This is a genomic window from Nocardia abscessus NBRC 100374, from assembly GCF_000308455.1.
Classification (GTDB): domain Bacteria; phylum Actinomycetota; class Actinomycetes; order Mycobacteriales; family Mycobacteriaceae; genus Nocardia; species Nocardia abscessus.
Window position 1 is genome coordinate 1 of record NZ_BAFP01000089.1, and the last position, 96,304, is coordinate 96,304.

94 protein-coding genes and 1 pseudogene are annotated in these 96,304 nt (G+C 69.0%); 55 read left to right on the top strand and 40 right to left on the bottom strand.

Annotated features, from left to right (window positions below; all coding sequences use genetic code 11):
• The 3 genes from ON19_RS44980 to ON19_RS17200 all read left to right on the top strand — a co-directional run.
• Positions 1–121: hypothetical protein (locus tag ON19_RS44980; RefSeq protein ID WP_438803644.1), on the top strand; the 121-nt coding region annotated here is incomplete at its 5' end.
• 404 nt (positions 122–525) lie between these two features.
• Complete coding sequence (locus ON19_RS17195; RefSeq protein WP_043693265.1) at positions 526–1,047, top strand: SRPBCC family protein; 522 nt, start codon at positions 526–528, stop codon at positions 1,045–1,047.
• Positions 1,048–1,059: 12 nt separating this feature from the next.
• Positions 1,060–2,229: a zinc-dependent alcohol dehydrogenase gene (locus ON19_RS17200; RefSeq protein WP_043693267.1), complete on the top strand. Its 1,170-nt coding sequence runs from the start codon at positions 1,060–1,062 to the stop codon at positions 2,227–2,229.
• 45 nt (positions 2,230–2,274) lie between these two features.
• Here ON19_RS17200 and ON19_RS17205 read toward each other — a convergent pair whose 3' ends face one another.
• Positions 2,275–3,231, bottom strand: coding sequence for a class I adenylate-forming enzyme family protein (locus tag ON19_RS17205; protein WP_051168995.1), 957 nt, complete (start codon positions 3,229–3,231; stop codon positions 2,275–2,277).
• 170 nt (positions 3,232–3,401) lie between these two features.
• Between ON19_RS17205 and ON19_RS17210 the strand changes: the two genes are divergently transcribed.
• Both ON19_RS17210 and phoU read left to right on the top strand, forming a co-directional pair.
• The gene (locus ON19_RS17210) at positions 3,402–4,685 is read left to right on the top strand and encodes a PucR family transcriptional regulator (RefSeq protein WP_043693451.1); all 1,284 of its coding nucleotides are present in this window, start codon (positions 3,402–3,404) and stop codon (positions 4,683–4,685) included.
• Positions 4,686–4,760: 75 nt separating this feature from the next.
• A complete protein-coding gene (phoU, locus tag ON19_RS17215; protein ID WP_043693455.1) occupies positions 4,761–5,408 on the top strand; it encodes a phosphate signaling complex protein PhoU in 648 nt (215 codons plus the stop codon).
• A 92-nt stretch (positions 5,409–5,500) separates the two neighbouring features.
• Here the strand turns inward: phoU and ON19_RS17220 are convergent, their stop codons facing one another.
• Positions 5,501–6,256 carry a dienelactone hydrolase family protein gene (locus ON19_RS17220; RefSeq protein WP_043693270.1) on the bottom strand — a complete coding sequence of 252 codons (756 nt, stop codon included), beginning with the start codon at positions 6,254–6,256 and terminating at the stop codon, positions 5,501–5,503.
• Between the two features lie 297 nt (positions 6,257–6,553).
• Here ON19_RS17220 and ON19_RS17225 point away from each other — a divergent pair, with 297 nt between their 5' ends.
• Both ON19_RS17225 and ON19_RS17230 read left to right on the top strand, forming a co-directional pair.
• Complete coding sequence (locus ON19_RS17225) at positions 6,554–7,492, top strand: daunorubicin resistance protein DrrA family ABC transporter ATP-binding protein (RefSeq protein ID WP_043693272.1); 939 nt, start codon at positions 6,554–6,556, stop codon at positions 7,490–7,492.
• Positions 7,489–8,238, top strand: coding sequence for an ABC transporter permease (locus ON19_RS17230; RefSeq protein WP_043693275.1), 750 nt, complete (start codon positions 7,489–7,491; stop codon positions 8,236–8,238). Before ON19_RS17225 ends, ON19_RS17230 begins: the two co-directional genes overlap by 4 nt.
• Here ON19_RS17230 and ON19_RS17235 read toward each other — a convergent pair.
• Positions 8,222–11,386: an ATP-binding protein gene (locus ON19_RS17235; RefSeq protein WP_218006444.1), complete on the bottom strand. Its 3,165-nt coding sequence runs from the start codon at positions 11,384–11,386 to the stop codon at positions 8,222–8,224. The genes ON19_RS17230 and ON19_RS17235 overlap by 17 nt on opposite strands.
• A 188-nt stretch (positions 11,387–11,574) precedes the next feature.
• On the opposite strand from ON19_RS17235, the gene ON19_RS17240 reads away from it, so the two are divergent.
• The 3 genes from ON19_RS17240 to ON19_RS17250 all read left to right on the top strand — a co-directional run bounded on the left by ON19_RS17240 (position 11,575) and on the right by ON19_RS17250 (position 14,551).
• Complete coding sequence (locus ON19_RS17240) at positions 11,575–12,801, top strand: cytochrome P450 (protein WP_043693277.1); 1,227 nt, start codon at positions 11,575–11,577, stop codon at positions 12,799–12,801.
• 60 nt (positions 12,802–12,861) lie between these two features.
• Positions 12,862–13,062 carry a ferredoxin gene (locus ON19_RS17245; RefSeq protein ID WP_043693280.1) on the top strand — a complete coding sequence of 67 codons (201 nt, stop codon included), beginning with the start codon at positions 12,862–12,864 and terminating at the stop codon, positions 13,060–13,062.
• A 289-nt stretch (positions 13,063–13,351) separates the two neighbouring features.
• Positions 13,352–14,551 carry a Cmx/CmrA family chloramphenicol efflux MFS transporter gene (locus ON19_RS17250; protein WP_043693283.1) on the top strand — a complete coding sequence of 400 codons (1,200 nt, stop codon included), beginning with the start codon at positions 13,352–13,354 and terminating at the stop codon, positions 14,549–14,551.
• A 24-nt stretch (positions 14,552–14,575) separates the two neighbouring features.
• Here the strand turns inward: ON19_RS17250 and ON19_RS17255 are convergent, their stop codons facing one another.
• Positions 14,576–15,382, bottom strand: coding sequence for a DUF1206 domain-containing protein (locus ON19_RS17255; RefSeq protein ID WP_063709453.1), 807 nt, complete (start codon positions 15,380–15,382; stop codon positions 14,576–14,578).
• A 376-nt stretch (positions 15,383–15,758) separates the two neighbouring features.
• Here ON19_RS17255 and ON19_RS17260 point away from each other — a divergent pair, with 376 nt between their 5' ends.
• The 4 genes and pseudogenes from ON19_RS17260 (at position 15,759) to ON19_RS17270 (ending at position 19,264) form a co-directional block, all read left to right on the top strand.
• On the top strand, positions 15,759–16,388 hold the full coding sequence (locus ON19_RS17260) for a TetR family transcriptional regulator (RefSeq protein ID WP_043693286.1): 630 nt from the start codon (positions 15,759–15,761) through the stop codon (positions 16,386–16,388).
• Positions 16,389–16,663: 275 nt separating this feature from the next.
• On the top strand, positions 16,664–17,917 hold the full coding sequence (locus ON19_RS17265) for a PucR family transcriptional regulator (protein WP_043693290.1): 1,254 nt from the start codon (positions 16,664–16,666) through the stop codon (positions 17,915–17,917).
• A gap of 12 nt (positions 17,918–17,929) precedes the next feature.
• Positions 17,930–18,112: pseudogene (locus ON19_RS43830) on the top strand (AarF/ABC1/UbiB kinase family protein); the annotation flags it as partial.
• A 306-nt stretch (positions 18,113–18,418) separates the two neighbouring features.
• Positions 18,419–19,264, top strand: a complete 846-nt coding sequence (locus tag ON19_RS17270; RefSeq protein WP_227954998.1) for an AfsR/SARP family transcriptional regulator — start codon at positions 18,419–18,421, stop codon at positions 19,262–19,264.
• Between the two features lie 60 nt (positions 19,265–19,324).
• Here the strand turns inward: ON19_RS17270 and ON19_RS17275 are convergent, their stop codons facing one another.
• Entirely contained in the window at positions 19,325–20,674 is a 1,350-nt protein-coding gene (locus ON19_RS17275; RefSeq protein WP_043693294.1) for an acetyl-CoA carboxylase biotin carboxylase subunit, read from the bottom strand.
• A 10-nt stretch (positions 20,675–20,684) separates the two neighbouring features.
• Positions 20,685–22,376, bottom strand: coding sequence for an acetyl-CoA carboxylase carboxyl transferase subunit (locus ON19_RS17280; RefSeq protein WP_043693465.1), 1,692 nt, complete (start codon positions 22,374–22,376; stop codon positions 20,685–20,687).
• Positions 22,377–22,575: 199 nt separating this feature from the next.
• Here ON19_RS17280 and ON19_RS17285 point away from each other — a divergent pair, with 199 nt between their 5' ends.
• The 7 genes from ON19_RS17285 (at position 22,576) to ON19_RS17315 (ending at position 29,273) form a co-directional block, all read left to right on the top strand.
• Positions 22,576–23,844 (top strand): beta-ketoacyl-[acyl-carrier-protein] synthase family protein, encoded by a 1,269-nt coding sequence (locus ON19_RS17285; protein WP_043693297.1) that lies wholly within the window; start codon positions 22,576–22,578, stop codon positions 23,842–23,844.
• The gene (locus ON19_RS17290; protein ID WP_043693299.1) at positions 23,841–25,079 is read left to right on the top strand and encodes a ketosynthase chain-length factor; all 1,239 of its coding nucleotides are present in this window, start codon (positions 23,841–23,843) and stop codon (positions 25,077–25,079) included. Before ON19_RS17285 ends, ON19_RS17290 begins: the two co-directional genes overlap by 4 nt.
• Entirely contained in the window at positions 25,076–25,330 is a 255-nt protein-coding gene (locus ON19_RS17295) for an acyl carrier protein (RefSeq protein WP_218006445.1), read from the top strand. The genes ON19_RS17290 and ON19_RS17295 overlap by 4 nt, the downstream gene beginning before the upstream one ends.
• A gap of 67 nt (positions 25,331–25,397) precedes the next feature.
• Positions 25,398–26,336 (top strand): aromatase/cyclase, encoded by a 939-nt coding sequence (locus tag ON19_RS17300; RefSeq protein WP_043693305.1) that lies wholly within the window; start codon positions 25,398–25,400, stop codon positions 26,334–26,336.
• Positions 26,333–27,259, top strand: a complete 927-nt coding sequence (locus ON19_RS17305; protein ID WP_043693467.1) for an MBL fold metallo-hydrolase — start codon at positions 26,333–26,335, stop codon at positions 27,257–27,259. The genes ON19_RS17300 and ON19_RS17305 overlap by 4 nt, the downstream gene beginning before the upstream one ends.
• Positions 27,247–28,509 (top strand): FAD-dependent oxidoreductase, encoded by a 1,263-nt coding sequence (locus ON19_RS17310; RefSeq protein ID WP_051168998.1) that lies wholly within the window; start codon positions 27,247–27,249, stop codon positions 28,507–28,509. The genes ON19_RS17305 and ON19_RS17310 overlap by 13 nt, the downstream gene beginning before the upstream one ends.
• A 2-nt stretch (positions 28,510–28,511) precedes the next feature.
• Positions 28,512–29,273, top strand: coding sequence for an alpha/beta fold hydrolase (locus ON19_RS17315; protein WP_043693308.1), 762 nt, complete (start codon positions 28,512–28,514; stop codon positions 29,271–29,273).
• A gap of 105 nt (positions 29,274–29,378) precedes the next feature.
• On the opposite strand, the gene ON19_RS17320 is transcribed toward ON19_RS17315, so the two are convergent.
• Positions 29,379–29,753, bottom strand: coding sequence for a winged helix-turn-helix transcriptional regulator (locus tag ON19_RS17320; RefSeq protein WP_043693310.1), 375 nt, complete (start codon positions 29,751–29,753; stop codon positions 29,379–29,381).
• 101 nt (positions 29,754–29,854) lie between these two features.
• On the opposite strand from ON19_RS17320, the gene ON19_RS17325 reads away from it, so the two are divergent.
• Positions 29,855–30,349 carry a luciferase domain-containing protein gene (locus ON19_RS17325; protein WP_051168999.1) on the top strand — a complete coding sequence of 165 codons (495 nt, stop codon included), beginning with the start codon at positions 29,855–29,857 and terminating at the stop codon, positions 30,347–30,349.
• Between the two features lie 29 nt (positions 30,350–30,378).
• Positions 30,379–30,768, top strand: a complete 390-nt coding sequence (locus tag ON19_RS17330; RefSeq protein WP_043693313.1) for a lipocalin-like domain-containing protein — start codon at positions 30,379–30,381, stop codon at positions 30,766–30,768.
• Between the two features lie 9 nt (positions 30,769–30,777).
• On the opposite strand, the gene ON19_RS17335 is transcribed toward ON19_RS17330, so the two are convergent.
• On the bottom strand, positions 30,778–31,269 hold the full coding sequence (locus ON19_RS17335; protein ID WP_043693316.1) for an acetyl-CoA carboxylase biotin carboxyl carrier protein: 492 nt from the start codon (positions 31,267–31,269) through the stop codon (positions 30,778–30,780).
• 15 nt (positions 31,270–31,284) lie between these two features.
• Complete coding sequence (locus ON19_RS17340) at positions 31,285–32,067, bottom strand: SDR family NAD(P)-dependent oxidoreductase (RefSeq protein WP_043693319.1); 783 nt, start codon at positions 32,065–32,067, stop codon at positions 31,285–31,287.
• Between the two features lie 173 nt (positions 32,068–32,240).
• Here ON19_RS17340 and ON19_RS17345 point away from each other — a divergent pair, with 173 nt between their 5' ends.
• Positions 32,241–32,660 (top strand): nuclear transport factor 2 family protein, encoded by a 420-nt coding sequence (locus tag ON19_RS17345; protein WP_043693322.1) that lies wholly within the window; start codon positions 32,241–32,243, stop codon positions 32,658–32,660.
• Between the two features lie 39 nt (positions 32,661–32,699).
• A complete protein-coding gene (locus ON19_RS17350) occupies positions 32,700–33,308 on the top strand; it encodes a malonic semialdehyde reductase (RefSeq protein ID WP_043693324.1) in 609 nt (202 codons plus the stop codon).
• 165 nt (positions 33,309–33,473) lie between these two features.
• On the opposite strand, the gene ON19_RS17355 is transcribed toward ON19_RS17350, so the two are convergent.
• Entirely contained in the window at positions 33,474–33,797 is a 324-nt protein-coding gene (locus ON19_RS17355) for a hypothetical protein (protein ID WP_043693327.1), read from the bottom strand.
• Positions 33,798–34,284: 487 nt separating this feature from the next.
• Here ON19_RS17355 and ON19_RS17360 point away from each other — a divergent pair, with 487 nt between their 5' ends.
• Positions 34,285–34,500, top strand: coding sequence for a hypothetical protein (locus ON19_RS17360; RefSeq protein ID WP_227954706.1), 216 nt, complete (start codon positions 34,285–34,287; stop codon positions 34,498–34,500).
• A gap of 75 nt (positions 34,501–34,575) precedes the next feature.
• Here ON19_RS17360 and ON19_RS17365 read toward each other — a convergent pair whose 3' ends face one another.
• Positions 34,576–35,511, bottom strand: coding sequence for an AraC family transcriptional regulator (locus ON19_RS17365; RefSeq protein WP_043693330.1), 936 nt, complete (start codon positions 35,509–35,511; stop codon positions 34,576–34,578).
• Between the two features lie 129 nt (positions 35,512–35,640).
• On the opposite strand from ON19_RS17365, the gene ON19_RS17370 reads away from it, so the two are divergent.
• On the top strand, positions 35,641–36,333 hold the full coding sequence (locus ON19_RS17370; RefSeq protein WP_227954705.1) for an NAD(P)H oxidoreductase: 693 nt from the start codon (positions 35,641–35,643) through the stop codon (positions 36,331–36,333).
• A 161-nt stretch (positions 36,334–36,494) separates the two neighbouring features.
• Positions 36,495–36,959, top strand: a complete 465-nt coding sequence (locus ON19_RS17375) for a hypothetical protein (protein ID WP_157229745.1) — start codon at positions 36,495–36,497, stop codon at positions 36,957–36,959.
• A 94-nt stretch (positions 36,960–37,053) separates the two neighbouring features.
• Here the strand turns inward: ON19_RS17375 and ON19_RS17380 are convergent, their stop codons facing one another.
• The 3 genes from ON19_RS17380 to ON19_RS17385 form a co-directional block, all read right to left on the bottom strand.
• The gene (locus ON19_RS17380) at positions 37,054–37,740 is read right to left on the bottom strand and encodes an SDR family NAD(P)-dependent oxidoreductase (RefSeq protein WP_043693338.1); all 687 of its coding nucleotides are present in this window, start codon (positions 37,738–37,740) and stop codon (positions 37,054–37,056) included.
• Positions 37,741–37,799: 59 nt separating this feature from the next.
• A complete protein-coding gene (locus ON19_RS41975; RefSeq protein ID WP_157229746.1) occupies positions 37,800–37,940 on the bottom strand; it encodes a hypothetical protein in 141 nt (46 codons plus the stop codon).
• An 82-nt stretch (positions 37,941–38,022) separates the two neighbouring features.
• A complete protein-coding gene (locus ON19_RS17385; protein ID WP_043693341.1) occupies positions 38,023–38,631 on the bottom strand; it encodes a TetR/AcrR family transcriptional regulator in 609 nt (202 codons plus the stop codon).
• A gap of 204 nt (positions 38,632–38,835) precedes the next feature.
• Here ON19_RS17385 and ON19_RS17390 point away from each other — a divergent pair, with 204 nt between their 5' ends.
• The gene (locus ON19_RS17390; RefSeq protein WP_051169007.1) at positions 38,836–39,174 is read left to right on the top strand and encodes an STAS domain-containing protein; all 339 of its coding nucleotides are present in this window, start codon (positions 38,836–38,838) and stop codon (positions 39,172–39,174) included.
• Between the two features lie 49 nt (positions 39,175–39,223).
• Here ON19_RS17390 and ON19_RS17395 read toward each other — a convergent pair whose 3' ends face one another.
• Positions 39,224–40,261: an LLM class F420-dependent oxidoreductase gene (locus ON19_RS17395; RefSeq protein ID WP_043693348.1), complete on the bottom strand. Its 1,038-nt coding sequence runs from the start codon at positions 40,259–40,261 to the stop codon at positions 39,224–39,226.
• 151 nt (positions 40,262–40,412) lie between these two features.
• Between ON19_RS17395 and ON19_RS17400 the strand changes: the two genes are divergently transcribed.
• Entirely contained in the window at positions 40,413–41,072 is a 660-nt protein-coding gene (locus ON19_RS17400) for a cyclodeaminase/cyclohydrolase family protein (protein WP_043693351.1), read from the top strand.
• 36 nt (positions 41,073–41,108) lie between these two features.
• Here ON19_RS17400 and ON19_RS17405 read toward each other — a convergent pair whose 3' ends face one another.
• Entirely contained in the window at positions 41,109–42,011 is a 903-nt protein-coding gene (locus ON19_RS17405) for an NADP-dependent oxidoreductase (protein WP_043693354.1), read from the bottom strand.
• Positions 42,012–42,077: 66 nt separating this feature from the next.
• Here ON19_RS17405 and ON19_RS17410 point away from each other — a divergent pair, with 66 nt between their 5' ends.
• From ON19_RS17410 to ON19_RS39015, 4 genes are all read left to right on the top strand, one after another.
• On the top strand, positions 42,078–42,509 hold the full coding sequence (locus tag ON19_RS17410) for a winged helix-turn-helix transcriptional regulator (protein WP_051169000.1): 432 nt from the start codon (positions 42,078–42,080) through the stop codon (positions 42,507–42,509).
• Between the two features lie 177 nt (positions 42,510–42,686).
• Entirely contained in the window at positions 42,687–43,439 is a 753-nt protein-coding gene (locus ON19_RS17415) for a L,D-transpeptidase (protein WP_043693357.1), read from the top strand.
• 133 nt (positions 43,440–43,572) lie between these two features.
• Entirely contained in the window at positions 43,573–44,142 is a 570-nt protein-coding gene (locus ON19_RS17420) for a nucleotidyltransferase domain-containing protein (RefSeq protein ID WP_157229747.1), read from the top strand.
• 231 nt (positions 44,143–44,373) lie between these two features.
• Positions 44,374–45,120 (top strand): DUF8176 domain-containing protein, encoded by a 747-nt coding sequence (locus ON19_RS39015; RefSeq protein WP_051169002.1) that lies wholly within the window; start codon positions 44,374–44,376, stop codon positions 45,118–45,120.
• A 30-nt stretch (positions 45,121–45,150) separates the two neighbouring features.
• Here ON19_RS39015 and ON19_RS17430 read toward each other — a convergent pair whose 3' ends face one another.
• The gene (locus ON19_RS17430; RefSeq protein ID WP_043693489.1) at positions 45,151–45,996 is read right to left on the bottom strand and encodes a bifunctional 5,10-methylenetetrahydrofolate dehydrogenase/5,10-methenyltetrahydrofolate cyclohydrolase; all 846 of its coding nucleotides are present in this window, start codon (positions 45,994–45,996) and stop codon (positions 45,151–45,153) included.
• Positions 45,997–46,270: 274 nt separating this feature from the next.
• Between ON19_RS17430 and ON19_RS17435 the strand changes: the two genes are divergently transcribed.
• Complete coding sequence (locus ON19_RS17435; RefSeq protein ID WP_043693360.1) at positions 46,271–47,140, top strand: YdcF family protein; 870 nt, start codon at positions 46,271–46,273, stop codon at positions 47,138–47,140.
• A gap of 98 nt (positions 47,141–47,238) precedes the next feature.
• Positions 47,239–48,042: a putative protein N(5)-glutamine methyltransferase gene (locus ON19_RS17440; RefSeq protein WP_043693363.1), complete on the top strand. Its 804-nt coding sequence runs from the start codon at positions 47,239–47,241 to the stop codon at positions 48,040–48,042.
• 60 nt (positions 48,043–48,102) lie between these two features.
• On the opposite strand, the gene ON19_RS17445 is transcribed toward ON19_RS17440, so the two are convergent.
• Both ON19_RS17445 and ON19_RS17450 read right to left on the bottom strand, forming a co-directional pair.
• Positions 48,103–48,933, bottom strand: a complete 831-nt coding sequence (locus tag ON19_RS17445; protein ID WP_043693365.1) for an SDR family NAD(P)-dependent oxidoreductase — start codon at positions 48,931–48,933, stop codon at positions 48,103–48,105.
• 33 nt (positions 48,934–48,966) lie between these two features.
• Positions 48,967–50,538 (bottom strand): succinic semialdehyde dehydrogenase, encoded by a 1,572-nt coding sequence (locus tag ON19_RS17450; protein WP_043693368.1) that lies wholly within the window; start codon positions 50,536–50,538, stop codon positions 48,967–48,969.
• 148 nt (positions 50,539–50,686) lie between these two features.
• On the opposite strand from ON19_RS17450, the gene ON19_RS17455 reads away from it, so the two are divergent.
• Entirely contained in the window at positions 50,687–51,370 is a 684-nt protein-coding gene (locus tag ON19_RS17455) for a TetR/AcrR family transcriptional regulator (RefSeq protein ID WP_043693371.1), read from the top strand.
• A 15-nt stretch (positions 51,371–51,385) separates the two neighbouring features.
• Here the strand turns inward: ON19_RS17455 and ON19_RS17460 are convergent, their stop codons facing one another.
• Genes ON19_RS17460 through ON19_RS17475 form a run of 4 tightly spaced genes read right to left on the bottom strand, consistent with a single transcriptional unit; the run spans position 51,386 to position 55,759 of the window.
• On the bottom strand, positions 51,386–52,297 hold the full coding sequence (locus ON19_RS17460) for an SDR family oxidoreductase (protein ID WP_227954704.1): 912 nt from the start codon (positions 52,295–52,297) through the stop codon (positions 51,386–51,388).
• Positions 52,298–52,302: 5 nt separating this feature from the next.
• On the bottom strand, positions 52,303–53,775 hold the full coding sequence (locus tag ON19_RS17465; protein ID WP_043693495.1) for a flavin-containing monooxygenase: 1,473 nt from the start codon (positions 53,773–53,775) through the stop codon (positions 52,303–52,305).
• 38 nt (positions 53,776–53,813) lie between these two features.
• A complete protein-coding gene (locus ON19_RS17470) occupies positions 53,814–54,884 on the bottom strand; it encodes a PDR/VanB family oxidoreductase (RefSeq protein WP_043693374.1) in 1,071 nt (356 codons plus the stop codon).
• A complete protein-coding gene (locus tag ON19_RS17475) occupies positions 54,881–55,759 on the bottom strand; it encodes a metal-dependent hydrolase (RefSeq protein WP_043693377.1) in 879 nt (292 codons plus the stop codon). Before ON19_RS17475 ends, ON19_RS17470 begins: the two co-directional genes overlap by 4 nt.
• Before the next feature lie 104 nt (positions 55,760–55,863).
• Here ON19_RS17475 and ON19_RS17480 point away from each other — a divergent pair, with 104 nt between their 5' ends.
• The gene (locus tag ON19_RS17480; protein WP_043693379.1) at positions 55,864–56,526 is read left to right on the top strand and encodes a TetR/AcrR family transcriptional regulator; all 663 of its coding nucleotides are present in this window, start codon (positions 55,864–55,866) and stop codon (positions 56,524–56,526) included.
• Here ON19_RS17480 and ON19_RS17485 read toward each other — a convergent pair.
• Positions 56,523–58,001 (bottom strand): flavin-containing monooxygenase, encoded by a 1,479-nt coding sequence (locus ON19_RS17485; RefSeq protein WP_043693381.1) that lies wholly within the window; start codon positions 57,999–58,001, stop codon positions 56,523–56,525. The genes ON19_RS17480 and ON19_RS17485 overlap by 4 nt on opposite strands.
• 560 nt (positions 58,002–58,561) lie before the next feature.
• Here ON19_RS17485 and ON19_RS17490 point away from each other — a divergent pair.
• The 8 genes from ON19_RS17490 to ON19_RS17525 all read left to right on the top strand — a co-directional run bounded on the left by ON19_RS17490 (position 58,562) and on the right by ON19_RS17525 (position 67,586).
• A complete protein-coding gene (locus tag ON19_RS17490) occupies positions 58,562–59,638 on the top strand; it encodes a 3-oxoacyl-ACP synthase III family protein (protein WP_043693497.1) in 1,077 nt (358 codons plus the stop codon).
• 8 nt (positions 59,639–59,646) lie between these two features.
• Positions 59,647–60,561 carry a beta-ketoacyl-[acyl-carrier-protein] synthase family protein gene (locus tag ON19_RS17495; RefSeq protein ID WP_043693384.1) on the top strand — a complete coding sequence of 305 codons (915 nt, stop codon included), beginning with the start codon at positions 59,647–59,649 and terminating at the stop codon, positions 60,559–60,561.
• Positions 60,558–62,231 carry a fatty acid CoA ligase family protein gene (locus ON19_RS17500; RefSeq protein WP_043693387.1) on the top strand — a complete coding sequence of 558 codons (1,674 nt, stop codon included), beginning with the start codon at positions 60,558–60,560 and terminating at the stop codon, positions 62,229–62,231. Before ON19_RS17495 ends, ON19_RS17500 begins: the two co-directional genes overlap by 4 nt.
• A gap of 3 nt (positions 62,232–62,234) precedes the next feature.
• Positions 62,235–62,516 (top strand): hypothetical protein, encoded by a 282-nt coding sequence (locus tag ON19_RS17505; RefSeq protein WP_043693390.1) that lies wholly within the window; start codon positions 62,235–62,237, stop codon positions 62,514–62,516.
• Positions 62,513–63,559, top strand: a complete 1,047-nt coding sequence (locus ON19_RS17510; protein ID WP_043693392.1) for an NAD-dependent epimerase/dehydratase family protein — start codon at positions 62,513–62,515, stop codon at positions 63,557–63,559. The genes ON19_RS17505 and ON19_RS17510 overlap by 4 nt, the downstream gene beginning before the upstream one ends.
• Before the next feature lie 26 nt (positions 63,560–63,585).
• On the top strand, positions 63,586–64,785 hold the full coding sequence (locus ON19_RS17515) for a hypothetical protein (RefSeq protein ID WP_043693395.1): 1,200 nt from the start codon (positions 63,586–63,588) through the stop codon (positions 64,783–64,785).
• A complete protein-coding gene (locus tag ON19_RS17520) occupies positions 64,782–66,887 on the top strand; it encodes an MMPL family transporter (protein WP_043693398.1) in 2,106 nt (701 codons plus the stop codon). Before ON19_RS17515 ends, ON19_RS17520 begins: the two co-directional genes overlap by 4 nt.
• 285 nt (positions 66,888–67,172) lie before the next feature.
• Complete coding sequence (locus tag ON19_RS17525; protein ID WP_043693401.1) at positions 67,173–67,586, top strand: hypothetical protein; 414 nt, start codon at positions 67,173–67,175, stop codon at positions 67,584–67,586.
• Between the two features lie 53 nt (positions 67,587–67,639).
• Here the strand turns inward: ON19_RS17525 and ON19_RS17530 are convergent, their stop codons facing one another.
• The 7 genes from ON19_RS17530 to recC all read right to left on the bottom strand — a co-directional run bounded on the left by ON19_RS17530 (position 67,640) and on the right by recC (position 78,693).
• Positions 67,640–67,888 carry an Ada metal-binding domain-containing protein gene (locus ON19_RS17530; protein ID WP_043693403.1) on the bottom strand — a complete coding sequence of 83 codons (249 nt, stop codon included), beginning with the start codon at positions 67,886–67,888 and terminating at the stop codon, positions 67,640–67,642.
• Positions 67,889–67,894: 6 nt separating this feature from the next.
• Positions 67,895–68,596 carry a 2OG-Fe(II) oxygenase gene (locus ON19_RS17535; RefSeq protein ID WP_043693500.1) on the bottom strand — a complete coding sequence of 234 codons (702 nt, stop codon included), beginning with the start codon at positions 68,594–68,596 and terminating at the stop codon, positions 67,895–67,897.
• 65 nt (positions 68,597–68,661) lie between these two features.
• On the bottom strand, positions 68,662–69,279 hold the full coding sequence (locus tag ON19_RS17540; RefSeq protein WP_083899448.1) for a methylated-DNA--[protein]-cysteine S-methyltransferase: 618 nt from the start codon (positions 69,277–69,279) through the stop codon (positions 68,662–68,664).
• The gene (locus tag ON19_RS17545; RefSeq protein ID WP_043693506.1) at positions 69,279–69,752 is read right to left on the bottom strand and encodes an RNA polymerase sigma factor; all 474 of its coding nucleotides are present in this window, start codon (positions 69,750–69,752) and stop codon (positions 69,279–69,281) included. The genes ON19_RS17540 and ON19_RS17545 overlap by 1 nt, the downstream gene beginning before the upstream one ends.
• 46 nt (positions 69,753–69,798) lie before the next feature.
• Positions 69,799–71,697, bottom strand: a complete 1,899-nt coding sequence (recD, locus tag ON19_RS17550) for an exodeoxyribonuclease V subunit alpha (RefSeq protein ID WP_043693406.1) — start codon at positions 71,695–71,697, stop codon at positions 69,799–69,801.
• Positions 71,694–75,095 (bottom strand): UvrD-helicase domain-containing protein, encoded by a 3,402-nt coding sequence (locus ON19_RS17555; RefSeq protein ID WP_043693509.1) that lies wholly within the window; start codon positions 75,093–75,095, stop codon positions 71,694–71,696. Before ON19_RS17555 ends, recD begins: the two co-directional genes overlap by 4 nt.
• A gap of 223 nt (positions 75,096–75,318) precedes the next feature.
• Positions 75,319–78,693 (bottom strand): exodeoxyribonuclease V subunit gamma, encoded by a 3,375-nt coding sequence (gene recC / locus ON19_RS17560; protein ID WP_043693409.1) that lies wholly within the window; start codon positions 78,691–78,693, stop codon positions 75,319–75,321.
• A gap of 259 nt (positions 78,694–78,952) precedes the next feature.
• Here recC and ON19_RS17565 point away from each other — a divergent pair, with 259 nt between their 5' ends.
• Positions 78,953–79,150, top strand: coding sequence for a hypothetical protein (locus ON19_RS17565; protein WP_227954703.1), 198 nt, complete (start codon positions 78,953–78,955; stop codon positions 79,148–79,150).
• A gap of 165 nt (positions 79,151–79,315) precedes the next feature.
• A complete protein-coding gene (locus ON19_RS17570; protein WP_051169010.1) occupies positions 79,316–80,161 on the top strand; it encodes a serine hydrolase in 846 nt (281 codons plus the stop codon).
• A 9-nt stretch (positions 80,162–80,170) separates the two neighbouring features.
• On the opposite strand, the gene ON19_RS17575 is transcribed toward ON19_RS17570, so the two are convergent.
• Positions 80,171–81,667, bottom strand: coding sequence for a cytochrome P450 (locus ON19_RS17575; RefSeq protein ID WP_051169004.1), 1,497 nt, complete (start codon positions 81,665–81,667; stop codon positions 80,171–80,173).
• A 230-nt stretch (positions 81,668–81,897) separates the two neighbouring features.
• On the opposite strand from ON19_RS17575, the gene ON19_RS17580 reads away from it, so the two are divergent.
• Together ON19_RS17580 and ON19_RS17585 are read left to right on the top strand one after the other, a co-directional pair.
• Positions 81,898–83,331, top strand: coding sequence for an NAD(P)/FAD-dependent oxidoreductase (locus ON19_RS17580; protein ID WP_051169005.1), 1,434 nt, complete (start codon positions 81,898–81,900; stop codon positions 83,329–83,331).
• A 133-nt stretch (positions 83,332–83,464) separates the two neighbouring features.
• Positions 83,465–84,298: a hypothetical protein gene (locus ON19_RS17585; protein ID WP_063709455.1), complete on the top strand. Its 834-nt coding sequence runs from the start codon at positions 83,465–83,467 to the stop codon at positions 84,296–84,298.
• A gap of 185 nt (positions 84,299–84,483) precedes the next feature.
• Here the strand turns inward: ON19_RS17585 and ON19_RS17590 are convergent, their stop codons facing one another.
• The 4 genes from ON19_RS17590 to ON19_RS17605 all read right to left on the bottom strand — a co-directional run bounded on the left by ON19_RS17590 (position 84,484) and on the right by ON19_RS17605 (position 87,480).
• Positions 84,484–85,140 (bottom strand): urease accessory protein UreD, encoded by a 657-nt coding sequence (locus ON19_RS17590; protein ID WP_043693417.1) that lies wholly within the window; start codon positions 85,138–85,140, stop codon positions 84,484–84,486.
• A 9-nt stretch (positions 85,141–85,149) separates the two neighbouring features.
• Positions 85,150–85,869, bottom strand: coding sequence for an urease accessory protein UreG (gene ureG / locus ON19_RS17595; RefSeq protein WP_043693420.1), 720 nt, complete (start codon positions 85,867–85,869; stop codon positions 85,150–85,152).
• Positions 85,870–85,894: 25 nt separating this feature from the next.
• Positions 85,895–86,530: an urease accessory protein UreF gene (locus ON19_RS17600; RefSeq protein WP_043693521.1), complete on the bottom strand. Its 636-nt coding sequence runs from the start codon at positions 86,528–86,530 to the stop codon at positions 85,895–85,897.
• A gap of 80 nt (positions 86,531–86,610) precedes the next feature.
• A complete protein-coding gene (locus ON19_RS17605) occupies positions 86,611–87,480 on the bottom strand; it encodes an SDR family NAD(P)-dependent oxidoreductase (RefSeq protein WP_372478684.1) in 870 nt (289 codons plus the stop codon).
• A gap of 371 nt (positions 87,481–87,851) precedes the next feature.
• On the opposite strand from ON19_RS17605, the gene ON19_RS17610 reads away from it, so the two are divergent.
• Positions 87,852–88,580, top strand: coding sequence for a hypothetical protein (locus ON19_RS17610; protein ID WP_043693422.1), 729 nt, complete (start codon positions 87,852–87,854; stop codon positions 88,578–88,580).
• 15 nt (positions 88,581–88,595) lie between these two features.
• On the opposite strand, the gene ON19_RS17615 is transcribed toward ON19_RS17610, so the two are convergent.
• The gene (locus tag ON19_RS17615; protein ID WP_043693425.1) at positions 88,596–90,068 is read right to left on the bottom strand and encodes an MFS transporter; all 1,473 of its coding nucleotides are present in this window, start codon (positions 90,066–90,068) and stop codon (positions 88,596–88,598) included.
• A gap of 93 nt (positions 90,069–90,161) precedes the next feature.
• Here ON19_RS17615 and ON19_RS17620 point away from each other — a divergent pair, with 93 nt between their 5' ends.
• Together ON19_RS17620 and ON19_RS17625 are read left to right on the top strand one after the other, a co-directional pair.
• Positions 90,162–90,848, top strand: coding sequence for a TetR/AcrR family transcriptional regulator (locus ON19_RS17620; RefSeq protein WP_043693428.1), 687 nt, complete (start codon positions 90,162–90,164; stop codon positions 90,846–90,848).
• 46 nt (positions 90,849–90,894) lie between these two features.
• On the top strand, positions 90,895–91,887 hold the full coding sequence (locus ON19_RS17625) for a zinc-binding dehydrogenase (protein ID WP_043693431.1): 993 nt from the start codon (positions 90,895–90,897) through the stop codon (positions 91,885–91,887).
• Positions 91,888–91,897: 10 nt separating this feature from the next.
• On the opposite strand, the gene ON19_RS17630 is transcribed toward ON19_RS17625, so the two are convergent.
• Positions 91,898–92,575 (bottom strand): O-methyltransferase, encoded by a 678-nt coding sequence (locus tag ON19_RS17630; RefSeq protein ID WP_043693434.1) that lies wholly within the window; start codon positions 92,573–92,575, stop codon positions 91,898–91,900.
• Between the two features lie 117 nt (positions 92,576–92,692).
• On the opposite strand from ON19_RS17630, the gene ON19_RS17635 reads away from it, so the two are divergent.
• Positions 92,693–93,538, top strand: a complete 846-nt coding sequence (locus ON19_RS17635) for an SGNH/GDSL hydrolase family protein (RefSeq protein ID WP_043693437.1) — start codon at positions 92,693–92,695, stop codon at positions 93,536–93,538.
• Positions 93,539–93,604: 66 nt separating this feature from the next.
• Here the strand turns inward: ON19_RS17635 and ON19_RS17640 are convergent, their stop codons facing one another.
• Both ON19_RS17640 and ON19_RS17645 read right to left on the bottom strand, forming a co-directional pair.
• Positions 93,605–94,885, bottom strand: coding sequence for an SPFH domain-containing protein (locus tag ON19_RS17640; protein ID WP_043693440.1), 1,281 nt, complete (start codon positions 94,883–94,885; stop codon positions 93,605–93,607).
• Positions 94,885–95,316, bottom strand: coding sequence for an NfeD family protein (locus ON19_RS17645; RefSeq protein WP_043693442.1), 432 nt, complete (start codon positions 95,314–95,316; stop codon positions 94,885–94,887). The genes ON19_RS17640 and ON19_RS17645 overlap by 1 nt, the downstream gene beginning before the upstream one ends.
• Before the next feature lie 130 nt (positions 95,317–95,446).
• Here ON19_RS17645 and ON19_RS17650 point away from each other — a divergent pair, with 130 nt between their 5' ends.
• Positions 95,447–96,271 (top strand): DUF3097 domain-containing protein, encoded by an 825-nt coding sequence (locus ON19_RS17650; RefSeq protein WP_043693445.1) that lies wholly within the window; start codon positions 95,447–95,449, stop codon positions 96,269–96,271.
• Positions 96,272–96,304: the final 33 nt, after the last annotated feature.

Here is a 96,304-nt window from a genome sequence, read left to right on the forward strand (position 1 = left end):
CTCCGCCGGCTCCGCCATCGAATTGCACCAGAGCGATGACGATCTCGATCGCACCGCGGCCAATCTGGGCATCACGTTGTCCCGCAACGAATCCGCGGTGGTGGACGACCTGCCGGGCTGATCGGACTGCCGCGCAGTGATCAGCGCGCCGCGCACGCAAATGTCGCGATAATCCGTGCGCGGCGCGCTCTGCCGGTTCCACAGACCGGACACCGCCGACCCGTTTCCGCCACGGCAGAACTCACTGGTAGAGGTTTGCGGCGCGGTTTCCTATCCGGCGGTCTCGATCAGCGAGCCATCCGCGTTTACACCGGCCGACCTGGTGTTCGACTCGGGTCGCTCGCGGGAGCATCGACGTTTGGCGGGCTCGCCCGCGGGTAGCCGCTCCGAGACCGCAGAGGAATGCGCGGCGGAAATGGCTCCGCTTCCCCTGCGTCGTACGGCTCGTGCCCTCGGACGGCAGGGAACGGCACTTCTCATGCGCGTCAGGGTGCGATGCGGACCAGGAGAGCGAGAGGAGGCCACGTGCACTACATCGATGACACCAAACACCTACTGAGCGATCTCGTAGGGCGCGTACTCGAGTCGGCGAGCAGCTACTCGAGCAGTCAAACCTTGACCATCGCACGCCCACGCGCCGAGGTCGAGCGATTCTGGCGCGATCCGGAGAACCTGTCCGAGGTCCTGGGCGATGTCGCCGAGGTCCGTTCGAGCGGGCCGTCGAGCTACGAGTGGACGTTCCCCTCGGGCGCCGACGGACGCACGACCTGGACGACCACGCTGCGTGAGGAGGACGGGCATTTCCGGTTCGTCGGCTCGACGGACGACGACACCTCTTCCGCGCCGGGCCTGGAACTCGAACTCGGCTTCGCGGACGCGCCGCGCGACCTCGGTACCGAAGTGACGATGCGGGCGCGGACTCCGCTACCGGACCTGCTGACCGGCGCGGCGACCTTCACCGCCCTCTACCGGGCCCGAGCCCGGCTGCAGACCGGCGAGATACCCACCCTGGCCAACAACCCGAGCGCTCGCTCTTCCGCTCGGTGAACAGGAGGAGACATGCACGCGCTCTGCTGGAACGGCGTCGACGACCTCGCCGTGGAGACCGTCCCCGACCCGATCCTGGTCAATCCGCACGATGTCATCGTGCAGGTCCGCCTGACCACGACCTGCGGGTCCGACCTGCATTTCATCGACGGTTATCTGCCGGGAATGCGGGAAGGCGACGTCTTCGGACACGAGTTCATGGGTGAGGTGGTCGAAATCGGAGCCGAGGTCACCTCGACCAAGGTGGGCGACCGCGTCGTCGTCCCGTCTTTCATCGGGTGCGCATCGTGTTGGTACTGCGACCGCGAACTGTATTCCCTCTGCGACACCACCAATCCGAACAGCGCGCTGCAACAACCTCTTTTCGGCTACCCGACCGGTGGCATCTACGGCTACACCCACCCATTCGGCGGCTATCAGGGCTCGCACGCGCAATATATTCGCGTCCCCTTCGGCGACGTCAACTGCTTTCGGATACCGGAAGGCATCACCGACGAACAGGCCCTGTTCGTCTCCGATGCCGTCCCGACCGGGCTGATGGGCGCCGAATTCTGCGACATCCACCCCGGTGACACCGTCGCGGTGTGGGGCAGCGGCGGCGTCGGATTGATGGCGGGGCATTCCGCCCGGCTTCTCGGCGCCGACCGTGTCATCGTCATCGACCGTTATCCCGAGCGATTGGCCATGGCAAACGAGCGGTTCGGCGCCGAGACGATCGACTACACCGCCGTCGACAGCGTCCAGGAGGCCCTGCGTGAGAGCACCGGCGGCCGCGGCCCGGATGCCTGCATCGACGCTGTCGGAATGGAAGGGCATGGCACCGGACTGCAGCAGCTCTACGATCGCGCCAAACAGCTGCTCCGGCTCGAATCCGACCGAGCGACACCGCTGCGGGAAGCAATCCTCGCGTGCCGGAAAGGCGGCGTCGTCGCAGTGCTCGGCATCTACGGGTTGACCGACAAGTTCCCCATGGGCGTCGTGACCAACAAAGGACTCACTATTCGCACCGCCCAGCAATATGGCCAGCGGTACGTGCCCCGGATGTTCGATTACATCCAGCAAGGCGACCTCGACCCCTCGTACCTGATCACCCACGACATGCCGCTCGAGGACGCGGTGTACGGCTACGACATCTTCAAGAACAAAGAAGAAGGCTGCATCCGCTCGGTCTTCCGGCCCTGATGCCGGATTCCGCCGAGATGGCCCGCAATCGGTGGACGGGCCGCTTCACCCGGTCGTCGACCGGTAGGGTGGCGCGACGGATGCGCTGCTCGGCCCGGGTCCGGTAGACGATGGTGAACGGATTGAATGCGCTCTCGCGATCACCTTGCGCAACCCGTAGCCGTTGATGATGGGTATCCCGTAGCGGTGTTCGAACTCGGTTCGCAGTTCGGTCCCGGCCGGCGCCGCGCAGCATATGGCGAAGCGCACCGACGAAGTATCCGCCCGTATCCGGCGGGGCAGCTCGGACAGCGCCGCGTACAGGCTCGGGACCGCCGAATAGTAGGTGGGCCGGATTCGCTCGATCCGGTCCAAGAACGACTGCGCGCTGACGGGGCCTGCCACGGTGGCGCAACCCCCGGCGGCCAACGGTGACAGGGCGCCCACCAAGATGCCGCACAATTGCCGCATCGGCAGGGTGGACAAGCTGTGATCGGCATCGGTGAGCGCGAATACTTTGATCGCCAGCCCGCACATGGCCTCGAGGTTCCGGTGGTCGAGCATCGCCGAATCGCCGCCGCCGTAGGTGATCAGCGCCGGCGCTTCCCCGCTGGGCCGCACCGCTTCGATGATGTCTTGTTCCGCCTCGCCGGTCGCCGCGGTGGGCATGAGCACCCGGACCGTCGCGGCGGTCGCCGCAGGGCCCGCGGCGGCGATGAGGACCTCGGCATCAGCGTCGGCTATCTGATGGCTCGCTTCCGTGGGGGGCGCCGTCGGGTCGATGAGTGCGGGTGTGGCGCCCAGACGCCAGGTCGCGAACAGCGATACCACCAGGTCGACGGAGCCGGGCAGCATGATCGCGACGACGTCGCCGGTCGCGACACCCGCGCCGTTCAAAGACGCCGCGACGCGTCGCACAGCGGCCAGAAACCCACTGTTGTCCAGTTCGGTGCTGTCGTCGGCGAGGGCGGGTGCATTCGGGGCCGCTGCGGCGCGACGGTCCGGGAGAATCGAAAGCGTCATGCGATGTCCTCAACGACAGCGTAGGGAGCAACGGCGTAGGGCTTCGACGACAACGTTAGGAATCGCGGCGCGCCTCGGCACCGTCGTGCCGCGCTCAAATTCGTCGCGTGCTTTGTCGCCGGAAGACAATATCGTCCTCGCGGTCACGGCGAAGTCACTACGATCAGGTGGTGACGAGTTCTCGTCGCAACGGTGATATCGAGGTCGACCGTTGTGTCGCGACGATCGCCGCCCGCATGAACGAGCGGGTGACGCAGATCAGCGCGACCGTCCGCCGCGCACTCGAGGACGAGGTACCGGAGCTGCCCGCGGATGTCCACACCGTCGAACTGCTCGGCGCCAGCGTGCAAGGCAATATCGACACCTTGCTGCACGCGCTGCGCCACGATTTCCCGGCGACGCGCCTTTACCTGCCTTCGGCGGCCACCGAGTACGCGAGACGCTTGGCACAGCGCGGCGTCCCGCTCAATGTCCTGGTTCGCGCATATCACCTCGGCCAGCGGCGAGTAACCGAACTGGCTTTCGCCGAACTGCAGGCGACAGAAGTCGTGCCGGTGGACCCCTTTCTCGTCGGTCAGGTGATAACCACCAGACTGTTCCATTATCTGGACCGAATCATCCAGCAGGTCGTCACCGTCTACGAAGGCGAACGCGAGCAATGGCTGGAAACCCGCAACAGTGTCCGCGCGCTCCGTGTGCGCGAATTACTGGCGGGCAGGACCGTCGATATCGATGGCACTACCGAGCTGATCCGCTATCCACTGCGTTGGCACCACCTGGCGCTCATCGTCTGGTACCCCGATACCGGTGCCGACGATGACGAACTGGCCCAGCTGCAACAGTTCGTCCGTGCGGCGGCCGAGACCGCGGGAGCCGGCGCGAGCCCGCTGTTCGTCGCCGACGATCAGCTGAGCGGCTGGGCTTGGCTGCCGTACCGATCGGCGCACCCCGACGCCGTCGCCGACGTCCGTGGTTTCGCTGCCGCGCAACGGAGCGCCCCGCGGGTCGCGATCGGCACGATGGCTCCCGGGGTGTCCGGGTTTCGCCGGTCGCACCGCTCGGCCCAAGACGCCCGCTCGGTCGCACTGGCGCTGGGAGACGCCGAACAGCGCGTCATCGCGGCCGAAGATTCCGGATTGGCGGTGGCGGCCCTGCTCGGCAGGAGCATGCCGGAAGTCCGGGAATGGGTTGGCGAGGTGCTCGGCGCCCTGGCCACCGACAACGACAACGACGCACGGCTTCGCGAGACGCTTCAGGTATTCCTGCGAACCGGATCGAGTTACAAAGCAGCCGCCGCGGAACTCGATCTCCACGCCAACTCCGTCAAGTACCGCGTCGGGCGAGCGGTCTCGCGACGCGGCAGGCTCATCGCCGAAGACCGACTCGACGTCGAACTGGCCCTGCTCATCTGTCATTGGTACGGAGCATCGGTCCTGCGCCCGGAAACGGCGTGATCAGCTCTTGCCGAAACGCGGCTCGGTGCCAGCATCGAGCGCCCGGGGCTTGACGCGCTGGTGGAGGATGGGAAGATGCGGACTCGCTTCCACGAGAACCTCGATCAACTCGCTGATCGGTTACAAGCGATGTGCCTGCGTAACCGCGACGCCATCGCCACCGCCACGAACGCTCTGCTAGGCGCCGATCTGGAGTTGTCCGAACGGGCGATCGATACCTGCCACGAGATCGACGCGATGCGCGAGGACTGTGAGCACACGGCGGTGAGCCTGCTGGCCTTGGAGGCGCCCGTCGCCGGAGAGCTGCGGCGGGTGGTCACCGCGATCCAGCTCGTGGGCGATCTGGTCCGCATGGCCGCGCTGGCAGAGCACATCGCCAACGTCGCGCGCCGCCGCCATCCGGAGCACGCGGTGCCGGAAACGGTGCGCCCGATCGTGGCCGGCATGGGTGCGTCCGCCACCGACATGGCCACCAGCGCCGCCGAGGTGCTGGTCTCGGGCGACCCCCACGATGCCGCCCAGCTCGACGGCCAGGACGACACCATGGACCACCTGCATCAACAACTCCTGGCGGCGATACTCGCCGACGACTGGACCGGCGGAACCGCCGCCGCGGTCGACCTCACCCTGCTCGGTCGCTACTACGAGCGATTCGCCGACCACGCCGTCGAAGTCGGCCGACGCACCGTCTTCATGGCAACCGGTCACTCTCCCGACCACTGAGCATCGGTCGGCCCGGCCGTGCATGCGGGTGGATCACGGAATACCACCGCGGTACCGACGACCGGGGTGGCCGATCGCCGGTACCTGTCGCGTCAGGCGGGTGACACGACGGCCCGGCCGAAATGCCTGGCGTAGAACCGGGCCGAGGCTTCGGTCTCGAACCAAGGCACCTCGTGATGCCCGCCCGGATTGGCGTGCAGCGTCTTCTCCTTCGAGGCGAAGGCGTCGAACAACGCCAGACCGGACCGGCGGTCGATTTCCCCGTCGTCCCACGGAAGCAGGAACGTGACCGGGATGGTGATCCGTCTCGCCGCCTCGGTCAGGGCCTCCGACACCGGGACTCCACCGAAGACCGCGGCGGTGATCCGGGAATCGATCGCCGCCAACGGCAGCCCGATCGCGCTGCCCAACGTCATGCCGCCATAGCCGATCGGCGCTTCGCCGATCTCGGGCAGTGCCTGCAGTGCGTCCAGGGTCGCCTGCCATTCCGGCACGGCACGCTCGGCCAGCGAGGCGTTGTAGTCGGCGACGATCGGGCCGATCGGCTCCCCCGCCGCTCGCGCCCGCAGGAGGGCGGCGACCCACTGTTGGTCTTTCTCATTTCGCGGCCGGTCGCCGTGCCCGGGCGCATCGATGGCGGCCACGGTGAAACCGCAGGTGTTCACGTAGTGCTGGGCACGGGCCACGAGCCCCGGCGCTTTCTTGTGCAAGCCGCCACCGTGACCCAGCAGGATCAGGGGCGCACCGTCGGAGCCGGATGCGGGTGACCACAGCACGCCGGTGATCGCATCCAGAGTGAAGTCGCGTTCGATGACATCGTCGAACGACGTCTCTGCGGTGAAGTGCATTGGTGTTGCCTTTCGGGAATGCCTCGTCCAGGCGCTCCCGGCGACACCTACGTCAATCGCCCGACCGTGAACACGAAGGGAGCACCCACATGGATACAGCGTTCATGGGTCTCACCTCCTCGCGTGATGTCACGGTTCCCCGCACGCTATCAGCCCGAACATCGTCCCGCCCACCCATTTCCCCGCCGCCGTCGATGTTCCCGGCTCCACGTCCGAGTGAGGAGGTAGAACACCGTGTCAGTGGTCGTGACAGGGGCGTGACAGGTGGATGTCAGGGCGGGTGCCGATGGTGGTCGCATGAGAAATTCAGCGATCGCGGTTTCCGGGCTGCGGAAGGCATACGGGGACAGGATCGTGCTCGACGGCATCGATCTGGAAGTTCGCGCGGGCACGGTCTTTTCCCTGCTCGGCCCGAATGGGGCGGGTAAGACGACGACGGTGAACGTGCTGACCACGTTGGCGAAGGCAGACGGCGGGTCGGTACACGTGGCCGGCCATGACGTCGAGACCGAGGCCAAGGCGGTGCGTGCGGCGATCGGGGTCACCGGTCAGTTCGCGGCGGTGGACGAACTGCTGACGGGGCAGGAGAACCTGCAGCTGATGGTGGATCTGAACGGGGTACCGTCCAGCGACGGCAAGCGGACCGTCGCAGAGCTGCTGGAACGCTTCGATCTGCTGGAGGCGGCGCAGAAGCCCGCGTCGACCTACTCCGGCGGTATGCGCCGGAAGCTCGACCTGGCGATGACGCTCGTCGGCAACCCGCGGATCATCTTCCTGGATGAGCCGACGACGGGACTGGACCCGCGCAGCCGGCGCACGATGTGGACGATCATCCGCGATCTGGTGGCCGACGGGGTGACCATCTTCCTCACCACCCAGTACCTCGAGGAAGCCGATCAGCTCGCCGATCGGATCGCGGTACTCCACCAGGGCCGCCTGGTCGCTCAGGGCACCCCCGACGACCTCAAACGCCAGGTCCCCGGGACGCACGTCCGGCTCCGCTTCACCACCGTCTCCCAGCTCGGCGCGGCTGCGCGTCTGTTCACCGATGCCACCCAGGACGACGAAGCACTGACCCTGAAGGTGCCCAGCGATGGCGGGACGAAATCGCTTCGCGCGCTACTGGACAGGCTCGACGAGTACTCACTCGGCGCCGAAGAGTTCTCCGTGCACACACCCGACCTCGATGACGTTTTCCTCGCCCTGACGGGCCACACCACGGAGGCTGCGAAATGAGCACCGAATCCCATTCGATGGTGATGTTGCGCCGCAACTTCAAGCACATCGCCCGGAACCCGACCTCGGTGTTCAACGCGGTCCTCATGCCGATCATCGTCATGCTGATGTTCGTGTACATGTTCGGCGACGCTTTCGACGTCGGGGGCGACTACATCGACTACGCGACACCGGGACTGATCCTGCTGGCCGTCTGTTACGGGCTGGGGGCCACAGCGACATCGGTGAACTCCGACATGACGACGGGCATCATCAACCGGTTCAAGGTCATGGACGTCTCCCGTGGTGCGGTGTTGACCGGTCATGTCATCGCCACCGTACTGACCAATCTGGTCGCCATCGCGGCCCTCATCGGGGTGGCCTTCCTGCTGGGATTCAGCCCGGCGGCGAGCTTGCTCGATTGGCTCGGCGTGGCAGGCATCGTCGTGCTGCTCGGTTTCGCGACCGCCTGGCTCACGGTCGCCTTGGGATTGGCGGCGAAGTCTCCGGAAACGGCGGGTCTGGCGTCGGTGCCGCTGGTCATGCTGCCGTTCTTCAGCAGCGCGATCGTACCGGCGGAGAAGATGGGGCCGGGCCTGCGGCAGTTCGCGCAGTACCAGCCCTTCACGCCGATCATCGAAACCATACGCGGATTGCTCAACGGCGCACCGTCCTCCGGCGACGCGATCGCCGCCGTCGCCTGGTGCGCCGGGATCGCTCTCGTCGGGTACCTGTGGGCGGGTGCCACCTTCAAGAAGCGAGCGTGACCGCGACCAGCTGACTCCAGCTCGTCCGCGTCCCTTCCCGAGCCGCCTCGGCGAACCCCGCGTCGCCGAGGCGCTCGCGCGTGGCCTGCTCGATCCGCCCCGCATCCGGTTGGGAACGATCCGGCAGACCGCGCAGGCCGGCGCTCGCCGCGAGCAGCCGCGCGGCTTGCTCGTACTGTCGGTGACGCAGCGCCAGGTCCGCGATCCCGACGAGCACCTGGGCGATCAGGGGCGCATGCCCCGCCTCGGAGGCCGCCTCGAAGGCCGCGATGCGGTGTTCGCGGGCCTCGTCGAGATCCTCGGCGAGGTATCCGAGTTGGTCTCGTATCGCCGCGCGGACGTTCGCCCGCTCGGCGTCCTCGCCCAGGATGGTCTTCGCGACGTCGAGTTGCCGGTGCGCCTGCTCGGCATCGCCGCGCCAGCGCGCGAGTTCCGCCTTCGTCAGTTCCAGCTCGGCCAGTGCGTTCGGCCAGGCGACTCGCCGCGCGCACCGTTGCGCCTCGGCCATGGCGGCCACGCTCGACTCCGCATCGCCCGCCAGCCAGTACAACTGGGCCTGCCGCGACCGCATCGGCACGACGTCCTCGATGGCACCGACCTCGGTGACGACCGCGATCGCCTGTTCGTAGTGCTCGCAGGCACCGGCGAACTCGCCGCGCATGGCGATTCGGTTCGCCAGCTCGATCTGGGCGAACGAAATTCCCCACCGTTCGCCGAGCGCGCGAAACTCCGTCAGCGCCGTCTCGAGGCATGTGTCCGCATCCCGGCCGTCGTGACCGAGCTGAATCCGCGTCTTGCCGAGGTGCAGCCGGGCCAGCGCGCGTACCCAAGGGTCGTCGTCGTCCAGCAGTGATTCCCACGCGGGCAACAACGCGTCCGGGCCGTGCAGCAGGCGTTCCAGTGGGGCGATGAACCTCAGCACCGGGTGACGCTTCTGAACATGCCGGCTGATGTCGTAAGCCTTCTGGATCCACTCCTGCGCGTGGTACTCGTCACCCTGCCGTCCGGAGGCCACGAACTGTACGACGAACGCGTACACCATGGCCCGGATCTCGTCGGCTACCTCGCCCGGCAGGGCGGCGGCCGCCATGATCAGCTCGTTGCCCTCGGCCTTGTGACCGCCGAGCCACCAGTACCAGCCCGCGGCCGCGGCCAGGCGCATCGCCGCGTCTGCCTCGCGGGCCGCGAGCGCACCGCGCATCGCGGCAGCGATGTTGTCGTGCTCGGCCTCGAGCGTGGCGAGCCATTCCAGTTGCTCGGCGCGGCGAAGATGCGGGTCCGCGGTTTCGGCGAGTTCGGTGAAATGCGCGAGATGCGCACGGCGCGCCGGATCCGATTCACCCGCCTCCGCGAGACGCTGCTCGGCGTACTCCTTGATCGTGCCGAGCATCCGGTAGCGCGGCGCCCGCTCGCCCTCGGTGACCACCAGCGATTTCTCACTGAGCGCGGTCAGCAACTCGAGCACCTGATCCGTTTCGACCGCATCGCCCGCGCAGACCCGCTCGGCTGCTTCCAGGCTCGCCCCGCCCGAGAACACCGAGAGCCTGCGCAGGACCGTCCGTTCGGCGTCGGTCAGCAACTCCCAGCTCCAGTCGACCACCGCGCGCAGGGTCCGGTGCCGCGGCAGCGCGGTACGGCTGCCGCCGGTCAGGAGGCGGAACCGGTCGTCGAGACGGTGGGCGAGCTGATCGAGGGACATGGTGCGCAACCTGGCCGCGGCCAGTTCGATCGCCAGTGGCATCCCGTCCAGCGCCCGGCAGACGCGCGCCATCGTCGCCAACGCGGGGGTGTCGACCACGAGATCCTTGCGCACCGCGCCGGCCCGGTCCCGCAGCAGCTGGACAGCCGGTGAGGACTCGATCTCGCCGGGGACGGCGTCCCCCTTCGGCAAGGCCAGCGGCACAACCGGCCACAGTGCCTCGCCGGTGATGCCGAGGGGTTCCCGGCTCGTCGCGAGGATCCGCAGCCGTCGGCATTCTCCGAGCACTCGATGGGCGAAGGTCGCCGCGGACTCGATCACGTGCTCGCAGTTGTCCAGAATCAGCAGCATGGCGCGCTCGCGGATCGCGGCCACGACCCGATCCGTCGGCTCCGCGTCCGGCGCCTCGCCGAGCAGCGCATCGCGCAGTTTGAGCGCGGCGAGCGTCGCTTGCGCGACGTCACCGTCGGCGCCGATAGCCGCGAGTTCCACCATCCAGACTCCGTCCGGCAGGTCGCCGAGCAACGTGCGCCCGGTTTCCGTGGCCAGTCTGGTCTTTCCCGAGCCGCCCGGACCGATCAGGGTGGTGAGCCGATGTTCGGCGTTCAGTTCGCCGACCGCGGCGATATCGGCGTCCTTGCCGACGAAGCTGGTCAGCTCCGCACGCAAGTTGGTCTTCCGGTTCTCCTCCCGCCGTCCCAGCTCGCCGCGCAGCAGCGCGACGTGCAATGCGGACAGCTCTGGTGACGGGTCGACGCCCAGTTCGTCGGCCAGGGTCTCTCTCGTGCGCTCGTACACGAGCATCGCCTCGGTGTCGCGACCGGTCGCGACGAGGGCTCGCATCAGCGCGGCGACCAGCCGTTCCCGCACCGGATGCGCGGCCACCAGGTCGGTCAGTTCCGTCACCAGCTCCGCGCCGTGGCCGAGGCTGATCTCGGCATCGAACCGGTCCTCCATGGCGGTCAGGCGTAGCCCCTCGAGCCGGGTGACCGCCGCGTCGAACGCCGCACTGTCCTGCAGACCGATGTCCTGCATGGCCGCGCCACGCCACAGTGCGAGGGCCTCGCGCAGCAGCCGTACCCCCCGTGGATCCTCGTCATTGCGAGCCCGGGCGACGAGGCGTTCGAACCGAACGGCGTCGACAGCGTCGGGTTCCACCTTCAACCGGTAGCCGTCCGCCTGCCCCTCGACCACCCCTTCCGGCAGGGCCTTCCGCAGCCGCGAAACCAAGCGTTGCAAGGCATTCGCCGCATCGGAGGGAGGTTGTTCACCCCAGATCCAGTCGATGAGAGTCGCCTTCGGGACCGCGTGACCCGGTTCGAGCGCGAGGGCGGCCAACAGCCCGCGCAGCCGCGCGCCCGGCACGTCGGTGAAAACCCCGTCGTCCGCGCGAAGCTCGAATGGTCCAAGAATCCCGATCTGCACCCGGCTGATCTTGCCATGGGCCATGAGCAGGCTTTCGGCTGCTGACCGGGCGCAGAAGGTCGCCGAGGCGCCGGCCTGTGGGCTGGTACGAGCAGATCGTCGTGACGCGGGGCCGGCCATGGCCGCGCCGGGGTCGGTGTCAGAGCCGTGTCAGTCGTGTGTCAGGCCTGTCGGCGACTGTGGTCGAAACAACCGCCACGAAAGGCAATCCGATGACTCGAACGGTTCCCATTCCGCACGGCCTCCCCATGGAGCGCGATGCGGGCCCCTTCGACCCGCCCCGCGAAATCACCCGGCTGCGCGAGGCTCATCCGGTCAGTCCGATGGCCTTCCCCGATGGTCACGAGGGCTGGCTGGTCACCGGTTACGACGCGGTCCGTCGGCTCATGGCCGACACCCGGTTCAGCTCCCGCCAGGACATCGGCATTCTTCACGTGCCCTACGAGACCCCTGGCATGCCCGCCGCCACCGAACCGTCACCGCAGATCCCCGGCCTGTTCATCGCCATGGACCCGCCGGACCACACCCGGCTGCGGCGCAAGCTCACCGGCGCCTTCACCGTCCGACGCATGAAAATGCTCGAAGAGCACATCATCGAGATCACCGAGCGGCAACTGGACGAGATGGCGCGCCTGGCCCCGCCGGTCGACCTGGTCAAGGAGTTCGCGCTGCCGGTGCCGTCGCTGGTGATCTGCGAACTGCTCGGTGTCCCCTACGCGGACCGGGAGACCTTCCAGATCAACTCCGCCAAGTTCTTGGTCAAGGACCAGCCGCTCGATGAGAAGATGGCCGCGTACGGCGCGATGACCACGTACCTGGCCGGACTGGTCACGCGCAAGCGCGCAGAACCGGGCGACGACATACTGTCCGACCTGGCCCGCCATGACGACCTCACCATCGAGGAGCTGACCGGCGTGGCCTTCCTGCTGCTGCTCGCGGGCCACGAGACCACCGCGAACATGCTGGCGCTGGGCACCTTCGCGCTCCTGGAGCACCCCGAGCAGCTGGCCGAACTGCGCGCCGACCCGGATCTGCTGCCGGATGCCGTCGAGGAACTCATGCGCTACCTGTCGGTTGCCGACATCTTCTATCGCTACGCCACGGAGGACATCGAACTCGGCGGCGAAACAATCGGCAAGGGATCGACCGTCGTGGTCTCACTGCTGGCCGCCAACCACGACCCCCGGCGCTTCGACAACCCCGACACCCTGGACATCCACCGCAAGGCCCGCGGCCACCTGTCCTTCGGCCACGGCATCCACCAATGCCTCGGCCAGCAACTGGCCCGCATCGAAATGCGCGCAGGTTTCGCCGGACTGCTGCGTCGCTTCCCGACCCTCGAACTCGCCGTCCCCGCCGGTGAGGTGAAGCTCAGGACCGACATGAACATCTACGGCGTCCACGAACTGCCGGTCACCTGGACGGAAACGTCCCGGTGAAACCGTCGGCCGAGCGCGTCACCCATTCCCTATCCGTCGCTCATGAAAGGTGATAACGAAGTGCGAATCTCTGCGGATCGGGAGCGCTGTATCGGCGCGGGCATGTGCGCCCTTCTCGCGCCGGAGATCTTCGATCAGGACGAGGACGACGGCAGGGTGCGGTTGCTCGACCCACGACCGCAGCGCGGTCACTCGGCAGTGCGGGAGGCCTTGGATGCGTGCCCGTCCGGGGCACTCGAAATCGTTGAGTCCCAGGGGTAGGTCGCGGGGCATGACGTCGTCGTAATTGTGTTGGCTCGGTGTGCGTGGGTTGTTACGGTGTCGGCGTGAGTTCTCCGGAGGCGTCCAGACGGTAGCCGCCCGGCCTGTGCGCCGGGCGGCGTTGTGAGCGTGGTTCCCGCTGCTCGCCGAGCGGCTGGTGATGCTCGATATCTCGCAACGCCGGACGATGTCGATTTCTTGCTGTCGGGTGATGGATCGCCCGATTCCGCAACCAACTCGGGCGCCGTGCCGTGACCGTGGCGCCCTGTCTCCGGGAAGTTGTCTTCTTATGCCCGTTGTGGTGTTCGTGCTGGCTGTCGCTGTCTTCGCGCAGGGCACGTCCGAATTCATGGTGTCGGGATTGCTGGAGCAGATCGCGGCCGATTTCGGACTCTCGCTCGGTACTGCTGGTTTGCTGACCTCGTTGTTCGCGGTCGGCATGGTGTTCGGTGCGCCAGTGCTGGCGGTGGCGGCGGGCCGGCTGCCGGTCAGGTATTCGGTCGCGGCGTTCTTGGCGTTGTTCTGTGCCGCTCATGTCATCGGTGCTGTCGCCACCGGATTCGCGCTCTTGCTGGTGACTCGGGTCGTCGCGGCGGTCGCCAACGCCGGGTTCTTGGCGATCGCGCTGGCCGCGCTGCCGCGATTGGTCAGCTCGGCCGCGATCGGACGCGCGACCTCCGTGGTGGTGTCCGGGGTTACGGTGGCCTGCATTGCCGGTGTTCCCGCAGGCACACTGCTGGGGCAGCTCTGGGGATGGCGTTCCGCGTTCTGGGCGGTGGCCGTCGTCAGCATCGCAGCGCTCATACCGGTGTGGGTGATGGTCGGCCGCGACGTGAGCGAGGGTGATCGGCCCGGCGAGCGGCAACTGTCGATGCGAAGCGAATGGGCAGTAGTGGGCCAGCGGCCGGTCCTGGTCGCCGTTGTGGCCGGGATCCTCGTCAATGCCGCGACATTCGCCGGGTTCACCTACCTCGGCACGATCACTGCCGGCGTCCCGGGGGCGGGCACGCGGTGGGTTCCGCTGGCGCTGGCCCTGTTCGGTGTCGGCTCATTCGCCGGGTCGACGCTCACCGGCCGCTACAGCGACCGTCACCGCCGACGGATCATCACCGCCGGAACGGCGGTACTCGTCGGAGTGTGGTTGCTGGCAGCTGTGACCACGCACACGCTGATCGGGGTGCTGATCATGGCGGCGGTGACGGGTGCGGTCGCGTTCGGCGTCGGGTCGACCCTGATCGCGACGGTCGTGCAGACCGCCGCACCAACGGCACCACGTATCGCCGGCGCTGTGGCGACTACCGCCTTCAATATCGGTGCCGTGCTCGGTCCCGCCGTCGCCGGTCTCGTCGTGGACCGCACCGGTCATCCCGCCACGGCGCTGTGGTGCGGCACCGCCTTCACGACCGCTGCGGTGGGTGTCGTTCTGGTGGGGCACCGTCAGCGCACCACGAGCCCGGTCGAGCAGGTGCGCGCGTCCGACCTGGGATAGCGGAGCCGATCGGCGCCATCCGAATCACACCGGGACACCGCCGTAGGTCCGCCGGTATCTCGCTTGGAGGAACGACAGGACGCCGAAGGCCATCAGGCCGAGAGATACCACGATGAGCAGCCAAGGCCCCAAGGCGCTGTCGGCGAAGTCGTGCAGTACGGCGTCGACCCCCTTGGCATTCGCCGGCTCGTAGTCAGCGGCCGCCACCACTGTGGCGAGTCCGATGCCCACGACGATCACGCCCCGTGCCAGATAACCGAACCGGCCCAACCAGATCACGCTGTCGCGCGACGCCTGGGTCATCCAGCCCATCCGCAGGTCATCGACGAAGGCGAGACGAAGCCCGCGCAGGGTTATCAGCACGCCCAGGGCAAGAACGGCCAGGCCGATCAGGAGAACCACCACCTGTCCCCCGTCCCAGCCGAGTATGCGGGCCGTCACGTCGCGTGCGACGGCGTCGCTGGGCTGCGGCGACCGGCCGTCGACGACGAACCGAAGGACCACGAAGAACGCTACGGCGTAGAAGAGCCCGAGAGCTGAGGCGCGCAGCCGAAGTCCGTTCGGACTTCCCGCGGGCACGGTAGCGGCCTGCGCCAGCCGCCAAGCCGCCAAGGCGGCGAATCCGAGGGCCAGGATCCACAGCAGTAGATAACCCAGCGGCTCACCGGCGAGCGCGGCGAGCGCCCCGCCCGCGTTCGGCTCGTGCTGCGCGGTGCCGACAGCCAGCATGAACGCGAGAATGCCGATCACGATGTAGGCGATACCGCGTGCGATGAAGCCGAATCGCGCTGCCCCGGCGAGCCCCCCGGACCCCGCAGACCTGCGCGACACCCGACTGTCACGCCGACGCCACCGGCCGCCGTACCGGCTCCGCCACCGACTGCCGTAGCCCCCGCGCCACCGGCGGCGTCCTACTCCGCCGGTACGGCGCCATCGATACCTAGGAGCACTTCGAAACAAGCTCATGATTCTCACCTCTCATGAACCCGTATTGCCCACTTCGGGTGGAATAACCGCGACGAGGTCGTCAATGGGCCTGCGCCGACTTCACCGGACCGGCACCGCGACCGTGCGAATCCGGCTGCCGCGCCTACGAATCCGCGCCGCCGCAGTGATCGTGGCCCCACCTCGATGTTTGCGTCGGCGGCGCGACTTGCGGTCGGTAAGATGAGCGTCGCTCACTTTGAATGATCAGCGGGAGGGCGCGATGCCGCCGAAGGTTGTCGGTCAGCGCCGTCGTCCTACGCAGGAGCGTGCCAAGGCGACCAGGGAGCACATTCTGGATACGGCGGCGCGGTTGTTCGGGGAGCGCGGTATCGCCGATACCTCGACCAACCGGATCGCGGTGGAGGCCGGGGTCAGCATCGGCACGGTCTACCGGTACTTCGCTGATCGCGCTGTCCTGGTCGAGGAGTTGCTCGAGCGGTTGCTCGAGAACATCGAGCGGCGCTTCACGCAGCAGGTTTTCCATTTGTCGGAGAAATCCGTCCAGCAGATCGTCATCGACATCCTGCAGGTGATCACCGCGGAACTGGTCGCGAACGCGCAATTGGTCCGTGCGCTGGTCGGCGGAGTGCAGTTCTACAGCAGTGGCATCCCCGAGTTCGAGCCGCGGCTGCGCCTGCTGGTCAAGGTGATGTTGATCCAGATCCTCGGCCCGGGCGACGATCACGAGTACGACGTGATGACGTTCGTCATGATCAATACCGGCTTCGCGGCGGTCCTGCGCGCGTCGGCTCTGGATGTGGACAGCCGTGCCCGCGCGGAGGCGATCGATATGACCGGACGGATGATCGGCGCCTGGATCGAGGCCGAAGCCAAGGCCACCGCCGTCTGAGAGATGCGTGCTCAAAAGTGAGCACCTCCCCAGGTTTCGGTGCCGAATCACTCCTCGGGCCCGACTGTGCGTGCCCTATTCCTCCTGTTCGGCAGCTTATTTCGAGGGCATCCGCCACCTGCCGAAAGCGGAGTAGTAGTTGATCGTGAGCTCGGATTACCGTTGATGACGGAGTGAACAACCGGTAACGCCGAGGCGCCGCGTAGTTGCTCCACCCCGGAAGGGTTGAGCTTGGACGTGGCCGCGGCTGCGCGGTGACGAGGAGGTCACAGGTGATGATCGAAGGCATCGTTCGTCCTGCTGTCGATCCGAAGGGGCAGCCGATCATCCGGCCTCTGCCCGAGGTGCGCCGGCTGGCGCGCGAGGTGGTCGCGCACATCGTCGATTCGGCGGCGCCCTGCCGGACACTGCCGCGTGGTGCGGTCGGCACCGACGTCGCCGAGGTGGTCCGAGCGTGCCTGCAGTGGGCGATCCAGCGATTGGACGGGCAGGCCGTGCCGGACCGCATCGACTGTTTGCAGGCCGCGGCAGCGGGGTGGGCCCGCGAGGGGATCCCGATCGACACCGTCCTGCACGCCGTTCACGCCGGGTTCAAATTCGGGCTGGACCTGCTGTGCGGTGACCGAGGATCCCGGCATCGCGTCGACATAGCAACCGGCGCCGCCACGGTAGTGGAGCTGTCGAATCTGCTGACAGCGACCGTCGGCAAAGCCTACGTCCGCGAATACAAGGCCATCGCTGCCGAACACCACACCGCGGTGCACACCCTGACCTCGGCACTGCTGGGCGGGCACGCGACATCCGCGATGGCCCGCGAATGCGGAATACCCCTCGCCGAGGAATATTTCGTGCTCGCTCTCGCCGTGCCCGCACATCCCGACGAAAGCCGACCCGGGCTCGACAGCCAGGTCGTCGCGCGGCGCAAGCTCCGCCGCCTCCAGGCCGCCCTCGCGGTCCTGTTCGATGACCGAGCGCTGTCACTGCTGTCGGTCGACGGGGGAACCATCCTCATTCCCCGCACGCGTCCCGCTGCCCCCGGCCTCGATGAGGTCGTTGAAACACTGTGCGCCGCAGCGCAAGTGCCGGTGACCGCCACCGTCGTGTCGGCAGCTCCCGACGAAGTCTCCACCGCGGCGGTTCAAGCCCACGAACTGCTGGACACCGTGCAACAGCTGGGGCGCGGACCGGGGCTGTACCGATTCACCGAGCTGGCGCTGCACTATCAACTGACCCGCCCAGGAGCCGGGCGAGACCGGCTCCGCACCCACCTGGCCCCGCTGATGGACCATCCGGACCTGTTGGAAACACTGCGAACTCATCTCGACACGGGCATGCACCGCCTGCGCACAGCCCGGCGACTGCAGGTCCATCCGAACACCGTCGATTACCGATTGCGGCGAATCGCGCAGCTCACCAGCCTCGACCCCGCCGACGGTAGAGGAGTCTGGTACCTGCGCTCCGCGCTCATCGCCTCATCCGCTCACGGCGACCCGAGCGAGATACCGGCCGGCACCCGCCGCCCGGCCTGACCTGTAGGCCGTCTGGCTAGAAGTGGCCGCCTCGGCGGCTCGGCCGCGGGACAGGCCGTCCGCGGTGTCGGGACCCGGTTGTCGATGTTCGGCAGAACCGAAGAAGCCCGGCGGATTCTCGCCGAGCGCTCCACGCTGCAGACGGCACAGCAGCTGGTCACGGTACTCGGCGGTATGAAGGGCGCGTCGATGCGGCGGCAAGATTCAGCGCGGCCACCTCGCCGAGTCCACCCTGCCCGATGAACCGGGCGCGCACGCGCGAACTCGCCGCTACCGAGCCGGGCGCAAATAACGAGCGAATCTCCTTGCGGCAAAGGAGAATTCGTCGTCGCAGCGCCGCGTGTTTACTCCGATATTACTCAGGATTCATGGTGTCGATACGGATTTCTCGCTACTGTTGACGGAGCCTACAAAGCGGTGGGAATCGAGAATCTCACATCGGCCGGGGGAAAACAGTCGCCCGTAGGGGAGTTCCCAGTGAAGTATCCAGTTTGCGCTCGCGTGCTCGGTCCATTGACGCTTGCTATCAATAATTACAACGCGACACCGACTGCCCAGAAGCAGCGGCAGTTGCTGGCATTACTCTTGGTCCGGCACGACACCGTTGTACCGGTGACGACCTTGATCGAAGAATTGTGGAACGACGATCCGCCGCGCAGCGCGGTGACAGTCGTGCAGACCTATGTCCTCGGAATCCGTAAGAAGATGGCTGCGCAGCTCGGGGTGGGGCAGGCAGAGGTGGCCGAACGTTTTCTCCGCACGCGCAGTAAGGGCTATTCCTTCGACGTCAAGGACTGCGTGTTCGATCTGCGCGACTATCAATCCATGTCCGAAGCCGCCCGATGCGCCGCCAAGACCGGCGACGACCAGCGGGCGGTGGATCTGTTCAGCGCGGCGGAGGCGCTGTGGAGCGGTCCGGCGCTGGTGGATGTGGAGGGCGGTATCCCGCTCGCCGCCGAGATATCGCATCTGGACCATCTGCGGCTGACCAACATCGAGCTGCGCGTCGAGGCGGAGTTGCGGCTGGGCAGGTATCGCGAGGTGTGTCCGGATCTGGCGCGGCTGGCCATGCAGCACCCGCTACACGAGCGGCTCCAGGCGTACTACATGTTCGCCCTGTGCCGCTCGGGGCAGCGTGCCCGCGCCTTGGCCGCCTATCAGCAGTTCAGCAGGTTCATGCAGGGTGAGCTGGGGCTGGATCCGTGCCAGAAGCTGCAGAAACTGCACCGGGACATCCTGGCTGCCTCCGACGTCTCGGTGAGCGCGATGCTCAACAGCCGTCACGCCGGTTATCTGATCGGGTGGCACTCCCCCGAGTTCCGCACCGCCGCCGCCGAGCCCGCCTGACGCCGTCGCCGGGCGCGGAAGTCGGCCGCGGGCCGAGCCCCGGGCGGAGGTCCGGCGCGCTCATCCCCGCCCGAGGAGCTCGTCCACCAACCCGGTGGTATGTGTCGCGGCACGCATCGCCGGGTGGTCGAGCACCTCGCGCAGGAAATCCCGGGTGGTCGCGACGCGGGTGCCGGAGATCCGGAATTCCTCCAGCGCCCGCCGCATCCGGGCGAGCGCCCGGTCGCGGTCCGGCGCCCACACCACCAGCTTGGCCAGCAGCGAATCGTAGTGCGGGGGTATCGAATAACCGGCGTGCGCATGGGTGTCCACACGGACGAAAGGACCTCCGGGCGGCGTGAATTCCGCCAGGACTCCCGGGGCGGGCGCGAATTCGGCGGCAGGGTCTTCTGCGTTGATCCGGCATTCGATCGCCGCGCCGCGCAGGACAATATCTTCCTGCGCGATGCCGAGAGGTTGCCCTGCCGCGACACGAATCTGCTCGGCGATCAAATCGATGCCGGTCACCATTTCGGTGACCGGATGTTCTACCTGAATTCGGCAGTTCACCTCCATAAAATAGTGATTACCCTCCCGGTCGACCAGGAATTCCACTGTTCCGGCGCCGGTATAGCCCGCCTCCAACACACCGTTCACAGCGGATCTGCCCATTCGATCGGCAAGACCTTCGGGCAGCAGCGGAGCCGGCGATTCCTCGATCAATTTTTGATGCCTGCGCTGCACCGAGCAGTCACGTTCACCCAGGTGCACGCCGTTGCCGTGGCCGTCACACAGCACCTGGATCTCGACGTGCCTCGCCGCGGCGAGATACTTCTCCAGATAGACCCGGCTGTCGCCGAACAACATCCGCGCCGTCGCCCTGGTCTGCTGATAGGCGCGCGGGAACGCCGCACTCTCGTGCACCACCTGCATGCCGCGCCCACCCCCGCCCGCTGCTGCCTTGATGATCACCGGGTAGCCGATCGAATCCGCGAGTGCGTGCGCCTCGTCGAGTTCGAGTGGATCGAGGCTGCCCGGCAGTAGCGGCAGTCCCGCCTTCGCCATCAGCGTGCGCGCCGACTGCTTGTCGCCGAGCCGGGCCATCACGTCGGCGGGCGGCCCGATCAGCGTGACGCCCGCCGCGCGGCAGGCGTCGGCGAAATCCGGTGACTCCGAGAGGAATCCGTATCCCGGATGGATCGCGTCGGCGCCGGTGAGCTCGGCGGCGGCGAGGATCGCCGCGGCGTTCAGATAACTGCGCTTGGCCGCGGACGGGCCGATCTGCACCGCCTCGTCGGCGAAACGCACCACCGCCGAGTCGGCATCGGCGACCGAGTGCACCGCCACCGTGCGCACGCCGAGCTCACGGCAGGTGCGCGCGACACGCAGCGCGATCTCACCGCGGTTGGCGATCAGGATCTTCTCGAACATGGCGCCACTCCTACGCGACCGACCGGACCAAGACTTGCTGCCGCGCACCGAACCGCCGGAAGCGGGCGCGCCGCTCGTCGGCCAGCTCCGCACCGCTGCGCCCGACCAGCTCGCCGAGGGTCGCGGCCAGAGCGCGGTGCAACTGCTCGGCCGCGGCCACGGGTGCCGAGCCCACGTCGTCGCCCGGCTCGGGCAGTACCGCGTCGACCACCCCGAGACGCAGGAGGTCACGCGCGGTGAGCGCCAGCGCGGCCGCGGCCCGGGGTGCGGCGGCGGGGTCGTTCCATACGATCGCCGCGCAACCCTCCGGGCTGATCACCGAGTACGTCCCGTTCGCGAACATCAGCACCCGGTTGGCCACACCGAGCGCCAGAGCCCCGCCGCTGCCGCCCTCGCCGATCACCACACTGATCACCGGCACCCGTAGTGCGGACATCAAACGGATGTTCTCCGCGATGACGATCGCCTGCCCCTGTTCCTCGGCGGTCGCCCCCGGATACGCGCCGGGCGTGTCGATCAAGGTGATGACGGGCAGTCCGAGCTTCTCGGCCAGCCGCATGAGCCGCGCCGCCTTGCGATAGCCGGCCGGGGTCGGCATGCCGAAGTTGCGTTCCATCAGCTCCTTCGGATCGTGTCCCTTCTGGTGGCCGATCACCACTACCGGTTGCCCGCCCAGCCACGCCGTTCCGCCCACCACCGCGGCGCAGTCGCCCGAGATCCGGTCGCCGCGCAACTCGCGGAACTCGTCGAAAGCGAGCGCGAAGTAGTCGAGCGCGGTCGGTCGTTGCGGGGCCCGCGCGCGGCGTACCTGCGTCCAGGGATCGGTCGCGGGAACGCGGGCCGGATCGGTGATCGCTCCCGCGTCCGCGGGGACGAGGGGCTCGGCCGGATCGATCGGGCCCGCGGCCCGCAGCAGCGCGCCGAGCGCCTGCCGCAGGCCGGCGCGCGGCACGATCATGTCGATCAACCCACGTTCCAGCAGGAATTCGGCGGTCTGGAACTTCGGCGGCAATTCCTGCCGGATGGTCTGCTCGATCACCCGGCGCCCGGCGAACCCGAGACGCGCACCCGGCTCGGCGATCAGCACGTCGGAGAGGGTGGCAAAGGAGGCCGCGACGCCGCCGTAGGTGGGGTCGGTGATCACACTGACGGTGAGGATGCCCGCCCGGTCCAGCTGCTCCAGCGCCGCGCTGGTCTTGGCCATCTGCATCAGCGACAGCGGCCCCTCCTGCATCCGGGCGCCGCCCGACGCGGTGACGATGATCAGCGGGATACGCCGGGCCAAGGCGGTTTCGGCGGCGGCGGTGATCATCTCGCCCACCGCGATGCCGAGACTGCCGCCCAGGAAGCGGAAGTCCATGGCGGCGAGCACCACCGGCCTGCCCTCGATCGCGGCCAGCGCGCACAGCACCGCGTCGGGCATGCCGGTGCGGGCGCGCGCGGCGGCCAGCCGATCCGGATAGGACTTGGTGTCGGTGAAGGTCAGCGGGTCGTCGTCGGTGGCGGCGACCGGCAGCGGCTCGAAGCGTCCGTCGTCGGCGAGCTGCACGACGCGCTGTTCGGCGGTGATCGGAGTGTGCCTGCCGCATTCGCCGCAGACGCCGAGGTCGCGGGCGAACCGTTTGCCGTACAGCGGGATCAGGCATGCCGGGCAGAGCACCCAGTCCGCGGCGGCGCCATCTCGGCCGTGTGCTGACTTCATCACGCGTGTCTCCTTGCTCGGGGAACGGGTGATCGATCCGGGCAGCGCCGGCCGGGCGATCACAACGACAGCGTGCACCCCGCCGCTCGAGAACAACTCGATTCGTTCGCTCGAGCGATGTTCGAGGGCCGTCCTCGATGCTCGATCACACCATCGAAGGGAGAATCGCCATGAGTACCAAAGCATCCGGTGGTGCGCGATGAGCCGCCGCGTTGTCGTCACCGGGCTCGGGGTCCGCGCGCCCGGCGGGTCGGGCAAGGACGAGTTCTGGAAGCTTTTGTCGGAAGGCCGTACCGCGACGCGCCGAATCTCGTTCTTCGACGCCTCGCCGTACCGGTCCCAGGTAGCCGGCGAAGCGGACTTCGACCCGGTGCGGGAGGGCCTGTCGCCCAGGGAGATTCGGCGCATGGACCGTGCGGTGCAGTTCGCCGTGGTCTGCGCGCGGGAGGCGGTGGCCGACAGCGGGCTCGACTTCGCGGCGGTCGATCCGCACCGGCTCGGCGTGAGCCTCGGCAGTGCGGTCGCTGCGGCCACCAGCCTGGAGCGTGAATACCTGGTGCTGTCGGACTCCGGCAAGAACTGGCTGGTCGATGAAACGTATCTCTCCCCGCACATGTTCGACTACATGATCCCCAGCGTGATGCCCGCGGAGGTGGCCTGGAGCGTGGGGGCGGAGGGACCCGTGGCGATGGTCTCCAACGGGTGCACGTCGGGACTGGACTCGGTCGGGCACGCGGTGCAACTGATCCGTGAGGGCTCGGCCGACGTCATGGTGGCGGGCGCGTCGGACACCCCCATCACACCGATCGTGGTGGCCTGCTTCGACGCGATCAAGGCGACCACACCGCGCAACGACGAAGCGGAAGTAGCCTCGCGGCCGTTCGACAACTCGCGTAACGGGTTCGTCCTCGCCGAAGGCGCCGCGATGTTCGTGCTGGAGGAATACGAGAGCGCCCGCAAGCGCGGCGCACGCATCTACGCCGAGATCTCCGGCTACGCGACTCGCTGCAACGCATATCACATGACGGGTCTCAAGGCGGACGGTCGCGAGATGGCCGAGGCGATCCGGGTCGCGCTCGACGAATCCAGGATCGACCCCACCGGCGTGGACTACATCAACGCGCACGGTTCGGGCACCAGGCAGAACGACCGGCACGAGACCGCCGCGGTGAAGCGCAGTCTCGGCGCGCACGCCTACGCCACGCCGATGAGCTCGATCAAGTCCATGGTCGGGCACTCGCTCGGCGCGATCGGATCGGTCGAGATCGCCGCCTCGCTGCTGGCGCTGGAATACCAGGTGGTGCCGCCGACGGCGAACCTGCACGAGCCCGACCCGGAGTGCGATCTGGACTACGTTCCGCTGGTCGCCCGGGACCACCGGATGAACACGGTGCTCAGCGTGGGCAGCGGGTTCGGCGGATTCCAGAGCGCGATGGTGCTGCGCAAGCCCGAGGCGGTGGCGGCATGATGCTGGTGACCGGAATGGGTGTGCTCGCGCCGAACGGAGTCGGCGTGGAGCGTTTCTGGGATGCCGTGCTGGCCGGACGCGGCGGCATCGCGCCGCTCACCCGGTTCGACGCCGGCCGCTCGGCGGCGCGCCTCGCCGGCCAGGTGACCGATTTCGACGCCGGCGAGCACCTGCCGAGCCGGCTGCTGCCGCAGACCGACATCTCGACCAGGATGGCGCTGGTCGCCGCGCAGTGGGCGCTGGACGACGCGAAGGTCGACACCGCGGTGATGACCGACTACGACATGGGCGTGGTGACCGGAAATGCCTCCGGCGGCTTCGAATTCACGCACCGGGAGTTCAACAAGCTGTGGTCGCTCGGCTCCGGGCACGTCAGCGTGTACGAGTCCTTCGCGTGGTTCTACGCGGTGAACACCGGCCAGATCTCCATCCGGCACGGCATGCGCGGGCCGAGCAGCGCCTTGGTCGCCGAGCAGGCCGGCGGGCTGGATGCGATCGGCCACGCGCGCCGCACCGTGCGACGCGGGACGCCGCTGGTGGTCACCGGTGGCGTCGATTCGGCGCTGGATCCGTGGGGCTGGGCCTCGCACGTGTCCAGCGGCGCGGTGAGCACCGCGACCGACCCCGAACGCGCCTATCTGCCGTTCGACGCCGCCGCCGCCGGATACGTGCCCGGTGAGGGCGGCGCGATGCTGGTCGTCGAGGACGCCGCCGCGGCGCGGGCCCGTGGTGTACCGAAGGTACACGGCGAAATCGCCGGCTACGCTTCGACTTTCGACCCGCCGCCCGGTTCGGGGCGCCCGTCGAGTCTGCGCCGCGCCGCCGAGCTCGCGCTGGCCGATGCCGGGATGACGCCCGGTGACATCGATGTGGTGTTCGCCGACGCCTCCGGCATACCCGACCGCGACCGCGACGAGGCCGCCGCCATCGAGGCGATGTTCGGGCCCTGCGGCGTTCCGGTCACCGCGTCGAAACCGCTGACCGGACGCCTGTTCTCCGGTGCTGGCCCGCTCGACATCGTGACCGCACTGCTGGCGATGCGCGACTCGGTCATCCCGCCGACCGCTCACACCACCACGCTCGCCGAGAACTACCGGATCGATCTGGTCCTCGGCGCACCGCGCACCGCCACCGTCGGCGGTGCGCTCGTCCTGGCCCGCGGGCGCTGGGGTTTCAACTCCGCGGTCGTCGTGCGCGCCGTATCCGACCGAGTACTCCCAGGGAGCGAATCATGACCATGACCATCACCGAACTACGCCGGATTCTCGTGGACTGCGCGGGCGGCGAGGACCTCGCCGAACTCGACGGCGACATCGCCGCAGCGGAGTTCGAGGAGCTGGGCTACGACTCGCTCGCGCTCATCGAGACCGCGGCGCGGATTCAGCGCGACTTCGGCGTCATGATCCCGGAGGAGCAGCTCATCGAGGTCAAGACGCCACAGGAGCTGGTCGACATCGTGAACGCCCAACTGCGGGGCGCGGCATGAGGGTCAGGCCCGACGGCGGCAGCGCGTGTGACCACGCGATGCCCGCACCCGCCGAGGAGGATAGAGCATGAACCCCAGCGTGATGAGCCACACCAAGGTGGTGCACGCCGCGCCCCAGGTCGTCTACGACCTGGTCGCCGACGTGACCAGGTGGCCGGTGATCTTCGAGCCGAGCGTGCTGGTGCGCCACCTGCACCGCGGTCCGGACGAGGAGCGTTTCCGGCTGTGGGCGACCGTCGGTGGCGCGGTGAAGAACTGGACGTCGCGGCGGGTGCTGGACGCCGGGCAGCGCCGCATCGCCTTCGAGCAGGAACGCAGCCAGGCGCCGATCGCCTCGATGGGCGGCGGCTGGTCGTTCCGCGAGGTCGGTCCTGGCACGACGAAAGTCACGCTGGATCACCACTTCACGGTGGTGGACGGGGTGGAACCCGAGCAGGTCGCCGCATCGGTGGACCGCAACAGCGAGACCGAGCTCGCGGCGCTAGCCCGCATCGCCGAACTCGGCCACCCGGTGCAAGAGGTGATTCACACCTTCGAGGACACGGTGCCGCTGGAGTGCTCGGCCGCCGAGGCGTACGACTTCGTCTACCACAGCGAACGCTGGCCCGAGCAGGTGCCGCACGTCGGCCGTATCGAGCTCACCGAGGACGCCGAGGGCGTGCAGCTGATGGAGATGGATACGGTGACCGCGGGCGGGATTCCGCACACCACCAAGTCGATCCGAGTGTGCTTCCCCGGCGATCGGATCGATTACAAGCAGCTGGTTCCGCCCGCGATACTGTTCGGCCACAGCGGCGCTTGGGAATTCGCCGAAGGTCCGGACGGCGCCATGGTGACCGCACGGCACACGGTGGCGATCAATCCGGCGGCCGCGCGCGAGATACTCGGTGCGAACACCGATCTCGCCGACGGCCGCGCATATCTCACCGAGGCGCTATCGAGCAACAGCCGCAATACGCTGCGGTGCGCGGAGCGCTACGCCGCGACGACGAAGTCGCCGACATGACAGCCACCGAGACGGCGGCCACACCGCGCGTGCACGAAGTCGCCGACGGCGTCTACGCCTACACACACAGCCGTGGCGGCTGGTGTGTCAGCAACGCCGGGGTGCTGACCGGGCCGGACGGCGCGGTGGTGATCGACACGCTGGCGACGGAGGCACGCACCCGGGCCCTCGTCGAGTTCGTCGACGGGCTGGGTACCGGCCCGGCGCGCACCGTCGTGAACACCCACCATCACGGCGACCACAACTTCGGCAACCACCTGTTCGGGCCGACCGCCGTCGTCATCGGCCACGACCGGATCCGGCCCGAGATGATCGAGACGGGGCTGGCGCTGACGAAGCTGTGGCCGGACGTCGAATGGGGCGATGTGCGGGTCACGTTGCCGAGCATCACGTTCAGCTATCACCTGACCTTGCACCAGGGCGAGCGCCGGGTGGAGCTCATCCACTTCGGGGCCGCCGCGCACACCACCAATGACGTGGTGGCGTGGCTGCCCGAGGAACGCGTGCTGTTCGCCGGGGACCTGGTGATGGCGGGCGCGGCGCCGTTCTGCCTGATGGGGTCGATCAGCGGTTCGATCACGGCGGTCCGGCGGCTGGCCGCGCTGGGCGCGGAGACGGTCGTCGCCGGGCACGGCCCGGTCACCGGGCCGGAGATCTTCGACCAGACGCTGCGGTATCTGAGCTGGGTACAGAACTTGGCGGCGGAGGGACGCGCACTGGGTCTGACGCCGCTGGCGACCGCGCTGGAGGCCGACCACGGCGAGTTCGCCGAACTGGTCGATCAGGAGCGGTTGGTCGGCAACCTGTATCGCGCGGACGCGGAACTGACCGGCGGCCGGCTCGGCGAGCCGCTGGACGTGTTGGCGATCTTCGACGAAATGGTGCTCTACAACGGTGGGCAGGTGCCGGCATGCCTGGCCTGAGCACCGAGTCGGTGCGGGTCTGCGTGATCGGCGGCGGCCCCGCGGGACTGATGACCGGACTGCTGCTGGCGCGCTCCGGCGTGGACGTGCTCGTGCTGGAGAAGCATCCGGATTTCCTGCGGGATTTCCGCGGCGACACGGTGCACACCTCGACGCTGCTGGCGATGAACGAACTCGGCTTGGCCGAGGAGTTCCTCGCGCTGCCGCACGTCGAGCTGCCCCAGTTGCCGATGGCGACCGCCACCGGTCCGGTGGTGTTCGCGGACTTCAGCGCTCTGCCCGGGCCTTTTCCGTTCGTGGCGTTCATGCCGCAGTGGGACGTGCTGAATTTCCTCGCCGAGGCCGCCCGCCGCTATCCCGGCTTCCGCCTCGTCCAGGAGGCGGAGGTCACCGAGCTGGTGCAGCGCGACGGCACGGTAGTCGGCGCACGCGCCGAGACGCCCGATGGACCCGTGGAGATCACCGCCGACCTGGTGATCGCCGCTGACGGACGGCACTCGATCGTGCGCAGGTCGGGCCTGCTCGAGGTCGCCGCCAGCGCGGCGCCGATGGACGTGCTGTGGTTCCGGGTGAGCAAACCCGAGGGCGAACGCCTGCCCACCGTGCGCAGCGGCAAAGGGTTCTTCATCGTCTGTATCGACCGCGGAGATTATCTTCAGGTCGCGTACATGATCCCGAAGGGCGGCTTCGCGACGATCCGGACCGCGGGGTTGGCGCGGTTCCGCGCGGATCTGGCCGCCATCTATCCTGCGCTCGCGCCACATCTGGACGCGGAGATCTCGGATTGGGGCGACGTGAAGCCGCTCGACGTCCGGGTGGACCGGCTGCGCCGCTGGTACCGGCCGGGGCTGGTGGCGATCGGGGACGCGGCGCACGCGATGTCCCCGGCCGGTGGAGTCGGGATCAATCTGGCCGTGCAGGACGCCATCGCGGCCGCCCGGCTGCTGGCGCCGATCCTCACTACGGGCGCGACCGCCACCACGGCACAGCTGCGCGCCATCCAGCGCCGCCGCGAATTCCCCATGCGCGTCGTGCAATTCGCGCAATTACACCTACTGGCCGACCTCTACCCCAGCGCGGGACGGGCGGCAACCGACAAACCGCTGCTGGTCCGGCTGCTCCGCCGTTTCCCGCGCCTGCCCCGGCTGGTGGCCCGGGTGATCGGCCTCGGTGTCCGCCCCGAGCCGGTGCCGCCCGCCATGACTTCGACCGGAACCACCTCGGCCCTCACGAAACTCAGGGAGAACTGATCGTGTCGACCTACTTGCTCATCCACGGCGCCTTCCATGGCGGATGGGTCTGGCAGCGGGTGACCCCCCTGCTCGAAGACGCGGGCCACCGCGTCGTGGCCCCTTCGCTGGTCGGTCTCGGCGACCGCGCGGACCTGCTCACCGCGGACGTCGGCCTCGACACCCACGTCCAGGACCTGATCGATCTGATCACCTCCGAGGACCTGACCGGTGTCGTCCTCGTCGGGCACAGCTACGGCGGCATCGTGGTCACCGCCCTGGCCGACGCCGTGCCGGACCGCATCGCCGAACTCGTCTACATCGATACCTTCGTGCCCCGCGACGGCGAAGCGGTGGCCGACATCATGCCCGGCATGGTCGAGGCCTTCGCCGCCGCGGCGGCCGCCACCGGCGACGGCTGGCGGGTGCCGCCGCAAACCGAACCGGCCGGCGACGGCGGGCTGTACGGGGTCACGGAGGAACCCGACCTCGGCTGGGTGGCGTCCATGCAGACACCGCAATCGCTGAAGACCTTCCAGCAGCCGATGACCTTGACCGATCCCGAGGCGCTGGCCGCGATTCCGGTGACGCACGTCCACTGCAGCGAAGGCGGCGAGGACTTCAAAGCTATGCGCGCGGCCATGCCCCGCACCTTGCCGCCCGCCGACCTGCCCGCCGAACGGCTCCACGTGCTGCCCACCGGGCACGACTGCATGATCACGATGCCGCGCGAATTGGCCGGATACCTGCTCGAGCTCTCCCCTCGACCAGCACCGGCGCCGTGAATGTCCGGCTGGTGAGCGGAACGGCGCGGTTTCGATCCCGATCGGACGGTGACGCCGAGCGCAGCTGTGCTCGGCGTCCCTCCGTGACGGCCGGAAGCTGAGGGATCAGCCCGGCGTCCCGGCGGCGTCATAGGCGGCGCGCGCCGCGAGGACCTCGCCGAGGTGTTCGCCGGACCACGCCACGATGCTGCTGAACACCGGAGTCAGCGTCGCGGCAAGCGGGGTCGCCTCGTACTCGACGCGCGGCGGGACCTCCGGGTGATAGGTGCGCGCGACCAGGCCGTCGCGTTCGAGCTGACGGAGGCGCTGGGTGAGGACTTTGGGGGTCAGGCCCGGAATTCGCTGTTGCAGTTCGGTGAAGCGCAGCCTGCCGTCGTGGATGAGGACCCAGAGGACCTGGGTGGACCAGCGGCCGAACACCAGGTCGATGACCGGCGTGATCGGACAGGGGTCGATGGGCGTTTCAGGCGCGGCGGTCATACGTCCTCCCGGTAAGTCACTTTCCCCTTGGTTACTACTATACTTCGGAAAGTAACCTGTTCCCAGGTTCGCGCATACGCGAAATCCGAAGGAGCACAGTCATGACGACGACAACGGTGGCCGGACGCCTGGACCTGCCGCGCCGCCCCGGCGATCGGCCCAGCACCCGCGAGCACAATCCGCACCAGCAGCTCAGCCAGATCGCGCCTGCCGTGCTGCAAGAGGAACTGTGGTCACGGATGAGCACGCTCGACGGCGTTCTGCTCGGCCACAGCGGAGTATCCCTGCCCGACACCCGCGCGCTGCACCTGCGGCCCACCATGGCCCAGGGGCCCGCCGAGGCATACCTCGCGGGCACCGAATTCGCCCACCTGCACGGGCACGGCGACGGCAGTCTGCACATGTGCCTGCCGGAGGACGTCGTGGCACAGGCGATCCGGCTTTGCTGGGCCGAACCCCATCCGATGGCCCGCCAGGGCTACCTGCCCGGGACGGTAGTGATGGTCTACGGGCCGCGCGACCGTACGGAGCTGGACGTCGCCTGGCAGCTGGTGCGGATCAGTCACGGCTTCGCCCGCCACGCGGCTACAGCGTGATTAGAGCGGCTGCCGCCATCGTCGGTGCCATGAACGCAACCGATCTTGTGGGTACCTGGGAACTGTTGTCCTACTACGACATCGACGAGCAGGACACGACCAGCCGAGGGCCACTCGGCGACTCGCCGCGCGGACTGTTGATCTACAGCGCGCACGGCTACATGTCGGTGAGCATGATGCGCACGGACGGAGCCCCGGGCGCGAACCCGTTCATGGGCTACGCCGGCACGTGGCGGCGGTCCGGCACCGAGATGGTGCACGCGATCAGCGTCTGCTCCAACCCCGCGTGGGCGCAGACCGAGCAGGTGCGGCAGATGTCACTGAACGGCGACGTGCTCACGCTGATCGGCTCCGCCCAGGTCGGCGGGCGGACACAGCGGCGGGTACTCACCTGGCGCCGCAGCGGACCGCCCGCCTGAACCACGTTGTCATTCCGGAGAAAACGAGAACAAAGGCTCGTCGAATTGAACCGGTTCGTTGTCTTGCTTGAGTATCCCGCTGATCACCCCGCCCGCTTGGGCGGTCACCGGGATCATCAACTTCATCGCCTCGACGATGGCGATCTGCTGCCCGGCGCTCACCCGCTCGCCGACCTCGACGAACGGATCCGCCCCCGGCTCGGGGCACCGATAGAACACACCGACACTGGGTGCGCGCACTACCGCACCCAGTGCTGGAACATCCTGGGCGGCAACAGTTTCCACCGTAGTCGCCGCGATCGCGGCGGGCGCAGCCTGCACCGCGGCCTGCCATTCGGCCTCGACGGTCACCTCCCCCACCTGGAATCGCAGCGCGCTCGGCTGCTGCGGGAAACCCGCGAGCAATTGCAACGCGCCGGTCTGGATCGCCTCCAGCACCCGGAGGTAGTCCTCGTGCCCCGTGGCCGGGGCGTCGGCGGTGTTTTCGTCCACTGCGGTCATTGCCGTCGCTCCTTGTCAGTAATTACCGAGACCGCCACAGACGTTCAGCGCCTGTGCGGTGACCGCGCCCGCGCCCGGACCGATCAGGTAGTCGACCATCGCCGCCACCTCGAACGGTTGCACGTATCGACCGATCGGTACCCGCGCGCTGACCCGGGCGTGCACCTCGTCGGTGTCGACACCCCACAGCCCGGAGTAGACCTCGCGCACTCGCTCGGCCATCGGCGTCTCCACGAAACCGGGGCAGACGGCGTTGACCGTGATGCCGGTCTTGGCCAGTTCGAGCCCGAGCGCCTTGGTGAAACCGACCACCCCATGCTTGGACGCGGAGTACGGGGCGCCGTGCACGACGCCCTGTTTGCCGCCCGTGGAAGCGATGTTGACGATCCGTCCGCTGCCGCGTTCGAGCATGCCGCCCGCGTTCAGCACCGCCTTGGTCATCAGGAACACGCTGTTGAGATTGGTGTTGATCACGTCGAACCACAGTTCGTCGCTCACTCGAGCGGTGACGCCGCCGCCGCTGCGGCCCGCGTTGTTGATCAGGATGTCGATCGGGCCGTAGCGCCGCACACCCGCGTCGACGTACTCGCGAACCTGCGCGGCGTCGGCGACATCGCAGATGGTGCCGTCCACCTCGTGCCCCTCGTCCTGCAGGCTTTTCACCGTGTCGGTCACCCGCTGCTGATCGCGGGCGCAGAGGAACACCGCGATGCCCTGGGCCGCCAGGCTTTTGGTGATCTCCAGGCCCATTCCGCTGGTCGCTCCGGTGACCAGCGCGACGCGCCGATTTTCCGCCATGACTCCTCCATCGGTAGATCTTCCGAACTCGCCGGGCTTTTCGATCACCAGGGTCGACCGGCGTCCTATAGATCCGGTCAACCACCGGTGGCGAGTCGCGGCTCAACCGAGGCTCTAGCGGCGTCGGCCACTGTGGCGTGCAGCCGAGCGCCGCCGCACCCACAGGAGCAACCATGGCCACCGTCGCAAGCCGCACCGAGTTGTACGCCGAGGTCCAGCAGTTCTACGCCGAGCAGATGCAGCGGCTGGACAGCCGCGATATCCCCGGCTACGCCGCGACCTTCACCGAGGACGCGGAGTTCGAGCACACGCCGGGCATCCCGCCCGCCCGCACCAGAGCGGGCATCATCGCGGACCTGGTCGAGTTCCACAAGCGCTTCGAGACCGACCCGATGCAGCGCAGGCATTGGTTCAACATGATCAACCTACAGCCGCAGGACGACGGCACCATCGTGTCCACCGCCTACTGCCTGGTGGTCAAGATCCGCCCGAGCAGCAAGCCGGAGATCGCGCCGAGCTGCGTCGTGCACGACGTGCTGGTCTACGTCGACGGAGCGTTGCTGACCCGGTCGCGGCGCGTCGCCCACGACTGATTTCGACTGTTTCCCGACCACTATTCGAGGAGAACCCACGTGAACTCCGTTCAGCCAGCCCTGCTCACGCTCGCCACCGACGCCCAGGACCTGCTGTTCCGGGATGCTCGCACGGCGAACACCTTCACCGATGAGCCGGTCACCGACGAACAGATCCGCGCGATCTACGAACTGGTCAAATACGGCCCCACATCGATGAATCAGCAACCACTGCGGATCGTTCTGGTGCGCAGCGCCGAAGCTCGCGCCAGGCTGGTCACCCACATGATCGACAACAACAAGACGAAGACCGCTGCCGCGCCGCTGTCGGCGATCCTGGCGGCCGACCTGAACTTCCACGAGAACCTGCCCAAGGTGTTCCCGCACGCCCCCGAGGCCAAGGACTACTTCGCCGATCCGGATCAACGCGCCGAGTCCGCGCGCGCCAACACCTTGATCCAGGTCGGCTACTTCATCCTCGGCGTCCGAGCAGCCGGCTTGGCGGCGGGTCCGATGAACGGTTTCGACGGACCCGGCCTGGACAAGGACTTCTTCCCGGACGGAAACCACACCGGCCTCGTCGTGGTCAATATCGGCAAGCCGGGACGGAGCGCGTGGTTCCCGCGTTCACCGCGACTGGACTACGACGAGGTGGTCAGTACGGTCTAGGGCATCGGTGCGGGTGACCGGAGCTGGGCACTTCGAGCCGAAGACGGTGCACGGGGCCCGCGAGGAGCGTCTCGCGGGCGTCTGTCGCGGCGGTCGGCCCCGCCTCGGTGACGGGGCCTTGCGCCAGCCGCGACCAGGAACTTCGATCTGTGTCGAACACGTGGGTCACTCGCGGCTGTGCACGCCGGTGCGCCGTTTGTAGATCATGTGCGTGCCCCAGCCGGTCAGTGCGGCGGCGAGCACCATGTACCCCGTGTAGACGGCGATCAGGAGCAGGCCGTACTCGTGAACCCAGCCGCTCAACAACCCCGCTGCGGTAAGCCCCACGAGGAGCAGCACGGCGCCCACCACGACAGCGGGCACACCCAGTGGCGCCAGGTCGTCATCGACACCGGCCTGCTGCAGCGTCGAGGGGCGGTGCGCGGGGCTCCAGCCGCCGCGCCCTGACCTGTCGTTATTCGATACATCGGCGGAAACTCTGGTGACCATGGTGTCCTCCAGGCGGCCGTTGGTGTCGACCGGGTTTGCGATCCCGCGGCGGGAGCCTCGGTCGACGATCGCCTACGTCGGGGTCTTCGGGCCGCCATGCCGCGGAAGGAATCCTCCGCCCGGCACCGCGATCGGTATCGAATCGGAGTCGGCTGGCGACCAACTGCGGATCAGTCTGCTTCGTACGCTACGGATGCAATACGTTGCCCGCATCACACTCGGATGCGGCCCGACTCCGATACCGGACCGTGACCTTTTTCGGCAATGCGGCCGCTGAGCGGGAGCGGTGGCGATCCTCGGGAGAGCAAATCCGCACCTACCACCCGGCAAATTCATAGCCATCGTTTATCGAATCGTTAGCAAGCGACGAGCCACGGAGGAACAATCGAACCGATCGCGTGTCCGGCACGCGATCGGTTTCGAAGTTGCGGGCGCGTCGCGCGCCGGGACGCATAATCGGCTCACCGACGCGAGAAGGACCGCAGCGATGCACGTGAAGAACATGAGCCTCGGGAGCCTGTTGATCTTGGCCTGGTTGATCATCGGCCTGATCGCGGCAGGTCAACGCGATTATTTCGACAGGGGACCGATCAACTGCGCCGGCTTCGGGTCGATTGCCCTGACGGTACTCGCCGGTCCACTGAATTACCTGGGCCTCAATCCCAAGGTCACGGATTGCAACGTGCCCCAGCCGAGTCCGTGACCGACGGGTTCGACCGGGGTCCACGAGACGCCGCGCCGGAGCCGCGGACCAACGGAGCCGGGCCGCCCTTGCGGCTTACGCTCCGACATCAGAAGTGGCGCGAAGGTCACTCGGGCGCATGCCCCGGTGCCGTTTGAATGCCGCGCTGAAACCGAAAGCATCCGCATAGCCGACGGCCTTCGCCACCTGCGCCACGGTGAGAGTGCGGTCGGCGAGCAGTTCCTCCGCGTCGTCCATCCGGCATTCGGTGAGGTACGCCAGTGGCGACTGCCCCATCACCTCGGTGAAACGCCTCGCGAACAGGGCCCGCGACACGCCCGCCTCGGACGCCAGGGACGCCACGGTCCAGCCGGCGGCGGGTTGCTCGTGCATCGCCTCCAGCGCCGGCCCGACCACCGGGTCGGCCGGTCCGCGATACCATCCCGGCGCCTCGGCGGCCTCCTTTTCGAACCAGTCACGCAGTGTGCACACCAGTGCCCAGTCGAGCAGCCGGTCCATCAGCGCCTGTGCTCCGGCCGGCCGCGCGGCCGCGTCCGCGGCAACCGATTCCATCCAGGCGCATACCTCCACGTCGTCGGACACCACCAAAACGGGTGGCAGCGCGCGCAGAAGCCGTTCATGGCGCCGGCCCGAGGCCCGATAGGCACCGACGATCAGAGCGGTCTCGCCGGCCGGGTCGTTACCCCACCGTCCACCTTCCAGACCGGTTTCGCATTCCGCATCCGCCGCGAAGCAGGCGACCTCGTATTCGGCGTGTGGCAGGTCGACCGAATCAGGTCGGTCGGCGAGGAGGAACGGTTCGGGACCGCGCACGATCGCGGTGTCTCCGGCCGAGATCCGTTGCCGCGCACCGTCGGACAGCAACAGCGTGCCACCGCCGCGCAGCACCGTCACCATGGTCAACGGTGCACGGTCGGCGAAGCGGATGGTCCACGGCGCCTCCAGAACCGCGTGGGTGAGTACGGCTCCTTCGGCACGGATACCACCCAGCAACTTACTCAAGGGATCCACGCCACGAGAATAGACGAACTCCTATCGAATGTAGATCTTTACCCATAGATCGTCCACCGGATCGCGTGTGGAATGGAACTCGACCGCACAACCGATCGTCCGGAAAACCGGACCGCAATGGAGGACCCCGTGCCGAGCAACTCGATCGAGGACGCCCTGACCACTCCCACCGCGCTGGTCGTGGTCGCCCACCCCCGTCCCGACTCGCTGACCGCCCATATCGCCGAGCTGACCGTCGGCCGACTCACCGCGGCGGGCTACCGGATCGACCTGCTCGATCTGCACGCCGAGGGCTTCGATCCCCGAATGACGGCCGCCGACCTACCGGACTGGAACAACCGGGACAAGACCTACTCCCCCGAGGTCGAGAAGCATATGCGGCGCATCCTCGCCGCCGATGTCATCGTCGCGGTGTTCCCGGTGTACTGGATGCAGATACCCGCGATCCTCAAAGGCTGGATCGATCGCGTGTGGAACTACGGATTCGCCTACGGCCGCAGCAAACCCCGGCTAGCGGGCAAGCGGATGCTGTGGCTCGGCCTGGCCGGCGCGGCGGACGACGACGGAGTCGTCGACATCATGCAGCAGGCAATGAGCGCACAACTCGACGACGGAATCGCCTACTACTGCGGCCTGACACAGTCGACGGTGGGACTGCTGCCCGGAGCCGAGGAAAAACCGCAGCGCCTGGACGCCGACGGCAATCTACTGCTCGACAACGCGCTCACCGGCGCCGCGCGCGACGCCCACTTCGCAGCGTTGGAGGACCGGGCCCTGCGCTTCGTCGACGATTTCCTCACCGGCGACCGGGTACCGGCCTGAACTTCACCGAAGGCCGCGGGTCGTGACGTCGGACTGTGTTCGATGAGCCGGGTCGGACAACCATGTGGATCGCGGCGCCACGGACGGTCGCCGCGATCCACGTGGTTCCAATCGTGAGCATTCGGGATCAAGACAGGCAACCGATCGCGAGAATTGACGTCATGTCGACAGGGATCGCTTCAACGTTGGTTACGGGCCTGCTGCCACTACTCGGCGCAGGGCTCGGCGCATCGGCAACAGTTATGGTGCAACGGAGTTCGGCGCGGGCCGCGAAGATGAAGTTCCTCGCAGAGAGTCGCCTTGCCGGCAGAGACGAGTTGAAGTCAGCGATCATCGACTACTTCGAGACAGCACAGCGACTGCAGGGAGAACTCGATATCCGAGAGCGCGGAGGTAGCCCTGCCGATCTGAAGCGACTTATCGAATGCGTCTGGCTAGCAGAGAAGCGGGTCGAGCTCATCTGCTCAGACACTCTGCGGGACCGCGTAGTTGCTCATGCACGGGGATTGCACGACGTCGTTCGAGACCCTGTGACCCACCCTGACTGGTGGGCGCATTGCTCGTCGCTCCAACGCGACCTCCTCGCAGAAGCAAAGGCAGAGCTGGTACCGAAGCACGATTGGTGAAAGCGTCCAGCAGACACGCCGCTGCTCGGCAGCCTCGCGGCCACCCCGACCCAGCCCTCTCCGGAACCACAGACCAGGGGCCCTCCCTGCACGCCTACCAGGGCAATTCGCCGGTTTCGTCCTGGAACGTTCCGGTCGGGCCGTCCGCGCCGAGGGTCGCGAGTTGCACGACAGTTCTGGCGCTCTCCTCCGGCGATCGTCCGATTCCGAAGGCTGCGGTCATGTCGGTGGCGGTGGTGCCGGGCTCGACCGCGTTGAACTTGATACCCGGCTGGGACTTGGCGTACTGGACGGTCAGCATGGTGGCTGCCGACTTGGACGCGGAGTAGAGCGCGAGCGGCAGGTGGTACTCCGGCCGCTCGGGGTTGTTCACCGCCCAGAACGACCCGGCGCTGCTCGACACGGTCACCACGGTGGGGTTCGAGGATTTGCGCAGCAGGGGAAGCGCGGCCTCTGTGACGCGCACGATCCCCACCGCGTTGGTGTCGAAAACTCGCAGCGCCGCCGGACCGTCGATCGGGCCGTCCCCGAGGACACCCGCGTTGTTCACCAGAACGTCGAGCCGGCCCTCGGCCGCATCGATCGTTGCGAGGGCGCTGCGCACCGAGGCGTCGTCGGTCACGTCGAGCTGCACGAATCGGGCGCCGAGCTCCGCGGCGGCCTTCTCGCCGCGCTCGCGGTCTCGCGCGCCGAGGTAGACGGTGTGCCCCAGCTCCACGAGCTGCTTGGCGGTCTCGAAACCGATGCCCTTGTTGGCTCCGGTGATCAGTGTGACGGTCATGTGCTTCCTCTCGAAAGATGCGGCCCGCGTGGGCCGTCGGGCCCGGTTCATCCCGGTGTTCAGCCGGCCGGTTGCCGGAGTAGTTCGCCGGCGTCGCGCAGGGCCGTCATATGCACGAAGCGCCCTTCGCGGACATAGATGGCGTACTCGTCGAGTTCCGCATCGATCGATGCTGAACTCGACTCTAACACGTTCCGCATCGATCGCTACAGAAGAGTTGGCGCGACAGCTCACCGCTCGCGATGACGCGGTTCGCTCACCGAGGCGATCGCCGGGCGATTGTCAGCAGGGCGGCCAGGCACGAAGGGCGGCGGCGGCGATTTCCTGGAGTTCGTCGCGATCGACACCGCTGGCAGCTTGTACCGCGATGCCGTACGCCACGGTGGTGACATAGCGGGCAAGCAGCGCCGGGTCGGCCTCCGCGGGCAAGTCGCCGTCGTCGACGGCTCGCTGGAACCGCTCCCGGACGCGGGAGTGGCCGTCGCTGCGCCATACGACGAGGAGGTCGCGGACCCCGCGCCCGGAGTCACTGGTGACCAAGGCGCCCTGGACACCGAGACATCCGTGGGGATGCGCCGGGCGCGTGGTAGTCCGGATGACGCCAGCCAGGATTGCGGTGGCCACGCCGAGAGCGGTCGGCTCTTCCAGGGCGCGGACCAGGTACGCGCTCGGCCCTTCGGTGTAGCGCTCCAGCGCCTTGCGGAACAGCTCCTCTTTGTTGCCGAAGGTCGAGTACATGCTGGTGGTGGAGATGCCCATCGCGTCGGTCAGGGTGGCCAGACTGGCTCCCTCGTAGCCCTGCTCCCAGAAGACCAGCAGGGCGCGCTCGAGCGCTTCGTCGGCGTCGAATCCACGCGGTCGGCCGGTCCGGCGGCGCTGTTCGGTCTCCACCCCCCGCAGCCTACCCGTTCTGCATCGATCGATGCAGAACCTGCTACAGACCATCTGCCGCACCCTCCGCGACCTCCGCCTGGTTCGCCACATCACTGTATCGTTTGAATCTATGAACACTCCGAGGTTGCGGATTCGCTGCTATTTGTGTGTTGTGGTGAAGTGACCAACACTTCCGGAGACGCGTATCCCCTCGCGGACACGATGACCACCACGGTCGCGGCGCACGACGGCGCGACAGTGCTGACGGTGGCCGGCGAGGTCGATCTGGCGACAGCCCCCGCGCTGGAGAACGCGATCGATGCCATTCTCAGCGGCAAACCCGCGGCCTTGATCATCGACCTCACCGCGGTCAGCTTCCTCGCCTCGGCGGGTATGGCGACGCTCGTGGCAGCCCACCAGCGCGCGGGCGCGGCCACCGCGATCGCGGTCGTCGCCGAGGGCCCGGCGACCAGCCGACAGCTGAAGATGACCAGCCTGGACCAGGTGTTCGCGCTGCATTCGACGCTGGACGCCGCATTGGCGGCGCTCCGGCAGAGATGACCCCAGCCGCTGCCGCCGTCGCCTCGCGTGACGGCGGCAGCGGCATGTCTCACACCAGTTCGCGCAACTGCTCGATCAGCTTGACGCGCTCGGCGGCGGTCGCCGCCATCGGGACCACGTTCAGCACCGTGACGCCCGCCTCTTTGAAAGCCGCGACCCGCTCCTTGACGTAACCGGCCGAGCCGACCAGCGAGACGTCCCGGACCAGCTGGTCCGGGACCGCCTTGGTCGCGGCCTCCTTCTCCCCCGCCAGGTACAACTCCTGGATGCGGTCCGCCTCGGCGCCGTAGCCGTACTTCGTCGCCAGGGCGTGATAGAAGTTCTTGCCCTTGGCGCCCATGCCGCCGATGTAGAGCGCCAGATGCGGCTTCACGAACTCCAGCAGCGGCTCGACATTGTCCCCGATGGCCAGCGCAGGACCCGCGTACACGTCCAGCTCACCCAGGACGGGATCACGCTTGGCCAGACCCGCGGCCAACGAGTCGCCCCACACCTGCTGCGCCTTCTCCGGCAGGAAGAAGATCGGCTGCCAGCCCTCGGCGATCTCGGCGGCCAGCTCCACGTTCTTCGGGCCGAGCGCGGCCAGCAGCACCGGGACGCGCTCGCGCACCGGGTGGTTGATCAGCTTGAGCGGCTTGCCGAGGCCGGTGCCCTGCCCGGCGGGCAGCGGGATCTGGTAGTGCTTGCCCTGGTATTCCAGGCGCTCGCGCCGCCAGACCTTCCGGCAGATCTCCACCAGTTCCCGGGTGCGGCCGATCGGCGCGTCGTAGGGCACGCCGTGGAAGCCCTCGATCACCTGCGGGCCCGAGGCGCCCAGCCCGAGCACGAAGCGCCCGTCGGAGACGAAGTCCAGACCCGCCGCGGTCATCGCGGTCAGGCTGGGGGTGCGGGTGTAGATCTGCAGGATGCCCGACGCCAGCTGCAAACGGGTGGTCTTTGCTGCCAGGTAGCCGAGCGCGCTCACGGCGTCGAACGAGTACGCCTCGGGCACGAACACGACATCCAGGCCCGCCCGCTCGAGGTCGGCGACTTCGGCGGCCGCCTCTTTGAAGCCCCCCGAGTAGTTGATGCTCAATCCGATCCGCATGGCACTCAACATAACGGCGAGTAGGGTTCGGGCGCGCACCGGCCACGTGCGAACGCCGCGCAAGGCGTGGTCGCGACCGAGCGATCGGCGCCACGGGGTAGCGTTCTTCTGGTAGTCCGGTCCTCGCCGCAGAACGAAAGGCAATATCCCCGTGTCGCAGACCAGCACGTCGTCCACGGAAACTGCGCCGTCCTTCGGCGAGGTCACCCTCGCGCAGTATCTGAGCGATCTGGCCGCCAAGCTTCCCGCACCGGGCGGCGGCGCGGTGGCCGCATTACACGCCGCGCAGGCCGCCGCGCTGGTGGCGATGGTCGCGCGCTACACCACGCGCGCCAAGGATGCCGAGAACCGCCCGGTGGTAGACCGGATCATCGAGGCCGCCGACGAGGCCCGCGGACGCGCACTCGCGCTGGCCGACGCCGACGCCGCCGCGTTCACGGCCGTGGGCGCCGCCTACAAGCTGCCGAAGGAAACACCGGAGGACCTCGCCGCCCGCACCGCCGCGATCAACGCGGCGCTGATCGAGGCCGCCCGCGTGCCCGCCGCGGTCATCGACGAGGCCGACGAGGTGTTGTCGCTGGCCGCGGAGCTGTTCCCGATCGGGAACCCGAACGTCGTCACCGACATCGGCGCGGCTGCCGCCGCGTGCCGCGCCGCCGCCACCACCTCGCAGCTCAACATCGAGATCAACGTGACGTCGCTGCCCGCCGCCGAGGGCGACCGGTTCGCCCCGGTCCTGATGCGGGTCGACGAGCTCACCGCCCGGGCGGACGCCCTGCACGCCGACGTCGTGCACGCCGTTCGCAAATAGTTCCGCGATCGCGGCCCGACGGTCGACTCGGGGTGCTCAGGCGGGCGGATTCCACGCGACCAGCACGATCTTGCCGCGCACTCGTCCGGCTTCGCTGAGCCGGTGCGCCTGTGCCGCTTCCGAGAGCGGCAGCACCCGGTCGATCGTCGCCTGCAAGTGTCCGCGCTCGACCATCGTGGTGATCTCCCGCAGTGACACCCCGGCGGGCTCGACATAGAAACGCTCGTAGCGCGGATCGGCTTCCGCGTCCGAGCCCTGGGTGTCGATCAGCCTGCCGTGCGGACCGAGCACCGGGAGCGAGCGAGATCCGTACTCGCCGCCCACCAGGTCCAACACGATGTCGACGTCGCGCGCCACAGACCCGAAATCGACCGCGGTGTAATCGATCACCTCGTCGGCGCCGAGCCCGCGCAGGTATCCGTGGTTGGTCGCGCGCGCGGTGCCGATCACGTACGCCCCGCGATGCTTCGCAATCTGCACCGCCAGATGACCGACGCCTCCCGCGGCCGCGTGCACCAGAACGCGCTGACCGGCGCCGAGCGCGGCCAGGGCCTGCCATGCGGTCAGCGCTGCCGTCGGCAGTGCGGCGGCCTGGACAAGGTCGATGTTCTTCGGCTTCGGCGCCAGCGTGTGGGCCTGCGCCACGACATACTCCGCGTTGGCGCCGCCGAACACCATGCCGTACAACGGATCTCCCACCGCGAACCGGTCCACGCCGGGACCGAGTTCGTCGACGACACCGGACACGTCGAGCCCCAGGATCAGCGGTGGATCGCCGAGCTTTCCGACCAGTCCGGCGCGTACTTTCCAGTCGGCCGCGTTGACGCTGGTCGCGGCGACCCGCACCAGCACCTCTCCTGGGCCGGGCCGCGGCCGATCGACTTCGGCCACTTCGAGCACTTCCGGGCCACCGAACGTGTACTGCCTGATTGCGAGCATGCACCGATTCTGCGGGCACCTGGTACCTTTTCGATAGAAGGCACCTTTCTGATATCGAGGTACCCGATGGATACTGCCTGTGACCGGTCCAGTGCCGGCCTGGTCGAGAGCTACTTGCACCACTGCCCCGCGCGGGAGGTCTTGGCCGTCCTCGCCGACAAGTGGGTGATGCTGGTGCTGAGCGTCCTCCGTGACCACGAGGGGCCGATCCGCTTCAACGAGTTACGCCGCCGCCTGGACGGCATCACGCAGAAGATGCTCACCCGAACGCTGCGCAACCTGGAGCGCGAGGGTTTGGTGCGCCGCGCGGTCTATCCCACGGTGCCGCCGCGAGTGGAGTATTCGCTCACCGAACTCGGCAGGAGCATCGGCGCGATCAGTCACGCCATGGGCGTGTGGGCTGTCGAGCATCAGGACCAAATCCTCGCCGCGCGAGCGGAGTTCGACGCCCGAGCGACGACCGAACCGGAACCACTGCCTGTCGGCCCCTCCCCCTGACGGATCATCGCACTCCGTGGCGCAGCCCCGTTTCGACCGGTCTCGACCGGGTACGCGGTCTGTGGTGGGCGTGCCCGATCACAACCGGACCGCGGACCAGTTCTATCCGTGGCCGAGTTGATCATGTGGGCCTAAGATGTTCCTTGCCTACCACACCATCTCGAAGGGGTGGACGCCATGAGGAGCGCCATTCGGTACCTGTTCCTCGCGACCGTGATCGTGGCACTGGCCGCGTTCTGGTCGGGCGCGGCGGCAGCGACGATGATCGGAAAGCCATCGATATCTCCGGTGGCGGCGATCGGACCCGCGAACGGCCAGGTGGTGGGCGTGGCTCATCCCGTGACCATTCGGTTCGCCGCGCCTGTCACGGATCGCGCACAGACGGAACAGTCCATCGATATCAGAACTACCCGGCCACTGCCGGGCACTTTCGCGTGGACCGACGATCGCGAAGTGGTATGGACGCCGAGCGGGTTCCTGCCCGCCGACGCCGCCATCCTCGTCTCGGTCGCCGGAACTCGCACGGAATTCCGAACCAACGCAGGTGTTTTCGGTGACGCTGACATGTCGGCGCATACGTTCACGGTCACCGTGGGCGGCACGGTCGTCCGGACCATGCCCGCCTCCATGGGCAAGCCGGGGTACGAAACGCCGACCGGCACCTGGCCGGTGCTGGAGAAGTTCCGCTCGATCGTGTTCGACTCCCGCACCATCGGCATTCCGCTGAACTCGCCGGAGGGCTACATCATCAACGGCGAGTTCGCCGAACGCCTCACGTGGGGCGGCGTTTTCATCCACTCGGCCCCGTGGTCGGTGGACCAGCAAGGTTACGCGAACGTCAGCCACGGCTGCATCAACCTCGCCCCCGACGACGCCGAATGGGTCTATCACACGATCGGCATCGGCGACCCGGTCGTCACGCACTGGTGAGTGCCACCCTCCTCCGGGTAGCGTCGGCAGACGTATCCGATGGGAGGCCCACTGCGTGCGCGAATTTCCGATTTCACCGCCGCGTGACGCGGCCGAGGCGGAGTTCCAAAATGTTTGGGGATCTTGGGCATTGGTGACGCCGACCGATGTCGGCGAGATCCTCGCCGACATCGCAGCCCCATGGTGGGTCGCCGGGGGCTGGGCGATCGACGCATTCACCGGAACCCGGCGGGAACACAGCGATATCGACGTCGCGATGTTCCGCACCGATCTGCCCGCCCTGCGCACCGCCGCCCGGGGCCGCCTGCACATCTGGTCCGCGGGACCCGACGGCATCCGCCCCGTCGACGACCGCTTCCCCGACGTGGCCGACAGCGCCGATCAGGTCTGGCTGCGGGCCGACGCGCGGTCACCGTGGCTGATCGATCTCCTGCTCAATCCCGGCCAGGACGGGGCGTGGGTCAACCGGCGCGATCGTTCCATGATCGCACCGCTCGACGAGGTGACCTGGATCGCCGACGACGGCGTCCGGTACCTTCGTCCCGAGTTCGTTCTGATCTTCAAGGTCAAGCAGGCCAGACCGAAGGACCGCGCGGATCTCGAGCGGAGCTGGCCGAAGCTGAACGCCACCCAGCGCGCCACGATCCGGACGTATGTGTCCGACCACTATCCGCAGCACGAATGGCTGACTCTGTTGCGGTGATACCGATCTCGACGCGCCCGCAAAGCTCTGGGAAGCCACTCACGCGCGATGAGGCGCTGCCTGCTGCCGCCACGGCAACAGCGGCGAACCAGTAGCCATGTGGGTGTCGGGCAGTATCCTCCGGGGTGCGTGACGGCTCAATTGTGAAGGTGGCAGGGCGTTCCCGCATCGTGGCGATGGGGATAACCTGACGGGGACCTGATGAAGGGCGGGGCAATGGATCGACCGGAGATGAGTGCGCGACCCGGCTATGATCGCGGAAATCCGTACGGTGCCGGGGGGCCGGGACAAGCGCCCGCGGCGGGCGAGGAGTATCGCGGCGAGTGGTCCGCGTGGATGGATCAAGCGCCCGCCGGTGCGCCGCTGCCTGCTCCCGTGCCGACACCGGAGCCCGATCCGGACCGGTACGAGGATGAATTCACGGGTCTCATCGACCGCTCCCCCGCGCCTCGTGCGAGACGGCGGTGGGCGGTACCCGTGCTCGGCACGCTCGGTGTCGCCGCGCTGGGCTTCGCGGCCTACATGCAGTTCGGGAGCGGCGGCTCCGACCCGCAGGCCACCGCACCGGCGCCGTCCGCGCTGGTCACCGCCCCTGCGGCGCCGGTCGCCCAGTGCCCCGCCGAGCGGGTCGGCAACCGGATCCAGGGCAGCGGCGTAGGAGGGTTCGATTCCGGGCCCGCGGTGATCTTCGCCTTCCAACACGCCTATTACGTGACCCGGTCCGGCGAGCAGGTGCGCTCCACGACCACCGCCGATGCCGCCGTCCAGACGGCCGACGCCATCCAGCGCGGTATCGACACCATCCCGGCGGGCACCACCCACTGCGTGGCGATCACGCCCGGAGCGTTCGCGGGCCAATACATCGTGGTCGTCACCGAACATCGCCCCGGGCAGCAACCGGTCACCTACAACCCGCAGCTCGTCACCACCACCAAAGACGGCGACCGCACCCTGATCAGCGCCATCGCGCGCGCGTGAGAAGACTCCGCGCGCGCGAAGAGCGCTCGCTCAGCGAGATTCGGCCGCGATGACGACGTGACGCATGAGCAAAGCTGTGGTGACCGGGCCCACGCCGCCGGGGACGGGACTGAGTCCGGCGGCCTTGCCGCGCACCGAGTCCGCGTCCACATCGCCGACGATCTTGCCGTCGGGGGCCTCGTTGGTGCCGACGTCGATGACCACCGCGCCCTCGCGGACGTGCTTGCCGGAGATCAGTCCGATGCGGCCCGCCGCGGCGACGACCACGTCTGCGGCGGCGGTGACGGCAGCCAGGTCAGCGGTGCGGGAATGGCACACCGTGACGGTCGCGTCCTTCGCCAGCAGTAGCTGAGCCAGCGGCTTCCCGACGACGTTCGAGCGGCCGACGACCGCCACGTGGCGGCCCGCGAGCGGGATCTCGTGGTGCTCGAGCAGCTCGACCACGGCCTCGGAGGTGGCCGGAACGAAACCGTCCAGCCCGGCCGCGAGCAGGCCCAGCGACAGCGGACTCACGCCGTCGACGTCCTTGGACGCGACGATCGCCGAACTCACGTCGTCGAGCGTGACACCCGCCGGAAGGGGGGTCTGCAGCATGATCGCGTCGGTCGCGGCGTCCGCACCGCGCGCGGTCAGCTCGGCACGAATCTGCGCCACACCGGCTTCCGGCCCGAGATCGACTGTGTCGCAAGCGATTCCGAGGCGTTCGGCCGCCTTGCGGAGCGAGTTGACGTACCAGGCGCTCGCCGGGTCGTCGTTCGCCACGATCAGGGCGAGGCGCGGGGTGGTGCCGCGGTCGGTGAGCGCGGCGGCGCGGGCCTTGGTATCGGCGTTGACGGCGGCGGCGAGTTCCTTGCCGGACAGCGAAACGGTATCCACGTTGACACAGCCTATCGGGCGCGGCCGGACGACTTCCTCCGCCGCCCGCATCGAGTCGCGCAAATATATGGCAATCATGCGGCGGACCCGTACGGGCGAAGCCGTCTCCTGACCGGATGCAGGCCGTACGGCCTTCTGCGACGACATCGAACCACTCCGTGCGCAAATTGCCGGATAGCGGGCTAATTCGCCCGTATCGTAATCCGTGCTTGCCCCCAGCTAACTGCTAGCACGTGCCAACCCGTTCCTCAGCGGAAAGGTGACGACTGTAGTGATGATCTCGAGGCATTGGAAACTTCTCGTCGCGGCGTCGTTCGCCGCGTTCTCGCTCACCGGTCTGGCCGGTGTCCCCGCGCACGCCGTACCGGACACGAACACCCTGTACAACTCCGCCCAGCACCACTTCGCCAACGGCGACGACGCCGCGGGCCGCGCCGACCTGCGCAACCTGATCGGCGCCGATCCCGGGGACGCCGAAGCGCTCGCCCTGCAGGCGATCTGGTCCGACTACGCCGGTGACCTGCCCGGGCTCCTGGACGCCATGGCACGGCTGCACGTGGTGGATCCGGACCTCGCGCAGGGCACCGACAACGTGCTCGGCGCCATCCGCGCCGCGGTGGGCACCCTGCCGAATCCACTGCCCGCGCTGGCGGGACCGCAGACCGGCATCGTCGTGCTCGGCTACGGCTTGCTGCCGGACGGGGCGCTGCGCCCGGAACTGGTGAACCGGCTCACCGCGGCGTGGTTGCAGTCGATCGTCGCGCCACTGTCGCCGATCGTCGTCACCGGCGGGAATCCGCAGAACGGCATCTCCGAGGCCGAGGCGATGCGCCACTGGCTGGTCGGCCACGGCGTGCCGCCGACGCGCATCCACGTGGAGAGCCGCGCGGGCTCGACGGTGCAGAACGCCCTGTTCAGCACCAGGCTGCTGCGCGATGTCGGTGCGACGAGCGCGATCGTGGTCACCTCGCCCAACCACATCCGCCGTGCCGTCGCGGATTTCATCGTCGCGGGCACCAGGGTCGTCGGCGCGACGACCTCGCTCGAACAACTGGTCTCACAACTGCCGCCGCCCGGTAGGCCGGCGCAACGCGGCATCTATCTCGATGCCACCCGCACATTCCAGCTCAGCACGGCACGCTGACCTGCCGGGCGATCGGGACGCGCGGCCACGGCCACCGGTCCCGATCGCCCTGGGAAAACGGTTGGCGGGATCGGCTGTGCGCGCGGCAGGATGGCCGGGTGACGTCAGCCGGTAGTAGCGACGTGGTGGCCAGACTCCGGGCGGCGGGCTGCGTGTTCGCCGAGGACGAGGCTCGGCTGCTCACGGAAGCCGCCGCGGAGACCGGTGTGGCGCTCGACTCGCTCGTCGCCCAGCGCGTCACCGGCAGCCCGCTGGAGCACCTGCTCGGCTGGGCGGAATTCCGCGGGGTGCGGGTCTTGGTGTCTCCCGGCGTTTTCGTGCCGAGACAGCGCACCGCGTTCCTCGTCGACCGCGCGGTCGAGTTGATCCACGCCGGGGCCGGGCATCCGGTGGTGGTCGACCTGTGCTGCGGCTCCGGAGCGCTCGGCCTCGCGGCGGCCACGAGCGCGGCCGCCGAGGGCCGTCCGGTCACGCTGGCGGCCTCCGACATCGATCCGGTCGCGGTCGAATGCGCTCGCAAGAACCTCACGCCGCTGGGCGCACCGGTCTACGAAGGGGATCTCTTCGAGCCTCTGCCGGAGGAGTTGCGCGGCTGCATCGACGTCCTGCTCTGCAACACGCCGTACGTCCCGTCGGAGATGATCGCGCGGATGCCGCCGGAGGCCCGCGACCACGAACCGCGCACCGCCCTCGACGGCGGCCCGGACGGGCTGGACGTCTTCCGCCGGGTCGCGGCGGAAGCCGCCGACTGGCTGTCCCCCGGCGGGCATCTGCTCGTGGAGTCCAGCGAGAATCAGGCGCCGCTCGCCCTCGCGGTTCTGGCCGAGCACGGCCTCGACGGACTGGTCGCGGAATCGGAAGAGCACTACGCCACCGTGGTCATCGGCAGCCGCCCCCGTTGACGACGGCGCGCCGCCCGCTCGGCCTCGATCGTGGGGCGACCGAGACCCGATCGGACCCTGCTACTTCTCGCGGCCGGTGAACTGGTCCATCGAGTGGTAGACGCCGACCGTATCGAGGAACAGGTCGCGCAGCTTGATCGGCAGCAGGCCGGAGAGCGCCTTGTTCAGGCGCGAGGTCCACGGCAGCACGACCAGCGGCGTGCCGTTCTTCATCTCGCGCCACGAGGTGTCGACCACCTTGTGCTGTTCCAGGATCGGGGTGAACAGGAATCCCTTGGCGCCCTCGAACATTCCGGTGTTGATGTAGGTCGGGCAGACCGTGGTGATCGTGACGTGATCGTGGCCGGCTTGCTCCAGTTCGATACGTACCGAGTCCGACCAGCCCAGCGCCGCCCACTTGGACGCGGCGTAGACGCTCATGCGCGGGTTGGACACCAGACCCGCCGAGGACGCGATGGTCAGCACCCGCGCCTCGGTCGTGCCCGCGACCATGGCGGGCAGGAACTCCAGCGTGACGTACATCGGGGCGAGCGAGTTGATCGCCATCGTCTTGTCGATGTCGGCGCGGTCGCCGGTCTCCCAGAAGTAGCTGTTGCCGCGCACGATGCCCGCGTTGTTGACCAGGACGTCGATACCGCCGACCTGCTCACGAACGGATGCCGCCGCCTCCGTGATCGCCTCGGGCGAGGCCACGTCGACCACATGGTGATGAACGGCGCTGCCGCGGCCGGTCAGCTCGGCGGCGGTGTCCTTCAGAGCGGCCTCGTTGATGTCCCACAGCACCACCGCGTCGGCGCCTTCTTGTACCGCGCGCTCGGCGAACAATTTGCCCAGGCCCATCGCGGCTCCCGTGACCAGAACCCTCTTGCCCGCAACCGTGTCCAGTTTCATCCGTACTGCTTCCTGATCCGTGAGTCGTGGGAGTTACTTCTGCCGAAGCGTTTTCATGACGCCGAAGTACAGCGTCATCGTCTTGGCCCATACCGCTTCGGACATACCGGGCAGCGGCGCGATCGGCAGCATCCGCTGCACCGCGATGGTCTGGGTGTCGATGTACTTGAGCAGGCCCTCGGGACCGTGCCTGCGTCCGGTGCCGGAGATGCCCAGCCCGCCCGACGGCGCGTCCGCGCTGCCCCACGCGGCGATGAAGCCCTCGTTGACGTTCACCGAGCCCGCGTCGATCCGCGCCGCCACCGCGCGGCCGCGGCTGGTGTCCTTGGTCCAGACGCTGGCGTTGAGGCCGTAGGCGGTGTCGTTGGCCTGTTCGACGGCTTCGTCGTCACTGCTCACGCGGTAGATCGAGACCACGGGGCCGAAGGTTTCCTCCCGGTGGACCGTCATCCCCGGCCGCACTCCGGCCAGCACGGTCGGCTCGTAGAAATACGGTCCGAGATCCGGGCGCGCGCGGCCGCCCGCGAGCACGGTGGCGCCCTTGGCCACCGCGTCGTTCACGTGCGCTGTCACCGTGTCGAGCTGGCGCTGGAAGGTCAGCGATCCCATGTCGCTGTCGTAGTCCAGACCGCCGCCGAGCCGGATGGCTTCGACGTGCCCGACGAACTCGGCGACGAAGCGGTCGTAGACGCTGTCGTGCACGTAGATCCGCTCCATCGACTCGCACAACTGCCCGGCCGAGGCGAAGCAGGCCCGGATGGCGATCTTGGCCGCGCGCGACACGTCCGCGTCGGCGAGCACCAGCAGCGGATTCTTGCCGCCGAGTTCGAGCGAGTATCCGATCAGCCGCTCACCCGCCTGCTGGGCGATGGTCCGTCCGGTCGCGCTGGAGCCGGTGTAGTCGACGTAGTCGGCGCGGGCGATCAGCTCGCCACCGATCACCGAGCCCCGGCCCAGCACCGCCTGCCAGAGGCCGCGCGGCAATCCGGCGCGCACGGCGGCGTCGATGGCCCACAACGCGGTGAGCGCGGTCTGGTTGTCCGGGCGTGCCACCACCGCGTTGCCGGCGACCAGGGCGGGCAGCGCATCGGAGGCGGCGAGGGCCAGCGGGTAGTTCCACGGCGAGATCACCGCGACCACACCCTTGGGCCGGTGCCGCACGTCGACCTGGGTGAGCACGGGAAGCACGCCGCGCGGTTTGCGTGTGGCCAGCAGCCGGGCGGCCACCGAGGCGTAGTACCTGGCGTTCACGGCCACGTCGCCGACCTCGTCGAAGGCGTGCGCCCGCGCCTTGCCCGTCTCGGTCTGCACGATGTCGAGGATGGCGTCCTGCTCGGCCAGCACGATGTCGTGGAACCTGCGCAGCACCGCGACCCGCTCCCGGACCGGACGCCGCGCCCACTCGCGCTGCGCCTGCCGCGCGGTGGCGAACGCGGTCTCGATGTCCTCGGTGGAGGACTGCGGCAGGTCGGCGATCTTCGCGCCGGTCGCGGGAGCGAACACCTCGACAGCGGGGGCGCCGCCGGCGACGGCGTGCGCGAGCAACGGCTGCACCAGCGACGAGGGCAGCGCGTCGGCGGTAACCGGCTGCGAGGTGGTCGTCATGGGCGGTCCTCTCGAGGACGTGGGCTACGCCGCAGGCGCGCCTCATTAAATGAACAGTGGTGTTAGATTAATGTTCATGTCACACCTCGTGTCAAGCTGTTCGTCGTGGCGCACAGAAATCCCGGGGGCCGCGTTGTGAGGCGGCACGATGTCGGCTGAGTCCACGACCGCGCGGCGCGGAAGGCCGCCGCAGACACAGGAGCAGGCCGAAGAGGTCCGCGCCCGGATCGTGCTCGCGACCGCGGAAGTGTTCACCCGCACCGGATCCCGGGGCCTGAGCGTCGCGCAGATCATCGAGCAGGCGGGCTTGGCCCGGCCGACCTTCTACCGCTACTTCGGTAACGCGCACGAACCGCTGCTGGCGGTGCTCGACGTCTCCAACGAGGGGTTGGTCGGCGGCATCCGCACGGCGCTGACCGGCACCGACGAGCCGGTCGAGCTGGGCATCCGGCTGATCGACGCCTACCTGGACTGGGCGCGCGGGCACGGCCCCATGCTGCGGCCGCTGTTCGCCGAGCTGCACGATCCCGGCTCGCCGGTGTCGGCGTACCGGGAGCGCGCGCTCGACGACATCCGCGCCCTGGTGCGCGAGACGTTCACCGAGTTGGGCCGCCCGGTACCGAGCCCGCTCGATCTGGACGCCGCGCTGCACCTGTGCGAGTACGTGGTCTACCGGATCTCCGCGGGCACCGCGCCCGGCGCCGAACCGGACGCGGAAACCGTCGCGGCGGCTCGCCTGACGATGATCCGGGTGCTGCTCACCACGCTCGGCACGCGGGCGGATCTGGAGTACGCGTTGACGCTGCCCACGATCTTCCCCGCCGAGCCGTAGACCGGCCCGCCTGCGTCAGCGCGGTATCGGGGTGACGGGGTTGCTGTCGATGACGCGCTGCTCCACCCGGTGGATCAGGTCGTGCACGCGCGGGTCGCGCGCCAGCCTGCTGTCCAGCACCACGTTGATCACGCCGCGCAACAGCGCGTAGGGCTCCCACTGCGGCGGCGCGATGGTGCGCGGCGCGCGGCGGGCGATGCCGTCGGCGATGGATTCCGCCGCGTCGCGCACGGTGATGCGCACGTTGAGCGGCCACGGCAGCAACGCGCCCAGGTCGGCGCCCAGCTCGTCCTCGTCGAGGGTGCCGTGCGTCATGGCGGTGTCGACGATGCCGAAGTACGCCACACCCGCGGTGGCCCCGACCGCGGCCAGCTCGACCCGCAGCGCCCGCCCGAACTGCTCGACCGCGGCTTTGCTCACCATGTAGGGCGAACCGCCCATGCCGGGCGCGAACGCCGCGGCGGAGGAGACCACCACGACGTGCCCCTTGGCGGCGACGATGTCGTCCAGGGCCGGGTGCACGGTGTTGAACACCCCGGTCACGTTGATCCCGATGACCCGATCGAAGTCACCCGGGTTCATCGTCCGGATCGTCGCCGGCTGGGGCACCACTCCCGCATTGGCTACGACGACATCGATCCGGCCGAACCGCCGGCGTACCCGAGAGACGGCTTCGCGCATCCCTATCCGATCGGAGACGTCCGCGCGCACGACCAGCGCGCGGTCGCCCATGGAACGCCCGACCCCCGCGGCGGCGGCTTCATCGATATCGATGAGCGCCACCGAAGCGCCCGAGGCATAGAGCTTTTCGGCGAGCGCCCGGCCGATGCCGGTGCCCGCGCCGGTGATCATCACCACCCGATCGCGGACGTCCAGCCGGTTCTCGGCGGGCGGGGACAGCAGCTGACGCAGCAGGTCGACGACCACGGCGCTCACCCCGCCCGCAGCCGGTAGGACTCCGGATCGAATCGGCTTGTGCGCCGCCGGTACTCGAAACTCCAGTCCGGGTACAGGCCCGCGTTGCCGCCGTCGGCCGTCTGGTAGTAGCTGCGGCAACCGCCGGTCAGCCAGGCGGTGTCGCGGCTGCGCTCGGTCACCTCATCGAGAAAGGCGCGCTGCACCTCCTCGCGCACATCGATCCGCTGGATGTTCTGCGCACGCATGGTGGTCACGGCATCGACGATATAGCGCACCTGTGCCTCGATCATATAGATCGCGGACTGATTGCCCGCCGCACCGAACGGTCCGAGGGTGCAGAAGAAGTTCGGGAAGCCCGCCATGGTCGTGCCGAGATAGCTGCTCGGCCGCTCGCGGTACCGGTCGCCGATCGACTGCCCGCCCAGTCCGTGCACCCGGTCGAAAACCGCGGGCGGCACACCGAATCCGGTGCCCCAGATGATCGTGTCCACCGAATGTTCGGCACCGTCGGCGGTGACGATGGACCGGGCCCGGATCTCCCGGATGCCTTCGGTCACGACCTCGACGTTCGGTCGGGTCAGAGCCGGATAGTAGGCGTCGGAGAAGATCGCTCGCTTGCACCCGATCACGTAGTCGGGGGTGAGTTTGCGGCGCAGCGCCGGATCGCGCACCTGGCGTAGCAGCTGCAACCTCCCGAGCGCCTCGTACGGATGCCGGAACCGCTTGTCCACGAAGCCGACCAGGCCGAACCCTTCGATTCCGGTGTAGTACAGACCACGGATCGCTTTGCCGAGCACGGGCATCCGGCGCAGCAGCGCGCGTTCGGCGGACAGCGTGCGGCGATCCAGCCGCGACACGATCCAGGGCGCCGAACGCTGGAACACCGTCAACGTGCCGACCACCGGCTGGATCTCGGGAATGAACTGCACGGCGGAGGCGCCCGTTCCGATCACCGCGACGCGCTCCCCGGTGAGATCGTGCTCGTGATCCCAGTGCAGCGAATGGAATTGCGTCCCCGCGAAGGTCTCCGCGCCCGGTACCCGCGGGATCTGGGCCTCGCTGAACGGCCCGACGGCGGAAACGAGCACATCCGCGGTCAGATCACCGCGACCGGTGCGAAGCCGCCACAGCGTGGCCGCGTCATCCCAGCGCGCCTCGAGCAACTCGACCCCGAACCGCATGTGCCGCACCACGTCGTTGCGCACCGCCACCGACCGGAGATACTCGAGAATCTCCCGCTGCGTGCCGTAGGTGCGCGACCAATTCGGATTGGGCGCGAAGGAATACGAATACAGGTGCGAGGGCACATCGCAGGCGCAGCCCGGATAGGTGTTCGCCCGCCAGGTGCCACCGAGATCATCCGCGCGCTCGAGCAGCAGGAAGTCATCGATCCCCGCCTCGCGCAGCGATACCGCCAAACCGATACCGGCTATGCCCGCACCGATCACAGCGATCGGCACGTGCTCCGGATCCGCAGCTTCGGTCATGTCTTCCTCCCACCCGCGGGCGCCGTTGCCCGCCGAGCTCACAGATCCAATTCGAGTTCGCCGCCACGCGCCCGGGAGACGCAGGTCAGCATTGCCTCCGCGCGGTCGGATTCGAGCAGCGACCGGTCCCGGTGGTCCACCGCGCCCGCGAGCACCCGCGTCTTGCAGGTGCCGCAGAAGCCCTGCTGACAGGAATAGGCCACGCCGGGCAGCACTCGCCGGATCGCGCTGAGCGCGGACTCGTCGGCGGCGACCTCCACGTCGAACCCACTGCGGTGCAACCTGATCCGGAACGGCTCGCCGTCCCGCACGGGCAGCGGCGAGAACCGCTCGGTGTGCAGCGAGGCCGTCGGCTCGTGCAGGGCGAGCACCGCACGCGCGGCCTCGGCCAGCGGCGGCGGCCCGCAGACGTATACCGCCGCGCCGGGCGGCGTCTGCTCGAAGATCATCCGTGCGTCGGGTACGCCGAACTCGTCGTCCGGCCGCACCACCACGTCGCCGCCGGTGTAGCGGGCCAAGTCGTACAGGAAAGGCATGCGCGAGCGGGCCCGGCCCAGGTACATCAACCGCCAGGGCACTCCGGCGCGCTCGGCCGCGGCGACCATGGGCAGGATCGGGGTGATCCCGATGCCGCCCGCGACGAACAGGTAGCTCGGCGCCGCGACGAAGGGGAACGCGTTGCGCGGACCGCGTACGCCCAGCCGGTCACCCGCCCGCAGCTCCCGATGGATCTCCGCGGAGCCGCCCTCGCCGTCGGCGATGAGGCGCACGGCGATGCGATAGAACCCACGGTCGGCGGGATCGTTGGTAAGCGAATATTGGCGCTGACGACCCGAGGGCAAGAAGACGTCCAGGTGCGCGCCGGGCGTCCACGCGGGCAGCGCACCACCCTCCGGGTGGCGCAGCCACAAGCTGACCACCCCGTCGGCCTCCTGCCCGATCCGGTCGATGATCACCTCGAAGTCGTAGCCGCTGCGCCGCACCGGACGGGGTCGCGAAAGCAGCCGGGCGGCATCGCCTTCGACGAACAGGCGCTTGTAGGCGTCGGCCGCCGAGCCGATCAACCGCAGCGCGGCGCCGGGTTCGAACCGCTCTCCGACGGCGGTCACTTGTTCGCCGCCCGTGCCGCGGGCGACTGCGCGAGGTAGCGCAGCGCGTTGTCCATCGGGCCGAGCTGCGAGGGGTGGAAGCCCGGTCGCAGATAGCGCGGGATCTCGGTGAGGAACGTGGTGAAGCTCGGCACCACACCGCGCACCGACGCGCTGGCCAGCTGGAGCGGCCAGAATCGTCCCTTGTGCTTCGACGGGTCCTTGTGGAACAGGTAGCCGCCGGAGATGACGAACAGGACGAGCAAGCCCGCGCTCGCGATGAGCGCCTGCCTCGCCTTGCGGGCGTATCCGCCGTCGACGTGCATGTACGCGTCGTAGACGACGCTGCGGTGCTCGACCTCCTCGGCCCCGTGCCAGCGGATCAGGTCGAGCATCGCCGGATGCATGCCCTTGGCTTCGAGCTTGTCGTTGGTCAGCAGCCACTCGCCGATCACCGCGGTGTAGTGCTCCATGCCCGCGAACAGCGCCAGCCGCTCGCACAGCCACTCCCGCTTGGCCCGCCCGCTCAGGCCGTGATCGCCGAGGACCCGGTCGACCAGCCAGGTCACCCGGTCGACCATCGGGCCGACGTCGAGGCCGAGCCGCTCCAGTTGCTCGCGCGCCTTCTCGTGCGAACTGGCGTGCATGGATTCCTGGCCGATGAAGCCGCGGACTTCCTCGCGTAGCCGCTCGTCCTCGATCAGCGGTAGCGCTTCGGCCAGCGCCTGCGCCATCGCGCGCTCGCCTTCGGGCAGCACCAGGTGCATCACGTTGATGATGTGGGTGGCCATCGCCTCACCGGGGATGTAGTGCATCGGCACCGTGGCGAAGTCGAACTCCACGGCTCGCGCGGTGATGGCGTGAGTCTGGTCGGCGTATACGGCGGCAGAGCCCATCTCGCACCCCTCGTAGTCGATCGGTGTCTTCGCAATGTATTGGTGACATCACATGCTGTCAACATCACATGATGTCAATTCGATCGCTATGAGAGGATGACGCCATGGACGAAGCCGACGGGTCGATTCCGGGCATGCGCCGCTGGCGCGGGCAATCCCCCGCCGATCGCGTCGCCGCACGCCGGGAACAGCTGGTCGAGGCGTGCACGGAGCTGATGTCGACCGTCGGCGCCGCCGAGACGTCCATGCGCGGAGTCTGCCGCCAGGCCGGACTGACCGAGCGCTACTTCTACGAGAGCTTCCAGAACCTGGACACGCTGCTGACGACAGTGCTGGACACGGTGGTCCTCGGCGCGCGCGACCGCCTGCTCGACGAGTTGCCCAACGCGCCCATCGAACGGGACGCGATGTTCCGCCACATGGTCGCCGTCTTCACCGACTATCTGCTCGAGGACCGCCGCCGCGGGCGGATCATGTTCGTCGAATCGCAGGCCACTCCGGTGCTGATGCCACGCGCCAACGAACTCATCGGCTTGTTCACCGCGCCGATCGCGCTGACCATCAGCGCGGGCGACTACACCCAACCGGTCCCCGACGAGCACGACTACGCGCTGAACGCCAGCGCCATCTTCGGCGCGCTGGCCTATCTCTATCGCCCCTGGCTCGACGGCGAGATCCCCGTCTCCCGGGAACGTTTCGACGCGCACGCCGCGGACGTCATCGAGCGGATCGCCACGGCGCGCTCGTCGCTGAGCACCGAGGCCTAGTCGCGGGCGCCCGGCGCCCGCTCGAACCGCATGACCCGGTCCGCGATCCGGCCATAGCGCAAGGTGACCAGATCGCGCAGATAGTTCATGCGCAGCCGCCACGGCGCCCGATCACCTTGCACCGGAAACAGGTTCGCGGCGCGCCGGACATAACCGGGAGTGAAGCCGCCGAACAGCGACTCGGCGCCCACCGACGGGTCGCGGACGGGCACGCACCGCACATATCCGTGTTCGTCCATGTGTTTCAGCAGCCGGACGACGTACTCCGAGACCAGGTCCGCCTTCAGCGTCCATGAGGCGTTCGGATAGCCGACGACGAACGCGAAGTTCGGTACGTCGGACAGCATCATCGCCTTGTAGGCCATGCGTTCCCGCGGCGCCACCGGCGAGCCGTCCACGACCAGCTCTACACCGCCGAAGGCCTGCAGATTCAGGCCCGTCGCGGTGACGACGATGTCGGCGTCCAAGCTCGCGCCGGAAGCCAATCGCAGACCGTGCTCGGTGAAGGTCTCGATCCGGTCGGTGACCACGTCGAGCAGGCCGTGGCGGATGGCGCGGAAGAAGTCACCGTCGGGTGCGAGGCACAGCCGCTGGTCCCACGGGTTGTACCGGGGCGTGAAATGGGTGTCGATGTCGTAGCCCGCGGGCAGCCAGCGCTGCTGCCAGCCGCGGATACGCTTGCGCGTACCCGCGGGATCGCGCCTGCTGAGCTGGTAGAACGCGGTGGCGATCGCGATGTTCTCGGCGCGGGCGAGCGCGTACGCGGCACGCGGGGGCAGGAAACGGCGCGCCGTGAGCGCCAAGCGATCGCGTGCGGGCGCGGAGATGACGTAGCTCGGGCTGCGCTGCAGCATGGTCACCCGCGCGCCTCCGGCGGTGAGCGCGGGAGCGAGCGTCACGGCGGTGGCGCCGCTGCCGATGACGACCACCCGCTTACCCGCGCAGTCGAGGTGCTCCGGCCAGAACTGCGGATGCACGATGGGGCCCGCGAAGCGCTCGGAGCCGGCGAAGCCGGGCGAGTATCCCGTGTCGTAGCGGTAGTACCCGGCGCACGAGAACAGGAATCCCGCTGTGATCGTGACGGTTTCGCCGGTGTCGGTGCGCTCCGCCCGCACCGTCCAGAGGTTGTCGGCACTCGACCACTCCGCGCCCAGCACGCGATGGTGGAAGCGGATCCGGCGCTCGACGCCGTGTTCGGCCGCGGTCTCGCGCAAGTAGGCGAGGATGTCACCCCCTTCGGCGATCGACTCCTCGCCCAGCCACGGCTTGAACCGGTAGCCGAGGGTGTACATGTCGGAGTCGGAGCGAATGCCGGGGTAGCGGAACAGGTCCCACGTTCCGCCCAGGGCGGCCCGGCTCTCCAGGAGCAGGTAGGTCCGCTGGGGCAACGCCCGGCTCAGATGACAGGCCGCGCCGATGCCGGAGAGACCGGCGCCGACGATGAGGACGTCGACATGCTCCACACCGGTCGCCATAACCCCTTCCTCCGATCACCGACGTACGTCCGGGCACGCCGCGGCGCTGCACCCGTCTGCCCTGAGCCTATCGGGCCAGGTGACAGGTTCGAGACACGCATCGGAGCCGAGTCATCCGGGTTGCGTGTTCCCTTACGCCGCAACAGGGTTCGATGCGCACACCGGAGGGACACATGCGCGATACCGAGCGGTCGCACACGCCGCGATCGTAGTGAAGTCACTCACATCCGCCGAGGGAGCCGTCCCGGCGACCACTCACGAATTGCCACCATCCGGCAATAGCCGATCGCTTGCCGTTCCGAAAGCGTCGCATCGACCCGCGCACGGCGGTCCACCGCGCCCGGGACTCGAAAAGCCGCGCCAAACCGAAACGGGCAGTCACATCGCAATACTGCGAACGCCATAGCCAGGGGGTCACCGGTTAGTGATACCTCACGAAACAGATACCTGCGCGAGTGATTCCCGTCTCAGACGCATGGCCTCCACGGGATATAGCCATTTGTTGTTACTGTCGGGTAGTGTTCAATGCACCGACGATCAGAGTCGATCCGGAACCGTATATGTCAACGATTTCAGGAGCGCTCGTGTCTCCCCATTCTCGTTTCGAATCCATCGGCGCCTATCTGCCCTCGACTGTCGTTACCACCGAGGAGCTGCTGTCCCGGATGAAGGAACCCCCTTCGTTCGATCTGGAGAAAATCACCGGCGTCCATGAACGCCGGGTACGCGACACTCGACCGCAAAGTTACGAAGACTCCTTCACCCTGGCGATGAAGGCTGTCGAAGACTGTCTGTCCAGGTCACAGTACGGTCCAGAGGACATCGACGTGATCATCTCCACCTCGATCTCGCGAGGCAAGCATGGCACCCGCATGTATATGGAGCCCTCGTTCGCGATGTCGATAAGCCGTCTTATCGGCGCGAAGAACGCCATTGTCTTCGACATTTCCAACGCCTGCGCAGGAATGCTCACCGGTACTTACATCCTGGACCGTATGATCCGATCCGGCGCCGTCCGGAACGGACTCGTAGTCAGCGGCGAGGCGATTACCGAAATTGCCGACACCGCGGTCCGCGAGATTTCCGAGAAGTACGATCCGCAGTTCGCGGCGTTGACCGTCGGCGACTCCGGATGCGCGATCGTGTTGGACGAGGCCGTCGATGAAAACGACGTTATCCATTACATCGAGATGATGACCGCCGCGGAGTACGCGCACCTGTGCCTCGGCATGCCGAGCGACAAATCCCAGGGCGTCGCGATGTACACCGACAACCGCCGGATGCACAATGAGGACCGCTTCCTGCTCGGCACCAATACCCAGCGTAAATTCCTCGAGGCGCGGGGCAAGACCTTCGCCGACGAGAAGTTCGACTACGTCATCCACCACCAGTTCGGCGCCGCCGCAATTCCGTGGATGAACGCCATCGCCGAACGGGAGTTCGGTAGCCCGATGCCGCCGGATCTGCGGGTCATCGAGAAGTACGGAAACACCTCCACCACTTCGCATTTCATCGTCCTGCACGATCAGCTCAGCGAGCAGAACCTCCCCGCGGGATCGAAGTTGCTGCTGGTGCCCGCGGCCTCCGGCATCGTCACCGGGTTCGTGTCCACCACCATCTCGTCGCTGAAGGTCTGAGGTCAGTCATGAGCGTGCGCATCAAGTCCACCGGCATCAGCCGATCCGACGACACCTACAGCATCGTCGAACACACCGCCCGCGCTGCCAGGCAGAGTCTGGAGCGCGCCGGAATTCGTTCCGATCAGGTCGGCCTGCTGATCAACGCGGGCATCTTCCGCGATGCGAATACCGTCGAACCCGCGGTGTCGGCGCTGATCCAGAAGGCGGCCGGGATCGGCCTGGAATACGCCAAAGACGACCCGAGGACCTTCTCGTTCGATCTGATGAACGGGGCGGTCAGTGTCGTCAACGCGATCCAGGTGGCCACCTCGGTCCTGGAGACCGGTAGCGCCGAGCACGTGCTGATCGTGTCCGGCGACACCCATCCGTCGATGACCCGCTCGGTCGCCGACGACGAGTTCCCGTACTCCACCTGCGGCGCGGCGCTGCTGCTCGAGCGCACCGACGAACCGGACGGCTTCGGCACGGTGCACACCGTGAAGGGTGAGGGCACGCCGGCGGTCGAAGGCTATCTCGACATTTCGACGATGGGCGACCGCGGCCGCAACCTGATCACCGTGGAGCGGGAGCCCGGCTTCGAGGACCGCCTGCTCGAGGTGGCCCTCGACGCCGCGCGCCGAGCGCTCGCCGAGTCGGACCACGCCTCGCTGAGCGAGATCGCGCTGATCGCGTCGACGCCGAGCCCGGAGTTCCCGAAGAAGCTGGCCGCCGCCCTCGGCATCGACCAGCGATCGGTCCGCCTACCGGATCTGCGTGACGGCGACCCGCACACGGCCGCGCTCACCGCGGCCTACGACTCGGCGATCGTGGACGACGGCCTCGCCGAGTACCGCCAGGTGCTGTTCGTCGCAGCGGGCGCGGGTCCGGCGGCAGCGGCGGTGCTGTACCGGTTGCCCGTGTTCGCCGGGGCGCCTGCGTGACAACGGGAACATACTGGCAGGCCATCGATCGGTTTCGTGCGGTCGTCCGCACTGACCCCCACCGTGTGGCGGTTCGCTACGCGCACGGGGTCGGCCCCGATGGCCTGCCGGCCTACCGGCATCTCACGTATCGCGAGCTGGACCTGTGGTCGAAAACGATCGCGGGACGGCTCTCCGAGTCGGGTGTCGGCACCGGAACGCGCACGATCGTGCTGGTACTACCGAGCCCCGAGCTGTACGCGATCATGTTCGCGCTGCTCGAGCTCGGGGCGGTGCCGGTGGTGATCGACCCGGGCATGGGCGTGCGGAAGATGCTGCGCTGCCTGCGCGCCGTGGACGCCGAGGCGTTCATCGGCATCCCGCAGGCGCACGCGTTGCGCGTGCTGTTCCGGCGCAGCTTCCGCACCGTCCGTACCGCGGTCACGGTCGGCAGACGCTGGTTCTGGCGGGGCGAATCGCTGCGGGCATGGGGCCGGACACCAACGGTTCCGGTGCCACCCGGCAGCCCGGCCACCGACGACGACCTGTTGCTGATCGCGTTCACCACCGGTAGCACGGGACCGGCCAAAGCCGTGCAGATGACCTACGGCAATTTGGCCGCGATGGTCGACCAGGTGCACATGGCGCGCGGAGAGATCGCGCCGGAGGCTTCGTTGATCACCCTTCCGCTGGTCGGCGTGCTCGACCTGCTGTTGGGCTCGCGCTGTGTGCTGCCGCCGCTGATCCCGAGCAAGGTCGGAGCGACCGATCCCGCCCACGTGGTCGACGCGATCCAGAACTTCGGCGTGCGAACCATGTTCGCCTCCCCCGCCGTGCTGATCCCGCTGCTCGAGTACCTGCGTGCGCACCCGGTTACGTTGTCCTCGCTGGACAGTATCTATTCCGGCGGGGCTCCGGTCCCGGACTGGTGCATCGCGGGGTTGCGCGAGGTGCTCCACGAGGACGCCGAGGTCTTCGCCGGGTACGGATCCACCGAAGCGCTGCCGATGTCCACCATCGAATCCCGCGAACTGCTGGACGGACTGGTCGAGCGAGCACAGCACGGCGAGGGCACCTGCGTCGGCAGACCGGCCTACCAAGTGCAGGCGCGGATCGTGGCGATCACCGACGAGCCGATTCCGACCATGGCTCGGGCCGAGGAACTGACCGGCGAGCTGGAGACCACCCGCGGCATCGGCGAACTCGTCGTCACCGGGCCGAACGTCAGCACCGGTTATTACTGGCCGGAGCAGGCCAACGCGCTGGGCAAGATCATCGACGGCGATCGGATCTGGCACCGCACCGGCGATCTCGCGTGGATCGACGAGCAAGGCCGGATCTGGTTCTGCGGACGCAAGAGCCAGCGGGTGGTCACCGCGCATGGACCGATGTTCACCGTTCAGGTCGAGCAGGTGTTCAACACCGTCGCGGGCGTGGCCCGTACCGCTCTGGTCGGGATCGGCCCGCGTGGGGCACAGCGGCCGGTGCTCTGCGTCGAAGTGAAGCCGGGCGCCGACCCGGACTTCGTCGAACCCGCGCTGCGGGCCTGCGGCGCACAGTTCGACCTCACCAGGACGATCGCCGACTTCCTGGTCCATCCGTCCTTCCCGGTCGATATCCGGCACAACGCCAAGATCGGACGCGAACGACTCGCGGTGTGGGCCGCCGAACGGCTCGGAACGGACGCATAACAAATGAAAACAACTGTATTTCGGGCAATTCCCGTCATCGGGTGGCTGTATTTGGCCGGCGGCGCGCTGGCCGCGGCAACCGACCGTGTCCCGGACAGCCTGCTTCTGCGCACGGTGTGGTGGATCGACGCGTTCCTCAGCATCGTGGTGCACGCGGCTCAGATCCCGGCGGCCCTGCGTGCCGCCGAAGGCTCGGGCCGTGGCCGGTGGGAGACCGCGGTGTTGACGCAGATCTTCGGCTTGACCTGGTGGCGAACCCAGCCCGGCGAGGAGAGAGTGCAATGAGCAAAATACTGGTAACCGGCGCGTCCGGCTTTCTGGGCGGTGCGCTGGTGCGCAGGCTGGTACGCGACGGCGGGCACGACGTGTCGATCCTGGTGCGCCGCACCAGCAACCTGGCCGACCTGCGCGACGACATCGACAAGATCGAGCTGATCTACGGCGATCTGACCGACCCCGCCTCGCTCGAAGAGGCGACCCGCGGCGTCGACATCGTGTTCCACAGCGCGGCGCGGGTGGACGAGCGCGGCACCAGGGAACAGTTCTGGAACGAGAACGTCCGGGCCACCGAACGGCTGCTCGAGGCAGCCCGTCGAGGCGGATCGGGACGGTTCGTATTCATCTCCAGCCCGAGCGCGATGATGGACTATTACGGCGGTGACCAGGTCGACGTCGATGAATCGGTGCCGTATCCGCGGCGCTACCTGAACCTGTACTCGGAGACCAAGGCCGCGGCCGAACGAGCCGTCCTGGCCGCCGACAGCCCGGGATTCCGCACCTGCGCCCTGCGCCCACGCGCGATCTGGGGCGCGGGCGACCGGTCCGGTCCGATCGTGCGGATGCTCGGCCGCGCCGGTATGGGGAAACTGCCGGACCTGTCCTTCGGCCGCACCGTCTACGCCTCGCTCTGCCACGTCGACAACATCGTCGACGCCTGTGTGAAGGCGGCGGGCTCGGACGCGGTGGGCGGCAAGGCGTATTTTGTCGCCGATGCCGAGAAGACGGATGTCTGGCGTTTCCTCGGTGAGGTCGCCACCCGGCTCGGGTACCAGCCGCCGACGCGCAAACCCAACCCCGCGGTGATCAACGCGGCGGTCCGGGTCGTCGAGACGATCTGGCGCATCCCGGCCGTCGCGACCCGCTGGTCGCCTCCGCTGTCGCGCTACGCCGTCGCGCTGCTGTCGCGCAGCGCCACCTACGACACCACCGCCGCCGCACGAGATTTCGGCTACCAGCCGGTCGTCGACCGCGACCGCGGCCTGGCCGACCTGCTGGCGTGGCTGGAAACCCAGGGCGGGGCGGTCGAGCTCACCCGGAATCTGCGCTGAACACCCCACCGGTACCGGAGGCCAGCATGAGCAACGCCACCGTCTTCCGCAGGAAGATCACCCCGACCGAACGTCTGTACTTCTTCACGCGCGCGGTGACTCCGCCGTTCGTCATGCACCTGGCCGTCCACGGCGACGGCAGCCTGGACCCGGCCGCGTTGCAGCGGGCCGTCGACGTGGCGTCGGCGGCCGGCCCCGGTGCACGCCTGGTCCGCGACGGCGACGACTGGGTGGACTGTGGTCTGGCCGCCACCGTGCGCCACGTGCCCGGCTGGTCGCTGAACTACGCCGCGCTGGAGAACGACGCGGTGCTGAACACGCCTATCGGTCCGACGCCGGACCGCACCACCGAAGTGCTGCTGCTCACCGGCGAACAGACCACCATCGTGTTCCGCGCCTTCCACGGCGTGATGGACGGGATGGGCCTGCGTCTCTGGGTGGACGACGTATTCCGCGCGCTGCGCGGATGCCCGCCGCTCGGCGCACCCGATCCGATCGCCGATGCCGAACTCGTGGCCCGGATCGGCACGCCGGGTAAACCGACCCTGGTGCTGCCCACCTTCAAGGCGGCGACCGGGCGCGGACGCCAGAACCGGGATGCCGCGCGCTGGCTGCTGCGCCACCGGACGATCAACGCGACCGGAAAGGGCATCGTCGCTCGGGTAGCGGCGATCCTGGCAGCGGAGTCGGGAGCCAAGTCGCGCTTCATGATTCCGGTCGACCTGCGCAGGCACGACCCCGTCCTGCGCTCCACCGCCAACCTGGCGCTGCCGCTGTTCCTGGACGTCACCCCCGGCGAGAACTGGGAGACGATCAGCGGCCGGATGCGCAGCGGGCTGCGGGACCGGCGGGAGCTGAACGAGCTCGACAATGGCCGGCTGTCGAAATTCCCACCCGGCGTGATCCGCGGGGTGCTGCGGATGAGCAACTGGCTCGGGGCACGCCTGAACCGGAACATGGTGTCGGCCACCGTGTCCCATATGGGCGCGTTCGATCTGGACGAGATGGCGGTGCCCGGCTGGACACCCACCGACGTGCGGCTGCTACCTCAGCACAGCGGCGCGATGCCGCTGCTGTTCGCCATGGCCGAAGCGGGCGGGAAGCTGGAGCTGACCGTCTCCTGCCGCAATGGCGCCGGTATCGAGGTCCGGTTGGAGGCGCTGCTGGACAAGATCGCCGCGCGGCTGGAGTCCGAGCTCGCGGCGCCCGAGGTGGTCGCGCGATGACCGGCGCGATCCGCGTCGTCCTCGCCCGGCCCCGCATCGTGCTCGCGGTCGTGGCCGGAGTGATGCTGCTGGCCGGTTCGCTCGGACTCGGAGCGTCCGACAAAGTCACCGCGGCCGGATTCGTCGATCCCGGAAGCGAGTCGGCGCGAGTGGACGAGCTGGTATCCGAGCACTTCGGCCCGCAGAACCCCGACGTGGTCGTGCGGTACGCCGCACCGGAGGGACAGACGGTCGACGACATCGGCCCCCGCGTCCAAGAGACGCTGGCTCGGATCGACCCGGCCATGCTGCAACGACCGATCGAAACCTATTGGAACGCCGGTTTCGCGCGCAGGCAGTTCCTCCGGTCGGCGGACAATCGGCAGGCGCTGGCGGTGGTGTACCTCGCCGGTGACGCCAACCAGCGCGTCAGCGCCTATCCGGACATCGAACCCCAGCTCCGGGTTCCGGGTATCGCCACCGATCTGTCCGGCTACAGCGCGATCTCCACCGAGATCAACGAGCAGTCCCGGCACGATCTACTCCGGGCCGAATCCCTGTCGCTGCCACTGACCTTGGTGATCCTGGTGGCGGTTTTCGGCGGATTGATCGCCGCGTCGTTCCCGGTGGTGGTCGGTGGCCTGACGGTGCTCGGTGCCATGGGCGCGATCCGCGTGCTCGCCGAGTTCACCGAGGTGAGCACATTCGCGGTGAACGTCGCCTCGCTGCTCGGGCTGGGCATGGCCATCGACTACGGGCTGTTCCTGGTCACCCGGTTCCGGGAGGAGGTCGCCGACGGGCACGACCTGAAGACCGCCATCACTCGCACCTACGCCACGGCCGGCCGCACGGTCGCGTTCTCGGCACTCCTGCTGATCTGCGCGTTCGCGGGCACGTTCGTCTTTCCGCAGGCGGTGCTGCGGTCGCTGGGCATCGGCGCGATCACCGCGGTGGCGCTGGCGGCCACGCTCTCGCTCACCGTGCTGCCCGCCTTGCTCGTGCTGTTCGGCGCGCGCATCGGCACGGCGCGGGCCACCGATCGTTCCGAGCGGTTCTGGGGGCGCCTGGTCGACCGCGTGCTGCGGCGGCCGGGTCTGGTGACCGTGGTCGTCGGCGCCGTCCTGCTGGTGCTGGCGGCCCCGCTGACCGGACTGCGGCTCGGCGACATCGACCATCGCGCGCTGCCCGAGGGCAACGAGATGCGCACCGTCGTCGAGGAACTCACCGCACAGTTCCCCGCCGCGGGTAGCGGGGTCACCGCCGTGCTGCACGGAGTGAACGGCCCACCGCAGTCGGGCGCCGTCGAGGCGACCGTGTCCGCGCTCGGCAAGGTCGAGGGGGTACGGCAGGTGGTGCAAGTGGGTCGTGCGGAGGACTTCGTGGTCTTCCACGCATTCCTGAGCAATACCGACCGCACCGAAGCGGCGGGCGACACCGTTCGTGGCATCCGCGAACTGACTCCACCCGACGGCACCGCGCTGTGGATCGGCGGCGATACGGCGGCCACCGTCGACAGCGTGCGCTCGATCGTCGCGCGGATGCCGTTGATGATCCTCGTCATGGTGGCGGCGACGATAGTGCTGCTGTTCGCGGCGTTCCGCTCGATCGTATTGCCGCTCAAGGCCGTCGCCATGGCGTTCCTGAGTTTGGCAGCGACGTTCGGTGTGCTCACCTGGATCTTCTGCGGCGGACACCTGGCCGGCGTGCTCGGTGTCGGCACCGGACCGATCACCGCGGGCATGCTGGTGCTGATCATCGCGGTCGTCTTCGGGCTCTCCACCGACTACGAGGTCTTCCTGCTGTCCCGCATGGTCGAGGCGCACGACGCGGGCGCCGACACCGCCGCGTCGGTGCGGGCAGGCACGGTGAAGACCGCCCGCGTGATCACCGCCGCGGCCACCCTGCTGGTGATCGTCACCGGAGCGTTCACCCTGTCCCCGCTCACCCCCATGCGCTTCCTCGGCCTCGGCATGATCATCGCCCTCGTCGTGGACGCGACCCTCGTCCGCATGCTCCTGGTCCCCGCCCTGGTCCAACTGATGGGCCCCGCCAACTGGTGGTCGCCCCGCCGCCGCCGCATCATCCCGACCACCGTCCAAGAACGCACCCCCACCCCCACCTGACTCGTCCGAGTGGCACATGGTGGAGAGTCCTCCCGGTCTTCGTCTCGACCATGTGCCACTCGCCGGTCGGGAGTTAGGCGACCAGTTCCAGGAGGCCGCGGGGGTCCCATGGCATTCAGTCCGGACAAGCGCGGCCGCAACCGGACCTGCCAGCTGGTGATGCGTCCGGCCGGTACCTCGATGACGGTGCGCTGCTCCACTTTCGCACCGAGCGGGAGGTGCACCCGGCGACTCGACCGGTGCCGAAACTGTTTGCCGCGTCCGGCCTTTGGCTAGGTTCATAGTATGAATCTCCGTAACTTCGCCACACCCGCGGTTTTCGCAGCCGCACTCACGTTGGCAGGCACCGCGGTCGCGAGCGCGGCCCCGGCGCAGTCCGTGGACGACGACACCGTGTACTTCCGCTACGCCAGCTCGAACTGTGCGATCCATTCGAACGGTGACGTCGGCTGCGATATCCCCAACGGCACCAATCTGTTCGGATTCACGATCTACGACCTGGTGATCGATCTGCCGTTCTTGCCCGCCCACCCGACCTTCGGTCTCACCGGCCCGCACGGCCGCGCGGACAGCCCGCCGATCGCGGGCACCCTCACCAACGGCGGCGCCAGCTGCACCGGAGGTGGCCGGGGCGCCCTGGTCTGCACCTCGAAGGGCCACAGCTTCAGCTTCGGCTGGTCGGGCACCCAGATCAGCTGACACCCTCGAGCCGCCCTGCTCGCGCAGCCTGCGAGCAGGGCGGCCCCGTGCGGTCACCGATGCTCTTTCCAACCTGCGTAGGGTCCGGGCAGGCAGACCGCGCACGGACGATAACCCGCGGTCGTCGCGTCGATCTCGGTCGCGAAGAAGACGCGATGTGCGCGATATGCGCCGCGCGCCAGCGCGCGCAGGGCGGAGGGGCAATCGAGGCGACCGTAGATCCGGCTGCGGCGATGGCCGCCGTAGCGGCCGGGTACGGCGCTGACATACGGTCGGCCGTCACCGCCGAGCAAGGTGTACACCGGCGGTCACCGCGCGTCGTGCAGCACGAGGCCCAGTGTGTGGCGCAGGCCGCTGCGCACGCGGCTGACGCCATGGCGAACCGGAGCACGGGACCAACCTCGGCTGGACGGCGTCGGCCGATCGCGGGTGGTGAAGATCAACGCGTGTCCTTGCTCCAGAACGGACACAGTCGCTTTCGATTGGGCGCGCGGCCGTTGCTCCACGATCAGGAATTCGCCGCCGGTGTGGTCGGTCCCGGGCCGGTCCAAGCCGATGACGACCTGAAGCGGGAAGACCAGCTCACCGTACAGATCCCGGTGCAAGGCGTTCCAGTCACCCGCTCTGTAGCGCAACAGGATCGGCGTCGGCTCGGTCTGCCCCGCGGCGTGGCAGGCGTCGAGCCAGTCCGCGAACTCGTCCGGCCACGGGGCCGGGTCACCGAGCCGCTCGGCCCAGGATCGTGCCAACGGCAGCAGCTTTCGATAGAACGCCGCCCGCAGCTGGGTGATCGGCTCCGGCACCGGTTCGGCGAAGTACCGATAGGTGCCTTCGCCGAAGCGGTAGCGCGCCATGTCGACGGTGGACCGGAAGCGCGGGATGTCATCCCAGAAGGCGGTGACGGCGGCGCACTCCGGTGGAGTGAGGATCGGCCCGGTCGCCGCGCAGCCGTAGGCATCGACCTCATCGAGCAGCGCGGCCCACGGTTGGGCGTCGGCACGATCCGTCAGGGCGACAGCGGCTTTCGATCGCCTCGAGGCCTGTGCGGTCGCGCCCGCGTCCGCGCTTCGCCCGCTCACGCCGCCGCCTCCAAGCTCAACAGCGACTGCTTGGCGGCGACGCCGCCGACGTATTGTCCGATCGCCCCGTCACCGCGGACCACCCGGTGACACGGGATCACCACCGGCAGCGGGTTGCGCGCGCACGCGGAACCGACCGCGCGCACCGCACGCGGGTTTCCTACGGCGGCGGCCACCGCGCCGTAGCTCGCGCGCTGCCCGTAGCCGATGGCGGGCAGGTGCTCGATCACCTGGCGGCGGAACCCCGCGGCCAGCCGCAGATCCAGCGGCAGATCGAAATGCGTCCGACTGCCCGCGAAGTACTCGTCGAGCTGCCGGGCCGCCGCGTCCAGCCGAACCGGGGCGGCGAGTATCCGAGGGCTGATCCGCGCCGCCAGCGTGGCGAGCACCGCCGCGTGGTCCTCGGCCGGGTAGGCGACGCGGACCAATCCGGCCGGGGTCGCCGCCAGCAGCAGCGTTCCTACCGGGGTGTCGACGGTGCGGTAGGCGACGTCGAGCAGGTCCGCGGCTTCGGCTTCGAGCGCCAGTCGCGTGTGCAGGTCGGCGAGCAGGTCGGCGTCGGGTGTCAGTGCGTGCGACAACGCGTTCAGGTCGTCGCGGTCGAGGCTGGCCATCATGCGTCCTCCTTCGGGTAGAGCTTGCGCAGGGTCTTCAGGCCGTCCGCGGCGGCGCGACGAGCGGCGTCCGGAGAATTGCCGAGCAGTTCGGCGATCTCCGCGTGGGGAAGCCCGGCCAGGTAGTGGTAGGCGACCGCCTGGCGCTGCTTGGTCGGCAGCGCGCGCAGGGCGGCCCAGAGATCGGGGTCGTAGTCGGCGGGGCCGGGGGCCGCGGTGGGACGCTCCGGCAGCGTCTCGGCCGGGACGGGCGCGCGCGTCAGCGCCCGGCCGACGTCGATCGCGCGGCGATGCGCGACGGTCACCAACCACGCCTCGAGGTTCGTGTCCTCGGAAAGGCCGGGATACGCGCGCAGCGCCGAGAGAAACGTCTCCGACCAGGCGTCGGCCGCGTCGGACGGGCCGAGCACCGCACGGCAGACGCGCAACACCATCGGGCCGTACTCGGCCACAACTTCCTCGAACGGGGGCAGGCTCACACCGGGTAGACGCCGCGGGCGCCGGGAACGTGAGATTCCGTCATCGAGTCTCCGGTTCCCCTTCGCGGCGGGACAACCCGCTGGCGCGCAGTACCCGCCGTGCGATACCCGCGCGGATGGATTCGTCGGTTCCGATGATCCGGACGTGGCGGCGCGCCCTGGTGATCGCGGTGTACAGCAGTTCCCTGGTCAGCAGGGTCGATTCGGGCTCGGGCAGCACGACGGAGACGGTGTCGTACTGGCTGCCCTGGCTGCGGTGAATGGTCATCGCGAAAACGGTGGTTACCGCGGGGAACTGCGTGGGATGCACCAGATAGGGTTCGCTGCCGCGTTGCAGCGCCGCGCGCAGCGAGCCGTCGGGCATGCGCACCACGACGCCGGTGTCGCCGTTGTAGATCCGCGCCTCGTGATCGTTCGCGGTGACCAGCAGAGGTTGCCCGGGATACCACGGCGCCTGGTGGGAGTCCGGGCCCGCGCCGCCCGCGGCGGCCCATTCGGCGGCCATCCGGTCCCAGCGCTCGACGCCGAACGGCCCCTGCCGGTGCGCGCACAGCAGGCGGTGTGATTCCAGCGCGCTCAGTGCGCCCGCCGCGTCGCCGTCGAGCGCGGCGGCGCTCACCGCGCTCGCGGCCCGCACCACGTCGGCACGCACCGCGATCAGCTCATCGGGTGCGCACAGGGACAGTTCGTCGCCGCCCCCGCGCAGCAGCTCGAGCGCGGCGTCCGCGTCTCCGGCCCGCACCGCTACGGCCAAGTCTGCGATCCGGCCGCCGAATCTGCGGCCCCGGGTCAGCCGCACGATGCCGCCGCGCAGGCGAGTCCACTCCAGCGCGGTCAGGGCTTCGGCGTGATCGGCGGTCGGCTCCGGGCCGAGGATGTCGTCCAGAACGGGGTTGGGAACGGCGGCGACCGGTCCGGCGACCAGGTCGGCGAGCACCGCGCCCGCGTCGACCGAGGCCAGCTGGTCCGGATCGCCGACCAAGACGAGGCGAGTGTCCGGGCGCAGGGCGGCGAGCAGCCTGCTCATCATGGTCAAGGAGACCATCGAGGTCTCGTCGACCACGATCACGTCGTAGGGCAGCCGGTTGAACTCGTGGTGCTTGAACCGGGTACTGCGACCACGCTGCCAGCCGAGCAGCCGGTGCAGGGTGGCAGCGGTGAGTTCGGGCAGTCCGAGCGAAACGGCCTGTTCGCGAACGGCTTCTTGCAGGCGTGCCGCCGCTTTCCCGGTCGGCGCGGCCAGCGCGATGCGCAGCGCGGGCAGCTTCGGCTCGGTCTCGCGGTGCGCGGCCAGCAGGGCGATGATCCGTGCGATGGTGTGGGTCTTTCCGGTACCCGGCCCGCCCGCGACCACGGTGGTCCAGTGGGTCGCCGCCAGCGCCGCGGCCAGGCGCTGGCGGTCCGGCGCCGGGCCGGTCGACGCGTCGAACAACCGGTCCAGTTCCCGACGCACGATCTTCGGATCGACCACCGGGTGGTGGGCGGATCGCTCGGTGAGCACCCGCCGGATCGTCTGTTCTTGCCGGTAGTACCGATCGAGGTAGAGCAGCGGACCGGAATCGCCCGGCCCCTGGGATTCGACCAGCCGCAGCGGCCGCAGCGGCCCCCCGGGTCCGCCGAGCACCAGCGGGCTCACCCGCAGCGCGGCGACCACCGCCGGAATGTCCGGCCACGGCAGGGTCGCCGGATCGACGCCCGCGTCCCAGGTTTCGTCGGCGTCGACGCCGATCTCCCGCATCCGGTGCAGCTCCAGGCACACCGAGCCGGATCGCACCGCACGCACGGCCAGAGCCGCGGCGAACAGCACCGGCTCCGACGATTCCCGGCCCAGCCTGCCCAGCCGCAACGCCACGTGCACGTCGGCGGCCGACAGCACACCCGCCTCGTTGAATATGCGCAGCAGACCGGTTCCCCGCTGCGCCACCTGGATCGAGGTCACCGCGCGGCCTCCCCGGCCAGCAGCGCGGAGAGCGCGACGACCAGATCGGCGGGCGGGTACCAGTCGAAGACGCCGCACCCCGCCGGTGTCTGCGGTCCGATCATGCCGCGCACGAACAGGTACCGAACTCCACCGAGATGCCGGGCGGGGTCGTAACCGGGTAGCCGCCAGCGCAGATACCGGTGCAGCGCAACCGAATACAGCAGCGCTTGCAGCGGATAGTGCGAACGCAGCATCTCGGCGGCCATGCGGTCGCGGGTGTAGTGCGCGACGGTGAGATCGCCGGTGCCCAGCCGATTGGTCTTGTAGTCGACGACCACGAATCGCGGGCCCGCGCCGCCGTCGACGCGCAGCACCGCGTCGATGCTGCCGGTCAGGTACCCGCGCAGCGGTATGTCCTCCAGCGCCGCCAGCTGGTCGGCGTACATGGACAGCTCGTCTTCCTCCGGAAGGTGCCCGCGCAGCAGGTCGGCGATGCGACGCAGTGTCGCCGCGGTGGCGCCGACGTGTTCCCCGCCCGCCAGTGGCAGTTCGAACTCGAGTTCGCTGAGACGGTCGCGGGGCGAGATGTCGGCCAGGCAGCCGCCCTCGAGTGGGGTACGCAGCACCGCGAGCAGCGCGGTGGCCAGCACGTCCGGGTCCATGTCGGCCATCAGCTCGTCCACCGCCTCGCGGCACCGGTCGTGTACCTCGGCCGCCAGATCCGCACGGCCGGTGTCGATCCGCTCCAGGACGCCGTGCACCAGGGTGCCGAACTCCGCGCCGTAAGGTAGCGCGTTCATCAGCGAGGCCGCGCTTGTTTCCTGCGGTTCCGCCGCGCCGATCAGGGGAGTACCGGCGGGCTCGTCGCCCAGCCCTCTGGGATCCTCCGGTTCGCTGCCGGATTCGGGTACGACCGCCTCGTGCGCCGAGGCGGTCAGGGCCGAGTACGACGTGCGCCGCCACTGCTGATCCAGCACCCGGTCGAATCGGGCGGCGGCCAGTTCGCCCTGCGCGGCCGCGGTGCGCACCCGCCGGACGGCGACGTCGTCGGTTCCGGCCACCGCCGTCACCGAGATCGCCGCGGCCGCGTCCTGCGCCCACGCCGAAAGCGACTGGGCGGCAACGGTATCCGCGGGGACCGGCGCGCGCGTGGCGACGACGGCGCCACGATCGGCACGCCCGAAGACCATCCGGTGCAGCGGCGAGGCCGCGGTGGTGATCGCGGGCGCCCACCAGGCGACGATCTGGCACATCGCCCGGGTCAGCGCGACGTACAGCAGGCGCAGCTCCTCCCCCGCCTCCTCGGCTTCGCTGCGTGCCTTGCGTTCGGCGTATCCCGGGGCATCCGGTCCGCCGACGTCCAGCACGCGCGCACCGTCGTCGGCGTGGAACAGCAACGTCGCCGGATAGGGGTTCTTCGCGCTGTCCCAGGCGAACGGCAGGTAGACGACCGGGAATTCGAGTCCCTTGCTGGCATGCACGGTGGCGATCTGCACGGCGGCGGCGTCCCGGTCGAGTCTGCGGCTGCGATCGGCGACGGCGCCGGAGGCGGGGTCGCGTACCCGGTCGGCCAGCCACCGGGTCAGCGCGGTCAGCCCGAGACCCTCGGTGAGCGCGACCTGGTCGAGCAGCTGCGCGATGTGCCGCAGGTCGGTGAGCTGCCGTTCCCCGTTCTCCACGGCGAGCAGCCGCTGTGCCAGTCCCGTTTCGGCGGAGAGCTTCTCGAAGACGGCCGCGAATCCCGCGCGGGTGAACAACCGCGCGGCCTCGCGCAATTGGGCGCTGATCCGGCCGACCAGATCGGCGCCCCCGCTGTCGATCTCGGCCGCGGTCACGCCCAGCAGCGGTGTGCACGCGGCCAGCCGCACGCGGTCGCCGCGGTGCGGCTGTTCCAGCGCGCGCAGCACCCACAGCCAGTCGGTGGCGCTGCTGGTCGCGAAGACGCTGACGCCGCCGGCGAGCACGGAAGCGACGCCGACGCGATCCAGCGCCGCGCGGACCACGTCGATCTGCGAGCGGGTTCGCACCAGCACCGCGATGTCGCCGGGGCCGATCGGTCCGCGTGCCGCGTCCACCGGGCGGTCGGGGATCGAATCGCCATCGGCGGAAGCGGGTTCGGCCTTGCCGTCCAGCAGCACTCCGGATTCGAGCAAGCGGACGATGTCGGCGGCGAGATCGTCGGCGACCTTGGCCCGCATCCGACCGACGGCCGGGAAACCGGATTTGTTCAGCGGCCCGGCGCCGGTGCGCGGCAGGCATCGGACACGCATCGGAGTGGTGAGTTCGCCGGGGCCGGACAGCCGCGACCACGGCCTGGTCGGGGCGACCGGGTAGACGCGGATCTCCTCGTGGCCCAATGCCGCGCCGCCGTGCAGGTGGTCCAGCGCCGCGAGCAGTCCCGCGTCGCTGCGCCAGTTCGTGGTGAGCTCCCTGCGGGTGTCGGCGTGCGCGACGGCGTCGAGGTAGCTGAGCACTTCCGCGCCGCGGAAGGCGTAGATCGCCTGTTTGGGATCGCCGACCAGCACCAGGGTGGCGTGCCCGTGGAAGGACTTGCGCAGGATGTCCCATTGCAAGGGGTCGGTGTCCTGGAATTCGTCGACCAGGGCGACGCGGTAGCGCGCGCGGATGCGCAGGCACGCGCGCGGGCCGTGCTCCGGATCGGCGAGCACTTCGTGCAGCAGCACCAGCAAATCGTCGAAGTCGCGCAGCCCGGCCAGCCGTTTGCGGCGCTCGGTCTCCGCGCGCACCGCATGCGCGAACGCCACCCGCTCCCCCGCGCCGGATTCGCCGTCGGGCACGAGCGCCGCGTGCCGGTCCCGCACCGCGGCCAGCGCGAGCGTGCGGGCCTCTTTCACCGAGAACGGCGGTTCGGCGCGGGCATAGCGATGCAGATACAGGTCGTCGACGACGGTGCCGACGAGGTCGTCGACGGTCTCCACCAGCCGGGTGCCGGGATCGTGTTCACCGGCGAGCCCGAGTTCGTCGAGCATGCGCTGACAGAAGCTGTGCGTGGTGGCGATGGTGCCCGCGTCGAAATCCGACAGTGCCGTCAGCAGCCGCCGCTGCCGCAGCCGGACCTCGCCCTCGTCGGCCTGCGCGAGATACCGCACCAGTTCGTCGGCGTGCGCCCGCGCCGCTGCCGGATCAGCCAATCCGGCAGCGACCGCGACGAATCGGTCGCGGGTGCGTTCCCGCAGCTCCTGGGTCGCCGCCCGGCTGAACGTCACCAGCAGCAGCTCGGAGACATCGATGCCGGCCTCCGCGACGTAGCGCACGGCGAGACCGACGATCGCGTGCGTCTTGCCGGTGCCCGCGCTGGCCTCCAGCACGGTCGTACCGGTGGGCAAGGGCCCGTACGCCTCGAACGCGGCGGCGGCGAAAGCGCTTGCCGGGAAGGAGGTCTCCTGCACGGTCATGCGTGCCTCCTTCCTGCGCGGCCGGTGGTCACGCGGTCCGCGGTCGTCGCGATCTTCCCGGTGACCGGCCACGCCGCACGGACTCGCTCCCGAAACGACTGTCCGAGCTGACATTCTGCCGCGCGCCCGGGCGCCCACCGGCGACCGACACGCGCCGTGCCGGTGTATCCCGGTCTTCCGCACCACATCACGTCCCGCCGGCGACCGGCCCTCTCGTGATCGGTCACGGCTGGCCCTGGCTTTCCGCGGCCAGCAGCGGAGCCCACATCCGCCGCGCCAGCGCGCCGAAGCGGGTGCTCTCACCGGGCTCGCCCGCCGGAGCGGGCGCGGCCATGAGGTTCTCGAGCCGGGGCGCCGGACCCCAGACGTAGCGCAGGTGGCGGTCGGTGTGATCGCCGAAGGGCCCGGGACCGTTGGGGCCGCCGTTGAATTCGCGTTCCGCCGCGGCGATCGCGTCGTCGGTGCCCGCGCCGCGGAAACGGCGCTCGGCGTAGATCGCGCTGGCGGTGGGCGCGACGGGCAGCGGTTCGGTCAGGCCCGCGTCGCGCAACGCGACGAGTTCGCGCAGGATCTGCCCGGCCACCGCCACGTCGGGCGCGGTGAGCTCACAACGCCAGGTGGGGCGGCCGAATTGGCCGCGACCGGTGCTCACCGCCCGCCAGGAGCGGTCCTCGGTGACGGTCAGCGCCAGCAGCGAGACCCATGCTCCGATGCGGTGTTTGGGAGCCAGCCGGGAAAAGGTGGTGCGAACCAGGGTTTCGCCGCGCACCTCGGGCACGGTGCCGGTGAGCCTGCGCCCGTTGCCGAGATCGACCGCGATGTCCACCGCGCGGACCTGGCCCGCGTAGTCCGCCTGCGCCGCGCGCACCAACCGGTCCACGGTGTGCTCGACCTCGTCGAGCACGGCGGCGCCGAACCCGAACGGCGGCAACGTGCCGCGCCGCCATTCCGCCGCCCGCAGCCCGGCCGGGTCCGCGCCGGTCAGGCGGGCGGTGAGCAAACGTTCGCCCAGCTCCCACTTGGCCAGGCCGTCGAGCTCGATGGGCAGCCGTTCGGCGATGTCCTCGTCGTGCTCGGGAACCCGCAGGCCCAGACGCTGCCACAGGAACGCGCGCACCGGATGCTCCACGAACGCGATCAGGTCGGTCAGCGCGACATCCGCCGCTTCCGCGGCGGGCAGCGGCGCGGCCAGGAAATCGGGACGCGGCCGCGCGGGCCCGTCGGCCGCGTACGCGCCGGCCAAGGCCACCGTGTCGAAGCTGAACGGCTGCTCGGCGCGGAAATTCCGGCGGTCGAACGACTGCAGCGGATGCCGCGTCACCACCGCGCGCATCGCCGCGGCGCCGACATGGACCCGCAGCGCGTCCAGCACTTCGGCGACCGGAATGGCGGGCGGCCGGTGCGCCCCGCTCACCGGATCGGCGCCGGTGTGGAACACCAGCAGCGTGTCCCGGGCCGCGAGGATCGCATCCAGCAGCAGTTGCCGGTCCTCGCTGCGCGCATCCCGTTCGCCCAGCAGGGGTTCGCGAGCGAGCACGTCGTCGCCGTCCGCGGCGCTCGCGCGCGGAAACACCTCGTCGTCCAGTCCGAGTAACACGACCACCCGGTGCGGCACCGACCGCATCGGCACCATCGTGCAGACGGTCAGCTCACCGGTGCGGAAGTTGGCCCTGGTGGGGCGCGCCGCCAGCCGTGAACGCAGCAGGACGCCCACATCGGTCAGCCGCAACGGCACCTCGCCCGCGTGCCCGGTGGCGGCGGCCAGTTCCTGCCTGGCCTCGGTGCGCACCCAGGCCTGCGCGTCGGGGACGTCGGTCAGCAGATCGAGCGCGCGGCCGAGCGCCGCCGCCCACTCGTGCGCGGGCCGGGGCCCGCGCAGGTCGCGCAGGCAGACCGCGAGCCGATCGATGAACTCCGCGAAGCGTCCGGCCAGGTCGACGTCGTTGCTGTCCACGTCGTCCAAGGGCAGCGCGAGATCCAGCCAGTCGTCGGAGGTCTCGCCCGCGGTGACGCCGAGCAGGATCCGGTCCACCGCGCTGTTGAGCGTGTTCTGCGCGAAATCGGCGAGCCCGAACGCCTGGCGCTGACGCTGCCCGATCCCCCACCGCGCGCCGGACTCGGCGGCCCATTCACGCAGCCGCTCGATGTCGTCGTCGTCGAATCCGCAACGCCGCCGGACGGTTTCGGCGGCGGCGAGATCGAGCACCTGAGTAACCGTCACCCGGCCGTCGGCCAGCTCGAGCAGTACCGCGATCACCGCGAGCAGCGGATTGGTCACCCCGCGCCCCCGGTCGGCCAGGCGCACCCGCAACCGGTGCGCCGGATGCTCCGCATCGGCTTGCGGCTCGGGCGATCCCGCGGTGCGCTGCCCGAACGCCGCGCGCACCAGCGGCGCGTACGCCTCCACCTCGGGGCACATGATCAGCACGTCACGCGGTTCCAGCGTCGGGTCGGCCGCGAACAGCCCGAGCAGGCATTCCCGCAGCACCTCCACCTGTCGCGCCGGGCCGTGACACGCGTGCACCTGTACGGTGCCGTCGGCGCCGACCGCCCCCGGCGCCGGCGGCCACCGATCGTCCCGGATACCCGCCTGCAGCGCCTTCAGCAACGTCGGAGGTGGAGCGGTCTCCGGCGCAAGGTCTTCGGATCGAGCCGCGGCAATCGGATGATAGGTGTCCGAGCCGTCGGCGGCGGGCGCGGCGAGCCGCTGCTGGAGTTCCCGGACGTCGCGGGCCAGTCCCGCCAGGAGCGGGTGCGCGACCGCCGTGGCGCTCACGTCCTCGGCGCGCGTACGGGCCACGGGCAGCTCCCGCAGGGCCGACCAGAGGACCGGGCTCGGATGGACGAGCCACAGATGCACGTCGCGGGCGGCGGCCAGCGCCGACAGCACGGCGAGTTGGTCGCTGGGCAATCTGGTCACACCGAACAGCGACAACCGCGGTGGCAGCGCGACCAGATCCGGCCGCGCGCGCAGCCGCGCGCAAGCGGCGTCGAGCCGTTCGGCCGGGCTCGGCTCCCCGATCTCGGCGCGCAGCCCGCGCCACAGCATCGGCTGCCAGAGCAGGTCCTCGGGCATCGCGGCGCCCGCGCCGTCGGTGTCCGAACCCGCCGCCCACTCGGTGATCAGCGTGGGCCGTTGGGCCGCATAGCTGTCGAACAGCGCGGCGATCTGGGCAGCGGTCCCGTAGCGCCGGCCGACGCGGTGCGCGGCGCCCGCGCTGTCCCGTGCGCCGAGGTGCCTGGCCAGCACCGCGCACCACGGCTCGGCCAGCGACGCATCGATCACCCGCAGCAGCGTCCACACCGCCCGCTCCTGCGCCCACGGATCCTGCGCGGGCAGCACGCCGCTCGCCGCGGCCAAGACCTCGCCGACCAGCGCGGCAGGCGAGGGAAAAGCGACATTGGCGCACACGCCGTCGGCCGAACCGTCCGCGCCGAGCACACCGGAGAGCGTCTGCGTCAGCCAGCGCTCCACGCCTTTCGCGGGCACCGCCACCACCTCGGCCGCGAACGGGTCTTCCTGCGGCTGGGCCAGCACTCCCGCCAGCGCCCGGGCGAGAACGTCGGCGCGCTCGGCACGGTGGATGTGCAGCGGCATCTGCGCCCTCTCGATCGATGGTGTCCGGGTGCGCTGGCCTCGGACTTCGTGCACGTTTATACGCCCAGCGACCGACGCGCAACTGCACCGCCCCACCCGGACGCCAGTGAAATAGACCACACGAGAACGGATTACTTCGCCGTGTCACGCGGGGACCGCCGCGGCCGTGTGCGACAGTGCTGCACCGGGGAGGTAAGAGTTTGCACCGGGGCGGAACGAGAGAGCTGCACCGAAAGGCTGGTTCGCGTTCATGGATGCGATGGTGATTCCCCTGGTCCCGAAAGGCGGATTCACGGTCCGCCGGGTCGGTGACCGCTGGGAGCTCGTCAACTCGCGCAACTACGGTCGCACCGTCGTTCTGCATTCCTGGCCCCGGGATCGGCACACCGAGGCGTTCGAGCACTGCTACCGGCTCAACGGACGCACCGTCGAGGAACTGCGCGCCGCCTTCCGCTGACGTGCCCCGGCCTGCGGCGTCGTGCGAAAACTTTTGCGCCGCAGGTGCCCGAAATGGGCGTTAGCACACCCCGCGGCCGAGCTCAAGACGTGCGTCCGGACCCGCGATGTGCGATCGTGGTCCCTCGTGCGTTATCCGTCCGCCGCCACCCGAACCGTTCCCCGTGTGGCCGCCTCCGCCTGTGTCCTCGCCGCCGTGGCGATCATCGCCCCGAGCCTGCCCGCCGCACTACCGATCGCGGGCGCCGCGCCGCTCGCGCACACCCAGGGGTGCCTGTCCGGTTTCGACTGCGATATGAGCAGCCGCATCGCGAAGGCCGACGCCTACCTCAACAGCCGTCCCGGGGTCACCGGCTACGTCCTGCGCGACCGGGTCTCGGGCGGGGTCTACGCCAACGCCAACGCCGAGAACGCGGTCTGGACCGCGTCCACGATCAAGCTCGCGATCGCCGCCGATCTGCTCAACCGGGCCCGGGTCGGCGCCATCTCGCTATCGCCGGAGGACCGCGGACTGCTGGAGGGGATGCTCGCGACCTCGAACGACGGCGCCGCCGATCTGCTGTGGACCAAATACTCGGGATTCGACCGGATGGCGTTCAACAACGCCTTCCGCGCCAACGGGATGTCCTCGCTGGTTCCGCAGCCCACCAACACCGCGCTGTTCCCGGACTGGTCGTTCCAGAAGTGCACCGCCGCCGACCTCGACCGGCTGATGGACCACATCCTCAACCACATGCATCCCGACGACCGCAACTACCTGGTCGACCGGATGCGCGCGGTGGACTCCAACCAGCACTGGGGCGTGTGGGGCGCGGGCGCGAGCATGCGTCCCGGACTGAAGAACGGCTGGTCGGCCGAACAGGGCGGCTGGGTGGTCAACTCGGTCGGTTTCGCGGGACCGGGCGAGCACTACACCTTGGCCATCATGAGTTCGCTGGGTGACGCGGGCGGCTACACCGAGGGCGCCGACACCGACACCAAGCTCGCGGAGATCCTGCTCGCCGGGCGCTGACGCGCCGCCTCAGGCGCCCGCGCGCCTGCGCAATGTCATCGGCGCACCGTCCCTGGGGAAAGGAATCGTGGTGAATCCCCAGGGCATCCGGTATTGCTCGGGGATCCGCCACTCGTATTCGCGCACCAGGGCGGCGGTCACCGTCTTCACCTCGAACGTGCCGAAGTGCATCCCGATGCACTTGTGCGCGCCCGCCCCGAACGGCATCCAGGCCAGGCGGTGCGACTTGTCCTCGTGCCGCTGCTCGCCGAACCGCTCCGGATCGAAGCGCTCGGGATGGGTCCACAGTTCCGGTAACAGGTGGTTCACCTGGTAGGCGAGGTCCACGGGGGCGCCCGCCGGAATGTAATGGCCCGCCACCTCGGTATCGCGCACCGCGCGGCGCGACAGTCCCGGAACCGGCGGCATCAGCCGCAGGCTCTCCCGGACCACCAGATCCAGGTCGCGCAGCGCCTCCAGGTCAGCGATGGCCGGGGGCGCGTCGCCGAGCCGTGCGTCCATGTCGAGCACCTCGGCGCGCACCCGCTGCTGCCAGTCCGGGTGCTTGCCCAAGTAGTAGGCGACGGCAGTGGCGGTCGTCGTCGTGGTGTCGTGCGCGGCCATGATCAGGAAGATCATGTGGTTCACCACGTCCGCGTCACCGAAGACGCCGCCGTCTTCGCTGCGGGCGTGACACAGCCCGGAGAAGAAGTCCGCCGATTCGGAGCGGCGCTTCTGCGGCACCATCGCGGTGAAGTAGTCCTCGAGCACCTTCCGGCCGCGCAGCCCGGCCCGCCAGTGTCCGCCCGGCACCGAGTGCCGGATGATCGCCAGCCCCGCGTGGGTGCAGTCGATGAACGCGTCGATCAGTTGCCTGCGCTGCGGGCCGACGTCGGCGGCCATGAAACTCTCCGCCGCGATGTCGAGGGTCAGCTCTTTGATCGTCGGATACAGCCGCACCGTGCGTTCGGCGTCGCGCTCGCGCGGCACCCAGTGGGCGATGCTCGCCCGCACCACCGGAGTCAGCCCGGCCAGGTGGGCTTCCAGCCGGTCCCTGGTGAACGCCTGCTGCATGATCCTGCGGTGGAATTTGTGCTCGTCGAACTCCAGCAGCAGCAGGCCGCGCCGGAAGAACGGGCCGATGAAGTAGTCCCAGCCCTGGCCGAAGTCGCGGCGCCGGTGCCCGAGCACTTCGTCGAGCGCGTCCGGTCCCGAGACCAGCACCCGGTCGACACCGAGCGAGCTGTTCAGCGAGACCGGTCCGTACCGGCGGTAGCGCTCCATCATCTCGGCCGGACCCCAGCGCATGTATTGCAGCGCCCGGCCCAGATAGGGCAGTCCGGCATCGCCGCGCACCGGGACCGTGGCGCTGCCCCGCGGCGGGGTCGCCAGCACTTGGCGTCGTTCCGGCAGCAGTCCCAGCGCCCGGTCGATCAGATGGCCGTGCGGTACCTCGATCAGCGCGATGTTCTCCGATTCGGCCTGCACGCTGGGCTTCCGGCCGACCGCACGGTCACCGGCGACCATGGCAATCCTCCCTGAGCGACAGTAACCATCGTAGGCTCTCGGCCGCGTTCGCTCGGCCGGTTCGTTCGCCCCGATCCTCCCCGCCTCGGCCCGTCGGCGGTGAGACTTCGCACCGCAACACGCCAGGAACGGGGATCTCGTCGTGACGGTGCCCGGCTCGGCGGCTACGGTTTAGCGTGTCAGGAATCGTTGCCGGGGACGACCCCCAAGGTCCATCGAGGAGCAGGACGATGAGTACTCAGACTGTCGAGAACGGCCGGCACCGGGTGGTGGTGATCGGTTCGGGCTTCGGCGGCCTGTTCGGCACCAAGCACCTCAAACGCGCCGATGTCGACGTCACGCTGATCTCGAAGACCTCGACCCACCTGTTCCAGCCGCTGCTCTACCAGGTCGCGACCGGCATCCTGTCGGTCGGCGAGATCGCGCCTGCCACCCGGCTGGTGCTGCGCAAGCAGAAGAACGCGCAGGTACTGATGGGCGAGGTCACCGACATCGACCTGGCCGCCAAGACGGTGACCTCACGCCTGCTCGACCAGGACACCGTCACCCGATTCGACAGCCTCATCGTCGCGACCGGTGCGCAGCAGTCCTATTTCGGCAACGACCGATTCGCCACCTACGCGCCCGGCATGAAGACGATCGATGACGCGCTCGAGTTGCGCGGCCGCATCCTCGGCGCGTTCGAGCAGGCCGAGCTGGCGACCACACAGGAGGAGCGCGACCGGCTGCTCACCTTCGTCGTGGTCGGCGCGGGACCGACCGGCGTCGAGCTGGCCGGGCAGATCGCCGAGCTGTCCGACCGCACCCTGGAGGGCACCTTCCACAACATCGATCCGCGCGACGCGCGGGTGGTGCTGATCGAGGGCGCGGGCGCGGTGCTCGGGCCGATGGGGCCGAAGCTCGGCGGCAAGGCCGAACGCCGCCTCGCGAAGATGGGCGTGGAGATCCAGCTCAACGCCATGGTGATCGACGTCGACGCGTTCGGCGTGACGGTGAAGGACTCCGACGGCACGATCCGCCGCATCGAGTCGGCGTGCAAGGTCTGGTCGGCAGGCGTGCAGGCCAGCCCGCTGGGCAAGATGATCGCCGACCAGTCCGGCGGCACCGAGGTCGACCGCGCGGGCCGGGTCGTGGTCGAACCGGACCTGACCGTCAAGGGCCACCCGAACGTCTTCGTGGTCGGCGACCTGATGTCGGTGCCGAACGTGCCAGGCCAGGCCCAGGGCGCCATCCAGGGCGCGACCTACGCCGCCCGGCAGATCAAGGCCGGACTCAAAGGCCAGGCGCCGCAGGAGCGCAAGCCGTTCAAGTACTTCAACAAGGGCAGCATGGCCACGATCTCGCGGTTCAGCGCCGTGTGCCAGGTGGGCAAGCTGGAATTCGGCGGGTTCATCGCGTGGCTGGCCTGGCTCGCGCTGCATCTGTACTACCTCGTCGGTTACCGCAGCCGGATCGTCACCGTCATCCAGTGGTTCGTCACCTTCCTCGGTCGCAGCCGGGGGCAGATGGCGGCCACCGAGCAGTGGGTGTTCGCCCGACTAGCCCTGGAGGCCATCAGCAACGGCGACGACGAAGACGCCGAAGAGTTGGCCGCCGCCCTCGGCGGCTCGACCAACAGCAGGGTCGCCGTGGACAAGGCGCACACCGACGCCAAGGCCGGCTGATCGGTGTCGTAGCGGGCCCGACCAATCCAGGTCGCCGACAGATCCGAATGTGGGGCGTCGACGTCTCCTTCCGGATGAGAGGTGATCTATGGGCACAGGCAAGCACCGAGCACCCGAATCGAACCGACCGAGGGTGGGTTCGATCGTCGCGGCGGGGACGGTTCCGCTGATCCTCGCGTTGGTGGGGACCGGTACCGCGAACGCCGAGCCCGATCGGTCCGTACCGGTGATCCGGTTCGACTTCGGCGCCCTGAGCGACGCGGCTGCCCAGTGGCCCGGCGCCGAGGCGCCGAACGTGCGCCCGTACGAGGGTGTGCGGATCCCGGACGACACGCTGAGTTCGTTGCAGTGGGCACGTCCGTTGCCGGCCCACGAGTACCTGGCCCCATTGGTAGGGCTGCACGCGCCCGCCCCGGTCGCCCCGGTGCCGCCGATCGCACCGCCCGCCGGGAAATTGCGCTTCGGTGACGTGCAGGTCGACGCACCGGAGTGGCTCTACCGGGAGCAAGCGATCCAGATCAACGACAGCGCCGCGATGGCCGAGGCCGATATGGCGACATTCCTCGACTCGATCGGGATGGAGCGCACCAGGTCCGACCGCGTCGCGAGCCAGACCATGGGCGCCGCCGCGATCGGCGCGGCGGCGGGCTTCGTGTTCGCGAGCCCGTTCGCGTTGATCGGGGCGGCCGTGGGCGGAGGTCTCGGCCTGGCCATCGGTCTGCCGTTCGCGCCGATCGGTCTCGCCGCGGGCCCGATCGGGGCCGCCTACGGCGCGGCCCTGATGGCCGCCCCGCTGTCCGCCATCGGTGCGGGCATCGGAGCGGGACTCGGTGCGGTGCACGCCCTCAGCGCGCCTCCGCGGGCGCTCAGCGCGCCGGAGTCGGTCGCCCCTGGCCAGAAGGCCACCGAACCGGCGCCGGAGGGCACGGACACGGCTGCGGAGGCCGCCGAGGCGGCCGACGGCTGATCGGATGCCACTGTCCAGGAGCAAGCCGGAAGGTGGGAGTTCGACGACGCTGTCGGGCTCCCACTTTTTCTATCTCCAGGTCTCGGCCTGATCACACCTGTTCTGGACGATGTCGGTATGCGGCACAGGACCGTTCGTCACCGCTCCCGGTACGTGGCGCCCTTCGCGCCGAAACTCGATTCATCTCACCCCGAAATGCTCAGCAGCGTCCCGGTGCGGGTGAACAAACTGCCACCCCCCGCAAGGGGCAGCCGGGTCTGCGTCAATCCGGTTGTCGTCGCGGCGCATTCGTCCGGATAGACGAGTTCGCTCTCCAGGGCACGAGGGGCGGCCAGCGCATCATCGGCCGGAGTGCCCGCGCCCAAGGCCAGCCGATGACGCAGCAGGGGCATGTCGTCGACGTCGGCGATCAGGTCTCCCCGCCACTCACCGCCGTTCTCGCCCGCGCGACCGACCTGGACGCGCTCGCGCATGCGCAGCCGGGCACCGGAAGCCAGCCGGATCGTGGTGACCGTGTGATGTCGCGCGCCGCCTGCCACGACCATCGGTTCGGGATCGAAATCCAGCGTGGCCCCGCTCCCGACCTCGAGGTGCCAGCGCCCGAACGACAGGGGCGTCGCCGCGCCCGGCAGGGCTAGCGTCGCCGCGACCGAGCGCACCACCAGTTCGGCGCCCGGCGCGACGGCGATCACGATGTCGAGCTCGTCACCGCCCAACGGCGTCGCCGCGGTACCGATCAGGTGCACCGTGTTCGGACCGGTGCGGCGGGCCGACAATCCGCCGCTCGCATGGACCTCCGGAAGCGCCGACGTGGTCGCGACTATGCGTAACTCCGTGCGCAACAGTGGATCTCAGTGCGCGGCGGCGGACTCGTCGGCGTTCGCCCGGTCCTGCTCGGCGACCGTGCGCAACTGCTCGCGCACCCAGGCCAGCACCGGCGTCGCCGCCGGGTCCTCGGTGAGCGAGACCAGCACGGTCGGGCGGTTCGCACGCACCCGCGCCGCGTCCCGCTCCATCACGCCGAGGTCCGCGCCGACCAGCGGCGCCAGATCGGTCTTGTTCACCACCAGCAGATCGGAGAAGGTCACCCCGGGTCCGCCTTTGCGCGGCACCTTGTCACCGCCCGCCACGTCGACCACGAAGATCTGGACATCGATCAGGCCGGAGGAGAAGGTCGCGGTGAGATTGTCGCCGCCGGATTCGACCAGGATCAGATCCAGCGGCGGGTTGGCCGCCACCAGATCGTCGATGGCGTCGAGGTTGGCGGTGATGTCGTCGCGGATGGCGGTGTGCGGGCAGCCTCCGGTCTGCACGGCGGTGATCCGCTCGTCCGGCAGGACCGCGTGCCTGCGCAGGAAATCGGCGTCCTCGGTGGTGTAGATGTCGTTGGTCAGCACCGCCAGCGACAGCTCGTCGCGCAGTTGTCGGCACAGCGCGGCCACCAGGGCGGTCTTGCCCGAGCCGACCGGTCCGCCGATGCCGATGCGCAGCGCCTCCCCGGGCGTGCGGGTCCGTTTCGGCCGATCGTGACCGTGGTCGTGCGGCTCACCGTCGAGCAGGTGCGGGGGCATGGCGCGGTCTCCTTCTTCCGGGGCTTCAGCTCGCGAACAGGGGCATGTCACGCTGCCGATGACGCTCGGCGAGCACGTCCTGCAGCGGATCGGACATCGCGGCGAGACCGGTCGAGGCTTCCGCGGCGACCCGGTCGCACAGCTGTGCCAGCCGGATCGTGCACGCCGCGATCGCGGCGGGGTCCAAGGCCAGCAGACGCTGGGCCGCGGTGGCCGCGCCGGTGAGTGTCGTGTAGACGACCACGCCCGCGGTCTCCCGGGACGATACCGCGGCGGCCGCGCCGACCATTCCGAAGACCGAGGACAGATGCGGTGTGCGGCCGAGCGGTGACCAGTCGTGACACGGCCACAGCTGTCTGGCCAGGCGCAACAGTCCGCGGCCCTGCGCGCGGGACGCGGCACGTGCCGCGGGCGCGGGCGTGCGCGCGTCGGCTTCCGCCTCCGCCCGCGCCGGATCCAGTTCGCCCGCGCACACCGCCGCGGCGAGCGACGCGGCCACCAGCCCCGAGGTGCGGACCCGGCGACGCAGGTACAGCTCCACGGTCGCGACGTCGCGGACCAAGCCGGAGGCGACGGCTTCTTCCACGCCGCCGGAGTGCACGTGCCCGCCGATCGGCAGCCGCGAGTCGGCGAGCGCGAGCACCGTCGTGAGACCGGACACACCCGGACCGGTCGCAGCGGATTCACGCATCCGCCGATCCTATGTCCCGGCGCGTCGTCCGGGCGTCCGGACCTTGCCGCTCAGCGGCGGAAGGCGCGCTCCATTAATCGCTGGGCGTGTGTACGGGTCAGATCGGTCCACGCCTGGACCGGCGCCGACCACCACGGGGCGATTTCCCGTGGCTTGGCGGTCACCGCGTGGCAGACCAGATCGGCAGCCTCGCTCACGGTGAGCCCGGGGATACGGCTGAAGTCGGTGGGCGCGCTCATTCTGGTGTGCACGAGCGGCAGGTAAATCGAGGTGGTGGTGACGCCGTCGCGAGCCACCTCCGCCGCGACACTGCGCAACCAGACGTCGAAGGCGGACTTGGACGCGCCGTAGGCCGCCCAGCGCGGCGCGGGCGGCATCCGCACACCCCAGGTGGACATGTTCACGATGTGGCCGCGCCCACGAGCGCGCATGGCGGGCAGCAGCGTGAGCAGCAGGCGCACCGGACCCAGGTAGTTGACGTCGATGGTGCGGGTGAAATCGTGGAAACGGTCGTAGGACTCGTCGATCGGGCGGCGAATCGATTTGCCCGCGTTGTTGATCACCACGTCCAGGTGGCCGTGCTCGTCGAGGAGCTGACGGCCGAGGCGTTCGACCGCGTCCATATCGGTGAGATCGGTGGGATAGGTGTGCGCGACGCCGCCCGCGGCGGTGATCTCCGCGGCCAGCCGCTCGAGTTCGTCGCCGGAGCGGGCGACGAGCAGCACGGTCGCGCCCGCCGCGGCCAGCTTGCGCGCGCCGGCCTTGCCTATGCCGTGCGACGCACCGGTGACGAGCACGATCTTGCCGCCGACCGCGGCGCGCAACGCGTGCTCGCGCGGGCGCGACGTGGGATACAGCAGGCGCGTCGCCACCCGTTCGGCGAGGGGCCGCCCGTTGTCCGAGGCCCGGGTGTGGTTCACGAATTCGACTGTAGGCGCAGACCAGGGCGGCCACTCGCGGTTCGTGCGATCACTCCTCGCGCGACATCGCACGCACGAGCCGCGGCAGGTCCGGCCGGGCGAGACAGGCGGCGATGCCGAGGACGCCGCCGACGCGCCGAATCAGGCAGTCGCTGACGCGTCGCCGAGGGACATCTCCAGTGCGCCGAAACAAGCCGCCGAGATCAATGGTGAACCCGCTGGCCGGCGTCGCGTGCGGGGCGGTGAGTCCGCGGGCACGGGCTCGAGCATTTCTACTCACGCGCCGGCAGCGGCCATGTGTTCGAATGTGGGTAGTACACAAACTTTTTCGCCAGGGGTAGTCCCCGGCGCGCCAGCCGAGGGGGAACACCATGTCGACGCCCGACACGCAGGTCTCGGTCGCACAGTGGATCGCGCGCGGGATCGCGATCGCGGTGCTCGTTCCGATCCGGCTGCTGTGGGAGGGGATCGTCCTGCTGGGCCGCGTCACCGGAGCGGTCTTCGGGTTCGTCGCGCGGCGGCTGCTGGTTCCGGCAGCGGAACTGATCTGGCACTGGGTGCTGCGGCCGGTGTGGATCTTCGCGAAGGACTTCCTCTGGGGCTGGGTGGTGCAGCATCTGCTGTGGGGCTTGGTGCTCACGCCGCTGCTGTCGCTCCTGCTGGAGTACCTGCTGCGACCGCTGCGGCGCGCGGTGGAAGTCTTCCTGTGGCGCAGAGTGATTCGCCCGGTCGGAGCTTGGTTGCTGCGCTGGATCGTGTACCCCGTCGGGTACGCGATCGCCTGGGTGTGCCACCGCATCGTCAAGTGGCTGATCGTCTGGCCGCTGGCGCAGTTGTGGCGCTGGGTACTCCATCCGCTGTGGCGTGCGGTGCGTGCGACCGCGCGGTACGGGTGGCGGGTGGCCACCGTCATCGTGGGCGTGCTCGTCGTGGCGCCGTGCCGGGCGCTGTACCGCTACGTGCTGCGCCCAATGTTCGCCGCCGTCGCGGTCGTCTGGAACGCGCTGGTGGCGCGACCGGTGCGCTGGGTGCACCAGGCGATCGTCCGGCCGATGAACCGCTGGGCGGCCGAGGTCGTGGCGGCGGTGTTCGGCCGCTGACCCCGGCCGCGCGGCTCAGCGCGGGCCGGGCGAGGCGAAGCGCGCGATCAGCGCCATCGCCGCGAGCACCGTCGCGCCGACGGCCACCGCGACGTGCATGCCGTCGACGAAGGATCCGCGCGCCGCCTCGACCAGTGCCGCGTCTGCGCCGGACCGCTGGATGGTCTCGCCGAGCGTCGCCGCGTAGTCGCCGCCGGACCGGAAGATCAGCGCCGCGAGCGAGCCGAGCAGCGCCAGGCCCAGCGCGTTGCCCAGTTCGAAGCTGGTCTCCGAGATGCCCACCGCCGATCCGGCCCGCTCCGGCGGCACCGAGGCCACCGAGACCTCGGACACCAGGGTGAACGCGAGCCCGTAGCCGATACCCGCGATCGTGGACCCGGCCAGATACCACCAGAGTCCGTCGTGCGCGCCGACGCCGAGCAGCATCAGATTGCCCACCGCGGAGGCGAGCAAGGCGAACACGAATGTGGCGCGGGCGCCGAAACGATGTCCGACCCGTGCGCCGCCCATCGAGCAGACGAACACCGCGATCGCCATCGGAATGCCGAGCAGCGCCGCCGCCAACGGCGTGCGCCCGGTCACCGACTGCAGGTAGATGCTCGTCAGATAGCTCATACCGGCCAGCGACATCATCCCGGTAAGACTGGCGCCGATCGCCACGGAGAACTGGGGACGGGCGAACAACCGCAGGTCGAGCAGGGGTTCTTCGAGGTGTCGCTGTCTGCGGACGAACGCGGTCAGGATCACCGCGCCGATCAGCGCGATGACGACCGCCTGCGCGTCGATGCCCTCGGTGGCGGCGTGCTTGATGCCGTACACCACCGGCAGGATGCCGCCGATCGACAGGGCGACGCTCGGCAGGTCCAGCGGCCCGAGCACCCCGGCACGGTGTTCCGGCAGGACGAACGGGCCGAACGCGAGCAGGATCAGCAACACCGGAATGTTGATCAGGAACACCGAGCCCCACCAGAAGTGGTGCAACAGTATTCCCCCGATGATCGGCCCGACGGCCGAACCACCAGCGAAGAACGCCGTCCACACGCCGATCGCGGCGGCGCGCTCCCGCGCGTCGGGGAACAGGCTCGAAATCAGCGCCAGACTGGACGGCAGCAGCGTCGCGCCGCCGATGCCCATCAGCGCCCGCGCCGCGATCAGCACGCCCGCGCTGGGCGCGAACGCGGCGATCACCGACGCGATGCCGAAGACCGCGGCGCCCGCCAGCAGGATATTGCGCCGCCCGATCCGGTCGCCGAGATTGCCCATGGTGATCAGCAGGCCCGCGATCAGGAAGCCGTAGATGTCCAGAATCCACAACTGCTGGTCGGCCGACGGGTCCAGGTCGAGCGTCAGCGTCGGCAGCGCGAGGAACAGCACCGAGATGTCCATCGACACCAGCAGCACCGGCAACAGCAGGACCGCGAGGCCCAGCCAGGCGCGGCGCGAGCCCGTCGTGGACGGCGCGGTCCGCACCGGCTGCACGTCTGTCATCTCCGAAAGTCCTCTCGCTGGCGCGTACGTCGTACGCATGAGCCCGGGTACAGTGTACGCAACCCCGGCCGAGAACGGAAAGCAGGACATGGGATGACCGAGATCAAGCTGCACCGCGCCGCCATCGTCGACGCCGCGATCGAACTCGCCGATACCGAGGGCTTGGATGCGCTGTCCATGCGGCGCATCGCCGACCGGCTCGGGGTGGGCGCGATGTCGCTGTATCGCCACGTCGCGAACAAGGACGAACTGCTCGCGCTGATGACCGACGAAGTGGCCGGGCGCAACCCGTATCCCTCCCCCGAGGGACAGCAGTGGACGTGGCGCGAGCGGGTTCGCATCGCCGCCGAGGTCGACTGGGCTCTGTACCGGCAACATCCGTGGGTGCTGCTCACCTTCGCCACGCCCCGCTACAGCTTCGGGCCGCAGAGTCTGGCCTGCCTCGCCTGGTTGGTGGACGGTTTTCTGGAACTCGGCGTGTCCACCCGCGAGGCGACCGGCATGGCCTTCACCGTGTGGAACTACATCTCCGGCGCCACGCTGCCGGAGATCAGCGCCGAACTGATGGCGCGCAAAGGCATGGATCCCGGCGGCGACAACGCGCTGCGGACGCTGCTGAACGGCGCGGCAGCGGGACCGGTCCCGCCCGCGCTGGCCGATCTCGCGGGCAGCGGGGTGAGCGATCTGACCCAGAAGGAATTGCTCTACGACGGGCTCGACGCGCTGTGCGACGGATTCGCGGCGCGAGCCCTACGGCGCGACCGATTGACCTCGACCTGACTCGAGGTTGCAGGCTGGTCGGCGACCGCCCACGACAGGAGTTACCGTGCACGCCATTCGCCTCCACGCCTTCGGCCCGGCCGAGAACTTGCGCTACGAATCCGTTCCCGATCCCGTGCCCGGCCCCGGCCAGGTGCGTATCGCGGTGGCGGCGGCCGGTGTGCATCTGATCGATACGGCGCTGCGCCGGGGCGACGCCGGCCCGTTTCCGGTGCCGGAACTGCCGACCATCCCCGGCCGCGAAGTCGCCGGCACCGTCGACCGCGTCGGCGCCGACGTGGCGCCGAGCCTGCTCGGCGCACGCGTGGTCGCCCATCTCGGCGCAGTGCCCGGCGGTTACGCCGAACTGGCCGTGACGGACGCGGCCCGGCTGCACGAGATCCCGGCGAACCTGGACGCGGCGGAGGCGGTGGCGATGATCGGCACCGGGCGCACGACGATGGGAATTCTTCAGTTCACCGAGTTGCAGCCCGGCAGCGTCGTCCTGGTGACGGCCGCGGCGGGCGGCATCGGCACCCTGGTGGTGCAATACGCGAAGAACGCCGGAGCGACGGTGATCGGGTTGGCCGGTGGCCCCGCGAAAGTCGATCAGGTCCGGCGCAACGGCGCCGACCTGGCGGTGGACTATCTGGCGCCGGACTGGCCGGACCGGGTTCGTGCGCGCATCGGCGAGCACGGGGCGAACGTGCTGTTCGATTCCGTGGGCGGCGCGGTCGCCCGCACCGGCATAGATCTGCTCGCACCGGGCGGGCAGCACCTGGTCTACGGCTGGTCCGGCAAGTCGGAGCAGGACGGCCGGGTGCGGCTTTCGGCCGACGCTCTGGCCGCACGCGGTATCACCTCCGAGATGGTGATCGGCCCACCGATGCTGGCGCGCGTCGGCGGCGATCTGCGCGTCCTCGAGGACCGCGCCATGGCCGAGGCGGCCGCGGGCCGGCTGCGCCCCGCGGTCCATCGCTTCACGCTCGCCGAGGCGGCCGCCGCGCATCGCGCGCTGGAAACCCGCGCGACGACCGGCAAGGTGGTGCTGACGCCCTAGCCGAAGCGGTTCACTCGTCGATCTCGCCGTTGACCACCGCGTAGGCGAAGCCGTCCCACCCTTTGCTGCCGACGGTCTGAACCACCGTCGCGTCCAGGCTCGGTTCGGCGGTGAGCAACTCGACCAGCTCGCGACTGGCCTGTGCGTTCGGATCCTCGGAATGCTCCTCGGCGATCGCACCGCCGCGGACCACGTTGTCGACGATGATCACCGAGCCCGGCCGGGTCAGCCGCAGTGCCCACAGCACGTAGTTCGAGTTGTTGACCTTGTCCGCGTCGATGAACACCAGGTCGAACGGGTCGGGATCCTCCTCGGCGAGCACCGGCAGGCTGTCCAGGGCGGCGCCCACCCGGATCTCCACCCGATCGCCGACACCGGCCCGTTCCAGGTTCGCCCGCGCCACCTCGGCGTGCTGCGCGGCGAACTCGAGCGTCACCACGCGTCCCTTCTCCCCGACCGCACGGGCGAGCCAGATCGTGCTGTACCCGCCGAGTGTGCCGATCTCCAGCACCCGTCGTGCTCCGACCGTCCGGGCCAGCAGATGGAGGAACTTTCCCTGCGGCGCCGACACGTCGATCGCGGGCAGGCCCGCCGCCTTGTTCGCCTCCAGCGCGGCTTCCGAAGCCGGATCCACCACCAGCGTTTCCACGAGGTAGCGGTCTACGTCGGCCCATCCAGGTGTCGTCATACGTCGAAGTCTGCCACTCGATTCCACCCGCGGGATCGGCTTCGGCGAGTAGCGTGCGGCACAAAGAGACGTGCATGTCCCGCGATCGCGCCGAGAAACGGACGGACAGGACCCGACATGACGAATCTTGCGCGAGCCATGGCCGTCGCCGCCTGCCTGGTCGCCTCGGGTTCCACCGCGCCTGCGCACGCCGCGCCGACCGACGGCGGGGCCGAATACGTCGCTCTCGGCGATTCCGGCGCGGCCACTACGGGCGTGCGCAATTTCGACACTTCGGCCCCACCGCGGTGCCTGCGCTCGACCGCCAACACGCCGAAGCTGATCGCCCGGGACCTCGGGCTGCGGCTCGACGACCGCACCTGCAACTCGGCGCGCATCCCGGACCTCACCGCTGCCCAGCAACCGGGCATCCCGCCCCAGTTCGACGCGCTCGGCCCCGGCACCAGACTGGTTACGGTGCACATCGGCGCCAACGACGCCTTGATGGCCGAGCACGTCGTCGGCTGCCACGTATCGGGCCTGGTCGGAGTCGGTGTGTGCGCCGGTCCGGACTGGGACACCGCCATCGACGCGATCGCTGTGTCATATGCGACCGCGCTGCAACAGATCTCCGCGCGGGCACCGCAGGCGAAGATCGTGGTCGACGGCTGGCCGCTCTATGTGCGCGACGGCGGCTGTCCCGAGCTGGTCGGTCTTCGACCGCCCGACGCCGCGCGCATCCAAGCCGCCTTCGACCGTCTCAACACCGTGGTAGCCCGCGTCGCCACGGCGCAGGGCGTGGTCTACGTCGACACCCGCGCGGCCTCGGAAGGCCGAGACGCGTGCGCGCCCGTCGGCATCCGCTGGATCGACCCGGTCATCGCCACCGAGACACTCATCCCCTACCACCTCACCCCGCAGGGCATGCGCGGCGTCGCCGACGTGGTCCTCCCGGCGATCCGCGCCGCCGGACTGCCCGGCTGAGCCGTTCGCCTGCTCCGACGGACCCGCCCCGGACTCGGGCGGAGTCCGGGGCGGGTCGGCGTGGTGTTACTTCGAGAAGTTCTCCGGCGGCTGCCAAGGACGGCCGTGCGGGTCGTCCGGTCGCTGGGCCGGGGGTTGCTGCGGCGGCTGTTGTTCTTGCGGCGGCTGCTGTGCCGGGAAAGCCTCCTGCGGAGGGATGACCGGCTGGTGCGGCGAGGGCTCGAAGCCCTGCGGAGGCGGTGTCGGAGTCAGCCCCTCGACCGGAGTCCGCGCCGTCGCCTCGGCGGCGCGCACGGCCCGCTCGATGGTCGGGTCGGGCGCGGTGTCGAACCAGTCCGCGACATCCGAGTCGTCCTCGGGCTTGATTTCCGCGCCGTCGGAGGCGGGCGGTTCGTACCGGAACACGCCGTCCTCGCCCTGACTGCCGAAGCTCTTGGCGAACCCTTCCAGCGCTTTGCCGAAATCGCTGGGCACCAACCACACCTTGTTGGCGTCCCCGCGCGCGACCATGGGCAGTGTCTGCATGTATTGATAGGCAAGCAATTCCGGCGTGGGCTTGCCGGATTTGATGGCCGCGAAGACCTTCTCGATGGCCTTGGCCTGGCCCTGCGCCTGCAGATAGGAGGCAGCGCGCTCACCCTGCGCCCGCAGAATGCGGCTCTGCCGTTCACCTTCGGCAGCCAGGATCGCCGACTGCTTGGCGCCCTCGGCGGACAGGATCTGCGCCTGTTTCGAACCCTCGGCCGTCTTGATCGCCGATTCGCGCTGGCCCTCCGCGGTGAGGATCATGGCGCGCTTCTCGCGGTCGGCCTTCATCTGCTTCTCCATCGACTCCTGGATCGACGGCGGCGGATCGATGCTCTTCAGCTCGACCCGCGCGACGCGCAGACCCCAGCGCCCGGTCGCCTCGTCCAGCACGCCGCGCAGCTGGCCGTTGATCGCGTCGCGGGAGGTGAGGGTCTGCTCGAGCGTCATGCCGCCGACCACGTTGCGCAGCGTGGTCACGGTCAGTTGCTCGACGGCGGCGATGTAGTTGCTGATCTCGTACACCGCCGCCTGCGGGCTGGTCACCTGGAAATACACCACGGTATCGATGTGCAGGGTCAGATTGTCCTCGGTGATCACCGGCTGCGGCGGGAACGACACCACCCGCTCCCGCAGATCCACCTTGGCCCGGACCCGGTCGGCGAACGGCACCAGGAACGTGAGCTGGCCGGATACGGTACGCGAATACCGGCCCAGCCGCTCGATCACCGCGGCCTCGGCCTGCGGCACCAGCGCGATCGACTTGAAGACCACCACCACGACCAGCAAGACGAGGACGGCGGCAACGATCAGTACAGCCATCAAGGCCCCTTCCAGACGACGGCGGTCGCGCCGTCGATCTTCATGACATACACGGTCGTACCCGGTTCATACACTTCGGTCGTGTCCATCGGCCGCGCCGTCCACACCTCCCCGCCCAGCTTCACCTGGCCGGAATGCGCCGCGACCTGTTCGAGCACCAGAGCGGTCTTCCCCGGCAAGGCGTCCACATTCGTCGGCGTGGGCGGCGGAGTTCCGAAGCGGCGCCGGATGATCGGGCGTACGCCGAGGAACAACACCGCCGACATCACCGCGAAGACGATGGCGTCCACCACCAGCGACGTACCCGCCGCCGCGCTGACACCCGCCGTGCCCAGCGCCGCGACACCCAGCATCAGCAGGGTGAAGTCGCCGGTGAGCATCTCCGCCGCCGCGAGCAGAATGCCCGCGACCAGCCAAAAAATTGCGGCCACACGACCACTGTAGTGCTCCGGTCATGATCTGGGGCGCGACCTTCGCGAGTACTCCGGATGAATTCCGGGCGCGGGCGTGCGGTGACCCGGGTGCGCCGAAAGCCGCAGCGGCGGTGCTAGCTTCAGGCAGGTGAGCGGGCGTGACAGGTATGACGACATCTTCTCCGGACATCCTCGATCGAAGAACAGGACGGTGCCGACGGTCAGCGCGGAACGCGATCTGGTCGTCGAGGACGCCGCCACCGGATTCTGCGGCGCGGTGGTCGGATTCGAGCGCAGCTACGACGGCGAGTTCGTGAAATTGGAGGACGCCCGCGGCGCGGTGCGTCTGTTCGCACTACGCGAGGCCGCGTTCCTCATCGACGGTGCGCCGGTGACGCTGGTACGGCCGTCGGCCGCCCCGCCGAAGACGCCGCACCGCTCCGCCTCCGGCTCCACCAGGGTCGAGGGGCTGCGCGCCCGGGTCGCCCGCGGCAGCCGGATCTGGGTGGAGGGCGTCCACGACGCCGCCTTGGTCGAGCGGGTGTGGGGCCACGATCTGCGGGTCGAGGGCGTGGTGGTGGAGCAGCTCGAAGGTTTGGACAATCTGGCCGCACGGCTGGGCGAATTCGAGCCCGGCCCGGGCAGGCGGGTCGGCGTGCTGGTCGACCATCTGGTGACCGGATCGAAGGAGACCCAACTGACCACCGGACTCGGGCCGCACGTCCTGGTGACCGGGCACCCCTTCGTCGACGTGTGGCAGGCCGTGCGCCCGGCGACGGTCGGCATCACGCAGTGGCCGCAGGTGCCGCGCGAGGAGGACTGGAAGACCGGCGTCTGCGCACGCCTGCGCTGGGGTACGCCGCAGGACGGCTGGCGGCGGGTGTACGGCGCGGTGACCTCCTTCCGCGATCTGGAGGCTCCACTCATCGGCGCCGTCGAGCGCCTGATCGATTTCGTCACCGAACCGGATTAGGCGTACCTCCGCCTTCGCTCCGGCCATGCGCGG

Bases quoted from the DNA above. Each gene is read 5' to 3' on its own strand.
- ON19_RS17360 (WP_227954706.1), top strand. From the start codon at position 34,285: ATGCACGTGAAGAACATGAGCCTCGGGAGCCTGTTGATCTTGGCCTGG.
- ON19_RS17345 (WP_043693322.1), top strand. From the start codon at position 32,241: ATGGCCACCGTCGCAAGCCGCACCGAGTTGTACGCCGAGGTCCAGCAG.
- ON19_RS17300 (WP_043693305.1), top strand. From the start codon at position 25,398: ATGAACCCCAGCGTGATGAGCCACACCAAGGTGGTGCACGCCGCGCCC.
- ON19_RS17330 (WP_043693313.1), top strand. From the start codon at position 30,379: ATGAACGCAACCGATCTTGTGGGTACCTGGGAACTGTTGTCCTACTAC.
- ON19_RS17555 (WP_043693509.1), bottom strand. From the start codon at position 75,095: ATGACCGTGCAGGAGACCTCCTTCCCGGCAAGCGCTTTCGCCGCCGCC.
- ON19_RS17220 (WP_043693270.1), bottom strand. From the start codon at position 6,256: ATGCACTTCACCGCAGAGACGTCGTTCGACGATGTCATCGAACGCGAC.
- ON19_RS17295 (WP_218006445.1), top strand. From the start codon at position 25,076: ATGACCATGACCATCACCGAACTACGCCGGATTCTCGTGGACTGCGCG.
- ON19_RS17575 (WP_051169004.1), bottom strand. From the start codon at position 81,667: ATGGTCGCCGGTGACCGTGCGGTCGGCCGGAAGCCCAGCGTGCAGGCC.
- ON19_RS17285 (WP_043693297.1), top strand. From the start codon at position 22,576: ATGAGCCGCCGCGTTGTCGTCACCGGGCTCGGGGTCCGCGCGCCCGGC.
- ON19_RS17200 (WP_043693267.1), top strand. From the start codon at position 1,060: ATGCACGCGCTCTGCTGGAACGGCGTCGACGACCTCGCCGTGGAGACC.
- phoU (WP_043693455.1), top strand. From the start codon at position 4,761: ATGCGGACTCGCTTCCACGAGAACCTCGATCAACTCGCTGATCGGTTA.
- ON19_RS17490 (WP_043693497.1), top strand. From the start codon at position 58,562: ATGTCAACGATTTCAGGAGCGCTCGTGTCTCCCCATTCTCGTTTCGAA.
- ON19_RS17320 (WP_043693310.1), bottom strand. From the start codon at position 29,753: ATGACCGCCGCGCCTGAAACGCCCATCGACCCCTGTCCGATCACGCCG.
- ON19_RS17475 (WP_043693377.1), bottom strand. From the start codon at position 55,759: ATGGGCTCTGCCGCCGTATACGCCGACCAGACTCACGCCATCACCGCG.
- ON19_RS17355 (WP_043693327.1), bottom strand. From the start codon at position 33,797: ATGGTCACCAGAGTTTCCGCCGATGTATCGAATAACGACAGGTCAGGG.
- ON19_RS17310 (WP_051168998.1), top strand. From the start codon at position 27,247: ATGCCTGGCCTGAGCACCGAGTCGGTGCGGGTCTGCGTGATCGGCGGC.
- ON19_RS17480 (WP_043693379.1), top strand. From the start codon at position 55,864: ATGGACGAAGCCGACGGGTCGATTCCGGGCATGCGCCGCTGGCGCGGG.
- ON19_RS17635 (WP_043693437.1), top strand. From the start codon at position 92,693: ATGACGAATCTTGCGCGAGCCATGGCCGTCGCCGCCTGCCTGGTCGCC.
- ON19_RS17415 (WP_043693357.1), top strand. From the start codon at position 42,687: ATGAGGAGCGCCATTCGGTACCTGTTCCTCGCGACCGTGATCGTGGCA.
- recC (WP_043693409.1), bottom strand. From the start codon at position 78,693: ATGCCGCTGCACATCCACCGTGCCGAGCGCGCCGACGTTCTCGCCCGG.
- ON19_RS17410 (WP_051169000.1), top strand. From the start codon at position 42,078: ATGGATACTGCCTGTGACCGGTCCAGTGCCGGCCTGGTCGAGAGCTAC.
- ON19_RS17435 (WP_043693360.1), top strand. From the start codon at position 46,271: ATGATCTCGAGGCATTGGAAACTTCTCGTCGCGGCGTCGTTCGCCGCG.
- ON19_RS41975 (WP_157229746.1), bottom strand. From the start codon at position 37,940: ATGCGGAACGTGTTAGAGTCGAGTTCAGCATCGATCGATGCGGAACTC.
- ON19_RS17340 (WP_043693319.1), bottom strand. From the start codon at position 32,067: ATGGCGGAAAATCGGCGCGTCGCGCTGGTCACCGGAGCGACCAGCGGA.
- ON19_RS17205 (WP_051168995.1), bottom strand. From the start codon at position 3,231: ATGACGCTTTCGATTCTCCCGGACCGTCGCGCCGCAGCGGCCCCGAAT.
- ON19_RS17450 (WP_043693368.1), bottom strand. From the start codon at position 50,538: ATGACGACCACCTCGCAGCCGGTTACCGCCGACGCGCTGCCCTCGTCG.
- ON19_RS17335 (WP_043693316.1), bottom strand. From the start codon at position 31,269: ATGACCGCAGTGGACGAAAACACCGCCGACGCCCCGGCCACGGGGCAC.
- ON19_RS17565 (WP_227954703.1), top strand. From the start codon at position 78,953: ATGGTGATTCCCCTGGTCCCGAAAGGCGGATTCACGGTCCGCCGGGTC.
- ON19_RS17225 (WP_043693272.1), top strand. From the start codon at position 6,554: ATGAGAAATTCAGCGATCGCGGTTTCCGGGCTGCGGAAGGCATACGGG.
- ON19_RS17540 (WP_083899448.1), bottom strand. From the start codon at position 69,279: ATGGCCAGCCTCGACCGCGACGACCTGAACGCGTTGTCGCACGCACTG.
- ON19_RS17230 (WP_043693275.1), top strand. From the start codon at position 7,489: ATGAGCACCGAATCCCATTCGATGGTGATGTTGCGCCGCAACTTCAAG.
- ON19_RS17520 (WP_043693398.1), top strand. From the start codon at position 64,782: ATGACCGGCGCGATCCGCGTCGTCCTCGCCCGGCCCCGCATCGTGCTC.
- ON19_RS17505 (WP_043693390.1), top strand. From the start codon at position 62,235: ATGAAAACAACTGTATTTCGGGCAATTCCCGTCATCGGGTGGCTGTAT.
- ON19_RS17280 (WP_043693465.1), bottom strand. From the start codon at position 22,376: ATGAAGTCAGCACACGGCCGAGATGGCGCCGCCGCGGACTGGGTGCTC.
- ON19_RS17515 (WP_043693395.1), top strand. From the start codon at position 63,586: ATGAGCAACGCCACCGTCTTCCGCAGGAAGATCACCCCGACCGAACGT.
- ON19_RS17305 (WP_043693467.1), top strand. From the start codon at position 26,333: ATGACAGCCACCGAGACGGCGGCCACACCGCGCGTGCACGAAGTCGCC.
- ON19_RS17455 (WP_043693371.1), top strand. From the start codon at position 50,687: ATGTCGGCTGAGTCCACGACCGCGCGGCGCGGAAGGCCGCCGCAGACA.
- ON19_RS17445 (WP_043693365.1), bottom strand. From the start codon at position 48,933: ATGAAACTGGACACGGTTGCGGGCAAGAGGGTTCTGGTCACGGGAGCC.
- ON19_RS17580 (WP_051169005.1), top strand. From the start codon at position 81,898: ATGAGTACTCAGACTGTCGAGAACGGCCGGCACCGGGTGGTGGTGATC.
- ON19_RS17380 (WP_043693338.1), bottom strand. From the start codon at position 37,740: ATGACCGTCACACTGATCACCGGAGCCAACAAGGGCATCGGTTTCGAG.
- ON19_RS17240 (WP_043693277.1), top strand. From the start codon at position 11,575: ATGACTCGAACGGTTCCCATTCCGCACGGCCTCCCCATGGAGCGCGAT.
- ON19_RS17290 (WP_043693299.1), top strand. From the start codon at position 23,841: ATGATGCTGGTGACCGGAATGGGTGTGCTCGCGCCGAACGGAGTCGGC.
- ON19_RS17485 (WP_043693381.1), bottom strand. From the start codon at position 58,001: ATGGCGACCGGTGTGGAGCATGTCGACGTCCTCATCGTCGGCGCCGGT.
- ON19_RS17620 (WP_043693428.1), top strand. From the start codon at position 90,162: ATGACCGAGATCAAGCTGCACCGCGCCGCCATCGTCGACGCCGCGATC.
- ureG (WP_043693420.1), bottom strand. From the start codon at position 85,869: ATGCCCCCGCACCTGCTCGACGGTGAGCCGCACGACCACGGTCACGAT.
- ON19_RS17375 (WP_157229745.1), top strand. From the start codon at position 36,495: ATGTCGACAGGGATCGCTTCAACGTTGGTTACGGGCCTGCTGCCACTA.
- ON19_RS17465 (WP_043693495.1), bottom strand. From the start codon at position 53,775: ATGACCGAAGCTGCGGATCCGGAGCACGTGCCGATCGCTGTGATCGGT.
- ON19_RS39015 (WP_051169002.1), top strand. From the start codon at position 44,374: ATGAGTGCGCGACCCGGCTATGATCGCGGAAATCCGTACGGTGCCGGG.
- ON19_RS17405 (WP_043693354.1), bottom strand. From the start codon at position 42,011: ATGCTCGCAATCAGGCAGTACACGTTCGGTGGCCCGGAAGTGCTCGAA.
- ON19_RS17510 (WP_043693392.1), top strand. From the start codon at position 62,513: ATGAGCAAAATACTGGTAACCGGCGCGTCCGGCTTTCTGGGCGGTGCG.
- ON19_RS17495 (WP_043693384.1), top strand. From the start codon at position 59,647: ATGAGCGTGCGCATCAAGTCCACCGGCATCAGCCGATCCGACGACACC.
- ON19_RS17275 (WP_043693294.1), bottom strand. From the start codon at position 20,674: ATGTTCGAGAAGATCCTGATCGCCAACCGCGGTGAGATCGCGCTGCGT.
- ON19_RS17630 (WP_043693434.1), bottom strand. From the start codon at position 92,575: ATGACGACACCTGGATGGGCCGACGTAGACCGCTACCTCGTGGAAACG.
- ON19_RS17325 (WP_051168999.1), top strand. From the start codon at position 29,855: ATGACGACGACAACGGTGGCCGGACGCCTGGACCTGCCGCGCCGCCCC.
- ON19_RS17525 (WP_043693401.1), top strand. From the start codon at position 67,173: ATGAATCTCCGTAACTTCGCCACACCCGCGGTTTTCGCAGCCGCACTC.
- ON19_RS17395 (WP_043693348.1), bottom strand. From the start codon at position 40,261: ATGCGGATCGGATTGAGCATCAACTACTCGGGGGGCTTCAAAGAGGCG.
- ON19_RS17615 (WP_043693425.1), bottom strand. From the start codon at position 90,068: ATGACAGACGTGCAGCCGGTGCGGACCGCGCCGTCCACGACGGGCTCG.
- ON19_RS17640 (WP_043693440.1), bottom strand. From the start codon at position 94,885: ATGGCTGTACTGATCGTTGCCGCCGTCCTCGTCTTGCTGGTCGTGGTG.
- ON19_RS17260 (WP_043693286.1), top strand. From the start codon at position 15,759: ATGCCGCCGAAGGTTGTCGGTCAGCGCCGTCGTCCTACGCAGGAGCGT.
- ON19_RS17265 (WP_043693290.1), top strand. From the start codon at position 16,664: ATGATCGAAGGCATCGTTCGTCCTGCTGTCGATCCGAAGGGGCAGCCG.
- ON19_RS17390 (WP_051169007.1), top strand. From the start codon at position 38,836: ATGACCACCACGGTCGCGGCGCACGACGGCGCGACAGTGCTGACGGTG.
- ON19_RS17235 (WP_218006444.1), bottom strand. From the start codon at position 11,386: ATGGCCCATGGCAAGATCAGCCGGGTGCAGATCGGGATTCTTGGACCA.
- ON19_RS17610 (WP_043693422.1), top strand. From the start codon at position 87,852: ATGTCGACGCCCGACACGCAGGTCTCGGTCGCACAGTGGATCGCGCGC.
- ON19_RS17250 (WP_043693283.1), top strand. From the start codon at position 13,352: ATGCCCGTTGTGGTGTTCGTGCTGGCTGTCGCTGTCTTCGCGCAGGGC.